Source organism: Streptomyces sp. SID8352, assembly GCF_009862265.1.
Classification (GTDB): Bacteria; Actinomycetota; Actinomycetes; order Streptomycetales; family Streptomycetaceae; genus Streptomyces.
In genome coordinates, this window is sequence record NZ_WWGX01000115.1 from 38,031 (window position 1) to 134,330 (window position 96,300).

Here is a 96,300-nt window from a genome sequence, read left to right on the forward strand (position 1 = left end):
GGCGGACGGCCCGGTGGGGGCGGGGAACGGCGCCGGGGTGGACGACTTCGCCGGGGCGGGGGCCGGGGGCACGGAGTGCGCGAGGGCCGGGAACGGCATCCGGGCGGCGGGCCCCGCGGAGCCGCGGCGCGTCGGCAGGGTCCGGGCCCGCGAGCCCTCGGGAGCCGGGGACGGTCCCGGAACCGTGGCCACCGGCCGGCCCCCGGCGGACGGTGCCGGGCGGGCGGCCGTGGCACCGGCCGCCGGAGCGGGCACCGCCACCGCGGCCCGGACCGGCACCGAAGCCGACACCGAGAGCGACACCGATAGGCACACCGCCGCGGCCGACGGCACCGGCACGGACCGGGACGGCGACATCACCGGACCGCACCCACACGCGGGCTCGGGCCCAGAGGCAGGCGCAGGCGCACCCGCAGGCGCGGACGTCGACGACGGCACGGGCGTCGGCACCCGGCCCGAGGCCCGGCCGCCGCGACCGCGCCACGCGATGCGCGGGGAGGCGCGAACATGACCGTTCTGCATGACCGTCCCCCGGCCGGGGGACGCGAGGGGTCCGGCGCCCTGCGGCGCGTCCTGCCGCCCGCCCGCCGGTTCCTCGCCCGCCGCAAGGGCGCCGTCGCCCGGCTGACGCTGTGGTCGCTGGCCGAGTCGGCGCAGACGTTCCTCATCGGGTACGGCGTCGCCCGCTCGCTGGACGCGGGGTTCCTCGCCGGGAGGACGGCGGTCGGGCTCGGCTGGCTGGCCGCGGCCGGGGTCGCCGTGCTGCTCGGGGCGCCCGTGGTGCGCGGGGTCTTCGCCCAGCTCGCGGAGTTGACGGAGCCGCTGCGGGACCGGCTGGTGGAGCGCGCGGTGGACCGGTCCATGGCCGGTGCGCGGGTCCGCCCCGGCGGCGGGGACCGGGCGGCCGTCTCCCGGCTGACCAATCAGGTCGAGATCGTGCGGGACAGCTTCGCGGGCCTGGTGCTGACCCTGCGTTCCTTCGTCTTCACCGCCGCCGGGGCCCTGGTGGGCCTGTTCTCCCTGGACCCGGCGCTGCTGGTGGTCGTGCTGCCGCCGCTCGCCGGGGGCCTGGCGCTGTTCCTGGCCACCCTGCGGCCGACGGGGGCGGCGCAGCGGCGGGCACTCGCCGCCGACGAGGCCCTGGGCGATCATGTGGCCCGCACCCGGCGGGCGCTGCGCGACATCACCGCCTGCGGCACGGAGCCGGAGGTGGCGGAGCGGGGCGAGCGGCTCGTCGCGGAGGCCGCCGCGACGGCACGCGTCCTCGCCCGGTGGGCCGGACTGCGCACCCTGGCCCTGGGCATCGCGGGCCAGCTGCCGCTCCTGCTCCTGCTCCTGGCCGTCCCCGCCCTGAGGGACCGGGGCGTCTCGACCGGTGCCGTACTGGGTGCCTTCACCTATCTGGCGCAGGCGCTCCTGCCCGCCCTGCACACCCTGATGACCGCGCTGGGCGCCGCGGGCACCCGGCTGCTGGTGGTCCTGGACCGGATCACCACGCCCCCCACGGGCCCCGGCAGCGCCGAGGAGCACCGTTCGCACCGACCGGAACCGGCGGACACCGGACCGCCGAACCCGGAGCAGGCCCGGGGGCCGGAGCCGGACACACACACGGCCACCGGCACAGCCACGGGCCCGGGCACCGGCACCGGCACCGGCACCGGCACCGGCACCGGCACCGGCACCGGCACACAAACGAACACGGGCACGGGAACAGGGACCCCGCCCGCCCCCCGCACCCCCGTCGAAGCCCGGGCGCCGCGGGCGCCCGTGCCGCCGCCCCGGCGCCCGGTGCCCGCCGTACGCCTGCGGTCGGTGACGCTGGCGTACGGGGCGCGGGCGGAGCCGGTGCTGGACGCGCTCGACCTGTGCGTCGAGGAGGGGGAGCACCTGGCCGTCGTCGGACCGAGCGGCATCGGCAAGTCCACGCTCACCCGCCTGGTCGCCGGGACACTGGCCCCGACCCTCGGCACGGTGGAGGTCGCGGGCCGCCGGGTCACCGGTCTGCCGTCCACCGAACTGACTTCCCTGCGTGCCCTGTTGCCGCAGCAGGCGTACGTCTTCAGCGGTACGGTCCGGGAGAACCTCACCTATCTGCGGCCGGACGCGAGCGACGCGGAGGTCCTGGCCGCCGTGCGGGAGCTGGGTGCCGACGGGCTGGTGCGGCGGCTGGGCGGACCGGACGCGCCGCTACGGCCGGACGAGCTGTCCCAGGGCGAACGCCAACTCCTGGTGCTGGTACGGGCGTATCTCTCCCCGGCGCGGCTGCTGCTGCTCGACGAGGCGACGTGCCATCTGGACGCGGCGGCCGAGGCGCGGGCCGAGGAGGCGCTCGCCCGCCGGCCGGGGGCGCTGCTCGTGGTGGCGCACCGCATGTCGTCGGCGCTGCGGGCGGACCGGGTGCTGGTCCTGGACGGTGTCGGCGCGGACTGCGGCACCCACGGGGAACTGCTGGGCCGTTCACCGCTCTACCGGGATCTGGTGGGACACTGGGACGAGATCCGGGACTGACCGCGCGCAGCCGGCGCGCCCGGTGCCCCACCCGCGCGTCACATCCAGCCGGCGCTCTGCACTATGCGTATCGCGTCGACGCGGTTGCGCGCGCCGACCTTGCGTATCGCGCTGGCCATGTAGTTGCGCACCGTGCCCCGCGACAGGTGCAGGGCGCCGGCGATCTCCGCGACCGACGCGCCCTGGGCCGCCCGCGAGACGACGCTCAGCTCGCGCGCCGTCAGCGGCCGCTGCGAGGCGGCGAGCAGGGCGACGCTGAGCTTCTCGTCGACGAACCGTTCCCCCTTGGCGACGGCGTGCACGGCGGAGATCAGCCGCTGGGAGGGGGCGTCCTTGTTGACGAAGCCGAGCGCACCGGCGTCGAAGGCGCGGCGCAGCACGCCCGGCCGTTCGGGCGCGGTCAGGACGATCAGTCCGGTCCCGCCCAGGCGCCAGTACGGTGCCCGGCGCGGCTCCTCCTCTCCGGCGAGACACTCCCCGTCCACGACACAGACGTCCGGCGGAAGGTCGTCCTCGTCCGGTTCGACACCTCTGGAGGACATCGACGAGACGTCGAAGCCCTCTGAGGAGAGCAGCAGTTGAGCCAGTGCCGAACGCATCAGCAGCGAGTCGTGCACCACGAGAACACGCACCATGTGCAACCCCCAAGGTCTCCGGGCATCCTTCGCGAACCACCCGGCTCGTCCCCCATTTCGTCAGCCGTTTGCCCCGGTGACCGGGGGGTGAAGCACCCGTGACACCGCGCCGGGCCGCGAGACGACGGCAACACGCCGTTCTCCGGCGGCCCGGTGTCGAATGGGGGTACGAAACGGGAGGCCGGAAGTAGCTCCGGCCCCCCGCGAATCGAACATGCTGACCATCAGTGAGCGTGCGGTTACTCCAGCTCGTGGGTCGGCTGTGACGGCGCGTGTCCCGACGGGCGGCTCCCCGACGAAAAAAGGACACGTCCCGGCGGCGCGCCGCAGACCGAAAACATTCGAAGCGAACATGGCTGGAAACACCCGGCGGAGTTGCTTCCGGCGCGCCGTGCCGGGTGGCGGTGTCCACGGCACCACCACCCGGCGCGGTTCCCCGGCGCGCGGGGTCAGGAGTAGCGGGTGACCAGCCCCCGGCGGCGGAAGGTGCGCAGCATCCGCAGCAGGGCGTAGAGGCTGAGGGCGGCGAGGGCGGCGGTGCCCGCGGCGGCCAGACCGAGCCGTCCCCAGGAGATGCCGTGCCCGGCGGCCAGGTCCCGGCCGACCGCGAACACATGGGTGGTGGGGAGCAGTTGGGCGATGGGGCGCAGCGCGGCGGGCAGCGTGGAGACGGGTGAGAACACCCCGGAGAGCGGCATCACCACGGACAGCGCTCCCCAGACGAGGGCCTCGGCCCCGCTGCCGAAGCGCAGGACCAGGCCGACCACCAGGAGCGCCACCGACCAGCCGCACACCAGCAGCAGGGCGGCGACGGGAATCAGCCCGAACCCGAGGGTGGTGACGTCGAACGCGTAGGCGCCGAAGGCGAGGGCGGCGACGGCCAGGGTGCCGGCGGCGGTGCGGACGAGGGCGAAGAGGCCGACTCCGGCGAGGTACTCCCAGGCGCGGGTCGGGGTGGCGAGCAGTCCCAGGATGTTGCGGGACCAGGTCTCCTCCAGGAAGCCGGTGGCCAGGGAGATCTGCGTCTGGTGGACGAGGTGCCAGAGCACCGTGCCGCTGAGCAGGTAGACGGTGACGGTGGCCGCGGTGCCGGGTTCGCCGCCCGCGGCCTCGGCGGCCTGTGCGGCGAACAGTCCGATGGAGCCGTAGAGCAGGGTGTCGACGAGGGGCCAGACCAGGACGTCGAAGAAGCGGTGCGGGCTGCGCTTGAGGACGAGCCACTGCCGCCGGGCGACGGCGAGGACCCGGTGCAGGGAGGCCGAGGCCGGGGTGCGCAGGGCCTCGCTGCCCGGTCCGGCGGGCGGCGCGGGGGTGACGGGGGTGGTGGTCATGCGGCGGCCCCGTCCCGTGCCGTGCCGGAGCCGTCCCGGCCGGGCTCCCCCGCGAGGTGCAGGAAGACGCCCTCCAGGTCGTCGCGGCCGAAGCGCCCGGCGACCTCGGCGGGCGTGCCGTCGGCGGCGATGCGCCCGAGGCGCAGGAAGACGACCCGCTCGCAGAGCCGTTCCACCTCGACCATGTCGTGGCTGGTGACCAGCAGCGCCGTGCCCTCCTCCGCGCACAGGTCGAGCAGCGCGGTGCGCACCCGCAGGGCGATGTCCGGGTCGAGCGAGGCGGTGGGTTCGTCGAGGACCATCAGCCGGGGGCGGTGCAGCGCGGCCTTGGCGATGCCCACCAGGGTGCGCTGCCCGCTGGACAGCTCGGTGCCGATGGCCCCGGCGAGATGGCCGATGCCGAAGCGGGTGAGGGCCCGTTCCACGGCGCCGCGGGCGTCGCGCAGCCCGTACAGGTCTGCGTACAGCCGCAGGTACTCGCGGACCTTGACCCGGTCGGGCAGGGGCAGGTATCCGGCCACGAAGCCGAGGCCCTGCATGGCGCGGGCGCGCCGTCCCTCCAGCGGGTGGCCGAGGATCTCCACGCCGCCCGCGTCCGGCCGGACGGCGCCGAGGCACATCAGGAGCGTGGTGGTCTTCCCGGCTCCGTTCGGCCCGAGGAGACCGAGGCGCTCCCCGGCGTGCACGGTGAGGTCGACGCCGTCCACGGCGCGTCCCCTGCGGTACTCCTTGACCAGGCCCCGGGCGGCGAGGACGACCGGCCGCTCGGGCGGGGCGGTGCCGGTCAGCACGCCGGGCTCCCCTCGGCGGGCCGTCCGGCGGCGGGGGCCGTCGCCTCCAGGGACCAGACCAGCTCGGCGCGCAGCGGTCCGGTGCGGGCGAGGAAGCCGCCGTGCTCCTCGGCGACCGGGGCCAGTTGGGAGCCGTGGCACAGGACGGCGGCGCGTTTGGCGGCCCACTGGGCGTCGTCGAGGGTCAGGGCGTGGCGGACGGTGGTGCGGTGGGTCGTGAGGAGGTCCTGGTAGGCGAGTCCGCACCGGGAGCTGCGGGCGAGCGCGTCGCTCGCCGCGGGGGTGCCCCACTCGGGCAGGTGGCCGGTGTAGGGCAGGTCGGCGTAGATCCAGGGCGGCGGCGCGCCCAGGTCGGCGAGGACACGCAGGGCGACGCGCCGCACGGCCTCGTGGTCGGGCTGGTTGCTGCCGAGCGGGGCGAGGACCAGGGTGTCGCCGGACAGTTCGCGCAGGAAGGCCGCGAGTCCGTCGAGGGTGGCTCCCTCGGGGGCGTAGGGGCCGTCGGCGTGGTCGAGGAGCACCTGGCGGGCGCCCATCAGGGCGCAGGCGGCGGCGTCCTCGGCGCGGCGCGCCCGGTGGGCCTCGGCGGCGGAGGAGAAGCCGCACTGGGTGTCCCACCAGGAGACGGGGGCGTCGGGGGCGGGCACCCCGCCGTGGACGGTGACGATGTCGACGGGGCCGGGCAGCTCGGGCAGCAGCCCGGCGAGCGAGAGGGCCGCGTCGTCGAAGTGCGGGGACAGGACGACGGTACGGGGACGTGCGGGGGGCGCCATGGTCGCGCGGTCCTTTCGGGGACAGGCGTGGGAGAGGGAGAGGCGGAGGGAGGAGGGGAACGGGCGCGAGGGGCCGGGCCCCGCGCGCCGCGCCGGGCCGGGACCGGCCGGGGTCCGGGTCCCGGCCCCCGGTGCGGGGACCGGTGCCGGACGCGGAGCACGGCCGCCGGCGCGCGGGACGCGCGCGGCCCGGGGCCACGGGTGCGCCGGTGCCGTCCGGTGGTCCGGCGGGCCCGGCGGACGGGCACGGTCCGGCTGCCCGGCCGCGGTCCCGGTCCGGACGGTGCGGCCCGGTCCCGGGCGGGAGTCGGGGGGTGGATGACAGGGGGCGGGGGACATGGGGACCGAGCCCGGCCGGGTGCCGCGCCGTCCGGTGGCCGGCCGACGCCTCACGCGGCGGGCCGGGCCCCGGCCGTGCCCGGGGCGGGGGCGCGGCGGCGCAGGGGGAAGGGGGCCAGGGCCCGGTCCCATCCGGCGTCGTCGCCCTCCCAACGCCCGGGGACGGGCTCCACGGTGTCCCAGCGGATGCCGTCCGGGAGGCGGGCGGCGGACCGGGACGGCGGCGGGGTCCGGCGCAGCCACAGAAGGCCGAACCGGTGCCCGGGGTGCGACCGGGACAGGGCCGCGCGCAGCCGCAGCAGATCGTCGGTGTCCGACTCGTCGAAGGCGTCGTGGTGGACGTACAGCACCCGGGCGGCCGAGGCGGACGTCGCCCGCCACCGTTCGGCGAGGAAGTCGAACTTCTTTCTCACCCGGGGGAGTTGACGGTCGATGGCGTCCTGGGTGAGCAGTCCGCCGGGGGCGTCGGCGTCCGCCCCGAACTCGTGGAAGAAGCGGATGTCGGAGCCCCGGTCGAGGGCGCAGGCGCCGTCGCTGAAGGGCTCGCTCAGCCCCGGGCGGAGCACGTTGGCGAAGTCGGCCTCCAGGGTCTCGATGACGGAGGCGAGTTCGAGGTCGAGCCAGTCGAAGTAGTGGGCCCGGTCCTCACCGGTGATGCGGCGGATCTGGTGGGTGGACTCGCAGTGGTAGCCGAGCCCGACGCACAGGTCGTACACGCTGTCGCTCCCATGGGCTTCGGTGGGCTGGGGGTCGCGTCGCAAGGAGCCGTGGAGGGGGCGGGTCACCGTTCGCGCAGCGGGCCGGTCCAGGCCCTGCCGGTGAGGAGTTCGGCGGCGGCCACGGCGTTGGCGAGACCGGCACCGCGGGTGAGCAGCAGCGGGGGGTCGAGCAGTCCGGGTGCCGGTTCCAGGCCCATGTCGACGGTGACGAGGCCGGGCCTGCGGGCCCGCAGGGCGGCCAGGGCGTCGCGCTGCCAGGGGTGGCGGGCGGCGTCGCGGACGACGACGGCGAGCGGACCGTCGTCGGGCAGCGGGACGCCGTCCGGCGCGGTCTCGGGGGTGACGTCGGTCGCGGAGGCGAGCCGGCCGAGCCCCGCGAGGGCGTCCTCCAGCCCCCAGGGGGCCACGCCCACCGCCATGTTGGCCTCACCGGCGAGCCGCACGGTGTGCAGCGACCGGCCGTCGGGGCCGGGCAGTCCGGTGGCCGCGAGGGCGCGGCGGGCGGCAACGAGGCCGATGCCGTGCCGGGGGGCGCCCGTGGTGGTCGGGACGGCCCAGCGGCGCAGCGCGGTGACGCGGGCGGCGGCCTCCTCCAGCCGTGCGAGGGTCAGCTCGCCCTTGGCCAGGGCCTCCTCGACCGCCCGGTGCACCTCGGGCAGCACGTGCTCCACGCCACTGGCGCCGAGGACGACGAGGTCGACGCCGGCGGCCCAGGCGAGCACCGCCGCGCCGCCGAAGCCCCAGCGGTCGAGGACGGGGGCCATCTCCAGGGCGTCGCTGACGACGACGCCGTCGTAGCCCAGTTCGTCGCGGAGCAGTCCGGTGACGATGCGGGGGCTGAGGGTGGCGGGCGGCTCCGCGAGGTGCGGCAGCCGGATGTGGCCGACCATGACGGCCCGGGCCCCGGCGGCGGCTCCCGCGGCGAACGGCGGCAGGTCGAGGGCGCGCAGCGCGGCCAGGTCGCGGTCGATGTCGGGGAAGGCTGTGTGGGAGTCGACGCCGGTGTCGCCGTGGCCGGGGAAGTGCTTGAGGGTGGCGGCGACCCCGTTCTCCTGGAGTCCCCGCACGAAGGCCTCGGTGTGCCGGGCGACGCGCGGGGCGTCGGCGCCGAAGGAGCGGACCCCGATGATGGGGTTGTCGGGCTGGGAGTTGACGTCGGCGCAGGGGCCGAAGCAGAGGTTGACACCGGCCTCGGCCAGATCGGCGCCGATGGCGCGGGCGACGTCGCGGGTGAGGTCGGTGTCGTCGACGGCCCCAAGGGCGTGGTTGCCCGGGTAGGGGCTGCCCCGGTGGTAGTCGAGGCGGGTGACGTCACCGCCCTCCTCGTCCAGGGCGATCAGCACATCGGGGCGGACGGCGCGCAGGGGCGCGGCGATGTCCTCGTGGAAGGTGCCGTACGGCGCGGCGCCGGGCTCGGCGGGGGGCGTCAGGTTGGTGCCGAAGATCCCGACACCGGCGAGGCCGTCCGCCACGGCGGCGCGTATCCACTCGGGCGGTGTCCGGCCTTCGTAGGAGGCCATCAGGCAGGAGTTGACCAGGGAAGCGACGGTACTCACTGAGGTTATCGGCCTTCGGTCGGAGTGGGGCGGCGGCGCAGCAGGACACCCGTGCTGCCGCGCTTGCACAGATGGGCACGGCCGCCGCAGACGGCTTCCAGGGCGGGGCGGACGAGGACGGTCTCGTCGATCTGCTCCCAGTCGGCGGTGGCGGCGATCCAGGGGCGCAGCCGGGTGTCGAGTGCCTCCGGCTCCAGCGCGATGAAGAGGAGGTCGGTGGGCAGTGCGGCGAACCGCTCCGGATCCTGTCCGTAGTAGAGCATCTCGACCAGCAGATAGGCGGCGCCGGGCAGGCGGCGGGAGCCCGCGAGGTCGTCCAGCCCGTCGGGGTGGACGCCGACCGCCCCGTCGGATCCGGGGCCCTCGGCGAGCCGGGCGCGGAAGACCGGGTTGGGTTCGGTGGCCTCGACACGGTGGCCCTTGCCGGAGAGCCGGGCGGTGAGGGCGCCCTCGCAGGCGCCGACCTCGATCAACGGCCCGGCGTCGGGGGCGAGATGGCGGGCGATCCAGGCGGTGGTGGCGTCCAGCCGCTCGTTCTCGTACGCCGAGGTGGCGAACTCCCAGGGGTCGGGCACGGAGGCCGCCTCGTCGTCCAGGCTGGCCAGCAGGGCGAACAGCCGTCGGCGCTCACCGGGTCCGGCGGTGAAGTAGCGCTCGGCGGAGGGCACCCGGCCGGTGTAGAGCTTGTGCTGCGGGGAGTCGCTGTCGAGCAGGTGGCGGGCGTGCCGGTTGACGAAGTCCAGCTTGGCGGCGACGAGTTCGCCGGGCAGGGGCCGGTCGAGGTCGCTGACGAACTGGAGGAACGGCGAGTATCCGACGGCGTGGAGCACGGGTTCGGCGTCCGGGACCGCGGCGAGGGCGTCGGCCACGTCGTTGCCGAGGCGGCCCCGGCTGCGCCGGTTGTCGGCGGGCGAGTGGGTCCAGACGCGGACCGGGCGGCCGGTGGCGATGCGGGCGAGGCTCGCGGCGAGGGCGTCGGGGCCGGGTGAGGCGGCGCTCTCGTCGGCCTCCCGCACATGGCGGGCGAGGAGGGCGAGGCGTTCACCGAGCGTGGCGGTGGGGGGCAGGACGAGGCGGTCGCCGTGGTCGGCGAGCAGGACGTGGACCTCGCGGCCGGGCCCGGCCGGAGCGTGTCCGGGCCGTACGACGGGGATTGCGGACGGGTTGACGGTCGGGGTGAGCACGGAGAGAAAGTCGAGGACGGCGTCCTCGGCTCGCAGTACCACCACTGTGTCGATCACAGGCGGGTCCCCTCGGCGTAATGGGCGCAGGGCGGGAACGGTGGACGGGGGTCTTCCTCGGAACGGTCGCCGCGCGCGGCCCTGCGGCGCGCGGTCACGGCTTCGACGATACGACTCCCGGCGACCTATGGTCTAGACCACTACTTCGGTCAAGGTGCGCGGTGATCCGGCCAAACGTGCCATCCTGTGCAACCCCGACACCGATCCGTCCATCCCATGGTCAGCGGCCCGGGCGGGGCCGAGAACGACCCGAACGGGGCGGTCGGCGAAGGGGGTCCGGAGACCGGGTCCGGCTTGATCCGCACCGGGCGGCAACCCTCCCGCGCACCCCTGGTCCACCCCCGTACACCGCCCCGTCCCGCCGCTCCCCCGCACCGCGGTCCCGCCCCGCACCCTCCCCCGCGGCCCTCCCACCGCCCGCCCTCCGGGCCCGCGTTCCACGCCTGCCACCCACCGCGCCCGTCCGCCGACCGGCCCGTGCGCGCCACGGGCCCGGCCCCCTCTTCCGTGGCCGGGCCCGCTCTCCGTCAGGCGTCCCGCGCTCCGCCCGGCGAGCGCCGTAGGCGCGGGACCGCGCCGCTATCCCGCCGGGCGCGTCCGGTCCACCAGCGGAAGGATGCCCTCGCGCCGGTCACGCAGCGTGGCGGCGGCGATGGCCACCACCACTCCCCCGACCGCCCAGAGTGCGAGCACCCAGTAGGCACCGGAGGTGCCGTGCCCGTCGAAGTACACGGTGTTGCGCACCACTGTCGTCCCGGCGCCCGGCGGCAGCGCCTGTCCGATGGCCCGCCAGAACGGCGGCAGCAGGGACGGCGGGTACACCCCGCCGGAACTGGGATTGCCCAGGATCGTGAAGATCAGGATGGTGAGGCCCAGGCCCACGGTGCCGGCCAGCGACTGGAGCGCCACCCCCACCGCCCCGGAGGCGAACACCACGAGGGTGCCGATGCCGACGAGTTCCCAGAAGCCGCCCGGCAGGCAGTCCAGCACCGGCCCGACGATGACCGCGCCCCCGATGCCCGACACCAGGGCGTACGGGACCATCGCCATCAGCCGGACCAGGCTGCGGCGCAGGGTGGGACGCTTCGACCCGGCGGCCATGTTCAGCGCCGACGCGGCCAGATAGCCGCCGATCGTCCAGCTCAGCACGAGGTAGAAGGAGGACAGTCCCCGGGAGTCCCCGGCCGCGGGCGGACGGATGTCGCGCACCACGAACCGGCGGTCCTCCGCGCGCTCGATCCCCGCCACGATCTTCGTGGCCGCATCGGCCGCCGACGGGCCGCCCGCCGAGGCGACGAGCAGGGTGTCGGTGGTCGCGGCCGGTTCCACGATCAGGGCCGCGTCGGTGCGGCGCTCCAGCAGCCTCGACCGGGCCTCGGCCCGGTCCGCGACCGCGGTGATGTGCACGGGCTCACCCGGCAGCGCGTTCAGCCGCGCCACCAACCGCCCCTCCACCGCCTGCGGCGCCACCAGCACCATCGGCACCCGGTGGGGCTCGGGCGCGTGGAAGGCGCCCATGTAGGAGAGGGCGAAGCCCAGTTGCAGCAGGAGCACCCCCACCATGACGAGCGCGGAGCGCGTCGAGACCGCGTCCCGCACTTCTCCCAGCAGGCCCTCTCTCCGTTCCCCGCCGACCACCGTCCGGTCGTCCCCTGTACTCGCCACCCGGCGCTCCCTCCTCCTGGCCGACACCGCCGCCCGGCCGCGACCCGCGGCGAGGCCGTCACATCGTCGGCCCCCAACCGCGCTCCCCCACTCGGACGCGCCCGGAAGCACCCGACACCGACCCGTCCGGCGGACATCCGGCGGCGTGTCGCGGCGGCATCCCGGAAGGGCGCCCGGGGGTACCGGCGCCCGGGCCCGGGGTGTCAGGCGTCGGTGCGGATGACGACGACCAGGGTGCGGGGGCCGTGGACGCCCTCGACCCGTTCCAGTTCGATGTCCGAGGTCGCGGAGGGTCCGCTGACGAGGGTGATCGGACGGGTCGGCACCAGCCGGGCCAGGGCCTCGGGCACGCCGGTCTCGACCGAGGACAGGTCGACGACGCAGACGTGCAGGTCGGGCACGAGGGAGAGGGCGCGGCGGCCCTGGTCGGGGGAACCGTCCAGGAAGAGGGTACCGGTCTCGGCGCAGGCGGCGGCCGAGGCGGTGACGACGCCGTCCAGTCCGCCGAGGTCCGGCGCGGGGACGTCCGGGGAGTCGGCGCGCACCGTGCCGTCGAAGGCGGCGAGCCAGGCTCGGTCGAGTCCGGCCGGGACGCCGACCGTACGGGCGCCGTGCGCGCGCAGGGCACCGGCCACCGTCGCGGCGGTCCCGGCGGCGGCGCAGACGCGCACGTCGGCACGGTAGTCGCCGAGGCGGTCGGTGAACAGGGCGAGCCGTTCACCGTCGGGCAGGACGCGTCCGGTGCGGTAGCCGCGTTCGACGGTGACCGGTGGCTTCCCGGCGATGTCCAGGGCCGCGCGGACCCGGCCGAGCACCGCTTGGCGCGCCGTGGGCCCGGGCGGGGCCCCGGTTCCGGCCGGTCCCGTCGCCCCGGAGGGCTCCGTCGGCGGGGTGTCGTCGGGGGTCAACGGTCCTCCTCGGTCCGGGCGGCGGCGCGCAGTTCGGCCTGTCCCTCGGCGGAGGCGAACCAGTCGCGGAAGGTGCCCTTCGGCGGTGCCGCGGTGTCGCGGCTGTCGCTCCAGCCGCGGAACGGCGGGGGCAGTGCGGTGATCCTCCGGTCGCGCCCGGCGGCGATCCTGCCGCCCACCCGCGCGGCCCGCTGGGCGGCGGTGTAGAGGGCGGGGTGCGCCATGACGGCCGCGGCGGCGCGCATGGCGAGCCGTTCGGGGGTTGCGCCGGACCGCTCGGTCTTCTGGTGGCGCAGCTCGACCAGCAGCGACGGGATGTCGATCTTCACGGGGCAGGCGTCGAAGCAGGCCCCGCACAGGCTGGAGGCGTACGGCAGCGAGGCGTTGGGATCGTGGGCGGTCTCGTGCATTCCGGCGAGCTGGGGGGTGAGGACGGCGCCGATGGGGCCGGGATAGGTGGAGCCGTAGGCGTGCCCGCCGACGCGTTCGTAGACGGGGCAGACGTTGAGGCAGGCGGAGCAGCGGATGCAGCTCAGCGCCTCGCGGCCGACGGCGTCGGCGAGGGCGGCGGTGCGGCCGTTGTCGAGGAGGACGAGGTGGAACTCCTGGGGGCCGTCGCCCTCGGTCACCCCCGTCCACAGCGAGGTGTAGGGGTTCATCCGCTCACCGGTGGAGGAGCGGGGCAGGAGTTGGAGGAAGACCTCCAGGTCCTGCCAGCGGGGCAGCACCTTCTCGATGCCCATGACGGTGATGAGCGTGTCCGGCAGGGTCAGGCACATGCGCCCGTTGCCCTCCGACTCCACCACGGAGAGGGTGCCGGTCTCCGCGATGCCGAAGTTGGCGCCGGAGACGGCGACCCGGGTGGTCATGAACTTCTCGCGCAGATGGGCGCGGGCGGCGGCGGCCAGATGGGCGGGGACGGCGTCGAGTCCCGGATCGACCCCGGGGATGCCGTCGAGGAAGATGTCGCGGATCTCGTCGCGGTTGCGGTGGATCGCGGGGACGAGGATGTGGGACGGCCGGTCCCCGGCGAGCTGCACGATCAGCTCCGCGAGGTCGGTCTCGTGGGCGGTGATGCCCCGGGCCGCGAGGTGCTCGTTGAGACCGATCTCCTGGGTGGCCATCGACTTGACCTTGATGACCTCGTCGCTGCCGGTCGCCTTCACCAGCCGGGTGACGACGGCGTTGGCCTCGGCCGCGTCGCGGGCCCAGTGGACGGTGCCTCCGGCCGCGGTGACCTCGCTCTCCAGCCGCTCCAGCAGTTCGGGCAGCCGGTTCATGGTGTCGGCCTTGATCTGCGCGCCGGCGGTGCGCAGCGCCTCCCAGTCGGGCAGTTCGGCCGTGACGTCGAGCCTCTTGGCGCGGATGGTGCGGGTCGCCCGGCGCAGGTTGCCGCGCAGCCGCTCGTCGCGCAGTTCCCCGCGGGCGGCCCGCGGGAACGGCTCCTCGCCGCGCAGGTTCCCCTGGCCGTAGGGGGCGCGGGGCGGCGGGGTCGGCATGCCGAGGAAGGTGCGGCTCATCGGGCGGCCTCCGGGACGGCGAGCGGGGCGGTGCGGGTGGCGGCGAGGATCTGCGCGAGGTGGAGCGTACGGGTGCCCGAGCGGATGCGGGACAGTCCGCCGCCGATGTGCATCAGGCAGGAGGAGTCCCCCGCGGTGCAGACGTCGGCGCCGGTGGCGGTGACGGCGGCGGTCTTGTCGTGGAGCATCGCCGAGGAGGTGTCGGCGTTCTTGAGGGCGAAGGTGCCGCCGAACCCGCAGCAGGCGTCCGCCTCCGGAAGCTCGACGAGATCGATGCCCTCGACGGCGCGCAGCAGCCGCAGCGGCTTGTCCCCGACCCTGAGCATCCGCAGGGAGTGGCAGGTCGGGTGGTACGTCACCCGGTGCGGGAAGTACGCCCCGACGTCGACGACGCCGAGCACGTCGACGAGCAGTTCGGACAGCTCGTAGGTCTTGGCGCGGACGGCGGCGACACCCGAGCGGAGCGCGGCGTCGCCGTGCCGCTCCGCGATCAGCGGGTGCTGGTGGCGCACGCATCCGGCGCAGGAGCCGGACGGCACGACGACGGCGTCGAGGGAACCGTCGCCGAACCGCTCGGCGAAGTCCCTGACCAGCGGCAGCGGTTCCCGCTGGTATCCGGTGTTGATGTGCATCTGCCCGCAGCAGGTCTGCCCGGGCGGGAAGACCACCTCCTGCCCGAGGCGGCTGAGCAGGAGCGCGGTGGCCTTCACCGCGTCGGGGAAGAGGGTGTCCCCCAGGCAGGTGGCGAAGAGTCCGATGCGCACGGGGCCTCCATGGGATTTATGGTCCGACCACATTAACATCGCACCGAGGCTCGGGGACGGAGGGCGCACCAGGACATCCGGGAGGGGCGGACACCGGTGCGAGTGGTTGAGGTACAGGAAAGCCCGGTGAGAACGGTCACGGTCGTGTGGGCGCTGTTTCCCGGATCATGCGGCGAGCACCTGGCCCGGCTCACGCGTGGGGCTGGATGCGGCGTGGCCAGGTCCGGGCCTACGAGCTGCTGCGGATCTCCGGCCGCGAGGGCCGCCCCACCCCGCTCGGTGCCGCGTCTGCCGAGTACGGCCGGATCGGCAGAACCATGCACCTGCTCGCCCTGGTCGACCCGGTCGACGACACCTGCCGGCGGCCAACCGGCAACTGGCCGTCCAGGAGCCCCGCCACCGCCCGGCCCACGCGGCCGAGGCGCCATCTCCTCCGGGCACGAACTCAAGCAGGCGGCGTGACTGGGGACCACACGCCCGTCCTCCCACCCGACAAAGGCGGTGCGGAGAATGTCGGGTGATCGGGGCCGGTGCCGTCGCACGATGGGGGCATGGATGACACGACCTTGGTATCCCGTTTCCTCCGCGACGGCTTCGTCAAGTTGGAGGGCGCCGTAGCGCCGCGCGTGGCCGCGGACTGCGCGCGGCTGCTGTGGCGGGAGACCGGCTGCGACCCGGACGACCCGTCGACATGGACGCGGCCCGTGCACTGGGTGGGCGGCATGGCGCAGGGACCGTTCGCCGCCGCACCCAACTCCCCGTCCCTGCAACACGCGTATGACATGCTCGTCGGCGCGGGGCGCTGGGAGCCGCGCTACTCGCTGGGCACGTTCCCGCTGCGCTTCCCGCACGAGGAGGAGCCGGACGACGCGGGCTGGCACATCGAGGGGAGCTATCTGCCGGAGGGCGAGAGCTGGTACTTCACGAATCTGCGCTCCCAGGGCCGGGCACTGCTGATGCTGTTCCTGTTCAGCGAGGTCGGTGCGGAGGACGCCCCGACCCGGATCCGGGTCGGCTCGCACCTCGATGTGCCGAAGGTGCTGGAGAAGTACGGAGAGGACGGGGCGAGCGGACTGACCCTGGCCCCCGATCTGGTGGCGGCGTCCGACCACCGGCCACTCGCCCTCGCCACCGGGTCCCCGGGCGACGTCTTTCTGTGCCATCCGTTCCTGGTGCACGCGGCGCAACCGCACCACGGGGTGCGGCCGCGCTTCATGGCCCAGCCGCCGCTGATGCCGGCCGCGCCGTACGAACTGGAGCGGGCCGACGGCGATTACTCACCCGTGGAGATCGCGATCCGCCGGGGCCTGGGACGGGAGATCCCCGGTCCGGACGGGGACGGCACGGACCACGGCGCCGGGTAGAAGTGCTTCACGGCCATCGCCGGCAAGGTGGTCGTGAAGAGGAAGAGGAAGGAGGCCGGGCATGCTGGAGCGGCTGAACCGGGCCATGGAGCACATCGAGCACCATCTCGACCAGGCCCTCGACGTGGAGGAGCTGGCACGCATCGCGGCCACCTCGGAGCACCACCTGCGCCGGATGTTCTCCGCGCTCTCGGGCATGCCGCTGTCGGAGTACGTGCGGCGCCGCCGGCTCACCCTCGCGGGCGCCGAAGTACTCGCGGGGCGCGAGACGCTGCTGGAGATCGCGGTGCGCTACGGCTACGGCTCCGGTGAGGCGTTCGCGCGGGCGTTCCGCACCATGCACGGCATCGGACCGGGCGAGGCCCGGCGCACCGGCGCCGCACTCAGCTCCCAGTCCCGGATGGCCTTCCGCCTCACCATCGAAGGGAGCAGCAGTATGCGGTACCGCATCGTGGACAAGGCGGACTTCACCGTCGTCGGGTTCAAGACCCGGGTACCTCTGGTGCACGCGGGCCCGAACCGGGCGATCATGGACTTCGTGCGCGGGATCGACCCACGGGCTCTGGAGCGCCTGGAGAGGCTGTCGGACCAGGAACCGCACGGCATCGTCGCGGTCTGCGACGATCTGGATCCCAGCCGCGCCGAGGGCACCGAACTCGACTACCACCAAGGCGTGATCACTTCCGCCGCCACTCCTGAGGGCACGACCGCCTTGGCCGTCCCGGCCGGCACCTGGGCAGTCTTCACTGCCTCCGGGCCGGCGCCGCAGGCCATTCAGGAGCTGTGGCGGGACGTGTTCACCGAGTGGTTCCCGTCGAACCCGTACCGCACCTGCACCGGCCCCGAGATCCTGCGCACCAGCCTGTCGCAGGACAGGACCCGGGCCGACGCCGAACTGTGGCTCCCGGTGGAGCCCGAGCACGGCTGAACACAGCGCCATCAAAGAACCTTCGTTCTCTGAAGACCACCGGACAGGGAGCCGTGCATCCCTGCGGAGCCTTCAGAAACCCTTCACAAGCCGGGCAGCCCGCGTACGGAACCGGCTCGCGTGCCGTCGTGACCATGGGCGCGGCGGCGCGGGGCTCCACGCGCCGTCCGGAGCGACCTGGCCCGGGGCGCTTCCGGGCGGGGCGGCGTCACCGGCACCGGCCGGGAGGGGGGAGACGGCCGCGCGTCGGCAGGGGTCACACGTCGTCGGGGCGGCCGGCGACCAGCGTGCCGTGGAAGCCCCGGATGTGGCGTTCCACGAGATCGGCTGCGCCCTCCCCGTCGCCCGCCCGGACCAGCCGCAGCAGTTCCGCGTGCTCGGCGTTGAGGGCGGCGGCGGTGGCCGCCCAGTCCGGCGCGTTCTCCTCCGCCCGGAGGATCAGGGTGCGCACCGATTCGCGGACGGCGGAGGTGAGGGTGGAGACGAGACGGTTGCCGGAGCCGCGGGCGACCAGCACATGGAACTCGGTGTCCAGCTCGTTGAACTCGGCTGCCGCGAGGCCCGGTTGCCGCATCCGGGCCAGCAACTCCTCGGCGTGTTCCAGGACCTCGGCGGACGCGGTCGCGGCAGCGGTGGTGAAGCTGGAGCGCTCCAGGGTGACGCGGGCCTCCAGGACGTCCCGGAGGTCGTAGCTGCCGAGCGCCAGGTGAAGGCGGAGCAGACGGCCGAGGGCGTCGTCGGGGTTGCGCACCATCCGGGCCCCGGCGTCGGCCCCCCTACCGGGGTGGGCGACGAGGATCCCGATGGTCTCCATGACGCGCAGCGCCTCGCGCAGCGCGGAGCGGCTGACACCGAGGGTGGGGGCCAGTTCCCGCTCCGGCGGGAGGCGGTCGCCGGCCTTCAGGTCCCCGGCGAGGACACGTTCCTCGATGGTCCGCAGCACGAGTTCATGGGTCCGTGACTGCTGCACCGGACGCCACTCGGCCGCCATCGCATCCTCCCGGTTCGCTCCCCGCCGAGTCTATGTCACAGCGTTCTGTGGTCGGACCGCACGACCGTCCACCGCGGGCCCACCCGGCCGTACCGCTACCGCGCCGTAGGGAGGGACGACGGCAGGGCCCGTACGGAGCCGGGGCGCGCGAACGGGAGCACCCTGAACCCGGAGCCCGCGCCGGAGCCCGGCGACCGTGCCACCGCGGGACGAACGGGAAGAAGCCCCGCCCCGGTGAGGGGGCGGGGCTTCTCGTGGAGCGCTGGGCGGGCCTTGCACCTGCATTTCCCCGCAGGAAGCGGGGCGTCTTTCCTTAGACGACCAACGCGTGCCGTCCGACCGATGATCTTGCTGCCGAACAATGATGATCTTAGCGCAGACCCGGCGGGGACGCACATCGGGCCGCCGGGGGCCCGGCGGGGCTCAGTCGGCCTGCTGGTTCCTGCCCCCCAGCCACTCCGCGTAGTTGTACGAGGCGCTGCTCCCCTGCCTGCCGGGGGACAGCCCGAGCACCGCCTCCTCCTGTCCCGGGCCCGCGCCCAGACGGGCCTCGGTCAGGACGTAGGGGAGGCCGCCGACATGGAAGCGGATGCCGCCGTCGGGGTAGGCACTGACACGGACGGCCCGTCCGTCGGGGAGGGTCACGGACTGGGTGAAGTGCGGCTTCTGCGGCTGGTGCGCCATGCGGTCCTCCGGGGTGTTCGGCGGGGCGGAGTCGGGCAGCGTACCGCCGCCGGACCGGCCCCCGGGGCCGTATGTGGAGCGCCCTCCCCCACCGGGTGGCATCCCGAACGGCCGTGCGCGCGGGGACGAGGCGCGCACCCGGCCGCGCTCGCGGTGGCCCCGGGGAGCGGAGGGGCGCCGCCCGTACACTGGGGTGCCGAACGACCGAACCGGCCGGCGGGCCGGGCGGAGGCGCAGCGGAGACCCAGGGAGCGAGCGTGCCCGGCCAGCGATCCATCACGGAAGCGGAGAAGCGCGCGGAGGCCAGGCTCGGCGGCATTCCGATCCGGCGCGAGCAGATGGAGGCCGTGGCCAACATCTACCGGGCCGCCTCGACGGTCCGCCACCACCTGGAGAACTCCGTGCTGCGCGGCTCGGACCTGACCTGGACCGCCTTCGTGGTGCTGTGGGTGGTCTGGGTGTGGGGCGAGTCGGAGACCCGGCACGTGGCCGGGGAGGCCGGTGTCTCCAAGGGCACGCTGACCGGGGTGTCCCGGACCCTGGAGTCCCGCGGTCTGCTCCACCGCTCCGGCCACCCCACCGACGGACGGCTCGTCCTGCTGCGCCTCACGGAGGAGGGCGAGGAGTTCATGCGGCGGGTGTTCCCGGCGTTCAACGACGAAGAGGCCTTCGTCACCTCGTCGTTGAGCGACGAGGAGTGCCGGGACCTCGCGGACGGGCTGCGGCGCGTGGTGCTCCAGGTCGAGCGCCACGGCGAGGACCGGCGCCGCTCGCTGCTGGACGGCGCCGAGCCCGCCCCCCGGCGCAGCGGCCGGAGGGCCAAGGGCTGAACGGGCCGGGCGCACCGGGCGCCGGACGTCCGCCGGTGCCACCCGGCGGGCCCCGCGCGGCCAGGGGGTCAGCGCCCCGCGCGTGCCGCGCCGACGAAGGCGTCGAAGAGGCGCTGCTGTGCGGGGTCCTCCGCGGCCGTGTCCTCGGGATGCCACTGCACGGCCAGGAACCAGCCGCCGACGCCCGGTGCCTCCATCGCCTCCACCGTGCCGTCGGCCGCCCGCGCGGTGACCGTCAGGCCCTCGCCCGGCCGGTCCACGCGCTGGTGGTGGTAGCAGGACGCGGTGGCCGTGCCGGTGCCGGTGGCCGCGGCCACGACGGAGCCGGGCGTGAGCGCCACCGGGTGCCGTAGGTGCCGGTGTTCGCGGCCGGGTCCGCCCATGTCCTGCTGGAGGGTGCCGCCGCGGACGGTGTTGACCACGTGCAGACCGCGGCAGACCGCCAGCAGGGGCAGCCGCAGGGCAAGCGCCTGCCGGGCGGCCTCCAGGTCGAAGGCGTCCTGCTCGTCGTCGACGTCGTAGACGCTCTCGTGGATCTCCCGGGCCCCGTAGCGGTGCGGGGACAGGTCGCCGCCGCCGGGGAGCAGCAGGCCGTCGAAGCGGGCCAGGCGCGCGGCGGTCGCGGCCGGGTCGGCGGTACCGCCGGGGGCGTGCGGGTGGAGGGACACGGGCTCGCCCCCGGCCCGCCACACGGCGTCCACCAGGGCGCGGGCGTTGACCTCGGCGGCGTACCGCAGGGCCGAGGCGGTGGCGGAGAAGCGGGCCGGAACGGCGATGAGCGGGCGGGGGGCGGGGGTCACAACTGGATCCAGGTGGTCTTGAGTTCGGTGTACTTCTCCAGCGCGTGGGCGGACTTGTCGCGGCCGTTGCCGGACTGCTTCATGCCACCGAAGGGGACGGTGAGGTCGCCCTCCTCGTAGCAGTTGACCCAGACGGTCCCGGCCCGCAGGGCGCGCGAGACCCGGTGGGCGGTGGACAGGTCGGCGGTCCACAGCCCGGCGGCGAGTCCGTAGTCGGTGGCGTTGGCGAGGGTGACGGCCTCGTCGAGGTCGTCGAAGGGGAGGACGGCCAGGACGGGCCCGAAGACCTCCTCGCGGGCCAGGCGGCTGTCCGGTGCGACCCGGTCGAGGACGGTGGGCCGCAGATAGGCGCCGCCGGTGTCGGCGAGGGTGCGTTCCCCGCCGGTGAGCAGCCGGGCGCCGTCGTCGACGGCGGTGCGGACGTGGCCGAGCACCCGGTCCAGGTGGTCCTCTCCGACCAGGGCGCCCATCTCGGTCGCGGGGTCGAGGGGGTCCCCGACCCGCAGGGTGCGGGCGTGTCCGACGACCGCCTCCGTGACCCGTTCGGCGACGGAGGAGTGGACCAGCAGCCGGGAGGGTGCCGTGCACATCTCGCCCTGGTTGAAGAAGATGCCCCATGCGGCGGTGGCCGCGGCCCGCTCCAGGTCGGGGGCGTCGGGAAGGATGATGTTGGGTGACTTGCCGCCGAGTTCGAGCCAGACCCGCTTGAGGTTGGAGTCGGCGGCGTAGCGCAGGTAGTGGCGGCCGACGGCGGTGGAGCCGGTGAAGGCGAGGACGTCGACGCCGGGGTGGAGGCCGAGGGCGCGGCCGGCGACCGGTCCGTCGCCGTTGACCACGTTGAGGACGCCGGGCGGCAGCCCGGCCTCGGTGGCGATCCGGGCGAGCAGCAGGGCCGACAGGGGTGCGTGCTCGGACGGCTTGAGGACGACGGTGCAGCCGGCGGCGAGCGCCGGGGCGACCTTCCAGCCCGCGAGGGTCAGCGGGAAGTTCCACGGGACGACGGCGCCCACTACACCGGCCGGTTCCCTGGTGACGAGGGCCAGGGCGTCGGGGGCGGTGTGCGGGGACTCGTCGGTGAGCTTGCCGGCGAGTTCCCCGTACCAGCGGAAGGTGCCGATCAGGGCGCGGAGTTCGATGTCGTGGGCGTCCTTGACGGGCTTGCCCATCTCCAGGCTGACGGTGAGGGCGAGGTCGGCGCGGCGTTCCTCGATGAGGTCGGCGACGCGGAGCAGGGCCCGGCCGCGTTCGGCGGGGGCGAGCCGGGGCCAGGGGCCGCTGTCGAAGGCGCGGCGGGCCGCCGCCACGGCGAGGTCCACCTCCCCGGCGCCCGCGTCGGCCACCCGGGCCAGGACCGTGCCGTCCCTCGGCGAGACCACGGCGAAGGTGTCGCCGCCGTCGTGCCAGTCGCCGTCGATGAGGTGCCGGACGGGGTGGCGCAGCGCCGCCGCGCGGCGCTTCCAGTCGTCTGCGGTGGCGTCCACCGTGGGCCTCGATTCAATGGGGATGCGGGGCGGGACGCGGCGTCCGGGGGTGTCAGCCCGGGCGCGGCGGCCGCGATGTCGTTTCGGGCCAAACGATATGGGCCCATGGTCGGCGTGGAGCGGCCCGTTCGGCAAGGGGGGCCGCCGGGGGCTCAGCTCCCGGCGGGGTCGCCGTGCTCCGCCAGCCCCGCCAGCAGCCGCCGCAGCTCGGCCAGCGCCTCCTCGGTCACCTCCCGCTCGCCGAAGACCAGCTGGTGCAGCACGAGGCCCTCCAGGGCGGCGAAGACCAGCCGGGACAGCCCCCGGTCGACCGGCCGCGACAGGATGCGGGACAGGTCGTGCCGGGCCGCGGCGAAGTAGCCCTCGTACAGGTCCCGCAGGTGCGGCATCAGCTCCGGTGTGCGCCGGGCCTCCAGGAGGAGTTCGTACTGGAAGGCCTGGAGGTCCGGCCCGGACTCCACCAGGCCGTCCAGTCCCGCGGCGAAGTCCTCGGCCCTGCCGGTCCCGTTGTCCAGGGCGTTGACCCGCAGCGAGGAGCGGACGGCGTGGTCGACGGCCCCCTCGATGAGGGCGTCCCGGGAGCCGAAGTGGTGGACGACCAGCCCGTGGGTGACGCCCGCCTCCTCCGCGACCGCCCGGTAGGTCAGCTTGCGCAGCCCGCCCCGGGCCACCACCCGCACGGCGGCGTCCAGCAGGGCGCCCCGGCCCGACCCGTAGTTGGTCACGCGCTTGCGGCTGGCGCGCTCACCGGCGGGCCCGAGGGGTTCGGTCATGGCGCCGACCCTACCGGCGGGTCCCCGGTCACCGCTTGGGCGGCCTGATCCCGCGGAACTCCCAGTCGCCGCCGAGCGCGGTGGACAGCACCTCCTCGGACTCGGTCGGCTGGGCCCCCACGTCGGAGCGGATGGCGGTGGGGCCGGTGACCACGTGGTTGGTGAGCCGCCCGAGCCCCTCGACCTCCACCTCGACGACGTCGCCGGGACGCACCGGACGGGAGTTGGCCGGGGTCCCGGAGAGCAGCACGTCGCCGGGGTGGAGGGTGATGGTGCGGGCGATGTCCGCGACGAGGTAGTGCATGTCCCAGGTCATCTCGTCGGTCGAACCGTCCTGCACCACCTCGCCGTTGACGTAGGTGCGCAGCCGCTTGCCGTGGAAGTCCCAGTCGGTGACCAGGCCGGGGCCGAGCGGGCACAGGGTGTCGGAGCCCTTGACGCGGAGCATGGAGCCCGCGTCGGTGTCGCGGAAGTCGTGCAGTCCGAAGTCGTTGGCCACCGTGTACCCGGCGATGTACTCCCCCGCGTCGGCCGGGGCGATGTTGCGGGCGGTGCGGCCGATGACGATGGCGACCTCACCCTCGTAGTTGAGCCACTTGCAGCCCTCGGGGCGCACCACGGCGCCGCCGTGGCCGTTGAGCGCCGAGGTCGGCTTGTGGAAGTAGGTGGGCGTGTCCGGCAGGCCGATGCGGAACTCGTCCACCCGGCTGCGGTGGTTGAGGTGGACGGCGATCACCTTGGAGGGGACGACCGGCGGCAGGTGGAGGGCGTCCTCGGCGCGGACGCGCCGTCCGTCACCGGCGACGAGGTCGTCGCCGTCGCGGACGGTCTCCACGGCGGCGCCGTCGAGGAGGATGCGGCGGTACTCGGGCATGGCGGGGCCTCTCTAGGCGCTGCGGGAATCGGTGGGCCGGGGCGCGGGGGTGCCGGTCCAGCCGTCGGCGGGGCGGTCGAACCACATCAGCACCTGGCCGGTGCCGACGGAGTTCTCGTACTCGCCGTACTGGCGGCCCGGCGCGGTGCAGGCGCCCTCGCCCAGGGCGCCGGCCATCATCAGGTAGTGGCCGAAGCGGGCTTCGGGCTTGAACCGCGCGAACTCGTCCATGGTGTCCAGGACCCGGTCGTGACGGCCCTCCCGGAACCAGGCGATGCGCTCCTCGTCGGCGGCGCGGGCCTCGGGGGTGAAGATGTGGACGGGGTCGCTGGCCTCGTGGTCGCGCAGTTCGCGCAGCGGCCAGAAGGTGTGCGACAGGGCTCCGGACGCGATCAGCAGGACGCGTCGGCCCGGGGTGGCGGCGATGCCGTCGGCGAGGGCCCGGCCGAAGCGCAGATGGTCCTCCGCGTCGCCGGTCTGGCAGACGCCGACGGACACCCAGCGCTTGTCGGGCAGTCCTTCGCCCAGGTGCTTCCAGAGGTTGATGGTGGCGTAGTAGACCGGCAGGAAGTCGTCGTCGATCGGGGTGATCCAGGTGCCGTGCCGGTCGGCGAACGAGGCGATGTTGGCGGCGAGTTCGGGATCGCCGGGGTAGTCGTAGGGCATCCGGCTCATGCCCCGGGGCAGTTCCTCGGAGGTGAACAGGCCGGCCCTGCGCCGCTGGGCGGTGACGACGAACTCGACCGTGGTGGCCCAGTGCGAGTCGAGGACGACGACGGTGTCGTAGTCGTCGCGTTCGAAGACGTCCCGGCGCAGTTCCCGCAGTCCGGTGACGAGGGTGATCTCCTTGCCCTCGTTGAGCTCCAGCCGGGTCGCCTCGGGCAGCACGATGGTGGGCACATGGGCGAGCAGGCCCGCTCCGACGATCTCACCCATGGTCGTTCCATCCCTTCGGAGCGGTGACGGTGTTCTTGACGTCGCAGTAGAAGTCGAAGCTCCAGGTGCCGCCCTCGCGGCCCACTCCGGAGTCGCGCGAGCCGCCGAACGGGGCGCGCAGGTCGCGGACGAAGAAGCAGTTGACCCAGACGGTTCCGGCGACCAGGCGGGCGCTCACCCGGCCGGCGCGCGAGGGATCGCCGGTGGCGAGCGTGGCGGCCAGGCCGAAGCGGGTGTCGTTGGCGAGGCGGACGGCCTCGTCCTCGCCGGTGAAGGTCTGGAGGGTCAGGACGGGGCCGAAGACCTCCTCCTGCACGATCTCGGAGTCCTGGCGCACGTCGGTGAGCAGGGTCGGCGCGTAGTACTGGCCCTCGCCGCGGTGGCCGCCGATGACGGCGCGGGCCCCGTCGGCGAGGGCGCGGCGCACGAAGCCGTCGATCTTGTCGAGCTGGCGGGGATGGATGTTGGGGCCGATGTCGGTCGCCTCGTCGCGGGGGTCGCCCTGGCGGAGCCGGGAGGCCCGGTCGACGAAGCGGCGGGTGAACTCCTCGGCCACGGACTCCTCGACGAGGATGCGGGTGGCCGCCAGGCACACCTGCCCGGCATTGTCGTACTGCTCGACGGCGAGGTCGGCGGCGAGGTCCAGGTCGGCGTCGGCGAAGACCAGCAGCGGTGACTTGCCGCCGAGTTCGAGGCTGAGCGGAGTGAGGTGCGGGGCGGCGGATGCGGCGATGTGGCGGGCGGTCGGCACGGAGCCGGTGAAGCTGATGCGGCGCACGTCCGGGTGGGAGGTGAGGGCGTCGCCCACCTCGGAGCCGTAGCCCTGGAGGACGTTCAGGACGCCGGGCGGCAGTCCGGCCTCGGCGGCGATGTCCGCGAGCAGCGACGCGGTCAGCGGGGACCATTCGGCGGGCTTGAGGACGACCGTGTTGCCGGCGGCGAGGGCCGGGGCCACCTTCCAGGTGGCCAGCATCAGGGGCGCGTTCCAGGGGGTGATCAGGACACAGGGGCCGGCCGGGTCCCAGGTGACGTGGTTGGTGTGGTCGCGGGTGGTGAAGTCCTCGTGCTCCAGTTCCTCCAGCCGGTCGGCGAAGAAGCGGAAGTTGTGGGCGACACGGGGCATCACGCCGCGGCGGTGGGAGCGCAGCAGGGCGCCGTTGTCGGTGGTCTCGACGAGGGAGAGGTCCTCGAGGCGCCGGTCCACGCCGTCGGCGACGGCGCGCAGCAGGCGGGCGCGCTCGGCGCGGGGGGTGGCGGCCCAGCCCGGGAAGGCGGCCCTGGCGGCGGCGACGGCCGCGGCGGCCTCGGCCGGGGTGCCCCGGGAGATCTCGGCGAGGGGGGCGCCGTCGATGGGCGAGGTGTCGGTGAAGGTGGCGGCGGAGGCGACCCGTTCGCCGCCGATCCAGTGCCGGGTGTCGACGGGGACGCCGGCGACGGTGGTGAGGTGTGCGCTCATGGCCTCTGCTTCCTGGTGGTCCGGTCGGTGTGCTGCGGTGGCGGACACGGGGCGCCGTGTTCCGGGGCGGTGCGGGCCCGGGCGGCCCCGGGCGCGGGTGCGGTGCGGGCACCGGGCACGGGGGCGCCCGTGCGGGCGGTCACCCGGCGGGGGCGGCGCCGGGGAGCGCCGTCACCGCGCCCCGGAGGTGCCCGACTCCAGGAGGCGTCCGCCGTCCCACACCACGCCGATCTGCCGGTAGTAGGCGGCGATCGGTTCGCGGATCTCCAGCCGGGCCAGTTCCTCGGTGGGTGCCTCGAAGAGTTCCAGCTCGGCGTCGCCGACCCAGGGCTGCCCGCCCTCGAAGGAAGCGGCTCCGGACTCGACGAGTTCGTCCAGGGCGAGCCCCCGGCCCTTCTCGATGGAGGGCAGCCAGCGGTGGTGCGCCATGGGATGGCCGTTGACGAAGCCGTTGGTCCCGGAGGGCTCCCGCAGGGTGACGACGGCCTGGGCGAGGCGCCGGTCGGCGGCGGCGAGGCTGGCGCCGAAGCGGGCCCCGGCCTCGATGCGCGGGGCCGGGCCGTAGGGGTGCGGGCGGGTCTGGTGGATCGAGCCGAGCTTCTTCGGGTAGCCCTGGTGCAGTCCGCGGGCGACGGCGAAGTCCTTGTCGACCCAGATGTACACGCAGCGGGTGTAGGTGCGGTCCCGGTACTTGCAGCGGACGACCGCGAAGGCCTCCTTGTACTGGGCCAGCACCGGGTCGGTCAGTTCCCGTCCCGAGGCCGAGCAGGACTGCCAGTCGGCCCAGATCAGCGCGACCGCGCCGGGGTCCTCGTCGGCCAGTTCCAGGGGCTCGGGCAGCAGTTCGCGCACCCGGGCCGGGTCGGTGCGGTACTCGACGGTCAGCAGGTCGCCGGAGTAGTGCCACGGGGGCGACGGGATCAGCGAGGAGTCACCCGTCGCCGTCTTGGGGTGGAAGAATCCGCGGACACTGGTCACTGGGGGCTCCTTGAACGGCCGCTCGGACGGCTGCCGGAGGGACGGGGCCGGCCGGTCGGCGGGGGCGGAACGGCCGGGCGGTACGGGCGGATGGCGCGCCCCGGCGGCGGTGGACCGGGACGTTGCGGACGGAGCGGCACGGGCAGGGGTGGACGGGGTGCCCCGCCCGGCGGCGCGGGACCTTGCCGGTCACGGACCGGGCCGGCTGCCTGGGGGCGATGGCCCGGGCGGACGGGTCGCGTCCGGCGCCGCGCCGGACGGACCGGACCGCCGGGCGGCGGCCGGTCGAGCGGGTGGCCCGCCGGACCACCCGTCCGCCGGACGACCTGACCGACGGCCAGGTTGCCCGACGGTCCGTCGATCCGTACCTGCGACCGAACGGACGGGCGGGACGGACGGACCGGCGGGCCCGCTCGGCCGACCGGCTCGTTTGGCTTCAAACAACATAGGAAGCCGGAGACCTCCGGTCAATACCTATCCGGATGGATAAATTATGCGGCAGACCCCTTGCGGGAGACCCGTCGCCCTCCCTACCGTTTGATCCCATACAGGTGAACGGCCTCCTGCGCCCACGCAGTTCGACACGGCCCCTTCCGCCTCCTCTTCCTCTCCCCGCGCCCCCAGCCCCCTCGGGCGCCCCCTTCCCCCAGGAGACCCCGGTGAGCGCAACCGACACCCCGACCGTCAGCCGGCACATGGAACGGCTCGCCGCCGAGGGCATCGACGTGGTCCGGGTGACCTATCCCGACCTCATCGGCACCGAACGGGCCCGGGACGTCCTGCTGGACCACCTGCCCTCGGCCGTGGAGCACGGCCTCGCGTTCTGCCGCGCCGTCTACCACACCAGCCCCCAGGGCGACACGGTCGCCGTCCCCGGCGGACTGGACGCCGGCCTGCCCGACATCCGCGTCGTGCCCGACCTCGGCACCCTCACCGCCCTGCCCTGGGAGCCCGGTGTGGCCACCTGCCTGGGCGACGTCACCGACCCGGCCACCGGGCTGCCCGCCCCCGAGTCGCCCCGCGACCTGCTGCGCACCGTCCTCGACCGGTGCGCGGAGCACGGGCTGCGGCCCGTGGTCGGTCCGGAGCTGGAGTACTTCCTCTGCGACGCCGACCCCGCCGCCGCCCGCGGCTGGCGGCGCTACAGCGATGCCGACGGCGTCGTGTACACCGCGGGCCTGCGCGCCGACCCGGACAACCACCTGCTGCGCACCCTGCGCCTGCTGGCCGCCATGGACATCGGCGTCAGCAGCGGCAACCACGAGTACGACGGCGCCCAGTTCGAGATCAATCTCACCCACTCCGACGCCATGGACGCCGCCGACCGCGCCTTCCGCTTCAAGTCCGCGGTCAAGGAACTGGCCCGGCGGGAGGGCCGCCTGGCCACCTTCATGGCCAAACCCTTCAACGAGGCCGGTGGTTCCGGCTTCCACCTCCACCTGTCCTGCCTGGACGCCGACGGCGACAACGTCTTCGCCGACCCCGCCGCGCCCCACGGCCTGTCCGCCACCGCGCGGCACGCCATGGCCGGCATCCTCGCCCACGCCCCCGCGCTGACCGCGCTGGCCAACCCGACGGTCAACTCGTACAAGCGCTTCGGTCCCGACACCCTGGCGCCCTGGCTGATCGACTGGGGCCTGGACAACCGCAGCGCCATGCTCCGCGTCCCGCCGGAGCGCGGCCCCGCCTCCCGGTTCGAACTGCGGCTCGGGGACGCCAGCGCCAACCCGTACCTGCTGGTCGCCGGCACCGTGGCGGCCGCCCTGCTCGGCGTCCTGGCCGGGGAGGAGCCGCCCGCGCCCCTGGAGGGCTACGGCTACGACGCCGCGCGCTCCCCCGTCCTGCCGATGTCCCTGACCGCCGCCCTGGACGCGCTGGAGGCCGACACGGCCCTCACCGGACTGCTCGGCAAGGACTTCACCGCGTCCTACGTGGCGTACAAGCGCGACGAGGTGGCCCGCTTCCACCGGCACGTCACCGACTGGGAGTTCACCGAGTACGCCTACCACCTGTGACGCCGGTGGGAGGGTGGTGCCCCGCGCCCCCTCCCCCGTCCTCCGGTCCGCCCCGTCCGGCGCCGCGCGCGAATGCCCGCCACCGGACGCGGCGGACCTCGCGCGTTCCCGCACCCGCGGAGGGTGTCGCGCGGGAGTGCGGGCCGGGTCGCCGACGGGCCCGGGCGGGTCGCCCGTCGCGGTCGGCCCGCCCGGACGCACCGTTCCGGGCCCGCCGCACCGAGCCCGGAACGGCGGAAGGGCCCCGGATCACCGGGGCCCTTCCGCCGTGCGCGCACCGCGCCGGGATCACTCCGGGTCGCGGCGGAAGAACGTCTTGCCGGCCAGCCGCCAGACCCCGTCCTCCCGCACCAGGGAGAAGTGGTTGGTGAAGTCGTGGCCCTGGTAGCCGCGTTCGTCGAGGACCGCGACCGCCACCTCGCCGCTCACCTCGACCGAGCGGACGGTGTACGAGTACCCCGGGGTCCACTCCCCCGGGGTGTCGGCCGCGACCACCTCGCAGAACGCCCCGATGGGCGCTGACACCAGTTCGGTGCCCAGGTATCCCCACATGTGGGCGTCCGGCCGGAAGGCCGCCCGGACGGCCCCGGCGTCCCCGGCGCTCACCGCGGTCACATAGGCCTCCACCGCGGCGCGCACTCCGTCGTGGTCGGGGGTGTGCTCAGTCATCTGCTCCGGTCCTCTTCTCTTCGGGCGTGGGCCTCGGTCGGGCGCGGGCCTCAACCGTGGTGCATCCACACGCCCTTGGTCTCGGTGAACACGTCCAGCGCGTAGGAGCCCATCTCCCGGCCCCATCCGCTGGACCGGAAACCGCCCCAGGGGGCGGCGGGGTCGGGTATCGCGGGCATGTTGACGAACACGGCGCCCGCGTGGATGCCGGCCACCAGCCGGTGGGCGGTCGACAGGTCGCGGGTCCAGACGGCGGCGGCCAGGCCGTACCGGGTGTCGTTGGCCCGTGCCGTCAGTTCGTCCTCGTCCTCGTAGGTGAGGACGGGCAGGACGGGGCCGAAGACCTCCTGGCGGGCGATGGCCATGTCGTCCCGGACACCGGCGAACACGGTGGGCCGGTAGAAGTTGCCCCGCTCCAGGGGGCCTTCGGCGCGGGCCCCGCCGGTGACCAGTTCGGCGCCCTCGGCGACGCCCTCCCGCACCATGGCGTCCACCCGGGCCAGATGGCCGTCGGTGACCAGCGGGCCCAGTTCGGTCTCCGGGGCCATTCCGGGGCCGAGCCGCAGGGCGGCGACCGCGGCGGCCAGCTTCTCGGTGAACTCGTCGGCCCGTCGCCGGTCGACGTAGAAGCGGGAGTAGGCGGCACACACCTGGCCGCTGTTGAGCAGGGCGCCCTGCACGTTCCCCCGCACGGCGGCGTCGATGTCCGCGTCCCGGGCGATGATGCTGGGGGCCTTGCCGCCCAGCTCCAGGGTGACGCGCTTGAGGTCGGCGGCGGAGGCCCGCACGATCTCCTGCCCCACCTCCGTGGAGCCGGTGAAGGAGACCTTGTCCACGCCGGGGTGGCCGACGAGGTCCCGGCCGGTCTCGGGACCGCCGGTGAGCAGGTTGACGACACCGGGCGGGAACCCGGCCTCCTCGCACAGCCGGACCAGGCGCACGGTGGTCAGCGGGGTCTGCTCGGCGGGCTTGACGATCACGGTGTTGCCGCAGGCCAGGGCCGGGGCGATCTTCCAGGCCGCGATCATCAGCGGGAAGTTCCACGGGGTGATGAGCGCGCACACCCCCACGGGTTCGCGGCGGGTGTAGTGCAGGGTGTCCGGGAAGGAGACGGGGCTGACGCTTCCCTCGATCTTGGTGACCCAGCCCGCGTAGTAGCGGAAGTGCTCGGCCGCCCCGGCGACGCTCACCCCGCGCGCCACGGCAAGGGGCTGGCCCTGGTCGCGGGTCTCCAGCTCCGCCAGCTCGGCGGCGTCGCGCTCGATGAGTTCGGCGATCCGCCAGAGCAGCCGGGCGCGCTCCGCCGCGGGCAGGGCGGCCCACGCCGGGTCCGCCAGGGCGCCGCGCGCGGCGTCCACCGCGGCGTCCACCTCCGCCCGCCCGGCGGCGGCGCACCGTCCCAGCGGCGCGCCCGTGGCCGGGTCCAGGGTGGTGAACTCGGCGCCGTCGGCGGCGTCCGTCCACTCACCTCCGATGAAAAGCTGGCCTCGCACGTCCATTCGGCATCCTTGTCCTGTGAGTCAACGCGGCGGGCGGGCGCCCGGTTCAGTCGTCGAGCCTGCGCATCAACCGGTCGACGTGGGCGAGGTATTCGGGGATCAGCGTGCCGTCCGGGAACATCAGGGAGGTGACGTTGGCCCCGATGGACATGCCGATGATCTCGCCCGCGAGTCCGCTCACGGCGGGCTCGTCGGCGGCCTCGTCCCGGCCGCGCGCGGCGGCGATCCGGGTGCCGAGCAGCCGCCGCCACTGGTGGAGGTGGTCGCGGTACAGGACGGCCAGTTCCTCGTTGGCCATCGAGTGCTCCCACAGCGCGAGCAGCACCCGTGCGGAGTCGATGCGGTACCGGTCCAGGGGAAGCGTCGCCTCGATGTCGCGGCGCAGCGCCTCCCGGGGGTCGGCGGAGGGGTCGCCCTCCTGCATCATCCGCTCGTGCATGTCCGCGAGCACGCTCTGGAACGTGGCGGCCACGATGCTGTCCTTGCTGGGGAAGTACCGCTTCAGGGCGCCGTTGGCGAAGCCCGCCTCCGCGACGATGCTCCTCATCGTCGCGGCCTCGAAGCCGCCCTGGATGATGAGCTTCTTCGCGACGGCGACGATTTCCCGCCGTCGTTGATCGTGGTCGATAATCTTCGGCATAGTCTTTCCTACGCTACTGGCGATCCGGCCGTCGCACGAAGACCGAGCCAGCTCCTCCTGCGCTCGGCCTGCCGGCCCGGGTCCGCGACCGGTGAGGCCAGCAGCAGACGCCGGGTGTACGGGTGTTCGGGGGTGCGGGTCACCGTCTCGTTGGGCCCGGTCTCCACACACTCCCCCTGGTACATCACGGAGACGCGGTGGCAGATGCGGCGCACCACGTTGAGGTCGTGGGAGACGAAGAGGTAGGAGACACCGGTCTCCCGCTGGATGTCGATGAACAGGTCGATCACCGCGGCCTGGGTGGTCAGGTCCAGGGCGCTGACCGGCTCGTCGCACACGATCAGGCGCGGACGGCGCACCAGGGCCCGGGCGATGGCGATGCGCTGCCGCTGGCCGCCGGAGAACTCGCTGGGGTAGCGCGACACGGTGTCGGCGGGCAGCCGGACGTGGTCGAGCATCTCGGCCACCGTCGCCCGCGCCGCGGCCCTCCCGGTGCCGGAGGCCGTCAGCGGCTCGGCGAGGATCTGGCCGACGGTCATCGTGGGGTCGAGGGAACCGTAGGGGTCCTGGAACACCACCTGGAGGTCGGCGGCCAGGCGCCGCCGGGCGGCGCCCTTGGCGTGGGTGATGTCGCGGCCGTCGAAGCGGATGGTGCCGGAGGCGACCGGGGCCAGGCCCAGGATCGCCTTGCCCAGCGTCGACTTGCCCGATCCGCTCTCCCCGACGAGTCCGACGCACTCGCCGGCGCCGATGGTCATCGAGACACCCTTGAGCGCGCGGAACACGGTGCGACCGCGGCGGTAGTCGATGACGAGGTCCTCGACCTCCAGCAGCGGGCTGTCCTTGGTGTCCGTGCTCACGTGTGCACCGTCCGTCCGGCCGTGTTCCACGCCGCGTCCAGGTCGTCGCGGCTTTCGGTGTCGTCCTGCGAGGCCCTGATCAGCTCCGCGGTGTAGGGGTCGCCGGGCTGGGCGAAGATCCGCTCGACCGGTCCCGTCTCGATGACGCGGCCGTCCCGCATCACCGCGACCCGGTCGCAGATGTCGGCGACCACGCCGAAGTTGTGGGTGACGATGACGAGGGCCATCCCGTACTCCTGCTGGAGTTCGCGCAGCAGCTCCAGGACCTCGGCCTGGACGGTGACGTCGAGGGCGGTGGTCGGCTCGTCGGCGACGAGGAGCTGGGGCTTGCCCGCGACGGCGCCGGCGATGAGGACGCGCTGCGCCATGCCGCCGGAGACCTGGTGCGGGTAGGAGGCCATGACGCGCTCGGGGTCGGTGATGCCCACCCGAACGAGGATGTCGTGCGCCCGCTGCCTGGCCTGACCCTTCGTCAGTTTGTGCACGGAGCGCAGGGGTTCGACGAGCTGGTGCCCGATGGTGTAGCAGGGGTCGAGGTTGCTCATCGGCTCCTGGGGGACGTAGCCGATCCGGGTGCCGAGCAGCGCGTGGCGCTTGGCCCGGGGCAGCGAGCCGACCTCCTGGCCGCCGATCCAGATGCCGTCGCAGGTCGCGCCGCCGTTGACGGGGAGCAGGTCCAGGGCGGAGAACACGGTCTGCGACTTGCCCGATCCGGACTCGCCGACGATGCCGAGGACCTCGCCGGGGGCGACATCCAGGCTGACCCCGCGGACCACCGGCTTGTCGCCGTGCGGGGTGCGGTAGGTGACGCGGAGGTTCTCGACGCGCAGGGCGCTGTCACCGGCGGCGTGCACCAGCTCGCCGGTGGCGGCGGGCGCCTCGGCTGCGGTGCTCCCGTCGGACGCGCCGTCAACCTGCTTCGCGGCGGCCGGGGCGGCGGAGCGGCGGCGGGGGCGCACCGGCTCGGTGCGCACACTGACCAGGTCGGCGAGGGTCGACCCCATGAAGGCGAGGGCGGCGATGGTCAGACCCAGGGCGGCGGAGGGCCACAGCAGGATGAGCGGGTGGGTGCCCATGGTGCGGAAGCCGTCGTTCATCATCTGGCCCCAGTCGGGGGTCGACGCGGTGCCCACCCCGAGGAACTGGAGACCGGTCTGCATGCCCATCGCGACGCCCGCGGTGAGCGCCGACTGGATGATCACCGGCGCCTGGACGGCCCGCAGCATGTGCGCGCGCAGGATCTTGACGTGGGTGAGTCCGGCGACCCGGGCGGCGTCGACATAGGGCTCCTTGCGCACGGCGAGGGCCTTGGAGCGCGAGATGCGGTAGTAGCCGGGGGCCATGAAGGCGCCGACGGTCACCATCAGCACCGTGAAGTCGGCACCGGTGCCGGCCGCCACGATCAGCAGGACGATCATTCCGGGCACGGACTGGAGCCCGTCGCTGATCCACGAGCAGATCCGGTCGGTGACACCGCCGAAGTACCCGGCGGCCACGCCGGAGGGGACACCGAGCCCGATGCCCACGAGACAGGCGATGGCGGCCCCGTAGACGGTGGTGCGGGCGCCGTAGAGCAGGCGGCTGAAGATGTCGCGCCCGGCCGAGTCGCCGCCCATCAGGTGCTCGGAGCTGGGTCCGGCCTGGGTGAGGGAGTAGTCGACGAGGTTGGGGTCGTGCGGGGCCAGCAGCGGGGCGAGGAGTCCGACCAGGACGACGGCGAGGAAGACCACCAGCGCCGCGACGCCGAGCGGGCGGCGCAGATAGCGGGACCAGAGGCGTCGCTGGGAGCGGACGGGGTCGCCGGGTGCGGGGATCACGGCATCGGTCATTGCTCGCGCACCTTCGGGTTGATCCAGCCGAGCACGAGGTCGAGCAGGAAGTTGATGAGGACGACGAAGACGACGGTGACGGCGGTCAGCCCCAGCAGGATGGGGATGTCACCGATCTGGGAGGCCGACTGGGTGAGGCTGCCGATGCCCGGGAGGTTGAAGATGATCTCCACGACGATGGCGCCGCCGAGCAGGCCGACGAACATCACGGCGAGCACGGTCAGGGCGGCGGGCGAGGCGTTGCGCAGCACGTGCAGGGTCACCCGGCGGGAGGACAGGCCGCGGGCCCGGAGGGTGCGGACGAAGTCCTGGTTGGTGACCTCCAGGAAGCCGTTGCGGAGCTGTTCGGCGATCATCACGATCGCACCGAGCGCCAGGGCGACCGCGGGCAGGGTGATGGAGCTGAGCCATCCCGAGCCGGAGTGGGTCAGGGGCACGTAGCCCACCGCGGGGAACCACTTGAGCCGCACCGCGAACGTCATGACCAGCACGAGGCTGACCCAGAAGCCGGGCAGGGCGAACAGGACCACGGAGGCGAGCTTCAGCACGCGGGCCAGCAAACCGCCCGGACGCAGACCGGTGGCGACGCCGACGGCGATCCCGACGACGGCCGCGAGGAGGGTGGCGGCCACCACGATCGACAGGGTGACCGGGACCCGCAGCGCGATCTGGTCGGAGACGGGCTGGAAGTTGCGCCACGAGGTGCCGAAGTCACCGCGTACCGCGTGGGAGAACCAGTCCCAGAACTGTACGAGCAGGGGCCGGTCCAGTCCGAGCCGTTCGTGCAGGGCCGTCCGCTGCGCGGGGGTGGCGTTGTTGCCGAGCAGGCCGGCGGTGGGGTCGCCGATGGCCAGGTGCGCCAGGAAGAAGGTGGCGGAGGTGACGACGAGCAGGAGGGCTAGTCCTGACAGCAGTCGCCGGATCGTGAATCTGATCATGTAGGGGCCCCTCTGGGGGCGGGGCCGCCCGTCGCAAGGGCGGCCCCACCGGTACGGGTATTAGCCGCGCTGGACGAATCGCAGGGTCGGGAACATCATCCCGGTGATCGGGGTCACCGTGATGTCCTTGGTGCTGAAGTAGGTGTTGTTCGCCTGGTACCACACGTCCTGCCAGGCCTGGTCGGTGATTTCCTCGTTGAGGTCACGGATCAGGGGCACCTGCGCGTCACCGGTCGTCGCCTCGATCTTCCCGACCAGCTTGTCGACCTCGGGGAAGTCCTTGACCGACGGGTTCGGGTTGAACCACTGCTGGGAGGTGATCCGGCCGTCCACCGAGGCCGCCGGGTTGGAGTCAAGGGCGAGGACCGCGACGAACATGGGGTAGGTGGCCGCGTTCTTCTGGTAGTCGGCGGGCGACATGTTCTTCCAGGTGACCTTGATGCCGAGCTTGCCCAGGGTCTGCTGGACGGACGGCTGCCACGGCTGGAAGATCGACGACATCGGCAGGGTGACCTTGAAGCCGTCGGCGTAGCCGGCCTCGGCCATGAGCTTCTTCGCCTTGTCCATGTCGAAGGCGTAGCGGTCGTTGAGCGACTCGTCGTAGGCCGCGCGTCCGGCCGGGAACACCTGGTTGGTGGCGACACCCGCGCCCTGACCGACGGACTTCAGCATGGCGGCGCCGTCGAAGGCGTGGTTGATGGCCCGCCGCACCCGGACGTCACCGAGGGGCTTGAGCTCCTTGCCGGTGCGGTCGGTGAACTGGATGCCCACCCAGGTGGCGACGTCGGAGGCGACGTTCCAGCCGTTCTCCTTGGCCCGGGGGATGTCGGCGGCGTTGGCGTAGGCGATGTCGAGCTGGCCGGAGAGCATGGCGTTGAAGCTCGCGGTCGGGTCGGGGATGGGCAGCACGCTCACCGAGCCGAAGGGGAAGGTCTTGTCGTCCCAGTGCCCGGACTGCTTGGTGAAGACGTACTCGGAGCCGGGGGTCGAGCGGCCGGTGTCGAAGGTGTACGGGCCGGAGCCGACGGGGGCCTTGGCGAGCGAGTCGGCCTCGATGGCGGCCGGGGAGGCCATCCAGCTGCGGCCGAGCCCCATGTAGTAGAGGAGCGCGTCGTCCTTCTTCTTGAGGTTGAGGGCGATGGTGCCCTCGTCGACCTTCTTGAAGCCGGAGACGTTGGCGTAGGTCTGTCCGGAACGGACGCCCGCCTTCAGGTGCTCGAGGTTGCTCAGCGCGGCCTCGGCGTCGAAGGGCTTCCCGTCGCTGAACTTCACACCGCTGCGCAGCTTCATGGTGAGGGTCAGGCGGTCCGAGGAGTACGTCCACGATGTGGCGAGCCCGGGGACGGGGTTCGAGTCCTTGTCCAGGGAGACCAGCGGGTCGTACACGGCCGACAGGTACGGTCCGTCGAAACCGATGTCGGCCTGCGCCGGGTCCCAGGACGTCACGTCGAGCAGCGTCCCGATCTTGATATCGTTCTTGGCGCCGCCACTGGAGGTGTCGGCGGTGTTGGTACACGCGGCCATCGCGAACGCGGCGACCGCGACAAGTGTGGCTCTCCAGATTCTCTTCATGGAATCTTCTCTCGGGTGTAAGAGGGTGCGCTGGTGCCAGATCGATCCGGGAGAGGGATACCGCCCGACCTCTCGCCGTCGCAGCGCTCGGCCCACAGATTGAGAGTGGGTGCGCGGAGGAGTTCTCCTGTCCGCCACCTCACATGTCGTGGCCGTTAGTCTACGGTCGTCGGCGAAAAAGGCAATGGCCCCGCCGCAGCCAATTGGCGAGCGGCGGGGCCATTTTTCCCCGGGCGGGAACCAGGGTGTGAAACGGGTGTCCCGGAGGTGCCTCAGACGGCCTCGGCGACCACCACACGGGGGCTTCCGGGCAGGGCCAGCACCTCGCGACGGCGCCATCCGGACGCCTCCAGCCAGGCCGTGACCTCGGACTCCGGGTAGACGACCGTGCCGTCGATGACGAAGTACTCGCCGGCGTGGAGGGCGTCGATCGGGCGCTGGCGCTCGTCGTCGTCCAGCAGGAAGTCCAGCAGCAGCAGCGTCGCCCCGGGGCGCGCCGCGGCGCGCGCACGGGTGAGGATGGCGCGGTTCTGCTCGGCGTCGAAGCGGTGGATCACGTGGTTGACCATGACCAGGTCGTGCTCGCCGCCCGGGTCCGCGGTGTCGGTCGGGGCGGCGTCGATCACGGCCCGGTCGGTGAGGCCGGCCGCGGCGAGCGCCTCGGCTATCGACTCCGAGGAGGCCGGGTCGAAGACGAAGCGCGCGGACAGCTCGGGGTTGGCCCGCAGCGCGCCGATGGCGAACTCCGGGGAGAGGCCGCCGAGGTCGAGCAGGTCCCGGTAGGGCCCGAAGTCGAAGGAGCGGGCGAGCATCGCGGCGTGCAGCGAGTTGTAGCGCATGACACCGGCCATGAAGGACTTCCAGCGGCCCTCGTCCATCTTCAGCTCACCGGGCTCGGTGGTGTCGACGGTGGTGTCGAACTGCAGCCAGTGGCCGTAGCTGATCTCGTTGAGGAAGGCGAGGAAGGGGTGCAGGTCGAGGTCGCCCGCACCGCTCAGGTGGGCCGCGGCGTCCGGCGCCAGCCGGTAGCGGCCGTCGGTCCGCTCCAGCAGGCCCAGTCCGTTCATGGCGTCGGCCAGGATGCGCGTCATCTGCTCGCTGAGGCCGGTCTCCGAGGCGAGCTGGGCGACATCGCGCTCACCGTCGGCCAGGGCCCGGAAGAGGCCGGTGCGCGCGGCGGCGAAGAGCTGCTTGGCGCCCATGTAGCCGATGGCGATGTCGACGATGCGCTCGGGCGTGGCGGGCGTGCCGGGTGCGGTCATGGTGTTCTCCTGAAGGGTGGTCGTACGGGGGTGGGGCGGGGCCTCTGGGGCCCTGGGGGCCGGAGGAGCGATGGGGGCCCCGGAGGCCGGAGGAGCGGTGGACGCCCCGGGGGCCGGAGGAGCGGTGGGGCGGGCGGGCGCCGTCGGGTCGGGGGCGCCGGTCACCAGGTGCCGTCCGCGGCGACCTCGCGGTCGATCCACAGACCGCTCACCGCCTCACGGAGCGCGTCGGCGCCGATCCGGTCGAGCAGGGCGACGGCCCCGGCGTTGTCCTCCAGTTGAGCCTGCCGGGAGACGCCGACCAGCACGTTGGCGGTGGCGGGGTTGGCCAGGCAGAAGGCGATGCCCAGGCGGGCGGGGGTGGTGCCGAACCCGTCGGCGAGCCTTTGCACCTCGGCGTACGAGTCGGCGATGCGCTCGCGGATACCGCCGACATCGGCGCCGATCTTGCGGTTCGGCCGGAGGTTGCCGACGAGCAGGCCGCCCTCGAAGACGTCCGACGCCTGGAGGGCCAGCTCCCCGGAGTCGAACAGGGGGCCGTAGTAGCCACCCTCGGCCATCGACCTGCGCGCCAGGCCGTACTTGAGCTGTGCGAACGCGGGCGGCACGAGGCCCCGCTCACGGGCGATGTCAATGGCCGCGCGCAGGTCGCGGTACTGCCAGTTGTTCACACCCCAGGTGGTGAACCGGCCCGCCTCGATCTGCTCGGCGACGTCGGTGACGACGCGTTCCACGTCGAGTTCGCCGAAGTAGTCGCCCACGACGACCATGTCGGCCCGCTCGACGCCGACGCGCTCCAGGGACGTCTCCATCTGCTGGGTGAAGCCGGTGGAGGGGTAGTCCCAGAGCCAGAGTTTGCCGCAGAACTGCCAGTCGGAGCGGGCGAGCCCGGCCTCCCGCACCGCGCGGCCGAAGATCAGGTCCGTGCGGGCGTTCTCCGCGTGCGGCCCCATGTTGTAGTGCGCGACGTCGAAGAAGGCGCAGCCGAGCTCCGCGGCCCGCGCGATCAACGACACCGCGTCGTCGAATTCCATCCGGTCCCAGGTGTTCCAGGACCCCAGTGCCAGTACCGGAACCTCGGGGCCGTCGGGCCCCAAACGGCGGCGGGGAACGGACTGTGCAGTGCTCAAAGCGCCTCCCGGAAGCCACGGGTTTTTTCGTCTACGCTTGTATACTATACCGAGACGCCGTGACACAGGTCTCGGCGCGAGGGGAGTGAAAATGCAGCGCACACGCACCGTGCTCGTCACCGGTGGAGCGGGCGGGATCGGCCGGGGAGTCGCCGCGGCCTTCGCCGAACTGGGCGACACCGTGGTGATCGCGGACCGGGACGCCCAGCGCGTCACGGAGACCGCCCAGGCCCTCGGCGTCCACGGCCGCACCCTCGACATCACCGACGAGGCCGCGATCACGCGCGAACTGGACTCCGTCCAGGAGGAGTTCGGCCCGGTCGAGGTCCTGGTGAACAACGCCGGACTGCTCACCGTCCACGGCACCCTGCTGGACCTGCCCGGCGGCGACCTGGACACCATCCTGCGCACCAACGTGCTGGGCACCTTCCTCATGACCCAGCACACGGCCCGCCGCATGGTCGACGCCGGGGTCGCCGGCGCGATCGTCAACCTCTCCTCGATCGGCGGCCGGCAGCCCACGCCGGGCATGGGCGGCTACGAGAGCAGCAAGGCGGCGGTGGACGCGCTGACCCGCTGGTCGGCGATCGAACTGGCCGACAGCGGCATCCGCGTCAACGCCGTCGCCCCCGGCCCCGTGCTCACCGAGATGATGGCCGTCGGCATGCCGGAGGGCTCGCCGCAGCGCGAGGCGTGGGAGCAGCGCATCCCGCTGCACAAGTTCGCCTCGGTGGAGGACGTCGCCGCGGCGGCGGTCTTCCTGGCCGGCGACGGCGCGGCACACATCACGGGGACGAGCCTGGCGGTGGACGGGGGGCAACTGCTCACGTAGGGGCGGGTTCCGCGCGCAGGCGTGGAGCGCCTGGAGCACGTGGAACGTGGGGCACGTCGGGAGGCGTTGCCTGCGGATTCGGGCCCGCATCGGTGCGGTCGGCTCTCCTCGGGGAGCCGACACGGTGCGGGCCTTCGCCTTGCCCCGGGGATGGTGCGAGGGGGCGGATGCAGCGCTCGTCGGCGTCGGAAGGCGCGCTCTTCGGACGGGCCCGGGGGGAGTGACGCTCAGCGTGCTGGGGCGTCGAGGGGGGCGATGGGGGTCAGTGAGGTTGGGTGAAGTTGGGTGAGCAGCGTTCTCGGGTGGGAGCGGTGCTCGCGGAGGAGGGCAACGCTCACAGAGGAGAGCGATGGCAACAGGTGAGAGCGGTGGTCACAGAGGAGAGCCACGCTCACAAGAGAGGACAGCGGCCGCAAGAGAGGACGGTAGTCACAGGGGAGGACGGTGCTCGCCAAGGGGAGCAGTGCTCGCAGAGCAGGACGGTGGCTCGCGGATGAAGGCGGTGCTCACACAAGGGGACAGCGCTCTCCCCAATGAGCGGCGGCCTCGGTTGCGAGCGGCGTTCACAATCGAGGCGGCCCGCTCGCAGAAGGGAGCGGCGCTCATGAAGGGGAACAGCGCTCTCCTTGGCGAGCCGCCGCCTCAAATGCGAGCGGCGCTTTCCCCGACAAGCAGCACCCCCGGGCGCGGCGAGCAGCGCTCTCCCGGGCGGGCAGCGACCTCGGAAGTGAGCAGTGCTCCGACCTCCTCCCTCCCCCCAGGGGGCCATCCCCACAGAAGGGCGAGCAACGTTCTCCCAAGTGACCCCCGCTCCGGATTGCGAGCGGCGCTCTCGCTGGCGAACAGTGGCCAACGACGCGAGCGGCGCTCACAGACACGAGCGGAGACCTCGCCGACGAACAGCGCTCACGCAGCAGGGAGGCGACCCAGATCTACGCGGTGCCCACCGGCAAGAGCAGCGCCGTGCTCGGCCAAGGCCGCACCCCGCCGCATGCCCCCACGCGAAGCCCACACGTGCGGCAGCCTCTTCAGCGAGCACCGGCCTCCCGCGTGAGCGGCGCTCACACGGCAGAGCGGCGCTCACGCAGGAGAGCGGCGCTCACACAAGAGATCTGCGTTACTCCAGGTCAGCCCCGGCCGCAGCCTCAGCCCCAGGTACAGCCCCCGGCCCGGCCCGGCCCGAGCCCGAGCCCAAGCCCCGACCCCGGTCACGGGTCCCGGCCCCGGCCACCTGCGCAGACCGAGAGCACCGCTCACCACCACAAACACCGCTCCCAATCGAGAGCACCGCCCACAGACAAGAGCGGCGCCCCCAAGGAGCGCCGCCATCAACAATCATCCGCGAACGAACCACGCGGCGCAGGGCCGCACATCCGCACGCCCCGCGCACCTTCGAGAGCGCCGCGCACCACCGAGAGCACCGCTCCGCGCCAAGAGCACCGCTCCCCCGCGAGGTCAGCGTACGCAAGCAAGAGCAGCACACCCCTCCGAGATCACCCCGTGCAAGCGAGAGCGCCGCTCCCCGCCGAGATCACCGTGCCCAAGCGAGAGCACCGCCCCGCGCGGGGGTGAGCCGGGCCCACCCACCCGGGCGACGCCACCGCCACGCCGGTTCAGGCGCCGCCACACCGTTTCCGTCACCGTCACACCGGTTCCGGCGTCGTCGCTCGGTCGTGGACGATCCGGCCGTCGACGACCGTCAGGTCCACCGCCACGTCCGGCAGCTCCGCCGGAACCAGCGCCAGCGGATCGGCCTCCAGGACGCACAGGTCGGCGACCATGCCGGGGGCGAGCGTCCCCTTCCAGTCGGCGGCGTGGTCCTGGCGGGCGGGTTCGACGGTGTAGCAGCGCAGAAGGCGTTCCATCCGCGCGCGGGGGTCGGCCGCAGGACCCATCCACGCGTCGGCGGCGGCGATCTGGCGCCGCCAGTCCGGGGAGAGCACCGGCGCGTCGGAGGTCAGGCAGAGGGAGACCTCCTCGTCCAGCACCGCCTGGAGCGGCCAGGCCGCCGCCGCGGAGCCGGGGCCGAGCGCGTCGTCCACCAGGGAGCGGGTGCGCAGGGCGATCTCCGGCTGGGTGTCCAGGCCGACGCCCAGCGCGGCCATGCGGCGCAGTTGGGGACGGGTGACGAGGTCGCCGTGGATGATGTAGTGGCCCAGGTCGGCGTCGTGGTCGGCGCGGGCGCGCTCGATGGCGTCCAGGGTGATGTCGATGGTCCGGTCGCCGGTGGCGTGGACGCCCACCTGCTGTCCCGCCCGGTGCGCGGCGATGATCATGCGGGCCAGGTTCGCCTCGCGGTCGGCGTCGTCGGTGCCGTCGACGAGCAGGGTGGCGCTGGCGCCGTCGGCGTAGCAGTGGTGGGTGTAGGCGGACCGCATCGGCGGGATGCCGTCGGCGAATATCTTGACGCCGGCGAACCGCAGCCACCGGGGGTCGCTCGTCAAGGAGTCCAGGGCGGCGAGGCCGGCGAGGAAGTGCTCCAGATCGCTCGGGCCGTCCAGCTCCCCGTACAGCCACAGCGCGGTGACCCGGGCCTTCAGCAGGCCCTCGGCGGCCAGGGCGCGGTACTGCAGGGCGACCGAGGTACCGAAGGCACCGCTCTCGCCGTGGTCCTCCCCCGGGCCGAGGCCGGGCTCGGTGTAGCTGGTGATGCCCAGGGAGGCGGCCAGGGCTCCGGCCCGGAGGATGGCCTCGCGGCGCTGGGCGTCGTCGAGGAGCGGCCGGTGGGGGACGGGGCCGGGACCCGCCTCGTCACCGAACAGGGTCGTCGGCCACATCGCGCCGAGCCAGGTGGCATGGAGATGGGCGTCGTTGATGCCGGGCAGCACGGCTCGTCCGGCGAGGTCGACGACCTGGGTGGCCGACCCGGCGTGGGCCATCACCTCACGGTCGTCGCCGAGGGCGCAGACGAGCCCGTCGCGTACGGCGAGGGCGGTCGCGTCCCCGCCGCCGGGCGCCAGGGAGTGGACCGCACCGCCCCGCAGGATCAGGTCGGCCGATGCATTGCGGGCGTCGCCGTCGGCTCTGCGCACGGGTGCTCCTCGTTGCTCTCAGGGTCTCGACATTTAAATCAACGTCCGTAGACTAACGCATCGTCGAGCCCCCGAAACGCTCGATTCAAAAGGAGTTCCGATGGACATTCCCTCGTCGACCCGCGCAGCCGTCCTCACCGCGCACGGCGCCGCGCTGGACCTCACCGAACTGCCCCTGCCCCCCAAGCCGGAACCGGGCGCCGCCCTGGTGCGCATCGTCTGCACGACCTTGTGCGGCACCGACATCGAGATCTGGTCCGGCAAGATGAGCTTCCCGGGCATGCTGCCGATGGTCCTCGGCCACGAGATGGTCGGTGAGATCGTCGCCGTCGGGGAGGACACCCGCGACGCGCTGGGCCGTGAACTGACCGTCGGCGACCGCATCGGCTGGTCCGAGTCGACCTGCGGCGCCTGCCACGGCTGCGCCGTGCTGCGTGAGCCGGTCGCCTGCTCCGAGCGCGGCTACGGCTTCCTCCAGCGCTCCGACGTGCCGCCGTTCGCCACGGCGGGGCTGAGCGAGTACGCCTACGTGGTGCCGCGGGCGGCCAAGCTGCTGCTGCCCGGGGACATCCCGGACACCTGGGCCGCGATGGCGGGCTGCGCGGCGAAGACCGTGCTGCGGGCCTTCTCCCGGGCGGGCGGGGTCCGTCCCGGCTCCCGGGTCGTCGTGCAGGGCTCGGGAGCGCTCGGGCTGTTCGCGACCGCCGTCGCCCGCATCAGCGGCGCCGGCAGCGTGATCACCGTGGGCGCTCCCCCGGCGCGGCTGGCGCTGGCCCGGGAGTTCGGCGCCGACGAGACGGTCGACATCGCCGACGGCTCGGAAGCCGCCGTCTCCCGGGTACGGGAGCTGACCGGCGGCCGGGGCGCCGACCTGGTCCTCGACTTCGCGGGAGCCCCCTCGGTGGGCCGGGAGGCCGTGGAGATGGCGGCGCAGCGCGGTCGGGTGGTGATCGTGGGCAGCACCGGACCGGTCTCCGAGCCGGTGCCGATGGGCACGGTGATGGGCAAGGAGCTGAACGTCATCGGCTCGCTCAACGGCGACATCGCCGACTACCACGACGCCATCGGCTTCTTCTCCTCCTTCGCCGACCGCATGCCCTGGGACCGGCTCTTCGGCGCGCCCGTCGGCCTGTCCGGGGCGTCCGAGCGGATCGCCGCGATGAGCCGCCACGAGGAGATCAAGGCGGTCGTCGACCCCCGCCTCCCCTGACCCGGCCGCCCGCCCCGGCCACCCGGCCACCCGGCCCTCCCGGCGACCCGCACCGCGCTTCGCCGTGCCGTGCCGTGCAGTGCCGTGGCGAGTGACCGCCCCACCGGCCGACTTCCCGCACGACCGTGCCCGCCCGACCCCGCGCCCGAACGCACGGCCCGGCACAGCAGCGCACCGCTCAGCACGGCACTGCGCGGCGCACCGACCACGCGGCGCACCGCCCCACCGACTCGACGGCCCGCCGTCCCGCCCGCCCCGCGGCCGGGCGGACGCCCGGTCGAGCCACCGACGAAAGGCCCCACCCATGACCACCGCACCGCTGCCCCGCCACCGCATCGGCACCAGCGAGCTGGAGGCCTCCGCGCTCTCCCTCGGCTCGTGGCACACCTTCGACCGGATGGACTTCGCGGACGCCGTCACCATGGTCCGCCACGCCATGGACGAGGGCGTCAACCTCTTCGACGTCGGCGTCTACGCCATGCCCGGCATGCCCCCGGTCTTCACCGACGTGCTCTGGGGCTCGATCATGCGCGCCACCGGAGCACCCCGGGACTCGTACCTCGCCTCGGTGAAGCTCTGGATCGAGGCCTTCGGCGAGGACGGCTTCGGCCCGCAGCTCAAGAACGCCTTCCTGCGCACCGGTCTCGACCACGCCGACCTGGTGATCCTCGGCGATCTGCGCCGCGACGACGTACGGCTGGAGGACCTGGTCGACGACCTGTCGGCGCTCACCCGGGCCGGGCTGATCCGGGCCTGGGGCGTCAACAACTGGTCGGCGTCGAACATCCACGCGCTGCGCCGCATCGCCGCCGAGCGGGGCGTCGACGGACCGCAGATCGCGCAGCTGAAGTACAGCCTCGCGCGGCGCTCGATCCCGGACGGCGCGCCGTTCGCCGAGCTGTTCGGCTCCGGGTTCAGCATGCAGGCCTCGGACGTGCTGGAGGGCGGCATCCTGGCCGGCCGCACCTCGCCCGACCGGGAGATCGGCCGCGACCCCGGCTCGATCCGCGAGGCGATCGTGGCGACCGTCCCGGGCATCACCGCGCTCGCGGAGGAACTCGGCGCCACGCCCGCCCAGGTGGCCGTCGCCTTCACGCTCACCCACCCCGCCAACGCCACGACGCTCGTCGGCGCCACCCGGCTGGAGCAGGTGCGGCAGAACATCGGCGCCCTGGACCTGGTGCGGCGGGTCGGGGCCGAGGAACTGCGCGCCCTGGTCGAGCCGTTCTGGGTGGACCGCGGCGTCGTGGACCCCGAGGGCCCCTGACCGTGCCCGCCGTCCCCGTCCCGCCCTCTCCCAGGAGCAGCCGATGATTCCCGTCCCCTACGACCCGCAACTCGAACCGGGGCTGGCGGCGTGCCGCGACCTCATCGAGGGGATACCGCTGCGGGCCGACACCATCCTGGCCAACCGCGCGCACTTCGCCACCCTGGTGCCCCCCGTAGAGGAGGTCATCGGCGACCGGCCGGTGGAGTACGCGCACCGCACCGTGCCCGGCCCCGCGGGGGCGCCGGACGTGGAGCTGACGGTGCTCAGCCCCCGGGGCGGCGCCCGCGACGCGCCCGGCCTCTACGGCATCCACGGCGGCGGCATGATCCTCGGGAACCGGCTGTTCGGCGTCGCCGGGCTGGTCGAGGACGTACTGGCGTACGGCGCGGTCGCCGTGACCGTCGAGTACCGGCTCGCCCCCGAGCACCCGGCGCCCGCCGCCGCGGAGGACTGCTACGCGGGGCTCGTCTGGTTCGCCGAGCACGCGGCAGCGCTCGGCGTCGACCCCGCCCGCATCGTGGTCGGCGGAGCGAGCGCGGGCGGGGGCCTGAGCGCGGCCGTCGCCCTGATGGCCCGCGACAGGGGCGGCCCCGCGCTCGCCGGGCAGATCCTCGACTGCCCGATGCTCGACGACCGCAACGACACGGTCTCCAGCCGCCAGTACGACGGCATCGGCATCTGGGACCGCAACAACAACGACACCGCCTGGACGGCGCTGCTCGGCGCCCGACGGGGAACCGCCGAGGTGTCGCCCTACGCGGCTCCCGCCCGCGCCGGGGACCTGTCCGGTCTGCCGCCCGCGTACGTCTCGGTCGGCGCGGCCGAGGTGTTCCGCGACGAGGCCGTCGACTACGCCACCCGCATCTGGGAGGCGGGCGGCGCCGCCGAACTGCACGTCTGGGCGGGCGGCTACCACGGCTTCACCGGCTTCTCGCCGGACACCGAGGTGTCCCGGAGCGCGGTGGCCGCCCGGGAGTCGTGGATGCGGCGCGTCCTCGGCACCGCCGGCCGGTCCGGGTGACCACGGCCACGGCGAGCGGCGCGCGCGTCATGAGCGCGCGCCGCGCCGCGTTCGTCCTGGGCTCGATGGAAGTCTTCGGACCGCTGTCGATGGACCTGTCCATGCCGCTGCTGCCGCAGCTCGCCAAGGACCTGCACACCAGTGACAGCCTCGCCCAGGCGTCGATGTCGGTGTGCATGCTCGGGCTGGCCTTCGGACAGCTCGTGGCGGGCCCGCTCAGCGACCGGCTGGGCCGGCGGCGGCCCCTGGTGTGGGGCGTCGCGCTGTTCACGGTGTTCTCGCTGCTGTGCGCGTTCGCGCCGAGCATCGAGATCCTGCTGGTGCTGCGGTTCCTGCAGGGGGTCAGCGGCTCGGCGGGCGTCGTGGTGGCGCTCGCCGCCGCCCGGGACATCGCCTCCGGCATCGAACTGGCCCGGCTGCTGAGCCTGCTCGGGCTGGTGGGGGCGCTGGCGCCGGTCCTGGCACCGGTCGCGGGCGGCCAGCTCGCGGCCGTGCTGGACTGGCGGGGCCTCTTCGTGGTCCTCGCCGGGGTCGGCGCGGTCCTGGTGGTCGTCGCGGGCACGCTGCTGCCCGAGACGCTGCCGGCCGGGCAGCGCCACCGGGGCGGGCTCGCGGACACCGGGCGGCGCTTCGGCACGGTGCTGCGCGACCGGCTGTTCGTCTGCTACCTGCTGGTCGGGGCGTGCACGGGAACGGCGTTCTTCACCTACCTGGCGTCGATCAGCTTCGTGCTCCAGGACGGCTTCCGGCTCAGCCCCCAGGCGTTCGGCGTCGTCTTCGCGGTGAACGCGGTCGTCGCGATGGCGGGTTCGCTGTTCAACCGGGCGCTCGTCCGGCGGGCCGGTCCGGCGCGGATGTACGTGGTGGGCACGACGGCGACCGCGGTCGCCGCGCTGGCCCTGCTGGGCACGGTCCTCGGCGGGTTCGGGCTGGTGCCGCTGCTCGTGGTCCTGGCCCTGGTGCTGTTCTGCTACGGCGTGATCAGCCCGAACAGCTCCACCCTCGCCCTGTCGGGGCACGGGGAGCGGGCCGGCACCGCGGCCGCCCTGCTCGGCATGTCGAGCTTCGCCGTCGGCCCCGTCGTGGCGCCGCTGGCCGCGATGGGCGGCTCGGTGGAGGTGACCATGGCGGTGACCATGGCCGTCGCCTGCGCCGCCGCCTGCGTCCTGGTGTGGGGCGCGGTCCGCCCGCGGCTGCGCCACGCCGGGGAGACGGTCCTCGTGGCGGACGCCCGTCCCGGCACTCCCGCCGACCCGCGCACCACAGGAGGCTGAGCCCCTCCCCCACGCCCCTGCTCCCCGCGCTTCCCGACCCCGCTGCCGCCGGTCCACCCCCGGCGGCAGCGGCCTTTCCCTGCCCGGCGGGTACGGTTCCGGCCGGGTCGGCCCGGCGGGAACTGTCCCGGCCGGGTCGGCCCCGGCGGGTACGGTTCCGGCCGGGCCGGCACCGCGCATCGCCACCGCACGCCACCGGGGGGACGGGCAACGGGTGCCGGAGGCCACGACCGCGCCGGGTCGGTGGACGGCGGCCGACGGGTGCGACGCACCACTCCCCCGGGCCCGGCGGGCGGCGCCCGTGCACGGGCGCCCCGTGTGCCGTGCGTACGCCGGTCCACGGCCCGGGGACGCGCAGGGCACCCAGGGCAGGGACAGGGCGCACACGGCGGGGAGAGGACGGACGGCGGGCGCCGCCGCGGCGCGTCCCGTCCCCTGGGAGCGCTCACGACGCCGATGGACACCCGCCCACCCGGCCCCGACGACCGCCCAGGCCACCGGACGCCCCGGACACCCGGTCCACCGGACACCCGATCGCCCGCGGACCGGGCCCTCGGGGCACCCGCGCACCCGCGCACCCACGCACCCGGTCCACCGCGCATCCGGGCACCGCCCACGCCCCCTCACGCGCGCACATCCGCGCCCCGCGCCCCCGGGCACGCCGGAGGGCCGGACGCGTGGTGCGTCCGGCCCTCCGGGCCCGGGGCGGCCGGGCGGCCGTGCCCCCGGGCGGGGATCAGTCCTCGGGCTTGGACGGGTCGACGATGCCGAGGCCGTCTGCGCCGACCTGCACCGCGGACTCGTCCAGTGCCGACTCCACGACGGGCTGGGGGTGACCGTCGAGGTCGAGGACCGGGGAGGCCTCCTTGTACCAGGACTCGATCACGGCGTTGCCCCAGAAGTCCCGGCGGCGGTCGTCGTGGACGTTCCACCGGTAGGTCTCGTGGTCGGGGTCGCCGGTGTAGTAGTCGGAGGTGTAGATCTCCACGCGGTGGCCGTCCGGGTCGCGCAGATAGAGGTAGAAGGCGTTGGAGACGCCGTGCCGGCCGGGGCCGCGCTCGATGTGGTGCTCCATGCGCTGGGCGCCGAACAGGTCGGCGGTGCGCAGCACCTGGTGGGACTCGTGGGTGGCCACGCCCACGTGGTGCAGCTGGGGTCCGGCGCCGCCGGTGAAGGCGACGTCGTGGACGGTCTGCTTGCGGTACATCCAGGCCGCGTACAGCTCGTGCTCGTCGCCCTCGATGGTCTCCGAGCAGCCGAAGCCGAGCGCCTTGTAGTGGGCGTAGGCGGCGGGTATGTCGGGGGTGCAGATGTTGAAGTGGTCCAGGCGGGCGATCTGGGCACCGCGGTGCAGGTCGTAGCGCTGGATCAGGCGCTCGGCGCGGTCGATCTCGTGGAAGAACTCGATGGGGAAGCCCAGCGGGTCGACGACCCGGACGGCGTCCCCGACGCCCGGCGTCCCGGCGCCCCGGGGGACGCGGCGGACGGGCAGCCCGAGCGCGGTGAAGTACTCCTCGGCGCGGTCCACGTCCTCGGGGGTGCGGACCCGGTAGGACAGGTGGTCCAGGGCCGCGACGTCACCCTTGCGGAGCACCAGGGAGTGGTGGGTGAGTTCGTCGGTCCCGCGCAGGCAGAGCAGGGACGCGTCCTCGTACTGGACGTGGAAGCCGAGCATGTCGACCCAGAACCAGCGGGCCCGGTCCAGGTCGGTGACGACCAGCTGGGCGTATGCGGAGCGGACGACGTCGGGAGGGGTGGTCATGAGTACGGCTCCTAACGGTCAGGACGCACCGAAGCGGGGGGTGTGGGCCTCGCCGAGCATCACGTGGACGATCTTCGACTCGGTGTAGAAGTCGATACTATGCGCTCCGCCCTCGCGGCCGAGGCCGGAGGACTTCACGCCTCCGAAGGGAGTCCGCAGGTCACGGACGTTGTGGGAGTTGATCCACACCATGCCGGACTCGACGGCGTGGGCGATGCGGTGGCCGCGCTTGAGGTCGGACGTCCACACGTAGGCGGCGAGTCCGAACTCGGTGGCGTTGGCCAGTTCCACGGCCTCGGCCTCGTCGTCGAAGGGGGCGACGGCGACGACGGGACCGAAGATCTCCTCCTGGAAGATCCGGGCGTCGCGGGGGACGTCGGCGAAGACGGTGGGCTGGAGGTAGTTGCCCCCGGACAGGTGGGCGGGGCGCTCGCCGCCCGCGACCAGCCTGGCCTCCTGGCGGCCGATCTCCACGTAGTCCAGCACGCGGGCGTAGTGCTCGGCGTGGACGAGGGCGCCGACCTCGGTGGCCGGGTCGGAGGGCGGGCCGACCTTGACGCGCTCGGCCCGCTCGGCCAGGCGGCGGGTGAACTCCTCGTAGACGGGGCGTTCCACCAGGACGCGGGAGCCTGCGGTGCAGCGCTCGCCGTTGAGGGAGAAGACCCCGAAGAGGACGGAGTCCAGCGCGGCGTCCAGGTCGGCGTCGGCGAAGAGGACGACCGGGGACTTGCCGCCCAGCTCCATGGAGGTGGTCTTCAGGTGCGCGGCGGAGCTGCGGACGATGTGGCGGCCGGTGTCCGTGGAGCCGGTGAAGGAGATCAGCGGCACGCCGGGGTGGTCGACGAGGGCCTGGCCGGCCTCCTCACCGATGCCGTGGACGATGTTGACGACGCCCGAGGGGACGCCGGCCTCGTCGAGGATCTCGGGCCACAGGCTGGCGGAGAGCGGGGTCCACTCGGCGGGCTTGAGGACGAGGGTGCAGCCGGAGGCCAGCGCGGGGGCCAGCTTCCAGCTCTCCAGCATGAACGGGGTGTTCCAGGGCGTGATCAGTCCGGCGACGCCGACGGGGGTGCGGACGACGTAGTTGATCTGCTGGTCCCCGGCGCGGAACGCCTCCTCGCCGAGGGCGACGATCACGTCGCCGAAGTAGCGGAAGTTCTCGGCGGCGCGGCGGGCCTGGCCCCGGGCCTGGGTGATGGGGAGGCCGGAGTCGAAGGTCTCCAGGGCGGCCAGCCGCTCCTCGCGGGCCTCGACGGCGTCGGCGATGCGGTACAGGACGCGGGCGCGCTCGCGGTTACCGAGCTTCGACCAGGCGGGGAAGGCGGCGGTGGCCGCGGCGACGGCGAGGTCGACGTCGGCGGTGCCGCCGGCGGCGGCCCGGGTGTAGGGGGCGTTGGAGACGGGGTCGCTGACGGGGAAGGTGCGGCCGTCGGCGCTGTCGAGCAGTTCGCCGCCGATCCAGTGGCGGATCTGCTCCGGCAGGCCGTCGGGGCGGCCCGCGGTCGGTGTGGTGGACATGGGGATGTCTCTTCCGTTCGGTGGGTCAGATCTGCTGGGTGAGGTCGCCGCCCTCGGCGAGCAGGGCGCGGATGCGGGTGAGACCGTCCTCGGTGGGCGGGGTGAGCGGCGGGCGGACGTGGCCGGAGGCGATCAGGCCCTGCTGTTCCAGGACCCACTTGGCGGGAGCGGGGTTGGTCTCGACGAACAGCAGGTCGACGAGGGGGTGGAGCCGGTAGTGCAGGTCCCGGGCGGCGTCGAAGTCGCCGGCCTCCCACAGCTCGTACATGCGGGCCACCGCGGTGGGGGCCAGGTTGGCCACGGCGGAGACGAAGCCCGCGCCGCCGAGGGCGAGCAGCGGCAGGCAGAGCAGCTCGATGCCGGACCAGACGAGCAGTTCCCGGCCGCAGGCGTGCAGGACGCGGGAGAAGTGCTCGAAGTCCTTGGTGGTCTCCTTGACGCCGACGAAGTTGTCGAAGTCGGTGAACAGGCGCCGCACGGTCTCCGGCGCGATGTCGACGGCGGTGCGGGAGGGCACGTTGTAGGCGACGAGCGGCAGGTCGGGGAACTCGCGGGCCACCGTGGCGTACCACTGGTAGAGCGCTTCCTGCGTGGGCCGGGCGTAGTACGGGGTGATGACGAGGGCGGCGTCGGCGCCGAGGTCGCGGGCGGCGGCGGTGATCTCCAGGGTCTCGTCGAGCTTGTGGGAGCCGGTGCCGGGCAGGAAGGGGACGCGGTCCCCGATCTCGTCGGCGACGGTCCGCATGGCGGCGATGCGCTCGGCGGTGGTCTGGGCGGACGGCTCGCCGGTGGAGCCGCCGAGGGAGATGCCGTGCGAGCCGGATTCGAGCTGCCAGCGGATGAGTCCGCGCAGGCTGTCGTGGTCGACGGCGCCCTCGGCGGTGAAGGGGGTGACGACGGGGGCGATGGAGCCGCGGATGGTGGCGGGGTCGCTGCGGAACTTCATGGGGTGCTCCGTGGGTGGAGGGGTGCGGACGGGTGGGTCAGGACTGGCTGTCGCGCCACTGCTCGTAGGCGGACCGCCAGGAGGGGCCGAGCGGGTAGAGGCCCTGGACCGGCTCTCCGTCCGCGACGCGTTCGGCGATGAAGCGCTCCTGGAGCTCCTGTTCGGCGCTCTCGGTGGCGAGTTCGCGGGCCAGGTCCGGGGGGACGACGACGACGCCGTCGGCGTCACCGACGAGGATGTCGCCGGGCTGGACGAGGGCACCGCCGCAGGCGATGGGCACGCCGGTGTCCCAGGGGACGTGGCGGCGGCCGAGGACGGCGGGGTGCTCGGCGGCGTAGTAGGTGGGCAGACCGAGTCCGGTCACGGCGGCGCTGTCGCGCAGGGCTCCGTCGGTGACGACGCCCGCGGCCCCCCGGACCTTGGCGCGCAGGGCGAGGATGTCGCCGATGGTGCCGGCGGTGGGGTCGCGGCGGGCGTCCATCACGAGCACCTGGCCGGGGCGGAGTTCCTCGACGGCGCGCTTCTGGGCGTTCATGCCGTTGCCGTACCGGGCGAAGAGGTCCTCGCGGAGCGGGAGGTAGCGCAGGGTGTGCGCGGTGCCGACCATCTTGGCGGCGGGGTCGGTGGGGCGCACGCCGTCGATGGTCATGTGCAGCAGCCCGCGCTTGCGCATCTGGGAGCTGAGGGTGGCGGTGGCCACCTCGCTCAGGGCCCGGGCCAGTCCGGGATCGAGGGCGGGCTCCGCGATGTGGGCGGCGCCCAGGGCGTCGGCGCGCAGGGCGTCGTCGACGCGGGGCATGGCGCCCCAGGCGGCGAGGTCGTGACCGGCCTCGGCGACGGTGTTGCGCAGCACCCCGGTGGACCGACCGTCGGCGGTGGTGACCTCGACCTCGACGGTGTCGCCGGGGGTGACGACGGAGGCGCCGGTGGGGGTGCCGGTGAGGATGACGTCGCCGGGTTCGAGGGTGACCAGCCGGGAGAGGTCCGCGACCAGGTCGCCGAAGGGGAAGAGGAGGGTGGAGGTGTCGGCGTCCTGGACGGTCTCGCCGTTGACCCGGGTGCGCAGCCGGAGGGCGGCGGGGTCGAGGGTGCGGGCGTCCAGGAGTCGGGGGCCGAGGGGGGTGAAGCCGTCGGCGCCCTTGGAGCGGAGGTTGGAGCCGCGGTCCGCGTGGCGCAGGTCGTAGGCGCCCGCGTCGTTGGCGGCGGTGACCCAGGCGACGTGGTCCCAGCCCTGTCCGGGGGCGACGCGGTGGGCGCGGCGGCCGATGACGAGGGCTATCTCGCCCTCGAAGGACATGAGTTCGCAGCCGCGCGGGCGGACCAGGTCGTCACCGGTCCCGGCGAGGGAGGAGGGGGGCTTGAGGAAGTAGGAGGGCTGGTCGGGTACGCGTCCGCGCTCCTTCGCCCGGCAGGCGTAGTTGAGGTGGACGGCGATGATCTTCGAGGGCTGGGTTCCCAGCGGATGCGGCATGGGAGTTCTCCCGGGGCGTGGGCGGCGTCGGGCGTGTGCCGAGGAGCGGTCGGCACCGGGCCGGGCCGGTGGGACGGGGACGCGGGACGGCGGACGGAGGCGGTCCTCGCGGTGACCGGTTCGCCCGCTCACGGGCCGTCTCCGGCACCGGACCATCCGTCCAGTAATCGTATACGATATCAGCCACGATCCAGAAGGGAAGGCCCTCCGTCCGGATTCATGGCAGCGAGCGCACCGGACCGCTAGGATGGCAAATCGTATACGAAACTCGATGCGAGAGGCGCGAGAGATGCAGAGTCGCACCGGTCTGACCGTCCGTACGTTCACTCCCGGCTCCCCCTCCGGGAAGCCGCCCGTCCTGCTCGTGCACGGCTTCGGCTCCGACGGGGGGCGGGACTGGGTGGACACCGGCATCGCCGCGGCACTGGCCGACGCCGGGCGCACGGTGCTGGTGCCCGATCTCCGGGGCCACGGGCAGAGCCCGGCGCCGGCCGGGGCCGCCGAGGCCGGTGCCGACGCCCAGGCCCGCGATCTGGTCACGGTGCTGGACGAGTCCGGGGCCGGGGAGTTCGACGTCGTCGGCTACTCGCTGGGCGCCCGGCTCGCCTGGGAGCTGCCCGCGGCGGCCCCGGGCCGGGTGCGGCGGGCGGTGCTGGGCGGGCTGAGCCCCGCGGAGCCCTTCGAGGCGGTGGACGTGGCGGCGCTGCACCGCGCGGTGGCCGACGGGACGCCGCCCGCCGACCCCTTCACCGGGGCCATAGCGGGCATGGTGGGCGCGCACGGGGAGCGGGCCGCGGGCCTCGCGCTCTGCGTCGAGGGGCTGCGCGGCACGCCCTTCGCCCCGGGCTCCTGGGACGGCGCCACGCCGCCGGTCCTCGTCGTCGGGGAGCAGGACATGATGACCCGGGGCATCGAGCGGGTCGCCGGGCTCGTCGACGGGGCCGAGCTGATCACGGTGCCCGGCGACCACCTCCAGGTTCTCGCCGGTGAGGAGTTCCGCCGTACAGTCCTTGAGGTCCTTGCGCGGTGAGAGTACGAGTGCATGGGCCGGGTGGCCGCGCCGCGTCCGCCCGGCCCGGGGTAGGGGAACACCTATGAGTGCCACGGAGAAGCAGGCCCGGGCCACGGGCTCGAAGGCCGAGGTCAGCTACGAGCTGCTGCGTTCGCGCATCCTCGACGGGACCTACGGTCCCGGCTACCGGCTGGTCCTCAGCCAGTTGGCGCGCGAGACCGGGGTCAGCACCATCCCGCTGCGCGAGGCGCTGCGCAGGCTCCAGTCCGACGGGCTCGTCGAGGTCGTCCGCAACATCGGCGCCCGGGTGGCCGTCTTCGACGCCGCCCAGGTGGAGCACTCGCTGCACGTGCTGGCCCGCCTGGAGGGGTACGCGACGGCGATCTCCGCCCCGCACATGACGGCGCGGCACATCCAGCGCTCCCGGCGGATCAACGCCCGGATGACCACGGCGCTGGAGGACTTCGACCCCGCCTCCTTCACCGCGCTCAACCGGGAGTTCCACTTCTCGCTCTACGAGCACTGCCCGGACGCCCATCTGGTGTCGCTGCTGGAGGCGGAGTGGGCCCGGCTGGACCACATGCGCCGCTCCACCTTCAGCCATGTCCCGGGGCGGGCCCGCCGGTCCGTCGAGGAGCACGAGCGGCTGCTGGAGCTGATCGGGGAGCGGGCGGGCGCCCAGGAGATCGAGCGGGTGGCCTGCGCGCACAAGATCGCGACGGCGGAGGCGCTGCACCGGTCGCAGTCCGGCGAGTAGCGCGGCGGGGCGGACGGTCCCGGCGGGTCCGGCGGGTCCGGCAGGTCCGGCAGGTCCGGCAGGTCCGGCAGGTCCGGCAGGTCCGGCAGGTCCGGCAGGTCCGGCAGGTCCGGCAGGTCCGGCAGCGGCCCCGGAACGGCCCGGCGGTCCCCGGGAACCGGCCGCGCGGCCCGGAGCGACGGAGGGGCTTCGGTACGCGCGGGTCCCGGTGGCCCGAGCCGAACGTGCCCGCGCGCTCCCCGCCCTCATCGGCACCGACCCTTTGAGGGGGACTCCCCCCCAGGGGGCGGTTCCGTTCGCGGGCGGGCTCCGGGGCGCCCCGCACCGCCCCGCGGACGGACGTGCCGACAGGCCCCCGTTCCCGCACGGACCATGGGCACCGCACGGACATCGAACCCGCCCGGGACGCCGCGCCACGGCGCCGGGGAGGGCACCGCCGAACGCCACGGTCCCGGACCGGTGAGGCGTGAGCCGTGACCGTGAAATCCGGCCCGCCTAATCGTATACGATCAGGTATCTCATCTGTTAGCGTGACCGCATGTCCACTACCGACTCGACGGCGGGGACGGCCGGTGCGCCGGCCCCCGTGCCGCTGCCCGGGGGGACCGTCGTCACCGTCACCGGCGAGGTCGCGCCGGACACGCTGGGCGCGGTGCTCCCCCATGAACACCTGCTGAGCGATACCGCCCCGCCCGGGGACACCGCGGACTCCTGGGCGGCCTCGGGCCGTACCCGCCCGGCCACCGCGACCCGGATCTCCTTCTACCGGGCGCCGTTGACGATGGGCCTGCTCGGTGACATCGCCCTGGGCGTCCCCAACCGGGACAACTGGCTGCTCGGCGACGAGCAGGTCGCAGCCGAGGAGGCCGCCGCGTTCCGGCTGGCCGGTGGCGGCACTCTGGTGGACCTCACCACTGCCCAACTGGGGCGCGATCCGGCCGGGTTGCGCCGGATCTCCGAGTCCTCGGGCGTCACCGTCGTCATGGGCACCGGCCGTCACCACCCCGCGTGGGGCGGAGTCCGTGCGGGGGAGTCCGCGGAGGAGCTCACCGAGGAGTTCGTCCGCGACCTCACGGAGGGCGTGGGCGGCGTCCGCGCCGGTGTGATCGGACAGCTCGGCGCCCTCGATCCCCGGGAGCCCGCCGAGCGCGCCGTCCTCGCCGCCGCGGCCCGCGCCTCGGCCGCCACCGGCGCCGCCGTCTCGCTCCGCCGCTCCGCCGACCCCGGCGTCCAGCGGCACGTCCTCGACCTGCTGGCCGAGGAGGGCGCGGATCTCGGCCGCGTCGCCGTCGGTGGCTGCGACGCGCTCTCCCCCCGCCCCGACGACCTCGAACCCCTGCTGGAGCGAGGGGTGTTCGTCCAGTTCGACCGGCTGGGCCGACTGCCCTCGGCGGCCAGTGCCAGCGACGACCAGGACGTGGCCGCCGCCGTGCTGGAGCTGGCCCGGCGGGGTCACGCCGGACGGGTCCTGCTGTCCCAGGGCATCGACTCCAAGGCGGGGCTGCTCGCCCACGGCGGGGGCGGCTACGGCTTCCTCCTCCAACAGTTCGTCCCCTACCTGCGGATGCTCGGGGCGGACAACGCCCTCGTCGAGACCGTCACGGTGCGCAACCCGGGACGGCTGCTGACCATCGCCGAGCAAAGGACCGACGCGTGAGCCGCCACCCCTTCGAGATCCCCGACCTCTCCGGGCGGGTCCTGAGCGTCACCGGCCCCGTCGACCCGGCGACGCTCGGCCCGACGCTCATGCACGAGCACGTCTTCGTCGACCTGCGCCGCCCGCCCCGGTTCCACCGGCCCGGCGAGGACTCCCCCGAGGCCGCCGAGCCGCTCACCTCCGCCAACCTGGCCCGCACCCGGCAGGGCCGCCCCAACGCCGACAACGACGTGATGGGCGACTTCGACGAGATGCTGACGGAGGTGCTCGCCTTCGCCCACAGCGGCGGCGGAACCCTGGTCGAGGTCTCCCCCATCGGCCTGGGCCGGGACCCGGAGGCCCTGCGGCGGCTCTCCCTGGCCTCCGGGCTCACCGTCGTGATGGGCGGCGGCTGGTACACGCCGACCTTCCACCCGGCGGACTTCTCCCGGCGCGGCGTCGACGAACTGGCCGACACCATCGTGCGCGACATCGTGCTCGGCGCCGACGGCACCGGGGTGCGCTCCGGCATCATCGGGGAGGTCGGCGCGGAGACCGCGCCGCTGACCGACGGCGAACTCAAGAGCGTCCGGGCCAGCGGACGGGCCAGCAGGGCGACGGGCGCGCCGGTCACCTTCCACGTCGGCGGCGTCGGCGAGGACAAGCTCCGGGTCCTCGACATCCTCGCGGAGGAGGGTGTCGACCCCTCCAGCATCGTGCTGGGCCACGCCGGGGAGATCCTCGCCGACCCGGCGCTCGGCCGGCGCGTGCTGGAGCGGGGCGTCTTCGTCGAGTTCGACTTCCTCGCCTCCCCCGGAAGCCCCTGGGGGCACCTGTTCCTCACCAGCGACCACAAGACCGCCCGGGGCGTCGCCGAACTGGTGGAGCAAGGCCACACGGAGCAGATCCTCCTGGGCCACGACGTCTGCCAGAAGATCCAGCTCAAGAAGTACGGCGGCCACGGGTACGACTACATCCCGCGCCACTTCCTGCCCGCGCTGGGGCGGCTCGGCGTGGCCGAGGAGGCCCTGCACACCATCATGGTCGACAACCCCGCGCGGGCCCTGACCTTCGCCGCACCGCGGTGACCACCCGCCGCCACCCGTCCGACCCGCCCCGAGGGAGCACCATGCGCGTCACCCCCGTCCCCTTCGATCCCGCGCTCGGCGCCGTCCTCGACGCGATGCCCCGCGCCGAGGGGCCCGCCCCCTCCCCCGACGGCGTCGCCGCGGTCCGCGACTCCGCGTCGGCCATCCCGCTGCCGACGGTCGCCGAGGTCATCGGCGGCCGCGCCATCGACGCCGAGGAGCGGACCGTCCCCGGTCCCGAGGGCGCGCCGCCGCTCGACGTCACCGTGTTGCGCCCGCGGGGCGCCGCCGGACCGGTCCCGGGGCTGTTCAACATCCACGGCGGCGGCATGATCAGCGGCCACCGCCACCAGGACACCGCGCGCCTCGCGGACCTCGTCGAGGAACTCGGCGTCGTCGCCGTCAACGTGGAGTACCGCCTCGCCCCCGAACACCCCGACCCCGCGCCGGTGGAGGACTGCTACGCCGGGTTCCGCTGGATGGCCGGGCACGCGGCGGAACTCGGCGTCGACCCCGGCCGGCTGGTCGTCATGGGCGGCAGCGCCGGGGGCGGGCTCTCCGCCGGGGTCTGCCTCCTGGCGCGCGACCGCGGGGGACCGGTGCCGGCGGGGCAGTTGCTGCTGTGCCCGATGCTGGACGACACCAACACCACCGTCTCCAGCCACCAGTACGACGGCAGCGGCACCTGGCAGCGGGAGATGAACATCCTCGCCTGGCGGGCGCTGCTGGGCGAACGGGCGGGCGACCCGGCGGCCGGGGTGTCGCCCTACGCCGCCCCCTCGCGCGCCGGCGACCTGTCCGGCCTGCCGCCCGCCTTCGTCGAGGCGGGCAGCGCCGAACTCTTCCGCGACGAGGACGTGGCCTACGCCTCCCGTATCTGGGCGGCCGGGGGCCGGGCCGAACTGCACATCTGGCAGGGGGCGTTCCACGGCTTCGACGTGTTCGCCCCGGACCACGAGATCACCCGGGCCGCCCTCGCCGCGCGCCTCTCCTGGCTCCGCCGGGTACTCGGCCTCTGACCCGGCCGGGCCCGGTGCACGACCGGACCACCGGCGCGCACCACCCCACGCGCACGCACCCCGCGCGCACCGGCCGGGCCGACCCGTCGGCGGCCCGACCCGCACGTACGGACGTACCGCTCGGGCACGGTCCACCCCCGGCCACCGGGGGCCGACCCCGCCCGTCCACCCCGCCGTCGCCGGGCCCGCCGACGCACCGCCGCCCCGGCCCGGCCCCTCCCCCGGGCCCGGCACCGCGCCCCTGGCGGGGCGTTCCGCTCCGGGCCGGGCGCCCCTCCCCACCCCGACATCCCTTCACCAGGCAGAAAGGTCACCGATGCCTCAGACCGCGGACCTCATCCTGACCGGCGGCGACGTGCTGACCATCGACGAGGCGTTCTCCGTCGCGCAAGCGGTCGCCGTCCGGGACGGCCGTGTCCTCGCCGTCGGCACCGACGCCGAGATCCGGGCCCTCGCCGGCCCCGGCACCCGGACCGTCGACCTGGCCGGACGCACCGTGCTGCCCGGCATCAACGACTCCCATCTGCACGCCGCCGCCTGGGCGCTGACCAGCCCGCCGTTCGCCCTGGCCCTGGGCCACCCGGCGGTGGAGTCCATCGCCGACACCGCCGAGGCGGTGCGCGCGGCGGCTGCCGCCGCTCCTCCCGGCGAGTGGATCACCGGACTGGGCTGGGACGTCGGCTACCTGGCCGAGTGCCTGGCCGACCCGTCGCGCCGGCCGCACCGCGCCGACCTGGACGCCGTCGCCCCCGACCACCCCGTCTGCCTCACCGACTTCTCCGGCCACATGGTCTGGGTCAACTCCCGGGCCCTCGAACTCGCCGGGATCACCCGCTCCACCGAGCCCCCGGCGGGCGGCGTCATCGACGTCGACGCGGACGGCGAGCCCACCGGCATCCTCAAGGAGACCGCGCAGGCCCTGGTGACCGGCCTGGTCCCGCCCGCGACCGTGGAGCAGCGCAAGGAGGCCATCCGCAGCGCCGTGGCGGCGCTGCACGCCGAGGGCATCACCAGCTACACGGAGCCGGGCCTCGGCCCCGGCGGCGCGGAGATCCTCGGCGGCGGCCTCGACACCGCCACCCTGCACGCCTACGTCGAACTGGCCCGCGCCGACGAACTGGCCTGTCGCGTCCGGGTACTGCTGCTGCCCGCGCCGATGGGCGGCTCGGCGGCGGAGGTGACCGAGGGGCTCAGGGGACTCGGCCTGCCCGACGACGTGGACCCCCAGCGGCTGGCCGTGATCGGCGTCAAGATGTTCGCCGACGGGGTCCCGCCCAACGAGACCGCGTGGATGCACGAGCCGTACGAGGGCGGCGGCCACGGCGCGCTCTGCGTGCACGGCGCGGACGCCGGGCTCAAGGCGGCGGAGCTGACCGAGATGATCCGGGTCGCCCACGCCGCCGGCCACCAACTGGGCGTGCACGTCACCGGCGACCGGGGCATCGACACCGTCGTCGACGCCTTCGCCGCCGCCCAGTCGGCCCACCCCCGGCCGGACGCCCGGCACTACATCATCCACGGCGACTTCGCCTCGGCCAAGAGCCTGGCGAAGCTGGCCGCGCACGGGTACGGCGTCAACATGAACCCGGCCATCAAGTGGACCATCGCCGACCTGATGGACGACATCGTCGGCAGCGCCCGCTCGGACTACCAGTGGCCGGTGCGGTCCGCCGCCGAGGCCGGCATCCCGGTCTGCGTCGGCTCGGACGCCCCGATCACCGAGCCCAACTGGCGGCGCGGCGTGGCCGCGATGCTGCTGCGCGAGTCCAAGGCGACGGGGCGGGTCAGCGGCCCCGAGCAGCGCGTCACCCTGGAGACGGCGCTGCGCGCCTACACCGTCAACGCCGCGCGGCAGGACTTCGCCGAGGAGTGGAAGGGCAGCATCGAGCCGGGCAAGGTGGCCGACCTGTGCGTGCTCGGCGGCGACCTGCGCGCCACCGACCCGCACGACATACCCGCGCTCCCCATCGACCTCACCATCCTGGACGGCGTCGTCGTCCACGACCGCGGGAGCGCCGGCACCGGCTGACCCGCGGGCGCGTGCGGACGGGCACGCGCCGCGCGGTGCCGTGCCCGCCCCCGTGCGGGCACGGCACCGCGCCCCGGCCGGCGGGCACCGTGCGAGGGCACCGCCGGACGGGGGTCAGCGGTAGTCGTTCTCCTTGAGTTCGATCACCCAGGCGCGCCGCTCGCAGATCCTGCCGTCGCGCATCCGGAAGACCTCGGCCATGGACATGCGCATCACCTCACCGGTGTCCCGCTCCACCTCCCCGGTGATCTCCGCCATGACCACGTCGTCCTCCTCGACCATGCGCACCACCTCCAGGCGCGGGGGCGGTACGAAGCCGGGCCCCTCGATGGCCGCGTCGTATGCCTCCTTGCCGGTCAGGCGGAAGCCGCCGAAGACGGTCCACTCGATGTCGTCGGTCAGACAGGAGAGGATCTGCTCGTGGTCGTTCCTGCGAAACCCGTCCAGGTAGGTCTCGACGGTGCGCTTGTTCCGGGACATGACGGTCCTGCTCTCTTCTCGTGGGCCGCGCGCGGCGGGGATGGTGGCGGGGCGGGTCAGACCTCGCCGCCGGGCCACGGGCGGTCCATCCCGGGCAGGGCGTAGCCCGCCGCCTCGTCCCAGGGCACGTCGAGGTCGTCCAGGTGGACGCTCCACCGTGCGTCCGGCAGGGCGCGGCGCAGTTCGGTGACGGAGCCGAGCACCCGGACGATGACCGTCACCACCCGGTCGGGGTCGAACGGCATCTTGGTGGAGCCGCCCACGATCCGCCCGGGGGCGTCGTCCTCGCTCTCGTAGAGGTACAGCCTCTCCTCGTCCTCGTAGGGGAAGGAGGCGGTGTGGGCGGCGGCGACGCGCTGGACCAGGGCCGCTTCGGCCTCGGTCAGGGGTGTGGCGCGGTCGGCCCGGTAGTAGAGGGAGACGCTCATGGGCCGAGCGTAGCGAGGGGGTCGGACAACGCGGCCGCGGCCGGTCCGGCGGGGGCCGGCGACGGGCCCACGGGCGCGTCCCGGGCGGGCCGGCGGCCCCGGTGGCGCACCGTCAGGTCCACGACCACCGGGCGGTGGTCCGAGGCCGCCGTCGCGACCGTACGGGCGCCGGTGACGGTGACCCCGGGCGAGACCGCGACGAGGTCGACGCGCTTGACGGGGCCGAGCGCCGGGTAGGTGGGACCGGCGTCCGGCGCGGCGTCGCGCAGCCGCCGCCAGAGGGGCGCCAGCTCCGCCGCCCCCGGCTCCGCGTTGAAGTCGCCGACCAGCACCTTCGGCCCCGTGTCCTCGGCCAGGACGTCGAGCATGTCGGCGACCTGGGCCCGGCGGACCGCCGGGTCGGCCCGGTGGTCCAGATGGGTGGAGTAGACGTGCGCGCGGACCCCGCGCACGCCGACCACGACCTCCGCGAAGCCGGGCGCGGGCGCCGGGACGGGGTCGGGCGTCTGGGTGGAGAGCCGGGTGATCTCGTGGTTCCGCGCCGCCAGGACCGGAAGGCGGCTCAGCACGGCGACGCCGAAGCGGCGGCGCGGGGCCCCCGCGGTGGCCGGGTCGAGGTCGTAGACGGGGGCGAGGAACACGCGCATGCCGAGTTTCGCGGCGAGTTCGCGGGCCTCGTCGGCGAAGTCGCTGCGCTCGCCCCAGTGGACGTCGACCTCCTGAAGGCCGATCACGTCGGCGCGCAGCTCCCGCAGGGCGTCCGCGGTGCGGTCGAGGTCGAACACACCGTCCTGGCCCGCTCCGGCGTGGATGTTGTACGTCGCCACCCGCAGCGGCACCGGGGGCGCCGCTCCCCGGACGGCCGTGCCGTCGACGGCGGTCGCGGCCGGGGGCACCACCGCCGCGCACGACAGGACGGCGGTCAGGGCGACGGCGGCGCGGCGGGCGCGCGCGGGGCGCGGTGAGCGGGGCACGCGCGGCGATCGGGGTGTCATGCGGTCTCCCCTCCCTGTTCGGGTGGTGTGACGTCGGGATGCCCTCGACCGGAGCCGCCGCTCGCGGGCGGAGCACGGCGGGACACCGCGGAGTTCGGGGCCCGGGAGGGATGTGCCCGCGAGGAGGCCCTCCTACGCCGGGCGCGGATCGGCCCCCTCCGCGGGAGGCGGGGCGGACCACCTGCGGCAGCGGCCCGGCCGGGGGCCTCGCGCCCGGGTGGCGGCTCCCGGCGGGTCACGGGGCCGTGCGCCGTCGGCCGCTCCTGTCCTCCGTCCGGGTGCATCTGACGCCGGTCGCGGCGGCGGCTCGCGGGCACCCCGGGGCCGCGCGGGACGTTTCACGGGCAAGGACGGCGAACGCCGGACGAGCCGGTCCGGCAGCGGAGAGGAAGACCCTGATGAAGCACCAGAGGGTGGGCGACCTGATGAGCGACGCCGTGGTCCGCGTCCAGCGCGGGACACCGTTCAAGGAGATCGCCCACCTGCTGCAGGAGTACGACATCACCGCGGTGCCGGTGGTGGACGACGGGCACCGGCCCGTGGGGGTCGTCTCGGAGGCGGATCTCCTGCAGAAGATGTGGGGCGGTGAGCCGGACGGGTCGGCCGGGGAGGCGGAGCCGTGCCGGCCCGCGGCGGCCAAGGCGGCGGCCACGGACGCGGAGGGGCTGATGACCTCCCCGGCGGTCTGCGCGCGCGAGGACTGGAGCGTCGTGGACGCCGCGCGCACCATGGCGCGGGCGGGCATCAAGCGGCTGCTGGTGGTCGACGACGGGGGGCGGCTGGTCGGGGTGGTCAGCCGGGGGGATCTGCTGCGGGTCTTCCTGCGCCAGGACCGGCTCATCCGGACCGAGATCATCGAGGAGGCCCTGGTCGGCTCGCTGGGGCTGGCGCCGTCCTCGGTGCAGGTGGACGTCACCCATGGACACGTCACCCTGAGCGGGCGGCTCCCGGCGGAGGTGCGGCCGACGGAGTTGGAGGAGCTGTGCCGCCAGGTGGACGGTGTGGTGGCGGTGGAGTTCCGGGCGGCCGGGGAGGGGGACGCCCCGGGCCCGGCCGGGGGGTGACCGGCGGGCGCGGTGCCCGGGCCGGTGCCCCGTACCCGGCCGGGACTTCCGTCACGACGCCGACCGCGGCCGTGCGGCGTCGTGCGCCGGCCCACGGCCGGCCTCCGCGCCGTCCCGGGACCGCGCCGTCCCTGGCCCGCTGCGGGAAAGCGCCCCTCGGGACCGTCCTCCCCGGGCGGGAGGGCCGGTGAGCAAGGAGCGGTTGAGCGGCGCGGCGGGCGCGTGCCTCGCTCCGGGGGGCCGGGGTCGGCCTCCAGCGCGCGGGGCCGACCCCCGGGACGCGGGGCCCACATCAGCCGCACGGGTCCGTTCCCCCGCGCGGCTCCGTGTCCTCGGTGACGGTCCGGAAGGGAACGCCGTCCCGCCACCGGCCTCGGACCCCGGATGCTCCGGCCGCGGCTCCGGCGGACTCCGCCACCGCCCCGTTCAGCCGGGGAGGAGCGGCTGCTCCGCCCAGATCGTCTTGCCGGACCGCGTGTACCTGCTGCCCCAGCGGTGCGCCACTTGGGCGATGAGGAACAGCCCCCGCCCGCCCTCGTCCATCAGCCGGGCCGGGCGCATCCGCGGCTGGGTCTGGCTGGCGTCGGAGACCTCGCAGATCAGGCTCTCGTCCTTGATCAGCCGCAGTTCGAGGGGCGGCTCCGCGTAGCGGATGGCGTTGGTGATCAGCTCGCTGACGATCAGTTCCGTGGTGAAGGCCAGCTCCTCCAGGCCCCATTCGGCCAGTTGGACGGCGATCAGCCGCCGGGCCTCGCCGACGACGCTGGGCTCGGCCTTCAGCCGCCAGGTGGCGGTGGAGCCGGGGGGCAGCAGCCGGACTCCGGCGACCAGCAGGGCCACGTCGTCGGCGGGCGGTTCGGTCAGTGCCCGGTCCAGCGCGGCGCGCCCGGTGGCGGCCGGGGTCTCCCCCGCCGCCACGGCCTCGGCCAGCGCCTCGCGCAGCCGCCGGGACCGGCCCTCGTCGCGGACGAGTTCCTGGGTGGGGAAGGCCAGGACGCTGCCCGGCGCGAGGGTCAGGTCCAGCGACTCGAAGGGCATGTGACCGGTGCCCAGGGCGGGGCCGGGGGTCAGGGGCACGGGTGCGTGCTCACCGTCCGCGGTGATCAGGACCGGTGGCGGATGCCCCGCCCCGGCCATGACGCAGTGCCCGGTGACGGGGTCGTAGACGCAGTACAGGCAGGTCGAGCCGAGCACCCCGCCGACCCGGGACTCCGGTTCGTCCGCGCCCAGCCGGACCACCAGGTCGTCCAGGTGCGTGAGCAGTTCTTCCGGCGGGAGTTCCAGGTCGGAAAGCGTCTGCACGGCGGTGCGCAGTCGCCCCATGGTGGCGGCGGCGGCCAGCCCGTGGCCGGCCACGTCCCCGATGACGAACGCCACCCGGGCGGCGGGCAGTTCGATCACGTCGTACCAGCAGCCGCCGATGCCCTGGGCGTTGTCGGCGGGGACGTAGAGGCCGGAGGACTCGGCCGCGCTCAGCGCCACCCGCGAGGGCGGCAGCAGGCTGCGCTGGAGCGATTCAACGGTGCGCAGTTCGGTGGTGTAGCGGCGGGCGTTCTCCAGGGCCAGCGAGGCGCGGGAGGCGATCTCCTCGATCAGCGGCACGTCGCTCTCGGTGAAGGGCGCGCTGTCGCCGCCGCGCCAGAGGGCCAGCACGCCCAGCACGCCGCCGCGCGCGTGGAGCGGGACGAACAGCGCGGAGGAGGCCATCGCCGGGAAGAGCAGCCGGCGCCGTTCCGCGTCGGCGCCCAGGTCCTCCCGCCAGGCGGCCAGGTCGGGGACGAGGACGGCGCGGCCCCCGAGCAGGGCCTCGCTCTCCTCCCGGATGGCCTCGCTCTGCTCGCCGGGGGCGCGGATGGTCTCGCCGCGCTGGTGGATGTCCTCGGGCCACTCCCCCTCGGCCGCCGCGGCGGCGACCCGGCGCAGCTGGGCGCCGGGGCCGAAGGAGCCCGCGTCCTCCCCCCGGATGGCCCCCTCGGAGAGGTCCACGCTGGCCAGGTCCGCGAAGTCGGACGCCAGCAGGGAGGCCAGCTCCCGGGCGTTGTGCGTCATGTCCAGGGTGCGGCCCAGCCGGGTTGCGGCCGAGTAGAGCAGCCCGAGCCGACGCCGGGAGGTATGGCTCTCGGTGACGTCGGTGAAGACCACGGCGACGCCGGTGACCCTGCCGCGGGAGTCGTGGAGGCGGAAGGCGGACAGGGAGACGACGCGTTCGCGGCCGGGGCTGATCCGGTAGCGGGCCCGGCGCTCCCAGCCGATCAGCGACTCCCCGGTGTCCAGGACGTGGCGCAGGCGCTCCTCGATGGCGGCGGCGTCCCGTGCCACGAGGATGTCCGTGAGGCGCAGATCGGGCGGCTGTTCGCCGTCCGGGAAACGGGATCTGCGCAACAGCCGCGGGTCGTGGTTGGCGCGGATGATGCGCAGGTCGGTGGCGTGGACGATGAGCCCGACGAGGTGCTGGCCGAACAGGGCGCGCAGCAGTGCCTCGTCGCCTCCGCCGGAGGGCGTGTCGACGGCGGGGGCCACCCGGACCACGAACCGCGCGTCGCCGTCCCGGGCTCCCGGCGGCGGGGGCAGCGGCGTCACCACGGCGTCGACGTCCAGTGTCGAGCCGTCCTCCCGGAGCAGGGCGGTCCGCAGCGTCCGGCGGGCCGGTCCGGGGGCGGCGAGGGCGGCGGTCCAGGCGTCCGGGTCGGCCGCGATCTCCGTGACGCGCCGTCCGGGCAGCTCCGCGAGGGGCCGGTCGTCCAGCGGCGGCACGGCTTCCGCGCACCGCAGCACGACGCCGTCCCGGTCCAGCAGCAGAACGGCCGCGCTTCCGTCCGGCGGCGGGTCGCGGTCGTCTGCGGGCGTCGTCGGAGTCACTCGGCTGCCTCGTTCTGTCGGACACCGCTCGGCAACGGGGGGTCGCACCTCCCGACCATTGTGCACACGGAGTTCTTGGCGGCGCGCCGGTACCCGGACCGTTCGGGCGACGGCCCGGGACGGGTCGCGGGCACGCCGCACAAGCGGCCGTTCCGGCGCCTGCGGAGGGCCGGTCCCGGAATGTGCCGTCCCGGGAGGCGACTCCGGGACCGGCGCACCCTTTCGGACGAATGGGCGAATAGCACCGTACATGCACCACACCCCCGTTCGCCCTAGCCTGCCCCATGACGGCAGTCGAGGCCGGTGGTTCCGGCGGAGGGCGGACTCATATGGCCGGGCGGCGCGCGGGGTACGGACTGGTGGGCGAGGTGTCCGCCGAGTTCGCCGGGACGATGGTGCTCATCCTGTTCGGCTGCGGCGTGGTGGCGCAGGTGGTCGCGGCCGGTGCCCTGACCGACCCGCCGGGCGGGCTCGGGGACCACGACAGCATCGCCTGGGCGTGGGGGCTGGGCGTCACCCTCGGGGTCTATGTGGCGGCCCGGCTCAGCGGCGCCCATCTCAATCCCGCCGTCACCGTGGCCCTCGCCGCGTTCAAGGGGTTCCCCTGGCGCAAGGTGGTGCCGTACGCGCTGGCGCAGACGGCCGGGGCGTTCGTCGCGGCGCTGGTGGTCCGCTGGAACTACACGGAGGCGCTGGCGAAGGCCGATCCCGGCCACACCGTGCGGACGCAGATCGTGTTCTCGACGCTCCCCGCCAACGGCAACCCCGGCCTGCCGGTGCACGAGTGGGGTGCCTTCCGCGACCAGGTGATCGGCACCGCGCTGCTCCTGCTGCTGATCCTCGCCGTCACCGACCTGCTCAACACCCCGCCCCGGGCCAACCTGGCGCCCTTCGTCATCGGTCTGATCGTGGTGGCGATCGGCATGGCCTGGGGCGCCAACGCGGGCTACGCCATCAATCCGGCCCGCGACCTCGGCCCCCGGCTGGCCAGCTTCCTCACCGGTTACTCGGGGGCGTGGCGGGACCAGTACGGCAACCTGTACTTCTGGGTGCCCATCGTCGGTCCGCTGGTCGGGGGGCTGCTGGGGGCGGGCGTGTACCAGGCGCTGATCGCCCGGTTCCTGCCGTCGGCGGAGCCCGAACCGGCGGGGCGCGTCCCTGCCCCGGAGGACTGACGACGCGACACCGGCACGCCCGGGACGGCCCGTGCACGGCAGGCCCGTCCCGGCGAGCACGACGGCACCGGACGGCGACGCGGCGGGCGGCGGACCGGCCCGGGAGCGGGGGCGCCGGCCCGGGGTCAGACGCTCGGCGCGCGCTCCGCGGCGGGGAGCGCGACATGGCTGCCCGCGACCACGCGGGAGCGGCTGTGCAGGCGCAACGAGACCGTGATCAGCACCAGGGCGACGGCGGTCATGGCGGCGCCCGCCCACGCCGTGGAGGCGAAGCCGAAGCCCGCGTCGATGACCGAGCCGCCGAGCCAGGGCCCGCCCGCGTTGCCGAGGTTGAAGGCGGCGGTCGTGGTCGCGCCGGCCAGGGTGGGCGCGACCCCGGCGACGTTGAACATCCGGGCGTTGAGGGCGGGCGCGGTGTAGAACGCGGAGACGCCGAGCAGGAACGAGAGGGTCACCGCGACCGCCGGGACGGCGGCGAACACCGCCAGCGCCGCCAGCAGCACGGTGGAGACGGCGGCCCCGGACAGGAGCACGCCGAACAGGTGGGCGTCCGCGACCCGGCCGCCGATCACCGTGCCGACCAGCGCGCCGATCCCGAACAGCCCCAGCACGGGGGGCACCCAGCCCTCCGCCAGCCCGGCCACGTCGGTGAGCAGCGGGGCGAGGTAGGAGAAGGCGCAGAAGACGCCGCCGCCCGCGAGCGCGGTGATCCCGACGGCCAGCCACACCTGGCGGTCGCGGTAGACGGCGAGTTCACCGCCGAGGCGGGGCCTGCGCTCGGGCAGCGGGATGCGGGGGATCCGCGTCACCACGCCGGCCAGCGCGACGGCGGAGGCCAGCGCGACCGCCCAGAAGGCCGCCCGCCAGCCCAGCCGCTCGCCGAGGAAGGCGCCCGCCGGGACGCCGAGGACGTTGGCGATGGACAGGCCGCCGATCATCACGGCCATGGCGCGGGCGCGGGCGGTGGGCGGCACCATGGCGACGGCGACGGCCGCGCCCACCGCCCAGAACCCGGCGCAGGCCAGGGCGCTGACGACCCGGGAGGCGAAGAGGACCTCGTACGTGGGGGCGAGCGCGCCGGCCACCTGGCCGGCGCCGAACACGGAGATCAGGACGACCAGGGTCGTCCTGCGCGGCAGCCGCAGGGTGGCGACCGCGAGCAGGGGCGCGCCGACCACCATGCCGATGGCGAACGCCGAGATCAGCAGCCCGGCCCGGGGGATGGAGACACCCATGTCCTCGGCGATCGGCGGCAGCAGGCCGGAGAGCATGAACTCACTGGTGCCGAGGGCGAAGACGGACAGGCCGAGGATGTACACGGCGAGCGGCATGCGGGCCGCTGGGGACCGCGGGGTGGAGTCGGGCATGACACCTGCCAACCGGGGCCTCCGTCCCGGCATTCCCGCCCGGAGTGTGATCTCGGCATGTGATCCCGGCCGTGGCCGGTATCCGGCGGCCGTCGGCCGCGGGACCGCGACGCCCCCTGGCGAACGCGCGTAGCGCTCGGGCACCATCGTCCCGCACGGCATGCTCCACCACCCCACTGGCGGCATGACGCAACCGCATGGAGGTATCCCGTGAATCCCCCCGCACCCCGTCCCCGCGCCCGGCGCGTCCGCTCGCTCGTGACCGCCCTCGCCCTGGTGGCCGCTCCGGCGACCGCGGTCGTCGGCACCGCTGGTGACGCGTCCGCGGCGACCAAGGTCAGCCACGCCACCGCGACGTCCATGTTCCGCCAGGCCGGTGTCACCTGGTCGTCGTCCGGCAACTGCTCCGACCGCAACGTCGCGAGCTGCACCTCCTTCGACCAGCTGAACCTCACCAGCGCGCAGGGCGCCCAGACGCTCAAGAAGGCCATCGGCTGCGCGCTGAACATCACCGGCGGGACCGAGACCGGCCACGCCTCGGGCACGTACTCGCACTGGAACGGCTACAAGCTCGACCTCGGCAAGTCCACCTGTCTCACCACGTACGTCAAGAACACCTTCACCTACATCGGCGTCCGCGGCGACGGCGCGCCGCAGTACCGGTCGGCGTCGGGCAACGTCTACGCCGACGAGGGCAACCACTGGGACGTGACCTACTACAACTGCGGCGGCTGCTGACGGCGCCGTGCGGCCGTGCGGGACGGGCAGGGCCCCTCGGGCCTCCGCCCCGCACGGCCGGGCCGGCCCCGCCCCGGGCCGCGCCTCGTCCCGCAGGCCCTCCGGGCCCGGAGCGCGGTTCAGCGGGGCCCGGGGCCGCCCTCCGCGGGCGCGCGGTCCGGACGGGACCGCACCCAGCCCCAGAGCACGAGGGAGCAGACGGCCGCGACGGCGCACCACGTCGAGACGAACGCCCAGCGCCACACGGCCCAGCAGACCACCGCCCCGGCCCCGGCCGCCCAGCCCAGGGCACGCAGCCACCGGTCGCCGGAGAGCAGCAGGGCGCCCACCGTGGCGAGCAGGTACCCGGCGGCGATCAGCGGCACATGGGTGAGCCCGAGGGTGTACGCGACCGTCCGGCCCCGGACGTCGGCGGTGACCGGACCGGTGGCCAGGGCGTGGGCGAGCACCCCGGCCGTGGCGGCCCCAGCGGCCATCGGCAGCGACAGCCGGCGCCGCACGGCCGGACCGGTGGCCGCGAGCAGTACTCCCGCGGGCACCCACAGGGGCAGCAGCGGCAGGGCGATGACGGCCCAGGCGAGGGTCGCGGGCCCGGTCCCGCCCCCGGTGTGCCAGAGGGCCGCCTCGACGATCTGGTGGGCGCCGAGCAGCAGCGGCAGGGCGGCGAGCGGCAGGTCGCGCGGCGAGCGCACCCGGGCCACGCAGACGACGCCCACGGCCGCGACGGCGGTGCCCGCGGCCAGGTCGGCGACCGGACTCCAGCACATCACGCCGCCCCGGGGAGCGGCGGACGGCCGGGTCGGGTGCGGGCGGTGCGCGCCGCGGGCGGTCGGGGGTCCGGGTCCACGGTCGGAGCCTATGCGGGGAGGGAGCGGGCACCGGGCATCGCCGCGCACCGCGCCCCCGTCGCCGCGCACCGCCCGCACCCGTCGCGCCGCACCGCCCGGTCGCCGCGCACCGCCCGGTCCGCCCCGCCGGACGCCGGCCGCACGCGTCCCGCCCGAGCCCCACGCGGCGCCCGTACCCACGGCGGCCCCCTTCCGCACCGCGCCCGGGCCAGGTCGCCGGGGATGTCGGCGCGCCGGTGCTCCTCGGTGTCCTTCTCGCCCCGCTCGGTGTACGGGCCGTAGCGCCCGACGCGCAGGACGATGCCGTTGCCGACGGGGAAGGACGACACCTCGCGGGCGTCGATCGCGCCGAGGTCGGTCACCAGCTCCTTGAGGCCGCCGAGGTGGTCCCCGTCGCCGTTGCCCGCGTCGGCCGCGCCGCTGTCGCCCCTGGCCGGGGTGGAGCCGGGAGCCTCGCCGAAGTAGGCGCCGCACGCGACCCCGGCCACCGTTCCCGGCCGTCCCCGCCGCGTGCTCCTCCCCGCGTGCTCACCGCCGGTGCCCGGTCGCCCTGACGCGCACCCCACGCCGGTGGCCCGGCTCAGCCCGTCCCGCGCTCCGGCGCGCCGCCGGTGCCGCTCCCGGCGTCCGGGCCGCTTCCGCCGACGTCCCCGCCGCCGGACGCGTCCCCGTCGTCCTCGTTCCTGACGACCGTGCAGTGCAGCGAGTCCTGGCGCACGTCCGCGACGATCGTGTCCCCGGGCTCGGCCTCGCCGCCGAGCAGCAGGTCCGCCACGCGGTTGTCCAGCTCGGCCTGGATGGTGCGGCGCAGCGGTCGGGCGCCGAACTCCGGCTGGTGGCCGTGGGCGATCAGCAGCTTCTTCGCGGCCTCCGTCACCCGCAGGGTCATGCCCTGCGCGTGGACCCGCCGCTCGCTGCGGGCCAGCAGGTGGTCGACGATCACGCCGAGGTCGTCCTCGGTGAGCCCGTGGAAGATGATGATGTCGTCGATGCGGTTGAGGAACTCCGGGAGGAACCGGCCGCGCAGCTCCTCCATCAGCTCGTCCCGGATCTCGGAGACGTCCCCGTGGTGGTCGAGGATGCGGCGCGCCCCGATGTTGGACGTCATGATGACGACGCAGTGCCGGAAGTCCACCGTGCGGCCCTGGCCGTCGGTGAGGCGCCCGTCGTCGAGGATCTGGAGCAGTGTGTTGAAGACGTCCGGATGGGCCTTCTCCACCTCGTCGAACAGGACCACGCTGTACGGCTGGCGGCGGACCTTCTCGGTGAGCTGGCCGGCCTCGTCGTAGCCGACGTATCCCGGCGGGGCCCCGACCAGGCGGGCGACGGTGTGCTTCTCCTGGAACTCGCTCATGTCGAAGCGGACCATCCGGTCCTCCTCGCCGAAGAGCTGCTCGGCCAGGGTCTTGGCGAGTTCCGTCTTGCCCACGCCGGTGGGCCCGAGGAAGAGGAAGGAGCCCACCGGGCGGCCGGGGTCGCCCATGCCCGCCCGGTTGCGGCGCACGGCGCGCGAGACGGCGGTGACCGCCTCGTCCTGGCCGACGATCCGGGCGTGCATCTGCTCCTCCAGCTTCAGCAGCCGTTCCTTCTCGGTGGCCGTGAGCTGGGAGACGGGGATGCCGGTGCGGCGGGAGACCACGTCCGCGATGTCGTCGGCGGTGACGGAGACGACGCCCTCGCGCCGCTCCTCGATGCCCGCCAGTTCGCCCTCCGCCTCGGCGATGTCCTGCTTGAGGCCGGCCGCCCGTTCGAAGTCCTCGGCGGCGACGGCCTGCGCCTGCTCCCGGCGCAGCTTGGCGATGCGGTCCTCACGGCTGACGACCTCGGTGGACCGGCCGGCGCTGCGCAGCCGCACCCGGGCGCCCGCCTGGTCCATCACGTCGATCGCCTTGTCCGGCAGGAAGCGGTCGCTGACGTAGCGGTCGGAGAGCTCGGCGGCGGCGGTCAGCGCGCCGTCGGCGAAGCGCACCTGGTGGTGGGCCTCGTAGGCGTCGCGCAGGCCCTCCAGGATCTGCACGGTCTCCTCGACGGACGGTTCGGGGACCATCACCGGCTGGAAGCGGCGTTCGAGGGCGGCGTCCTTCTCGACGTACTTGCGGTACTCGTCGATGGTGGTGGCCCCCACGACGTGCAGTTCGCCGCGGGCCAGGGCCGGTTTGAGCATGTTGCCGGCGTCCATCGAGCCCTCGCCGGTGGCACCGGCGCCGACGACCGTGTGCAGTTCGTCGATGAACAGGATGATCTCGCCGCGCGCCCGCTGGACGTCCTCGATGACCTTCTTCAGCCGCTCCTCGAACTGCCCCCGGTACTGGGCGCCCGCCACCATGCCGGACAGGTCGAGGCCGATGACGCGCTTGTCCTTGAGCGTGTCGGGGACCTCCCCGGCCACGATGCGCTGGGCCAGCCCCTCCACGATCGCGGTCTTGCCGACGCCCGGTTCGCCGATGAGCACCGGGTTGTTCTTGGAGCGCCGGGAGAGGATCTCGACCGTCTGCTCGATCTCCTCGGCGCGTCCGACCACGGGGTCGAGCTTCCCGGCCCTGGCCTCCTCGGTGAGGTCCCGGCCGAACTCCTCCAGGGCGGTCTCGGGTTCCTTGCGTTCGGCGGGCGGGCCGTCGTTGCGGGCCGCCTGCTCGGTGAGGCCGGAGAGCCGGCGCACGTCCTCGCCCTCGGCCCTCAGCAGCCGGGCGGCGCCGCTGTCGTCGCCGTCGAGGAGGGCGCCGAGGATGTGCTCGGGGCCGACATAGGAGATCCCGGCCGCCTGGGAGCGGGCGTAGGCGGCGGCGAGGGTGCGCTTGGCGGCGGGGGTCAGCCCCGGCTCCGAGGAGGGTTCGCCCGACTCGCGGGGCAGTACCTCGGCGATCCGTTCCCCCAGGGCCCCGGGGTCGACCCCGGCCTGGGCGAGGAGGGAACGGGCCGGTTCGACCCGGGTGGCGGCCCACAGCAGGTGCTCGGTGTCGAGGTCGGAGGTCCCGTCCTCGGCGGCCCGCCGCGCGGCCAGGTTGAGCAGTTCCCGGGAGGACTCGGTCAGCAGCCGCCCGATCGGCACCCGCTGCACGGCCGGCGGGGACGAGGCGGGCGACATCCCGAAGAACCTGTTCAGCAGATCGCTGAAGGGGTCGGACGGGCCGAAACCGAACGAGGACATCGACATGAAAGGCTCCCGGAGCGGCGAGGAATCCCCTTTCACCGAAACCCGCCCCCGACCGCGCCGCAACTCGGCCGCCGCGGCCCGCTCCCCCGGCCCCGCCGGAGCCGGCCGCCCCGGCGGCCGGACGACGGGACGGCCGCTCCCGCTCCCCGGCCCCCGGGCCGGACACCCGGGCGGCGGCGGGCCGCGCCCCGGCAAACGGGCGTGCCCCGGCGGCACCGGACACCGGCCCGTCCGCGAGAGGCCGGTGCCGGGGAGCACCGGACCACCGGCCGCCGGGGCACCGGTGCGTGCCACCGACCGGAACCGGAGCCGGGAGCGCGGCCAGGCCCGACATCGCGCGCCCCCGGCGTCGGGCCCGGGCCGGCCCGGCCCGGCCCGGTCGGTCAGGCTCCGACGTATTCGGCCAGGTGTTCGCCCGTCAGGGTAGAGCGGGCGGCGATCAGCTCGGCGGGGGTGCCCTCGAAGACGACCCGGCCGCCCTCGTGTCCGGCGCCGGGGCCCAGATCGACGATCCAGTCGGCGTGCGCCATGACCGCCTGGTGGTGTTCGACGACGATGACGGACTTCCCGGAGTCGACGAGCCGGTCCAGCAGGCCGAGCAGGTGCTCCACGTCCGCGAGGTGGAGCCCGGTGGTGGGCTCGTCTAGGACGTACACCCCGCCCTTGTCGGCCATGTGGGTGGCGAGCTTCAGCCGCTGCCGCTCGCCGCCGGAGAGGGTGGTGAGCGGCTGGCCGAGGGTGAGGTAGCCGAGGCCCACCTCGGCCATCCGCTCCAGCACGCGGTGGGCGGCCGGCACCCGGGCCTCCCCGGACGCGAAGAACTCCGCGGCCTCGGTCACCGGCATCGCCAGGACCTCGCTGATGTCCCGCCCGCCGAGCGTGTACTCCAGCACCGCGGCCTGGAAGCGCCGCCCCTCGCAGTCCTCGCAGGGCGTGGCGACACCGGCCATGATCGCCAGGTCGGTGTAGACGACCCCGGCACCGTTGCAGGTGGGGCAGGCGCCCTCGGAGTTGGCGCTGAACAGCCCGGGTTTGACCCCGTTGGCCTTGGCGAACGCCTTGCGGACCGGGTCGAGCAGCCCGGTGTAGGTGGCCGGGTTGCTGCGGCGCGAGCCCTTGATGGGGCTCTGGTCGACGACGACCACGCCCGCGTCGGCCGGGACCGACCCGTGCACCAGGGAGCTCTTGCCGGACCCGGCGACGCCGGTGACCACGGTGAGCACCCCGAGCGGGAGGTCGACGTCGACGTCGCGCAGGTTGTGCGTGGCGGCGCCGCGGATCTCCAGGGCGCCGGTGGGCGTGCGCACCGCCTGCTTCGGCGCGGCCCGGTCGTCCAGATGCCGTCCGGTGACGGTGCCGCTGCTCCTCAGTCCCTCGACGGTGCCCTCGTAGCAGACGGTGCCGCCGGCGGGGCCCGCGCCGGGGCCGAGGTCGACGACGTGGTCGGCGATGGCGATGACCTCGGGCTTGTGCTCGATGACCAGGACCGTGTTGCCCTTGTCCCGCAGGCGCAGCAGCAGGCGGTTCATCCGCTCGATGTCGTGCGGGTGGAGCCCCGCGGTGGGTTCGTCGAAGACGTAGGTGACGTCGGTGAGGGAGGAGCCCAGGTGGCGGATCATCCGCACCCGCTGCGCCTCGCCGCCGGACAGGGTGCCGGCCGGGCGGTCGAGCGAGAGGTAGCCGAGGCCGATCGCGACGAACGAGTCGAGGGTGTGGCGCAGCGCGGTGAGCAGCGGCGCGACCGAGGGTTCGGACAGCTCCGCGGCCCAGGCGGCGAGGTCACTGATCTGCAGGGCGCAGGCGTCCGCGATGCTGACCCCGCCGATGCGGGAGCCGCGGGCCGCCTCGCTGAGCCGGGTGCCGCCGCACTCGGGGCAGGCGGTGAAGGTCACCGCGCGGTCCACGAAGGCCCGGATGTGGGGCTGCATGCCCTCCCGGTCCTTGGACAGGAACGACTTCTGGATCTTGGGGATCAACCCCTCGTAGGTGAGGTTGACGCCCTCGACCTTGACCTTGGTGGGCTCCCGGTGGAGGAAGTCCCGCATCTCCCGCTCGGTGAAGTCGCGGATCGGCTTGTGCGGGTCGAGCAGCCCGGACTCGGCGTAGACACGCACGGTCCAGAAGCTGTCGGACTTCCAGCCTGGGATGGTGAAGGCGCCCTCGGCGAGCGACTTGGAGTCGTCGTAGAGCTGGGTGAGGTCGATGTCGGAGACGGTGCCGCGGCCCTCGCAGCGGGTGCACATGCCGCCGGTGCGGGTGTAGGTGGCCCGGACCGTCCTGCGGTCGCCGCGCTCGACGGTGAGGGCGCCGCTGGCGCGGACGGAGGCGGTGTTGAAGGAGTACGCGCTGGGCGGGCCGATGTGGGGCTCGCCCAGGCGGCTGAAGAGGATGCGCAGCATGGCGTTGGCGTCGGTGGCCGTGCCGACGGTGGAGCGGGGGTCGGCGCCCATGCGGCGCTGGTCGACGACGATGGCGGTGGTCAGCCCGTCGAGGACGTCGACCTCGGGCCGGGCCATCGTGGGTATGAAGCCCTGCACGAAGGCGCTGTAGGTCTCGTTGATCAGCCGCTGCGACTCGGCGGCGACGGTGTCGAGGACCAGCGAGCTCTTGCCCGATCCGGAGACCCCGGTGAAGACCGTCAGCCGGCGCTTGGGGATCTCGATGCTGACGTCCCTGAGGTTGTTCTCGCGCGCGCCGTGCACCCGGATCACGTCGTGGCGGTCGGCGGTGTGCGCGGCGGACGCCGGTTCCGCCGGGGACGCCGCGGGTGCCGGTTCGGCCGGGGTCGGGGCGGGCGTCGTCGTGCCCTTGCTCATCGTCTCTCCATGGTCGTGCGGGAACCGCTGCGGCGCCCGTTCCTCCGGACCTCCGGCCGGGCGGCGCGGGGCCGCCCGGGTGGGGTCGGTGGGTCGGCGGGCGGGGTCAGCCGAGCTGCTGGATGCGGATCAGGTTGCCGGCCGGGTCGCGGAAGGCGCAGTCGCGGACGCCGTAGGGCTGGTCGGTGGGCTCCTGGACGACCTCGGCGTCGGCGGCCTGGACCTGCTCGAAGGTGGCGTCGAGGTCCTTGGTGGCGAGCAGGATCCAGCCGTAGGTGCCCTTGGCCATCATCTCGGCGATGGTGCGGCGCTCGTCGTCGGTGATGCCGGGGTCGACGGCGGGCGGGGCGAGGAGCAGGGAGGTGTCCGGCTGGCCGGCCGGGCCGACGGTGATCCAGCGCATGCTCCCCCGGCCGACGTCGTTGCGGACCTCGAAGCCGAGGACGTCGCGGTAGAAGGCCAGGGAGGCGTCCGGGTCGTCGTGCGGGAGGACGCTGGTGTGAAGGGTGATGTCCATGGTTCTCACGCTAGACGCGGCCCCGGTCCCGGCGCTTCTCGATTCCTGACCGGTCTGGCCACCTGCTTGGCCACGCAGGAGGGGAGTCCCGCGGCGCCGTCCCCGGCCCGGCGCCGGTAGAGGCTGGGCGGCATGCCGACGAGTTCGGTGAAGCGGGTGCTGAAGGTGCCGAGCGAGGAGCAGCCGACGGCGAAGCAGACCTCGGTGACGCTCAGGTCGCCCCGCCGCAGCAGTGCCATGGCGCGTTCGATCCTCCGGGTCATGAGGTACGAGTAGGGCGATTCGCCGTAGGCGAGCCGGAAGCGGCGGCTGAGGTGCCCGGCCGACATGTGGACGCCCCGGGCCAGCGCCTCGACGTCCAGGGGCCGCGCGTACTCGCGGTCGATGCGGTCGCGGACCCGGCGCAGTCGCGCGAGGTCGCCGAGGTGCTGGGGGGTGGCGGGCCGGCTTCCGGTCATCGTTCCGATCGTGCCACGTCGTCCGGCGGCTGCCCAGCGGTCACCCGCTTGGCGCCGACGACCACCCGGTAGCGCTCCCGCGCGGCGAAGTCCGCGAGGTCCCAGACGGCGGGCCGGCCGATCTCGCCGCACAGGTGCAGCACCCGCCCTCCGCCCGCGCAGACGCCGAGGTGGGCGCCGTACGGGTCGTCGGAGGGGTTGAAGAGGAGGAGGTCGAGGGCGCGGGGTGCGGTGACGCGGACCGTGTCCCGGGTGTCCTCCCAGAGCTCGGCGGAGCGCAGCGGGGGCGGGCGCAGGCCGAAGTGGCGCAGCACCTCGTAGGCGAAGAGCTGGCAGTTGGCGCCGAGGGCCAGGCCGGGACGCTGCCGTACCGTCCGTGCACCGGGGAAGCGCCCGGCGACGTAGGGGACAGTCCAGTACGGGGCCGGCAGCCGGCCTAGCAGCGGGTCCCGGGCGGAGCCGGGCGGTTCCCGCCGCCCGTCGGCCTCGGCGTCCGGGGCCCCGGACGCCGCGTTCGGTACGCGCATGGCCCCTCCCCCCGGATGTCATGGTCACTGTACGGGGCCGGGAGGACGGCCGGGCCGCCCGCCCTCCCGGCTCGCGTGGTCGGGGCCGCCGGGTGGTGCGAGGGTGGGGTGAGACGTGTCCGAGGAAGGCGACCCCGGGAGGACCGATGGGACGGGACGTCCCGGCGCTGGTCTTCAGCCGCGAGGACCGCCGCCGCTACCGGATCAAGATGCAGGCGTGCCTGGACGCGTTCGCCCTGATGCTGCGGGAGTCCCGGTTCGAGACGGAGCGGCCCCGGGTGGGGCTGGAGATCGAGCTGAACCTCGTCGACGACCGCGCGGAGCCCGCGATGTGCAACGGCGACGCGCTGGCGGCGATAGCCGACCCGGCCTGGTCGACGGAGCTGGGCCGGTTCAACCTGGAGATCAACATCCCGCCGCGGGCGCTGACGGCTGGCGGCCCCGACGCCTGGGAGACGGAGATCCGCGACGCGCTCAACCACGCGGAGCGGCGGGCCGGGTCGGTCGGGGCCCGGCTGATCATGATCGGCATCCTGCCGACCCTGCGGCGGGCGGACGTGGGCGAGGCGGCGCTGTCGGAGAACCCGCGCTACCGGATGCTCAACGACCAGGTGTTCGCGGCGCGGGGCGAGGACCTGCGGATCGAGGTGGACGGCGTCGACCGGCTGCGGACGTACGCGGACACCATCACCCCCGAGGCGGCGTGCACCAGCACGCAGTTCCACCTCCAGGTGTCCCCCGATTCCTTCGCGGACTACTGGAACGCGGCCCAGTCCGTCGCCGGGGTGCAGGTGGCGCTGGCGGCCAACGCGCCGTTCCTGCTCGGCAAGGAGCTGTGGCACGAGAGCCGCATCCCGCTGTTCGAGCAGGCGACCGACACCCGGCCGCAGGAGATCAAGGCGCAGGGGGTGCGGCCGCGGGTGTGGTTCGGCGAGCGGTGGATCACCAGTGTCTTCGACCTGTTCGAGGAGAACCTGCGCTACTTCCCGGCGCTGCTGCCGCTCTGCGACGAGCAGGACCCGGCGGAGACCCTGGACCGGGGCGACATCCCCGATCTGGGGGAGCTGACCCTGCACAACGGCACGATCTACCGCTGGAACCGCCCGGTGTACGCGGTCTCCCACGACAAGCCGCACGTCCGGGTGGAGAACCGGGTGCTGCCCGCCGGCCCGACCGTCGCGGACACCCTGGCCAACGGCGCCTTCTACTACGGGCTGACCCGGGCCCTGGTGGAGGAGGAGCGCCCGGTGTGGTCGCGGATGTCCTTCCGGGCCGCCGAGGAGAACCTGCACACCGCCGCCCGGCACGGCATCGAGTCCCTGCTCTACTGGCCCGGGGTGGGCGAGGTGCCGGTCGCCGAGCTGGTCCTGCGCCGGCTGCTGCCGCTGGCGCACCGGGGGCTCGAACTGTCGGGCATGGACGACGCCTGGCGGGAGCCGCTGCTCGGCATCATCGAGCAGCGCTGCGTCACCGGCCGCAACGGGGCCGTCTGGCAGAAGGAGATGTTCCACCACATCGACCGGACCACGCACGTGGGGCGCCACGAGGCGCTGCGGCGGATGACCCGGCAGTACATGGACTACATGCACCTCAACGCCCCGGTCCACACCTGGCCGGTCGACTGATCCCCGGCATTCCCGCGAGGCGCGTCCCCGGCCCCCACGGCCGCCCGTCGGCGCCCCGAAGGTCCCGGCACCGGATGCCGCCCCGGCCCCTCCCGCAACTGCCGCCGCTTCCTCCTCGTCCTTGCGGGGGAGGACGAACGGACGGTGCGGGATGACGGTGGGCGGGGAGCGCGGCGCGGTGCCGCCGCGCGGGACGACGGTACGGCGGTGGGCCGGGCGACGGCCGGGGTGGTGGGGTTCCGTGCGGTGGTGGCCCGCCCGCGGGGCCCGGGGCCGGGTGCTCGCGGTGACGGCGGTGCTGACCGCGGCGCTGCTGCTCCTGCACCGGTGGGTGCCCAACTCCGGCTGGGGGCTGGGGAGTCTGCTGGAGACGTTCCTGCCGTGGCTCGGCCTGGTGCCGGTGCTGCTCCTGATGTCGGCACTGCTGCGGCGCTCCCCCGCCGTGCTGCCGGTGCTGCTGCTTCCGGCGGCGGCCTGGGCGTACCAGTACGGCGGGCCGCTGCTGCCGTCGGCCGCGGACGGGCACGATCTGCTGGTGGTCCAGCACAACGTCAGTGACGAGAACACCGACCCGGCGGGCACGGCCCGTGCGCTGATGGACGCCGGGGCGGATCTGATCGCCCTGGAGGAACTGGTCCCCCCGGCGCTGGAGGTCTACGAGCGGACGCTGGCCGCCGGGTACCCGCACCACGCGGTGCGGGGCACCGTGGGGCTCTGGTCGCGCCATCCCCTGGAGGGCGTACGGCCGGTGGACATCCGGCCCCCGGGCATCACGGGTCCCTGGGACCGGGGGCTGCGCGCGGTCGCCCGCACGCCGCGGGGGAAGGTGGCCGTCCATGTGGCCCATCTGCCGTCGGTGCGGCTGGGGCCGGGCGGGCTGGCGGCGGCCCGTCGGGACGAGAGCGCCCGGCTGCTGGGCCGGGCCCTGGACGCCGAGCCGTACGAGCGGGTGATCCTTCTCGGGGACCTGAACAGCACGGTCGACGACCGCGGACTGGCCCCGCTCACCTCACGGCTGGGCGCGGCCCGGCGCGGGGTGGCGTTCAGCTTCCCGGCCGCTCTCCCGGTGGTCCGGATCGACCAGATCATGGCGCGCTCGGCGACGGTCGGCCGGATCAGGACGCTCGCGGCGACCGGGAGCGATCATCTGCCGGTGGCGGCGGGGATCCGGCTGGAGTGACGTGCCGACGGGGCGCGGCGACCGGAGCGGGCGAACGGGGTCGGGGCCGGGCCGGGGACGGGGCTGGGGGCCGGTGCGGGGTGGTGCGGGGACCTCGGGCGGAGGCGCGGGGAGGGCGGTACAGAGGGGACGGTACAGGGGGGCGCGGTGCGGGGAGGGTGCGGCGTCCGCGCGCCCGTTGGACGCCCCCGACGCTCCGGACGCCCACGGACTCGGGGCGCTCCCGGGCCCGGGCTCGCCTCCGCCGCCGCTCGCGGCACCCGGGGCCCGGAAGGTTCCCCGGGAGCTTCGGGCGGCCCCGGACGACAGAGTGCCCGGGGAGCGGACGAATCGCTCCCCGGGCACTGTGCCGTGCGTGGTACTCCCGGATCAGGCGGGGGTGATGTTCTCCGCCTGCGGGCCCTTCTGACCCTGGGTGATGTCGAAGGTCACGGCCTGACCCTCCTGCAGCTCACGGTAGCCCGAGGCGTTGATGTTGGAGTAGTGCGCGAAGACGTCGGGGCCGCCCCCGTCCTGCGCGATGAAGCCGAAGCCCTTTTCCGAGTTGAACCACTTCACGGTTCCGCTGGCCATGCCTTTGCCTTTCAGCCGGTGTCGGGTCCGCACCGTGCGGACCCGGAGGTGGTCGTCCTGGTCCTTAAAGGCACTGCACAGCAAACCGCCCGCACCACGGCGCGGGCGGTCTGGGCGAACCACGACATCTGTTGCTGACGCTACACGCCAGACCCGGTCCTCACCAGTGAGTACGGGCCGCGAGCATGAGTGTTGTCGCGATATCGGCACCCTTTGACCGTACCGTCCCCCGCCATAACGACGCGTTATGGAAAGTCGGTACTCCCGCCACCCGGCCCGTCATGTACATGCTGGGGCGCCCCCACACGCCAACACGCGCCCCCACGCGTGTCGACGGAATCGAGGAATCTTGCGAATCACCAAAGTGATCACCGCTGTCGCCGCCGCCATGCTGTCCGCCGTCGCGTTCGCGCCCGGCGCCACGGCCGCCCCCGCGGGTCCCGGCACCGGCGGACCGCAGCCCATCATCGGCGGCGGCTACGCGTCGAACGCCCCCTGGGCCGCGCGGCTGTTCTCCAACGGCCAGCAGACCTGTAGCTCGACCATCATCGCCTCCAACTGGATCCTGACCGCCAAGCACTGCGTCACCGGCGGCGGGCTCTCCTTCCGCATCGGAAGCCTGAACCAGAGCTCCGGCGGCACCGTGGCCAACGGCGTGCAGACCTACACGCACTCCCAGGCCGACCTGGCGCTGGTCCGTCTGGACCGCTCCGTCTCCGCCGGCTACGCGCAGCTCGGCCAGCCCGGCACCGTGCGCGTGGGCCAGAACGTCCAGGTCTACGGCTGGGGCGCCACCTCCCAGTGCGGCTCCGAGATCAACTGCCAGTCCACCCTGCTGAAGGTCGCCAACGTGACCGTCACCAGCGGCTGCTACGACGCCTACAACGGCTCGGCGATCTGCGCCCGCCGCGGCGACGGCATCACCGCGGGCGGCGACTCCGGCGGCCCGATGATGGCCGGCGGCGTCCAGGTCGGTGTCGCGTCCACCAGCGACCGCCAGACCACCACGGCGTACACCAATGTGACCGCCTACCGCTCCTGGATCCAGTCCATCGCCGGAGTCTGATCCCCCGCACGGCGCATCCCGCCCGAGCGGGGTGCGCCGGCGCGTGACGCCCGGGGCAGGGGCGACCCCACCGCGCCACGCCCCCGCCCCGGCGACCAGTGGCCCTCGATTCGCGACCGCCGCCGTCTCGGGGGCCGCTGTGGTGGGCGCGCACCGCCGGTACCGGGGGTCCGTCGCCGTACCGCCGCGCGGCGTCCCGGAGCGCGCACGGCCCGGCCGCCCGCCGCTCACACGCCGGGCAGGTCCAGCACCCCGCGCTCGTCGCGGATGTCCGTCAGGACCCGGACGACCTCGGCGGAACCGCCCTCCGGATCGGCCGTGACCAGCGCGGCCAGGTCCCCGAGGCAGCGCCCGCCGCCCTCCGGCGGACGCGCGCAGAACAGCACGTATCCGCGGACGCGGTCGATCCGCCCCGGCTCCAGCCGCCACACGCCGAGCCCCGAGCCTCCGGTGGCCACCGCCTCCGGGTACGTGCCGCGCAGCAGGGGCAGCACGGACGCGTCGATCCGCTGCGAGAACTCCTCCCGCCGCTCGAACGGCTCCACGATGCGCATCTGCGGCCGTGCCGCGTCGACGGTGTGCTCCGCGTCGTCCCCCACCGGGAAGTCGACCACGTAGTACGGCTGCGCGGACAGCGCCGCGAGCCGGGGACCGTGGGTGAGCCGCAGCGCCGTGGGCCGGTCGCTCCCGGCGGCGGGCAGCTTCCCGGCGCGCGCCGGAGTGGTGACGCTGACCGAGACCCACCGGCTGTCGCCCAGCCGGCCCCGCTCCGCGCGGGCGGTGACCCAGCGCTGCGCGCAGGCGCCGAGCTCTTCCAGGACGCCGTCCAGGCCCTGCTGGGTGATCCGGACCGCGATCCAGGGCGCCGCCCGCTGCCGGTCCACGGCCAGGACCCGGTGTCCGCAGCCCTCGAAGGCGTCGCGGACCAGACGCAGCTCCGCCGCCCGGTCCAGGCCCCGTTCCAGCGCGTTGGCCAGGGCCTCCTCGCAGGTGGCACCGCCTTCGCAGCGCTCCTCGGAGGCGTCGAGCCGGAGCGTCACGGCCGCGTCGGGGTCGTCGGTGACGGCGAAGGTGACCTCCGATCCGGTGGCCTCGGGGACGAGGCTGCGGGCACCGATGACGGTGAGCCGCCCGGGATGGAACGCGTCGGCCAGTTCCCGGGCCCGGCGTTCGTCGTCCTCGGTGTCGAACACCCCGCAGCCCGCGAGGAGCAGCACGACGAGTGCCGCGGCCATGCCGCCTCCCGACCGTCGCCCCCACCGCGCCCGCCGTCCGCGCCCGTTTGCCCGCCGTTCCATGGTTCCCCCCGGATGTCTTTCGGCCACCCCGCAGACCCTAGGGAACTCCCGGGCCCCGGGGATGAGTACGGGCACTCATTCCGCCACGGGTGACCGGGCCCGGCGGGCGCCCGCCGGGCCGCCGGGGGACGGGGGCGGAGCGCTCCGGGGCCGATCCACCAGGCACCGGGCGGGCGGAACCGCCGTGCCGGACCACCGGGGCGCCCGGCCGCCGTTCTCCCCGGCGCGGACCGCCTCCTGTTACGGGCGCGTGGCGCGCCGACGACGGTGTCGTTGCGGTGCGGGCCCTCGCCCTCCGTCGCCTTGACCTGATTTCGCGGCCCGGATAGCGTCCCTGACATGACGAAGGACCGGCAGTTCAGGAAGAGGCGCGCCATCGATCTGATGCGCGTCGCCACCGCGGTGTGTAGCTGACCCCACCGCCTTTCCTCCCGCTCCCCCTTCGCCGCCCCGGGTCCCCGTTCCCGGGTCCCCGGCTTCCCCGCGGCTCCTGAGCCGACGCGGCCCGGCCGTCGAGGCCGCTGCCCGGGGCGCCGTTCCGGGGCGAGGTTCCGCGGGCCGCTCCGTGCCCGGGCGTCCTCCGTCCCGGGTGCCCCTCCTTCCCCTTCCTCCCGCGCGCCGCACCGCCTCCGGTGCCGCAGCGCGCGGTTCCCGCCGCCCCCTTCCCCTCCCGGGCGCCGTTCCGTCCTCCCTCCTCCGTGAAGGCCACCATGCCCCCTCGCATCCTCTTGTCCGGAAACCGCCGCCGGACCGTCCTGGCCGCGTTGCTCCTCCCCCTCCTGCTCACCTCCTGCGTGCGGAACGCGGGGTCCTCGGCGGTCGGCCGGGACCTGTCCGGCGACGCGATCCCGGCGTCCGTCGCCCGCGGCACCACGCTCACGGTCGGCGCCCCGGACCTCAAGGTCGCCCTCGAACTGTCGGGCCGCATCGACTCGTTGCCGTTCAAGGTGAAGTGGGCCAACATCAGCGGCGGTCCGCAGTGCTCGGAGGCCTTCCGCGCCGGCGCCCTGGACATCTGCTCCGCCGCCGAGATCCCGTCGATCAACGCGCACTGGACGGGCCTGGACACCAAACTGGTGGCGGCCAAGTTCCGCCAGGACCCGTACCGGAACCCGATCTACGAGCTGGGCATCGCCCCCGGTGCCGGCATCCGCACCCTGGCGGACCTGCGCGGCAAGCGGATCGCCTACAGCCCCGGGCAGGCCCAGGGCGCCCTCGTCCTGCGCGTCCTCGACAAGGCCGGACTCACCCGCGACGACGTCGAACTGGTCGAACTCGCCAGCACCGGCGACGTCTACCCCACGGCGCTCGGGAACCGCCAGGTGGACGCCGCCCCCATCGCCGACGTCAACATCAAGCGCTATCTGGCCCGTTACGGCAGTGACGGGGCCACGACGGTCAGGCACGGCGTCCGCGACGACCCCGCCCACCTCTGGGCCCTCACCGACTCCCTGGCCGACCCGGAGAAGGCCGCGGCCGTCCGGGAACTCATCCGGTACTGGGCCCGCGCACAGATATGGATCGACCGGCATCCCACGGAATGGGTCAGCGGGTACTACGTCGAGGACCAGGGACTGAGCCGGGAGGACGGGGAGTTCCTCGTCCGGCGCGCCGGACATCCCGACATCCCGGCGGACTGGACCGACGCCATCCGGCGCCAGCAGCGGACCATCGACCTGCTGGCGAGGGAACAGGACCACCCGCCGTTCAAGGCCGGGCTGCTCTTCGACCGCCGCTACGAGCGGGTCGGCGCGGCGGCAGCGGCGGACCGGGGAGCCTCGTCATGAGCACCACCCTGACCCCTAGCGCCCGGCGGACACCGGCCGAGGTCGCGGCCCCGGCCGAGGCGTTCCGGCCGCGCCGTCCGCGCCGCACCCGCCTGGTGCCCGGCCGTCCGCTGCCCTTCGGCTGGGCCGTCGGTCCGGTGCTGCTGCTCGCCCTCTGGGCGGCGGGCACCGGGCTGGGACTGGTCGACGTGCGCAGCCTGCCCGCGCCCTGGACCGTGGCGGCCACCGCGGGCGACCTCATCGACAACGGCAAGCTCCCCTCCCACCTCGCCACCTCCGCCCAACGGGCCCTGCTGGGCCTGCTGTTCGGCACGGTGAGCGGACTGCTGCTGGCCCTCGTCTCGGGGCTCAGCCGCATCGGGGAGGCGGTGATCGACGGACCGGTGCAGATCAAGCGGGCGATCCCCTCGCTGGCGCTGATCCCGCTGCTCATCCTCTGGTTCGGCATCGGCGAGACGATGAAGGTCGTCACGATCGCCCTCGGCGTCTTCGTCCCCGTCTACATCCACACCCACAGCGGTCTGCGCTCCATCGACGGCCGCTACGCCGAACTGGCCGAGACCGTGCGGCTGGGCCGGCTCGCCTTCGTCCGGCACGTGGTGCTGCCCGGCGCGCTGCCCGGCTTCCTGCTCGGCATGCGGTTCGCGGTGACCGCCGCGTGGCTCGCCCTGGTGGTGGTGGAGCAGGTCAACGCCACCAGCGGCATCGGCTACATGATGGAACTGGCCCGCACCTACGGGCAGACGGACGTGATCATCGTCGGGCTCGTGGTGTACGGCCTCCTCGGTCTCGTCTCGGACGCCCTGGTGCGCCTCGTGGAGAGGAGGGCCCTGTCATGGCGGCGGACGCTGGCGGGCTGACCGGCGGCGCCGAGGGCGCCACCGTGCGGATCGTGAACCTGGTGCGCTCCTTCGGCGGGCGCCGGGTGCTGGACGGGCTGGACCTGACCATCGCGCCGGGCGAGTTCGTGGCCCTGCTCGGCCGCAGCGGCTCCGGCAAGAGCACCCTGCTGCGGGCGCTGGCCGGGCTCGACCACGAGGTGGCGGGCAGCGGTCTGCTCACCGCACCGGACCATGTGTCGGTGGTCTTCCAGGACGCCCGGCTGCTGCCGTGGAAGCGGCTGCTCGACAACGTGGTCCTGGGCCTGGACGGCCCGCGGGCCGAGGAGCGGGGCAGGGCGGCCCTCGCGGAGGTCGGGCTGGCCGGCCGCGAACGGAGCCGGCCACTGGAGCTCTCCGGCGGCGAGCAGCAGCGCGTGTCGCTGGCCCGCTCCCTGGTGCGCGAGCCGCGGCTCCTGCTGGCCGACGAGCCCTTCGGCGCGCTCGACGCGCTGACCCGGCTGAGGATGCACGCCCTGCTGCGGCGCCTGTGCGAACGGCACCGGCCGTCGGTGCTGCTGGTCACCCACGACGTGGACGAGGCCATCTCGCTCGCCGACCGGGTCGTGGTGCTGGACCGCGGCCGGATCGCCGCCGACCTCCCCGTGACCCTCGCGGCGCCCCGCCGCCCCGGCGCTCCCGGGCACGCGGCCCTGCGCGCCCGTCTCCTCGCCCAGCTGGGCGTGCGCGAGGAGGACCCGGACGCCGCCGGGGACCCGGATCCCGCCGGGGGATCCGGCGGCGCCGGAGCACCCGGCACCGCCGTCACCACCGAGGACATCACCGAGAAGGGGGCCGCGTGAGCGCCCGGACGCTTCATCTGAACCTGTTCGTCTATCCGGGGGGCCACCACGAGGCCGCCTGGCGCCATCCCGGCACCGACGCCTCGCGCCTGCTGGACATCGGCTTCTACCAGGACCTGGCGCGCAGCGCCGAACGGGCCGCGTTCGACGCGGTGTTCTTCGCGGACGGCCCGGCCCTGGCCGACAACGTCCGGCACGCCAGCCGCTTCCGGCTGGAACCGTTCACCTGGCTCTCGGCCATCGCCGCGGCCACCGAGCGCATCGGGCTGATCGCCACCGCCTCGACCACCTACACCGAGCCCTACAACCTGGCCCGCCTCTTCGCGTCGCTGGACCACCTCAGCGGCGGCCGGGCGGGCTGGAACATCGTCACCACCGGCGCCGAGCAGGCCGCGGGCAACTTCGGCCTCGACGGCCACCCGGTGCACGCCGAACGGTACGACCGGGCCCACGAGTTCGTCGACGTGGTGACCAGGCTCTGGGACAGCTGGGAGGACGAGGCGCTGGTCGCCGACCAGGCCGGCGGTGTCTTCGCCGACACCGGTCGCATTCACGAGATCCGCCACGCGGGCCGCCATCTGCGGGTGCGCGGACCGCTGAACGTGCCGCGCTCGCCGCAGGGCAGGCCGGTGTACGTCCAGGCCGGGTCATCGGAGGCCGGGCGCGCCTTCGCCGCCGCGCACGCCGAGGCGGTGTTCACGGCGCACCAGACGCTCGGCGCCGCCCAGGAGTTCTACGCCGACCTCAGGGCGCGGGCGGCGGCGCTGGGACGGCGGCCGGACCGGATCCTGGTCCTGCCGGGACTGAGCCCCTTCATCGGGTCGACCGAGGCGGAGGCACTCGCGCTGCGCGAGGAGTTCGACGATCTGACCCAGCCGGAGTACTCGCTGCACCTGCTGCGGCATCTGCTGGGCCTGGAGCTGACCGCCGACCGGCTGGACGGCCCCGTGCCGAGGTCGCTGATCGAGACCCGGGGCGAGCGGGGCAACGGCAGCCGCTTCCGGCTGGTCCTGGACATCATCGACCGCGAACAGCCGACCGTGCGGCAGTTGCTGCGCCGTCTCGCCGGGGCCCGGGGGCACCGGGTCGTGGCCGGTACGCCGGAGTACGTCGCGGACGAGATCCAGCGGTGGTTCGAGGGGGGCGCGGCCGACGGGTTCAACATCATGCCGCCCTGGCTGAGCGGCGGGTTCGACGTGTTCGCGGACAAGGTGGTGCCGATCCTGCGGTCCCGGGGACTGTTCCGCTCGGCGTACACGGGCACCACCCTGCGCGAGCACTACGGGCTGGACCGGCCCGCGGCGGTGCCGCCCGCCCACGCGGCGCCCGGCCCGGCGGCGGACGCCCGCGTGCCGGTGTGACGGGGCCGACCGGGGCGACCCCGGGCGCGGCACCCTGACCGCGCGCCCGGCTCCCTCCCGGCGTCCTCCCGGTGCCCTCGCGTCGGCCGGGCGGGGGCACCGGCGCGGGACGGCCCGAGACGCGGAGGAGCACGACGGATCTCCCGGCCGAGGCCCGTCCGGGGCGGGGCACGGAACGGCCGACCGGGGACGAGAGGGTCAGGGGCCGGGCAGGGAGCGGGCGGTGCCGCGCGGACGCCCCCGGCCCGCCCGGCTCCTCGGTCCCGGGCGGGGCCGCCCGTCCCGGGCGGGGCCGCCGGTCAGGAGCAGCCCCAGGCCGACATGCCCTGGATGCGCGCCAGTTCCTCCGCCACGGCGATCTGCTCCTGTCGGGTGGCCAGGTCGGCGCGCGGGGCGTAGGCGAGACCCCCGGCGGCGATCCAGCTCGACCCGGCGAACTGGAGGCCGCCGTAGTAGCCGTTGCCCGTGTTGGCCTGCCAGTCGCCACCGGACTCGCAGGCGGCGATCGCGTCCCAGTCCGCGCTCCGGGGCCCGGCGACGGCACCGGTGGCCGTGCCCAGGACGGTGGCGGCGGCGAGGGCGACCAGGGCCGTGCCCGCCCCGCGGCGGCGCCCGCGGTGGCCACGGCGCCCGGCCCGATGGACCGGATTCATGTGATCATCATTTCGTCCATGCGTCATAGAGTGACAGCTACCGCGCGCGGCCGGACGTGACGCGCCGAACCCGCCCGCCGTACTCCGGACGGAGCACGGCGCCGCCGCGCTCGGGGCGGCGACGCGCCGAGGGCCGGGGCCGGTTCCCCGTTCGTGTGAAGAACGGCGGAGGCGTCCTCCGGACGGGTGAACGCGGAACGGGCGGCGCCCGGACCGCCGTTACGGTTTCGCGGTGACCTCGATCTCAGCAGATACGCCGCCCCTGCGCACCGCCGACCTGGGCACGCTCGTCATCATGTCCTGGAGCCGGGACACTCCCGACGGCGCCGTGCCCTTCCTCCTCGCCTGCTCCCTCGGCAACGGCGAGAACGGCCCGGAGGCGTCCTCGGTCGCCGTCCGGCTGCTGCTGGCCAAGTCCGGCCTCACCGTGGGCGACAGCGTCACCGACGCCACGGTCCTGTCGGACTTCCCGGTGAGCCTGCTGGTCGTGCCCGGGGCCGCTGCGCTCACCATGCCGGGCGTCAACGCCCAGTTCGCGCCGACCCCGGCCTGGCGGGCGGCGGTCGACGAGCGCGGCTTCGCCTGCCTGATCTTCACCACCCGCCCCTGGTCGGGCGGCGAGCCCGGGGAGGCCGCCGCGGTGGCCGCCTTCGCCAACCACGAGTCCACCCTCGCCTCGGCGGCGCAGATCATCCTGCCGGTCCGCAGCCTGCGCCTCTGAGGCCCCCGGAGCGAACGCCGGGCCCGTCGGCCCGAGCAACCGCCGCGCCGCGTCAGGGGCCGGTGCCCGGGGGCGCGGGCGGCGGGTCCCGCCGTGCTCACCACGGCTGCCCGGCCGGGCGGTCCGCCCAGGGCTCCGGGCCGGTCCCCTCGGTCCAGGCGCGCAGCCCCTCCCCGTCGACGCAGACTATGCCGCAGCGCTCGGCGTACTCGGCGGCCGGTGCGGTGATGCCACCGGTGGTGACCAGGACGGCCACATCGGCCTCGTGGACGGTGAAGCAGGTGCCGCCGAAGCGCTGCAGTTCCTCGGAGCCGACCTTGTTCTCCCCGCCGTAGCGCTTGCACTGGACGACCAGGCGCCGTCCGTCCGGGGCCACGGCCAGGACGTCCGCGCCGAGGTCGCCCGCCCCGCCCACCACCTCCATCGCCGAGCAGCCGTCCCGGGCGCAGAGACCGGCTATCGCCCGTTCGAACGCTTCGGGGCTCAGCGCCTCGTGGTCCACCGTGGTGACCGCGTCGCCCCCGGCGGGAGCCACCGGGTCCGGCCGGTCGGCGACGGCACCCTCCCCCTCCCTCCAGGCGTCCATGGCCGTGTCCGTGGCCGTGGCCAGGGCGGACGTGGTCCGGCGCGCGAGCCGCCCCGGGGCGGGCCGACGGCGCCCCCGCCACCGCACGGCGAACAGCCAGACGGCGCCCAGCACGAGCACGACCGCCCATCCGGGCCGCCGCTGCGCCACCCCGAGCGCCGTCCGCGCCACCAGGCCGACAAGGACCAGACCGGCGGCGGCGAGCGCGAAGAACATGGCGGTCGCGCGCAGGTCGAAACGGCGACCGGCGGGCAGGCGGCGGGTCCGGTACTCGGGCACGGTCACGGCGGTGGGGCCTCCTCGGCGAGCCGGGTCAAGAAAATCACCCAGCGTCTGCCCCGCGCCGCCCCGGACACGCACGGGACCGGGCAAGGAGCGGGCGCCCCAACGGCGTTGGCGGTGGCCGGGGATGACACGCCGACGGATGGCCGATCAGCCCCGGGCACTCACCTTTACGACATACCGTGCGCAATATGAAGAAATGCCGAATGGTGTACCTGGTGTGCACCGCGACGATCATCGGAACGGGGCTCGGCGCGGCCCCCGCCTCCGCCGGCCGCACCACCCATGTGGTCCGGCCGGGCCAGTCGGTCCAGCGGGCCGTGGACGCGGCCCGCCCCGGCGACACCGTCCTCCTGACCCCCGGCACCTACTACGAGAGCGTCACGGTGAGCACGCCCGGGCTCACCCTGCGCGGCACCGGCCGGTCCACCGTCGTCAGGCCGAACCCGCAGCGGGACCCCTCCGACGCCTGCTCCGAGGCCGGCAACGGGATCTGCGTGGTCGGCACCAGGGACGAGAGCCTCAGGGACGTCACCGTCGCCTCCCTGACCGTCACCGGCTTCACCCGCACCGGCGTGTTCGCCATGGCCACCGACCACCTCACCGTGCGCGGGGTGACGGCCGAGTCCAACGGCGTCTGGGGCATCGCCCAGGAGCGCTCGGTGCGCGCCGTCCTCCGCGGCAACACCGCCCGTTCCAACGGCGACGCCGGCATCTTCCTCGCCAACACGATCAAGGCCGAGGAGGGCGCCCAGGACACCCGGGGCACCGTGGTCGAGGGCAACCGCGTCGAGGACAACCGGATCGGCGTCACCGTCCGCCGCCTGCGCGGCCTGGCCGTCGAGGACAACCTCGTCACCGGCAACTGCGCGGGCGTCTTCGTGGTCGGCGACGAGAACGCCCCCAGGACGGGCGACCTCGCCGTCCGCGGCAACCACGTACGGGCGAACAACAAGTCCTGTCCCGCGACCGACCGGCTGCCCGCCCTGGAGGGCACCGGCATCGTCCTGACCGGCACCGAGAAGGTCCTGGTCGCGGACAACCGGGTCGAGGACAACGCCGGGGCCTCCCCGCTGTCGGGCGGCGTCGTCCTGTTCAAGAGCTTCGTCGGCGTCACCGGCGAACACAACGAGATCAGCGGCAACCAGCTGAGCGGCAACTCCCCCGCGGACCTCGTGGACACGGAGACCCCGCGCGCCAACACGTTCACCGGCAACACCTGCGGGGCCTCCCGGCCCGCCGGGCTGTGCTGACCGGCCACCCGTAGCCCACCGTGGACCGACGAAGGAAGGACAGCGGCACATGACGACCGCACAGACGGCACCGCCCGCGCCCATGCGGCTGAGGGAACTCGTGTTCGGGGCGGCCTGCGCCGCCGCCCTCCGCGCCACCGCCCGCCTCGGCGTCGCCGACGCCCTCGGCGACACCCCCCTGGCCGTGGAGGACCTCGCGGCCGCCGTGAAGACCGAGCCCCGCCCGCTGCGGCGGCTGCTGCGCGCCCTCACCTGCTACGGCGTCTTCGCGGAGAACCCGGACGGGACCTTCTCCCACACCGGCATGTCCCGGCTGCTGCGCGAGGACGATCCGCACAGCCTGCGCTACATCACCCTGTGGTGCACCGAACCCTGGACCTGGGACGCCTGGCCGCTGCTCGACGAGGCCGTGCGCACCGGGCGGAACGTCGTCGAGGACCTGTACGGCAAGGAGTTCTTCACCTACCTCAACGAGGACGCCCCGGCCTCGGCCGAGATCTTCAACCGCGCCATGACCACCTCCAGCCGGCAGTCGGCCGAGGACGTGGCGGCCCTCCTCGACCTGTCCGGCAGCCGCTCGGTCGCCGACATCGGCGGTGGTCAGGGCCATGTGGTCGCGAGCCTGCTGGAGAAGTACCCCGCGATGCGCGGCAGCCTCCTGGACCTGCCGCGTGTGGTGGAGAACGCCGACCCCCGGCTGCGCGAGGGCGGCGCGCTCGCCGGCCGGGTGAGCATCGTGCCCGGCGACTGCCGGACGGAGGTGCCCGTCCACGCGGACGCCTACATCGTCAAGAACATCCTGGAGTGGGACGACGAGAGCACGGGCCGGACCCTGCGCAACGTCATGGCGGCGGGCGGGGCGGGGGCCCGGGTCATCGTCATCGAGAACCTCGTCGACGACTCGCCGTCCATGCGCTTCAGCACCGCCATGGACCTGCTGCTCCTCCTGAACGTCGGCGGGGCCAAGCACACCACCGACAGCATGGTCGCCCGGCTCCGCGAAGCGGGCCTGGTGATCGAGGACATCCGTCCGGTCAACCCGTACCTGCACGCCTTCGAGTGCTCGGTGCCCGGCTGACGGACCGGACGCGCTCCGGCACCGCCGGACACGACGGCCGGCCGCCGCACCGCGGGCTCGCGGTGCGGCGGCCGGCCGTCGTACGGGACCGGTCGCGGCGCGGGCTCAGGCGTCGGCCGCGCGCCGGTCGGTGACCAGGTCCATGCGGGCCAGTCGCAGCGACCGGGCCAGGGCGGCGTCCGGAGCCGTGCCGGCCGCCGGGCCCGTGCCCGCAGCGGGTCCCGTCTCCGGCCCGGAGCCGTCGGAGTTGTCGGGGCCGTCCAGCAGGGTCGTCAGCTCCGCCACCTGGCGGGCGTCCGGGAGGCCGAGGGCGACCGCCGGATCGCAGGCGTCCAGTCCGCCGCGCACATCGATGAGCCGGACGACGACGTCGTCGCGCTGGAAGATCGTGCTGCACGTCACCGGGGTGCGCGGATCGTCCGCCGCCGCCTCGTCGCGCTCGGCCAGCACCCGGGCCAGCCGCATCCCGCGCCCCGGCCGGGCCGGGTAGGAGAGCGCGTACCGCTCGGCCCCCGGGTCCTCCTCCCCCGCCGTCACGTGGTGGACGGCGGGCAGGGCCGCGCGGGTGTAGAAGACCCGGGCGGACTCGGGGTCGGCCAGGTCGCGGTCCTGCTCCAGATGGGGGTTGAGGGCCTCCTCCGCGGCCTGCACCTCGGGTCGGCGGGCCACGTGCCGCAGCGCCGCGAGCAGGTCGCCGCGCACCTCGATGGCCCGCACCACCCGGTTGCCGTGCAGGAACAGCGAGGTCCGGTGCAGCCGGGTGGTGTCGTCGACCCGGGGCTCGGGCGAGGCGTAACCGGCGAGGATCCCGGCCACCGCCTCCTCGCTGCCGGGGCGGACGGTGAAGGTGAGCGCGTGGCGGATCACCCCGTCCCCGATCCGGGGCGACATCTGGAGGCCGCCCGACCCCTCCTCCTCCGCCGGTCCGGCGCCCCGTCCCTGGCCGCCCGTCTCCCGGACGACGTGGAAGCGGAGGGACCGCGTGTCCCGGACGCAGCCGTGCAGCGGCCTGACCATCCGCACGTGCTCCTCGCTGCTCACCCAGTTCAGGAAGGGCGGGGCGCTCTCCCACTCGCTGGTGATCAGCCACTGGGAGGGGTTCTCGATCGACTGGCACAGCTGCTCGCTGAGGTGCCCGGGGACGGACTCGACATGGCTGCGCAACCGCTCGTAGGTGTCGAGGAACTGCTGCTGGGCTCCGTCGTGGACGTCCACCAGCAGGACGACCCGGAGCCGGGAGCCGTCGAAGACGGACTGGGAGACACGGTGCGACGCCGTTCGGGTCGCGGGCCCGGAAGCGGGCGTGGAGGTGGTGGTCATGCGGCGCACATCTCCTTCGCGGGGGCGGTACTGAACGTCGGCCGCGGTGATGCGACGCCAGCGTGCCTCGATCCTGTGCCCGCCCGAGGGGGTGCGCGAGTCGTGCGTGTTGCCCGAGTGACCGGCCCGCGCGGCACGGCGGGGCCGCGCCGCGGGCTCAGGCCAGGTGGGCGAAGACCACCAGGTTGTCGGTGTAGTCCTTGGCCTTGCGGTCGTAGATGCCGGCGCAGGTGATCAGCCGCACCTCGGGCCGGTCGGCGTCGCCGTACACCTGTTCGCTGGGGAAGTCGCCCTTCGCGAAGGTCTCCAGGCGGTCGACCACGAACGCGAGCGTCCGGCCGTCGGCCCGTTCCACCTGGAAGGTGTCACCCGACGCGAGCTGGTCGAGACCGGCGAAGACGGCGGGGGAGGTCTTGGTGTCGACGTGCCCGGCGACGATCGCGGTGCCGACCTCCCCCGGGGAGACCCCGTTGGCGTACCAGCCGACGAGGTTGGTGTCGTCGGCGGGCGGGGGCTGGAGCTGCCCGTCGGGGGCGAGCGCGAGGTCGGTGAAGGGGGCGTCGACGGAGATGCCGGGGATCAGCAGGCGCACGGGAGCGGAGCGGGGCAGGACGTCCGTGGACGGGGAGGCGGGAGCGGGAGCCGGAGCCGCGGAGGCACCGGCCTGCACGGTGCGGGGCGGCCGGGCGGAGTCGTCGGACGGGCGGTTGCCGCCGAACAGGCTCACCGCCAGGACCAGCAGGGCGATGACGCACAGCACGGTCATGCCACCGCGTGAGCCCTCGCCCGGCGGCGCCGTCTCGTCACCGGCGGGGGAGGAAGGGGGGACTGCCATCGGGACCACCTCACTTTGGGCAGGGCAGCGGGTCGGACGGGCCGGGGACAGCGAGCCGGGCCGCCACGGTGGGTTCCGGTGGCGGCCCGGTCGCTATCACGCCCGGCATGGCTCACGCCACTCCGTGCGCCGACTTCCGTCGCCGCATCGCGTAGAGCCCCGTCGCGGCGACGGCCAGGACCGCGAGGCCGCCCGCGGTGGTGGCGGGCTCGGCCAGACCGCCGCCGCCGGCGTGGACACCGCCGCGCGGCTTCTCGTTCTCGCCGCCCCAGGACTTGTCGCCCTGCTCCTCGCCGGAGCCGCCGTCCCACTCGCCCTTCACCTGCGACAGCGCACCGCCACCGGCGTGCACACCACCGTGGGGCCGCTCGTTCTCCTCACCACGGGCACCCTCCTCACCCCGCTCCTCGCCGGAGCCGCCACCCCACTCACCCTTCAC

At 74.4% G+C, this 96,300-nt stretch carries 80 protein-coding genes and 4 pseudogenes; 31 read left to right on the forward strand and 53 right to left on the reverse strand.

From position 1 onward, the window contains the following. Both GTY84_RS34455 and GTY84_RS32375 read left to right on the forward strand, forming a co-directional pair. Nucleotides 1-511: pseudogene (locus GTY84_RS34455) on the forward strand (hypothetical protein); the annotation flags it as partial. Then, nucleotides 508-2,508, forward strand: coding sequence for an ABC transporter ATP-binding protein (locus tag GTY84_RS32375; RefSeq protein WP_161230000.1), 2,001 nt, complete (start codon nt 508-510; stop codon nt 2,506-2,508). The pseudogene GTY84_RS34455 and the gene GTY84_RS32375, both read left to right, overlap by 4 nt. A 38-nt stretch (nt 2,509-2,546) precedes the next feature. Here GTY84_RS32375 and GTY84_RS32380 read toward each other — a convergent pair whose 3' ends face one another. The 11 genes from GTY84_RS32380 to GTY84_RS32430 all read right to left on the reverse strand — a co-directional run bounded on the left by GTY84_RS32380 (nt 2,547) and on the right by GTY84_RS32430 (nt 14,750). After that, nucleotides 2,547-3,143: a response regulator transcription factor gene (locus GTY84_RS32380; protein WP_161230001.1), complete on the reverse strand. Its 597-nt coding sequence runs from the start codon at nt 3,141-3,143 to the stop codon at nt 2,547-2,549. A gap of 449 nt (nt 3,144-3,592) precedes the next feature. After that, the gene (locus GTY84_RS32385) at nt 3,593-4,474 is read right to left on the reverse strand and encodes an ABC transporter permease (RefSeq protein ID WP_161230002.1); all 882 of its coding nucleotides are present in this window, start codon (nt 4,472-4,474) and stop codon (nt 3,593-3,595) included. Continuing rightward, nucleotides 4,471-5,265, reverse strand: a complete 795-nt coding sequence (locus tag GTY84_RS32390) for an ABC transporter ATP-binding protein (RefSeq protein WP_161230003.1) — start codon at nt 5,263-5,265, stop codon at nt 4,471-4,473. The genes GTY84_RS32385 and GTY84_RS32390 overlap by 4 nt, the downstream gene beginning before the upstream one ends. After that, on the reverse strand, nt 5,259-6,038 hold the full coding sequence (locus GTY84_RS32395; protein ID WP_161230004.1) for a PIG-L family deacetylase: 780 nt from the start codon (nt 6,036-6,038) through the stop codon (nt 5,259-5,261). Before GTY84_RS32395 ends, GTY84_RS32390 begins: the two co-directional genes overlap by 7 nt. Nucleotides 6,039-6,427: 389 nt before the next feature. Continuing rightward, entirely contained in the window at nt 6,428-7,093 is a 666-nt protein-coding gene (locus tag GTY84_RS32400) for a papain-like cysteine peptidase (RefSeq protein WP_161230005.1), read from the reverse strand. A 65-nt stretch (nt 7,094-7,158) separates the two neighbouring features. Continuing rightward, complete coding sequence (locus tag GTY84_RS32405; protein WP_202552528.1) at nt 7,159-8,652, reverse strand: glycoside hydrolase family 3 N-terminal domain-containing protein; 1,494 nt, start codon at nt 8,650-8,652, stop codon at nt 7,159-7,161. 5 nt (nt 8,653-8,657) lie between these two features. Further along, nucleotides 8,658-9,893 (reverse strand): SAM-dependent methyltransferase, encoded by a 1,236-nt coding sequence (locus tag GTY84_RS32410; protein WP_161230006.1) that lies wholly within the window; start codon nt 9,891-9,893, stop codon nt 8,658-8,660. A gap of 579 nt (nt 9,894-10,472) precedes the next feature. After that, nucleotides 10,473-11,531: a DUF3533 domain-containing protein gene (locus GTY84_RS32415; protein WP_345943606.1), complete on the reverse strand. Its 1,059-nt coding sequence runs from the start codon at nt 11,529-11,531 to the stop codon at nt 10,473-10,475. Between the two features lie 230 nt (nt 11,532-11,761). Further along, the gene (locus tag GTY84_RS32420; RefSeq protein WP_345943607.1) at nt 11,762-12,373 is read right to left on the reverse strand and encodes an LUD domain-containing protein; all 612 of its coding nucleotides are present in this window, start codon (nt 12,371-12,373) and stop codon (nt 11,762-11,764) included. An 89-nt stretch (nt 12,374-12,462) separates the two neighbouring features. Further along, a complete protein-coding gene (locus GTY84_RS32425) occupies nt 12,463-13,986 on the reverse strand; it encodes a lactate utilization protein B (protein ID WP_161230008.1) in 1,524 nt (507 codons plus the stop codon). Further along, nucleotides 13,983-14,750, reverse strand: a complete 768-nt coding sequence (locus GTY84_RS32430; RefSeq protein WP_161230009.1) for a (Fe-S)-binding protein — start codon at nt 14,748-14,750, stop codon at nt 13,983-13,985. The genes GTY84_RS32425 and GTY84_RS32430 overlap by 4 nt, the downstream gene beginning before the upstream one ends. Nucleotides 14,751-14,968: 218 nt before the next feature. Here GTY84_RS32430 and GTY84_RS35095 point away from each other — a divergent pair. The 3 genes and pseudogenes from GTY84_RS35095 to GTY84_RS32445 form a co-directional block, all read left to right on the forward strand. Next, nucleotides 14,969-15,159, forward strand: a pseudogene (locus GTY84_RS35095) (Tn3 family transposase); the annotation flags it as partial. Nucleotides 15,160-15,301: 142 nt separating this feature from the next. Beyond that, complete coding sequence (locus tag GTY84_RS32440; RefSeq protein WP_161230010.1) at nt 15,302-16,114, forward strand: phytanoyl-CoA dioxygenase family protein; 813 nt, start codon at nt 15,302-15,304, stop codon at nt 16,112-16,114. Nucleotides 16,115-16,175: 61 nt separating this feature from the next. Further along, entirely contained in the window at nt 16,176-17,042 is an 867-nt protein-coding gene (locus GTY84_RS32445) for an AraC family transcriptional regulator (RefSeq protein ID WP_161230011.1), read from the forward strand. A 256-nt stretch (nt 17,043-17,298) separates the two neighbouring features. Here the strand turns inward: GTY84_RS32445 and GTY84_RS32450 are convergent, their stop codons facing one another. Both GTY84_RS32450 and GTY84_RS32455 read right to left on the reverse strand, forming a co-directional pair. Beyond that, nucleotides 17,299-18,033: an FCD domain-containing protein gene (locus GTY84_RS32450; protein WP_161230012.1), complete on the reverse strand. Its 735-nt coding sequence runs from the start codon at nt 18,031-18,033 to the stop codon at nt 17,299-17,301. A 423-nt stretch (nt 18,034-18,456) separates the two neighbouring features. Continuing rightward, on the reverse strand, nt 18,457-18,717 hold the full coding sequence (locus tag GTY84_RS32455) for a hypothetical protein (protein WP_161230013.1): 261 nt from the start codon (nt 18,715-18,717) through the stop codon (nt 18,457-18,459). 257 nt (nt 18,718-18,974) lie between these two features. On the opposite strand from GTY84_RS32455, the gene GTY84_RS32460 reads away from it, so the two are divergent. Further along, nucleotides 18,975-19,547 (forward strand): MarR family transcriptional regulator, encoded by a 573-nt coding sequence (locus GTY84_RS32460; RefSeq protein ID WP_161230014.1) that lies wholly within the window; start codon nt 18,975-18,977, stop codon nt 19,545-19,547. A gap of 68 nt (nt 19,548-19,615) precedes the next feature. Here GTY84_RS32460 and GTY84_RS32465 read toward each other — a convergent pair whose 3' ends face one another. From GTY84_RS32465 to GTY84_RS32495, 7 genes are all read right to left on the reverse strand, one after another. Further along, nucleotides 19,616-20,347 carry a gamma-glutamyl-gamma-aminobutyrate hydrolase family protein gene (locus tag GTY84_RS32465; RefSeq protein ID WP_161230015.1) on the reverse strand — a complete coding sequence of 244 codons (732 nt, stop codon included), beginning with the start codon at nt 20,345-20,347 and terminating at the stop codon, nt 19,616-19,618. Continuing rightward, nucleotides 20,344-21,828, reverse strand: a complete 1,485-nt coding sequence (locus GTY84_RS32470; RefSeq protein WP_161230016.1) for an aldehyde dehydrogenase — start codon at nt 21,826-21,828, stop codon at nt 20,344-20,346. The genes GTY84_RS32465 and GTY84_RS32470 overlap by 4 nt, the downstream gene beginning before the upstream one ends. Before the next feature lie 152 nt (nt 21,829-21,980). Then, nucleotides 21,981-22,601 (reverse strand): TetR family transcriptional regulator, encoded by a 621-nt coding sequence (locus tag GTY84_RS32475; protein ID WP_161230017.1) that lies wholly within the window; start codon nt 22,599-22,601, stop codon nt 21,981-21,983. Nucleotides 22,602-22,629: 28 nt separating this feature from the next. Continuing rightward, nucleotides 22,630-23,475: a fumarylacetoacetate hydrolase family protein gene (locus tag GTY84_RS32480; protein ID WP_161230018.1), complete on the reverse strand. Its 846-nt coding sequence runs from the start codon at nt 23,473-23,475 to the stop codon at nt 22,630-22,632. Nucleotides 23,476-23,487: 12 nt separating this feature from the next. Beyond that, nucleotides 23,488-24,411 (reverse strand): 3,4-dihydroxyphenylacetate 2,3-dioxygenase, encoded by a 924-nt coding sequence (locus GTY84_RS32485; RefSeq protein ID WP_161230019.1) that lies wholly within the window; start codon nt 24,409-24,411, stop codon nt 23,488-23,490. After that, nucleotides 24,404-25,867 carry an aldehyde dehydrogenase gene (locus tag GTY84_RS32490; protein ID WP_161230020.1) on the reverse strand — a complete coding sequence of 488 codons (1,464 nt, stop codon included), beginning with the start codon at nt 25,865-25,867 and terminating at the stop codon, nt 24,404-24,406. Before GTY84_RS32490 ends, GTY84_RS32485 begins: the two co-directional genes overlap by 8 nt. A 171-nt stretch (nt 25,868-26,038) precedes the next feature. Beyond that, entirely contained in the window at nt 26,039-26,845 is an 807-nt protein-coding gene (locus GTY84_RS32495; RefSeq protein WP_161230021.1) for an acetoacetate decarboxylase family protein, read from the reverse strand. Nucleotides 26,846-27,504: 659 nt separating this feature from the next. On the opposite strand from GTY84_RS32495, the gene GTY84_RS32500 reads away from it, so the two are divergent. Continuing rightward, a complete protein-coding gene (locus GTY84_RS32500; RefSeq protein WP_161230022.1) occupies nt 27,505-28,860 on the forward strand; it encodes a glutamine synthetase family protein in 1,356 nt (451 codons plus the stop codon). 288 nt (nt 28,861-29,148) lie between these two features. On the opposite strand, the gene GTY84_RS32505 is transcribed toward GTY84_RS32500, so the two are convergent. The 9 genes from GTY84_RS32505 to GTY84_RS32545 all read right to left on the reverse strand — a co-directional run bounded on the left by GTY84_RS32505 (nt 29,149) and on the right by GTY84_RS32545 (nt 39,259). Continuing rightward, the gene (locus tag GTY84_RS32505) at nt 29,149-29,529 is read right to left on the reverse strand and encodes a nuclear transport factor 2 family protein (RefSeq protein WP_161230023.1); all 381 of its coding nucleotides are present in this window, start codon (nt 29,527-29,529) and stop codon (nt 29,149-29,151) included. Nucleotides 29,530-29,579: 50 nt separating this feature from the next. Further along, the gene (locus tag GTY84_RS32510; RefSeq protein WP_202552530.1) at nt 29,580-31,028 is read right to left on the reverse strand and encodes an aldehyde dehydrogenase family protein; all 1,449 of its coding nucleotides are present in this window, start codon (nt 31,026-31,028) and stop codon (nt 29,580-29,582) included. A 46-nt stretch (nt 31,029-31,074) separates the two neighbouring features. Then, nucleotides 31,075-31,668: a TetR/AcrR family transcriptional regulator gene (locus GTY84_RS32515; protein WP_161230024.1), complete on the reverse strand. Its 594-nt coding sequence runs from the start codon at nt 31,666-31,668 to the stop codon at nt 31,075-31,077. 8 nt (nt 31,669-31,676) lie between these two features. Then, nucleotides 31,677-32,528, reverse strand: a complete 852-nt coding sequence (locus GTY84_RS32520; protein WP_161230025.1) for an ATP-binding cassette domain-containing protein — start codon at nt 32,526-32,528, stop codon at nt 31,677-31,679. After that, complete coding sequence (locus tag GTY84_RS32525; RefSeq protein ID WP_161230026.1) at nt 32,525-34,357, reverse strand: dipeptide/oligopeptide/nickel ABC transporter permease/ATP-binding protein; 1,833 nt, start codon at nt 34,355-34,357, stop codon at nt 32,525-32,527. Before GTY84_RS32525 ends, GTY84_RS32520 begins: the two co-directional genes overlap by 4 nt. Further along, entirely contained in the window at nt 34,354-35,295 is a 942-nt protein-coding gene (locus GTY84_RS32530) for an ABC transporter permease (protein ID WP_161230027.1), read from the reverse strand. Before GTY84_RS32530 ends, GTY84_RS32525 begins: the two co-directional genes overlap by 4 nt. Before the next feature lie 60 nt (nt 35,296-35,355). Then, on the reverse strand, nt 35,356-36,867 hold the full coding sequence (locus GTY84_RS32535; protein WP_161230028.1) for an ABC transporter substrate-binding protein: 1,512 nt from the start codon (nt 36,865-36,867) through the stop codon (nt 35,356-35,358). 272 nt (nt 36,868-37,139) lie between these two features. Continuing rightward, nucleotides 37,140-38,129: a methyltransferase dimerization domain-containing protein gene (locus tag GTY84_RS32540; RefSeq protein WP_161230029.1), complete on the reverse strand. Its 990-nt coding sequence runs from the start codon at nt 38,127-38,129 to the stop codon at nt 37,140-37,142. Between the two features lie 161 nt (nt 38,130-38,290). Further along, nucleotides 38,291-39,259, reverse strand: a complete 969-nt coding sequence (locus GTY84_RS32545) for an aldo/keto reductase (protein WP_161230030.1) — start codon at nt 39,257-39,259, stop codon at nt 38,291-38,293. A 91-nt stretch (nt 39,260-39,350) separates the two neighbouring features. Between GTY84_RS32545 and GTY84_RS32550 the strand changes: the two genes are divergently transcribed. Then, a complete protein-coding gene (locus GTY84_RS32550) occupies nt 39,351-40,091 on the forward strand; it encodes an SDR family oxidoreductase (RefSeq protein WP_161230031.1) in 741 nt (246 codons plus the stop codon). 1,643 nt (nt 40,092-41,734) lie between these two features. Here GTY84_RS32550 and GTY84_RS32555 read toward each other — a convergent pair. Beyond that, nucleotides 41,735-43,123: an amidohydrolase family protein gene (locus tag GTY84_RS32555; protein WP_161230032.1), complete on the reverse strand. Its 1,389-nt coding sequence runs from the start codon at nt 43,121-43,123 to the stop codon at nt 41,735-41,737. Between the two features lie 100 nt (nt 43,124-43,223). On the opposite strand from GTY84_RS32555, the gene GTY84_RS32560 reads away from it, so the two are divergent. The 4 genes from GTY84_RS32560 to GTY84_RS32575 all read left to right on the forward strand — a co-directional run bounded on the left by GTY84_RS32560 (nt 43,224) and on the right by GTY84_RS32575 (nt 47,898). Next, the gene (locus GTY84_RS32560; protein WP_202552531.1) at nt 43,224-44,333 is read left to right on the forward strand and encodes a zinc-binding dehydrogenase; all 1,110 of its coding nucleotides are present in this window, start codon (nt 43,224-43,226) and stop codon (nt 44,331-44,333) included. Between the two features lie 304 nt (nt 44,334-44,637). Continuing rightward, on the forward strand, nt 44,638-45,600 hold the full coding sequence (locus tag GTY84_RS32565; protein WP_161230033.1) for an aldo/keto reductase: 963 nt from the start codon (nt 44,638-44,640) through the stop codon (nt 45,598-45,600). A gap of 43 nt (nt 45,601-45,643) precedes the next feature. Beyond that, nucleotides 45,644-46,624 carry an alpha/beta hydrolase gene (locus tag GTY84_RS32570; protein ID WP_161230034.1) on the forward strand — a complete coding sequence of 327 codons (981 nt, stop codon included), beginning with the start codon at nt 45,644-45,646 and terminating at the stop codon, nt 46,622-46,624. A gap of 29 nt (nt 46,625-46,653) precedes the next feature. Next, nucleotides 46,654-47,898: a multidrug effflux MFS transporter gene (locus GTY84_RS32575; RefSeq protein ID WP_202552532.1), complete on the forward strand. Its 1,245-nt coding sequence runs from the start codon at nt 46,654-46,656 to the stop codon at nt 47,896-47,898. A 736-nt stretch (nt 47,899-48,634) separates the two neighbouring features. Here the strand turns inward: GTY84_RS32575 and hpaD are convergent. Genes hpaD through GTY84_RS32595 form a run of 4 tightly spaced genes read right to left on the reverse strand, consistent with a single transcriptional unit; the run spans nt 48,635 to nt 53,595 of the window. After that, nucleotides 48,635-49,660, reverse strand: a complete 1,026-nt coding sequence (gene hpaD / locus GTY84_RS32580; RefSeq protein ID WP_161230036.1) for a 3,4-dihydroxyphenylacetate 2,3-dioxygenase — start codon at nt 49,658-49,660, stop codon at nt 48,635-48,637. Nucleotides 49,661-49,678: 18 nt separating this feature from the next. Continuing rightward, entirely contained in the window at nt 49,679-51,178 is a 1,500-nt protein-coding gene (gene hpaE / locus GTY84_RS32585; RefSeq protein ID WP_161230037.1) for a 5-carboxymethyl-2-hydroxymuconate semialdehyde dehydrogenase, read from the reverse strand. A gap of 25 nt (nt 51,179-51,203) precedes the next feature. Further along, on the reverse strand, nt 51,204-52,124 hold the full coding sequence (gene dapA, locus GTY84_RS32590) for a 4-hydroxy-tetrahydrodipicolinate synthase (protein WP_161230038.1): 921 nt from the start codon (nt 52,122-52,124) through the stop codon (nt 51,204-51,206). 37 nt (nt 52,125-52,161) lie between these two features. After that, complete coding sequence (locus tag GTY84_RS32595; RefSeq protein WP_161230039.1) at nt 52,162-53,595, reverse strand: fumarylacetoacetate hydrolase family protein; 1,434 nt, start codon at nt 53,593-53,595, stop codon at nt 52,162-52,164. Nucleotides 53,596-53,866: 271 nt separating this feature from the next. Here GTY84_RS32595 and GTY84_RS32600 point away from each other — a divergent pair, with 271 nt between their 5' ends. The 6 genes from GTY84_RS32600 (at nt 53,867) to GTY84_RS32630 (ending at nt 61,136) form a co-directional block, all read left to right on the forward strand. Beyond that, nucleotides 53,867-54,625, forward strand: coding sequence for an alpha/beta hydrolase (locus GTY84_RS32600; RefSeq protein ID WP_237532921.1), 759 nt, complete (start codon nt 53,867-53,869; stop codon nt 54,623-54,625). 64 nt (nt 54,626-54,689) lie between these two features. Then, nucleotides 54,690-55,364: a GntR family transcriptional regulator gene (locus GTY84_RS32605; protein ID WP_161230040.1), complete on the forward strand. Its 675-nt coding sequence runs from the start codon at nt 54,690-54,692 to the stop codon at nt 55,362-55,364. Between the two features lie 538 nt (nt 55,365-55,902). Then, nucleotides 55,903-57,021, forward strand: a complete 1,119-nt coding sequence (locus GTY84_RS32615; RefSeq protein ID WP_161230041.1) for a phosphotriesterase — start codon at nt 55,903-55,905, stop codon at nt 57,019-57,021. Continuing rightward, nucleotides 57,018-58,088, forward strand: coding sequence for an aryldialkylphosphatase (locus GTY84_RS32620; protein ID WP_161230042.1), 1,071 nt, complete (start codon nt 57,018-57,020; stop codon nt 58,086-58,088). Before GTY84_RS32615 ends, GTY84_RS32620 begins: the two co-directional genes overlap by 4 nt. A 41-nt stretch (nt 58,089-58,129) precedes the next feature. After that, complete coding sequence (locus GTY84_RS32625; protein WP_161230043.1) at nt 58,130-59,107, forward strand: alpha/beta hydrolase; 978 nt, start codon at nt 58,130-58,132, stop codon at nt 59,105-59,107. Between the two features lie 316 nt (nt 59,108-59,423). Then, nucleotides 59,424-61,136, forward strand: coding sequence for an amidohydrolase (locus GTY84_RS32630; RefSeq protein WP_161230044.1), 1,713 nt, complete (start codon nt 59,424-59,426; stop codon nt 61,134-61,136). A 114-nt stretch (nt 61,137-61,250) separates the two neighbouring features. Here GTY84_RS32630 and GTY84_RS32635 read toward each other — a convergent pair whose 3' ends face one another. Genes GTY84_RS32635 through GTY84_RS32645 form a run of 3 tightly spaced genes read right to left on the reverse strand, consistent with a single transcriptional unit; the run spans nt 61,251 to nt 63,039 of the window. Then, nucleotides 61,251-61,616, reverse strand: a complete 366-nt coding sequence (locus tag GTY84_RS32635; protein ID WP_161230045.1) for a nuclear transport factor 2 family protein — start codon at nt 61,614-61,616, stop codon at nt 61,251-61,253. A gap of 56 nt (nt 61,617-61,672) precedes the next feature. Next, entirely contained in the window at nt 61,673-62,044 is a 372-nt protein-coding gene (locus tag GTY84_RS32640) for a hypothetical protein (RefSeq protein ID WP_161230046.1), read from the reverse strand. Beyond that, a complete protein-coding gene (locus GTY84_RS32645; protein ID WP_202552533.1) occupies nt 62,041-63,039 on the reverse strand; it encodes an endonuclease/exonuclease/phosphatase family protein in 999 nt (332 codons plus the stop codon). The genes GTY84_RS32640 and GTY84_RS32645 overlap by 4 nt, the downstream gene beginning before the upstream one ends. 398 nt (nt 63,040-63,437) lie before the next feature. On the opposite strand from GTY84_RS32645, the gene GTY84_RS32650 reads away from it, so the two are divergent. Continuing rightward, nucleotides 63,438-64,103 carry a CBS domain-containing protein gene (locus GTY84_RS32650; RefSeq protein ID WP_161230047.1) on the forward strand — a complete coding sequence of 222 codons (666 nt, stop codon included), beginning with the start codon at nt 63,438-63,440 and terminating at the stop codon, nt 64,101-64,103. Nucleotides 64,104-64,529: 426 nt separating this feature from the next. On the opposite strand, the gene GTY84_RS32655 is transcribed toward GTY84_RS32650, so the two are convergent. Continuing rightward, entirely contained in the window at nt 64,530-66,962 is a 2,433-nt protein-coding gene (locus tag GTY84_RS32655; RefSeq protein ID WP_161230048.1) for a SpoIIE family protein phosphatase, read from the reverse strand. A 329-nt stretch (nt 66,963-67,291) separates the two neighbouring features. Here GTY84_RS32655 and GTY84_RS32660 point away from each other — a divergent pair, with 329 nt between their 5' ends. Then, entirely contained in the window at nt 67,292-68,137 is an 846-nt protein-coding gene (locus GTY84_RS32660) for an MIP/aquaporin family protein (RefSeq protein WP_161230091.1), read from the forward strand. A 125-nt stretch (nt 68,138-68,262) separates the two neighbouring features. Here GTY84_RS32660 and GTY84_RS32665 read toward each other — a convergent pair whose 3' ends face one another. Next, nucleotides 68,263-69,468: a Cmx/CmrA family chloramphenicol efflux MFS transporter gene (locus tag GTY84_RS32665; RefSeq protein WP_161230092.1), complete on the reverse strand. Its 1,206-nt coding sequence runs from the start codon at nt 69,466-69,468 to the stop codon at nt 68,263-68,265. Nucleotides 69,469-69,714: 246 nt separating this feature from the next. Here GTY84_RS32665 and GTY84_RS32670 point away from each other — a divergent pair, with 246 nt between their 5' ends. Further along, nucleotides 69,715-70,242, forward strand: a complete 528-nt coding sequence (locus GTY84_RS32670) for a hypothetical protein (protein ID WP_161230050.1) — start codon at nt 69,715-69,717, stop codon at nt 70,240-70,242. A 119-nt stretch (nt 70,243-70,361) separates the two neighbouring features. Here GTY84_RS32670 and GTY84_RS32675 read toward each other — a convergent pair whose 3' ends face one another. The 7 genes and pseudogenes from GTY84_RS32675 to GTY84_RS32705 form a co-directional block, all read right to left on the reverse strand. Next, nucleotides 70,362-71,009: a DUF6629 family protein gene (locus GTY84_RS32675; RefSeq protein ID WP_161230051.1), complete on the reverse strand. Its 648-nt coding sequence runs from the start codon at nt 71,007-71,009 to the stop codon at nt 70,362-70,364. Nucleotides 71,010-71,296: 287 nt separating this feature from the next. Beyond that, nucleotides 71,297-71,518: pseudogene (locus GTY84_RS32680) on the reverse strand (hypothetical protein); the annotation flags it as partial. Between the two features lie 152 nt (nt 71,519-71,670). Then, nucleotides 71,671-74,244 (reverse strand): ATP-dependent Clp protease ATP-binding subunit, encoded by a 2,574-nt coding sequence (locus tag GTY84_RS32685; protein ID WP_161230052.1) that lies wholly within the window; start codon nt 74,242-74,244, stop codon nt 71,671-71,673. 383 nt (nt 74,245-74,627) lie between these two features. Next, a complete protein-coding gene (locus tag GTY84_RS32690) occupies nt 74,628-77,060 on the reverse strand; it encodes an excinuclease ABC subunit UvrA (protein WP_161230053.1) in 2,433 nt (810 codons plus the stop codon). Between the two features lie 106 nt (nt 77,061-77,166). After that, nucleotides 77,167-77,577 (reverse strand): VOC family protein, encoded by a 411-nt coding sequence (locus tag GTY84_RS32695; protein WP_161230054.1) that lies wholly within the window; start codon nt 77,575-77,577, stop codon nt 77,167-77,169. Nucleotides 77,578-77,582: 5 nt separating this feature from the next. Then, nucleotides 77,583-78,035 carry a helix-turn-helix transcriptional regulator gene (locus GTY84_RS32700; protein WP_161230055.1) on the reverse strand — a complete coding sequence of 151 codons (453 nt, stop codon included), beginning with the start codon at nt 78,033-78,035 and terminating at the stop codon, nt 77,583-77,585. Next, nucleotides 78,032-78,562 carry a hydrolase gene (locus tag GTY84_RS32705; RefSeq protein WP_237532923.1) on the reverse strand — a complete coding sequence of 177 codons (531 nt, stop codon included), beginning with the start codon at nt 78,560-78,562 and terminating at the stop codon, nt 78,032-78,034. The genes GTY84_RS32700 and GTY84_RS32705 overlap by 4 nt, the downstream gene beginning before the upstream one ends. Nucleotides 78,563-78,708: 146 nt before the next feature. On the opposite strand from GTY84_RS32705, the gene GTY84_RS32710 reads away from it, so the two are divergent. Together GTY84_RS32710 and GTY84_RS32715 are read left to right on the forward strand one after the other, a co-directional pair. Beyond that, entirely contained in the window at nt 78,709-80,187 is a 1,479-nt protein-coding gene (locus tag GTY84_RS32710; RefSeq protein WP_161230057.1) for a glutamate--cysteine ligase, read from the forward strand. A 241-nt stretch (nt 80,188-80,428) separates the two neighbouring features. After that, entirely contained in the window at nt 80,429-81,367 is a 939-nt protein-coding gene (locus GTY84_RS32715) for an endonuclease/exonuclease/phosphatase family protein (protein WP_345943604.1), read from the forward strand. Nucleotides 81,368-81,736: 369 nt separating this feature from the next. Here the strand turns inward: GTY84_RS32715 and GTY84_RS32720 are convergent, their stop codons facing one another. Beyond that, nucleotides 81,737-81,940, reverse strand: a complete 204-nt coding sequence (locus GTY84_RS32720; RefSeq protein ID WP_028964611.1) for a cold-shock protein — start codon at nt 81,938-81,940, stop codon at nt 81,737-81,739. Nucleotides 81,941-82,289: 349 nt separating this feature from the next. Here GTY84_RS32720 and GTY84_RS32725 point away from each other — a divergent pair, with 349 nt between their 5' ends. Beyond that, on the forward strand, nt 82,290-83,006 hold the full coding sequence (locus tag GTY84_RS32725) for a trypsin-like serine protease (RefSeq protein ID WP_161230061.1): 717 nt from the start codon (nt 82,290-82,292) through the stop codon (nt 83,004-83,006). A gap of 227 nt (nt 83,007-83,233) precedes the next feature. On the opposite strand, the gene GTY84_RS32730 is transcribed toward GTY84_RS32725, so the two are convergent. Beyond that, nucleotides 83,234-84,241, reverse strand: coding sequence for a hypothetical protein (locus GTY84_RS32730; RefSeq protein WP_237532924.1), 1,008 nt, complete (start codon nt 84,239-84,241; stop codon nt 83,234-83,236). A gap of 773 nt (nt 84,242-85,014) precedes the next feature. On the opposite strand from GTY84_RS32730, the gene GTY84_RS32735 reads away from it, so the two are divergent. Genes GTY84_RS32735 through GTY84_RS32750 form a run of 4 tightly spaced genes read left to right on the forward strand, consistent with a single transcriptional unit; the run spans nt 85,015 to nt 89,133 of the window. Further along, nucleotides 85,015-86,091 (forward strand): ABC transporter substrate-binding protein, encoded by a 1,077-nt coding sequence (locus GTY84_RS32735; RefSeq protein ID WP_161230063.1) that lies wholly within the window; start codon nt 85,015-85,017, stop codon nt 86,089-86,091. After that, nucleotides 86,088-86,951, forward strand: coding sequence for an ABC transporter permease (locus GTY84_RS32740; protein WP_161230064.1), 864 nt, complete (start codon nt 86,088-86,090; stop codon nt 86,949-86,951). Before GTY84_RS32735 ends, GTY84_RS32740 begins: the two co-directional genes overlap by 4 nt. Then, nucleotides 86,927-87,772: an ABC transporter ATP-binding protein gene (locus GTY84_RS32745; RefSeq protein WP_161230065.1), complete on the forward strand. Its 846-nt coding sequence runs from the start codon at nt 86,927-86,929 to the stop codon at nt 87,770-87,772. The genes GTY84_RS32740 and GTY84_RS32745 overlap by 25 nt, the downstream gene beginning before the upstream one ends. Further along, the gene (locus tag GTY84_RS32750) at nt 87,769-89,133 is read left to right on the forward strand and encodes an LLM class flavin-dependent oxidoreductase (RefSeq protein WP_161230067.1); all 1,365 of its coding nucleotides are present in this window, start codon (nt 87,769-87,771) and stop codon (nt 89,131-89,133) included. Before GTY84_RS32745 ends, GTY84_RS32750 begins: the two co-directional genes overlap by 4 nt. Before the next feature lie 299 nt (nt 89,134-89,432). On the opposite strand, the gene GTY84_RS32755 is transcribed toward GTY84_RS32750, so the two are convergent. Further along, nucleotides 89,433-89,786, reverse strand: coding sequence for a transglycosylase family protein (locus tag GTY84_RS32755; RefSeq protein WP_161230068.1), 354 nt, complete (start codon nt 89,784-89,786; stop codon nt 89,433-89,435). Nucleotides 89,787-90,018: 232 nt separating this feature from the next. Here GTY84_RS32755 and GTY84_RS32760 point away from each other — a divergent pair, with 232 nt between their 5' ends. Beyond that, nucleotides 90,019-90,507 carry a DUF5949 family protein gene (locus tag GTY84_RS32760; RefSeq protein WP_161230069.1) on the forward strand — a complete coding sequence of 163 codons (489 nt, stop codon included), beginning with the start codon at nt 90,019-90,021 and terminating at the stop codon, nt 90,505-90,507. Nucleotides 90,508-90,604: 97 nt separating this feature from the next. On the opposite strand, the gene GTY84_RS32765 is transcribed toward GTY84_RS32760, so the two are convergent. After that, on the reverse strand, nt 90,605-91,378 hold the full coding sequence (locus tag GTY84_RS32765) for a restriction endonuclease (protein ID WP_345943605.1): 774 nt from the start codon (nt 91,376-91,378) through the stop codon (nt 90,605-90,607). A gap of 188 nt (nt 91,379-91,566) precedes the next feature. On the opposite strand from GTY84_RS32765, the gene GTY84_RS32770 reads away from it, so the two are divergent. Together GTY84_RS32770 and GTY84_RS32775 are read left to right on the forward strand one after the other, a co-directional pair. Beyond that, complete coding sequence (locus GTY84_RS32770; RefSeq protein ID WP_161230071.1) at nt 91,567-92,628, forward strand: right-handed parallel beta-helix repeat-containing protein; 1,062 nt, start codon at nt 91,567-91,569, stop codon at nt 92,626-92,628. Between the two features lie 49 nt (nt 92,629-92,677). Beyond that, nucleotides 92,678-93,706 (forward strand): methyltransferase, encoded by a 1,029-nt coding sequence (locus tag GTY84_RS32775; RefSeq protein ID WP_161230072.1) that lies wholly within the window; start codon nt 92,678-92,680, stop codon nt 93,704-93,706. Nucleotides 93,707-93,811: 105 nt separating this feature from the next. Here the strand turns inward: GTY84_RS32775 and GTY84_RS32780 are convergent, their stop codons facing one another. The 3 genes and pseudogenes from GTY84_RS32780 to GTY84_RS32790 all read right to left on the reverse strand — a co-directional run. Next, the gene (locus tag GTY84_RS32780; protein WP_161230074.1) at nt 93,812-95,026 is read right to left on the reverse strand and encodes a SchA/CurD-like domain-containing protein; all 1,215 of its coding nucleotides are present in this window, start codon (nt 95,024-95,026) and stop codon (nt 93,812-93,814) included. A gap of 157 nt (nt 95,027-95,183) precedes the next feature. Beyond that, nucleotides 95,184-95,861 carry a class F sortase gene (locus GTY84_RS32785; RefSeq protein ID WP_202552534.1) on the reverse strand — a complete coding sequence of 226 codons (678 nt, stop codon included), beginning with the start codon at nt 95,859-95,861 and terminating at the stop codon, nt 95,184-95,186. A 112-nt stretch (nt 95,862-95,973) separates the two neighbouring features. Continuing rightward, a pseudogene (locus GTY84_RS32790) lies at nt 95,974-96,300 on the reverse strand (hypothetical protein); the annotation flags it as partial.

Bases quoted from the DNA above. Each gene is read 5' to 3' on its own strand.
- GTY84_RS32375 (WP_161230000.1), top strand. From the start codon at position 508: ATGACCGTTCTGCATGACCGTCCCCCGGCCGGGGGACGCGAGGGGTCC.
- GTY84_RS32380 (WP_161230001.1), bottom strand. From the start codon at position 3,143: ATGGTGCGTGTTCTCGTGGTGCACGACTCGCTGCTGATGCGTTCGGCA.
- GTY84_RS32385 (WP_161230002.1), bottom strand. From the start codon at position 4,474: ATGACCACCACCCCCGTCACCCCCGCGCCGCCCGCCGGACCGGGCAGC.
- GTY84_RS32395 (WP_161230004.1), bottom strand. From the start codon at position 6,038: ATGGCGCCCCCCGCACGTCCCCGTACCGTCGTCCTGTCCCCGCACTTC.
- GTY84_RS32425 (WP_161230008.1), bottom strand. From the start codon at position 13,986: ATGAGCCGCACCTTCCTCGGCATGCCGACCCCGCCGCCCCGCGCCCCC.
- GTY84_RS32440 (WP_161230010.1), top strand. From the start codon at position 15,302: ATGGATGACACGACCTTGGTATCCCGTTTCCTCCGCGACGGCTTCGTC.
- GTY84_RS32445 (WP_161230011.1), top strand. From the start codon at position 16,176: ATGCTGGAGCGGCTGAACCGGGCCATGGAGCACATCGAGCACCATCTC.
- GTY84_RS32450 (WP_161230012.1), bottom strand. From the start codon at position 18,033: ATGGCGGCCGAGTGGCGTCCGGTGCAGCAGTCACGGACCCATGAACTC.
- GTY84_RS32455 (WP_161230013.1), bottom strand. From the start codon at position 18,717: ATGGCGCACCAGCCGCAGAAGCCGCACTTCACCCAGTCCGTGACCCTC.
- GTY84_RS32475 (WP_161230017.1), bottom strand. From the start codon at position 22,601: ATGACCGAACCCCTCGGGCCCGCCGGTGAGCGCGCCAGCCGCAAGCGC.
- GTY84_RS32480 (WP_161230018.1), bottom strand. From the start codon at position 23,475: ATGCCCGAGTACCGCCGCATCCTCCTCGACGGCGCCGCCGTGGAGACC.
- GTY84_RS32485 (WP_161230019.1), bottom strand. From the start codon at position 24,411: ATGGGTGAGATCGTCGGAGCGGGCCTGCTCGCCCATGTGCCCACCATC.
- GTY84_RS32490 (WP_161230020.1), bottom strand. From the start codon at position 25,867: ATGAGCGCACACCTCACCACCGTCGCCGGCGTCCCCGTCGACACCCGG.
- GTY84_RS32505 (WP_161230023.1), bottom strand. From the start codon at position 29,529: ATGACTGAGCACACCCCCGACCACGACGGAGTGCGCGCCGCGGTGGAG.
- GTY84_RS32510 (WP_202552530.1), bottom strand. From the start codon at position 31,028: ATGGACGTGCGAGGCCAGCTTTTCATCGGAGGTGAGTGGACGGACGCC.
- GTY84_RS32515 (WP_161230024.1), bottom strand. From the start codon at position 31,668: ATGCCGAAGATTATCGACCACGATCAACGACGGCGGGAAATCGTCGCC.
- GTY84_RS32525 (WP_161230026.1), bottom strand. From the start codon at position 34,357: ATGACCGATGCCGTGATCCCCGCACCCGGCGACCCCGTCCGCTCCCAG.
- GTY84_RS32530 (WP_161230027.1), bottom strand. From the start codon at position 35,295: ATGATCAGATTCACGATCCGGCGACTGCTGTCAGGACTAGCCCTCCTG.
- GTY84_RS32535 (WP_161230028.1), bottom strand. From the start codon at position 36,867: ATGAAGAGAATCTGGAGAGCCACACTTGTCGCGGTCGCCGCGTTCGCG.
- GTY84_RS32540 (WP_161230029.1), bottom strand. From the start codon at position 38,129: ATGACCGCACCCGGCACGCCCGCCACGCCCGAGCGCATCGTCGACATC.
- GTY84_RS32550 (WP_161230031.1), top strand. From the start codon at position 39,351: ATGCAGCGCACACGCACCGTGCTCGTCACCGGTGGAGCGGGCGGGATC.
- GTY84_RS32560 (WP_202552531.1), top strand. From the start codon at position 43,224: ATGGACATTCCCTCGTCGACCCGCGCAGCCGTCCTCACCGCGCACGGC.
- GTY84_RS32565 (WP_161230033.1), top strand. From the start codon at position 44,638: ATGACCACCGCACCGCTGCCCCGCCACCGCATCGGCACCAGCGAGCTG.
- GTY84_RS32570 (WP_161230034.1), top strand. From the start codon at position 45,644: ATGATTCCCGTCCCCTACGACCCGCAACTCGAACCGGGGCTGGCGGCG.
- GTY84_RS32575 (WP_202552532.1), top strand. From the start codon at position 46,654: ATGAGCGCGCGCCGCGCCGCGTTCGTCCTGGGCTCGATGGAAGTCTTC.
- hpaD (WP_161230036.1), bottom strand. From the start codon at position 49,660: ATGACCACCCCTCCCGACGTCGTCCGCTCCGCATACGCCCAGCTGGTC.
- hpaE (WP_161230037.1), bottom strand. From the start codon at position 51,178: ATGTCCACCACACCGACCGCGGGCCGCCCCGACGGCCTGCCGGAGCAG.
- dapA (WP_161230038.1), bottom strand. From the start codon at position 52,124: ATGAAGTTCCGCAGCGACCCCGCCACCATCCGCGGCTCCATCGCCCCC.
- GTY84_RS32595 (WP_161230039.1), bottom strand. From the start codon at position 53,595: ATGCCGCATCCGCTGGGAACCCAGCCCTCGAAGATCATCGCCGTCCAC.
- GTY84_RS32600 (WP_237532921.1), top strand. From the start codon at position 53,867: ATGCGAGAGGCGCGAGAGATGCAGAGTCGCACCGGTCTGACCGTCCGT.
- GTY84_RS32605 (WP_161230040.1), top strand. From the start codon at position 54,690: ATGAGTGCCACGGAGAAGCAGGCCCGGGCCACGGGCTCGAAGGCCGAG.
- GTY84_RS32615 (WP_161230041.1), top strand. From the start codon at position 55,903: ATGTCCACTACCGACTCGACGGCGGGGACGGCCGGTGCGCCGGCCCCC.
- GTY84_RS32625 (WP_161230043.1), top strand. From the start codon at position 58,130: ATGCGCGTCACCCCCGTCCCCTTCGATCCCGCGCTCGGCGCCGTCCTC.
- GTY84_RS32630 (WP_161230044.1), top strand. From the start codon at position 59,424: ATGCCTCAGACCGCGGACCTCATCCTGACCGGCGGCGACGTGCTGACC.
- GTY84_RS32635 (WP_161230045.1), bottom strand. From the start codon at position 61,616: ATGTCCCGGAACAAGCGCACCGTCGAGACCTACCTGGACGGGTTTCGC.
- GTY84_RS32640 (WP_161230046.1), bottom strand. From the start codon at position 62,044: ATGAGCGTCTCCCTCTACTACCGGGCCGACCGCGCCACACCCCTGACC.
- GTY84_RS32645 (WP_202552533.1), bottom strand. From the start codon at position 63,039: ATGACACCCCGATCGCCGCGCGTGCCCCGCTCACCGCGCCCCGCGCGC.
- GTY84_RS32650 (WP_161230047.1), top strand. From the start codon at position 63,438: ATGAAGCACCAGAGGGTGGGCGACCTGATGAGCGACGCCGTGGTCCGC.
- GTY84_RS32660 (WP_161230091.1), top strand. From the start codon at position 67,292: ATGGCCGGGCGGCGCGCGGGGTACGGACTGGTGGGCGAGGTGTCCGCC.
- GTY84_RS32665 (WP_161230092.1), bottom strand. From the start codon at position 69,468: ATGCCGCTCGCCGTGTACATCCTCGGCCTGTCCGTCTTCGCCCTCGGC.
- GTY84_RS32675 (WP_161230051.1), bottom strand. From the start codon at position 71,009: ATGTGCTGGAGTCCGGTCGCCGACCTGGCCGCGGGCACCGCCGTCGCG.
- GTY84_RS32685 (WP_161230052.1), bottom strand. From the start codon at position 74,244: ATGTCGATGTCCTCGTTCGGTTTCGGCCCGTCCGACCCCTTCAGCGAT.
- GTY84_RS32690 (WP_161230053.1), bottom strand. From the start codon at position 77,060: ATGAGCAAGGGCACGACGACGCCCGCCCCGACCCCGGCCGAACCGGCA.
- GTY84_RS32695 (WP_161230054.1), bottom strand. From the start codon at position 77,577: ATGGACATCACCCTTCACACCAGCGTCCTCCCGCACGACGACCCGGAC.
- GTY84_RS32700 (WP_161230055.1), bottom strand. From the start codon at position 78,035: ATGACCGGAAGCCGGCCCGCCACCCCCCAGCACCTCGGCGACCTCGCG.
- GTY84_RS32705 (WP_237532923.1), bottom strand. From the start codon at position 78,562: ATGCGCGTACCGAACGCGGCGTCCGGGGCCCCGGACGCCGAGGCCGAC.
- GTY84_RS32710 (WP_161230057.1), top strand. From the start codon at position 78,709: ATGGGACGGGACGTCCCGGCGCTGGTCTTCAGCCGCGAGGACCGCCGC.
- GTY84_RS32720 (WP_028964611.1), bottom strand. From the start codon at position 81,940: ATGGCCAGCGGAACCGTGAAGTGGTTCAACTCGGAAAAGGGCTTCGGC.
- GTY84_RS32730 (WP_237532924.1), bottom strand. From the start codon at position 84,241: ATGGCCGCGGCACTCGTCGTGCTGCTCCTCGCGGGCTGCGGGGTGTTC.
- GTY84_RS32735 (WP_161230063.1), top strand. From the start codon at position 85,015: ATGCCCCCTCGCATCCTCTTGTCCGGAAACCGCCGCCGGACCGTCCTG.
- GTY84_RS32740 (WP_161230064.1), top strand. From the start codon at position 86,088: ATGAGCACCACCCTGACCCCTAGCGCCCGGCGGACACCGGCCGAGGTC.
- GTY84_RS32745 (WP_161230065.1), top strand. From the start codon at position 86,927: ATGGCGGCGGACGCTGGCGGGCTGACCGGCGGCGCCGAGGGCGCCACC.
- GTY84_RS32755 (WP_161230068.1), bottom strand. From the start codon at position 89,786: ATGAATCCGGTCCATCGGGCCGGGCGCCGTGGCCACCGCGGGCGCCGC.
- GTY84_RS32770 (WP_161230071.1), top strand. From the start codon at position 91,567: ATGAAGAAATGCCGAATGGTGTACCTGGTGTGCACCGCGACGATCATC.
- GTY84_RS32775 (WP_161230072.1), top strand. From the start codon at position 92,678: ATGACGACCGCACAGACGGCACCGCCCGCGCCCATGCGGCTGAGGGAA.
- GTY84_RS32780 (WP_161230074.1), bottom strand. From the start codon at position 95,026: ATGACCACCACCTCCACGCCCGCTTCCGGGCCCGCGACCCGAACGGCG.
- GTY84_RS32785 (WP_202552534.1), bottom strand. From the start codon at position 95,861: ATGGCAGTCCCCCCTTCCTCCCCCGCCGGTGACGAGACGGCGCCGCCG.